The organism is Roseateles oligotrophus (assembly GCF_025717515.1).
Lineage (GTDB): Bacteria > Pseudomonadota > Gammaproteobacteria > Burkholderiales > Burkholderiaceae_C > Paucibacter_A > Paucibacter_A oligotrophus.
The window spans coordinates 173,015-288,357 of the sequence record NZ_JAJIRN010000009.1 but is presented as its reverse complement, the minus strand read 5'-3'; the positions used below and the strand labels follow the sequence as shown (position 1 = coordinate 288,357).

Genomic DNA, 115,343 nt, shown 5'->3' with positions numbered 1-115,343 from the left:
GTTGCTGCACGACGGTGTAGCTGGTGGGATGCAGGCGGCCCAAGGCGGCGCCCATCGCCCGATGGACTGCGGCCAAGTAGGCGCTGATCTGCGCGGTGCTGTTGGTGCCGGCCGTCACCTGCACCTGCAGTTGATAGCTGGCCAGCGTATCGGCGGCCATGGCTCGCGCGCCGATGAACCATTGCGTGGCCGGCACCAACTCTATGCGCACGGCCGTCAAAGCGGGGTCCTTGGCCAGATGTTCGGCGGTCAAGTCGGTCAGCGTCACGGCCAACTCGCGCAGGCTGGGGTCCGCGCCGGGGGCTGGGCATAGGCTGAGATGAAGAAAAGGCATGCTGCGGTTCCCCTGCTTGTTGGTCTGGTGTGGAGCTCAGTAATAGCGGCTGCGCAGGTCGGTGGTCTTCCAGCGTGCCTCGGCTCGAGTGGCCCAGGTCTCAAGCCAGCGATTCAGCAAGAGGCGCGGGGCGCAGAAGAAGGAGCTTGGTGCCGGCCTTGGCTGCGCTTGGGCGGACTGAAGGTAGTTGAGGCTGCTGCTATTCATGATTCACTTCCTGCTGAATGCCGGCTTGGCTTGGTTTTCGATGGAACAGATGTTATGTTTGCGCCAACGCACAAACAACTACGCAAACCGCAATCCGAGTTTGCAAATACGCACAATGGAACAACTGGAAGTCGGGCTGGATTGGGACGATTTGCGCTACGCGCTGGCGATTGCCGAGGCCGGTTCGCTGAATGGCGCGGCCAAGCTGATGGGCGTGCGGCACACCACCGTTTTGCGGCGGCTGGACGCCCTGGAGGAACGGCTGGGTGCGCGCCTGTTCGAGCGTTTACGCAGCGGCTACCGGCCAACCGAGGCGGGCGAGTTGATGGCGGCGCAGGCGCGCGAGATGCGGCCCGCGATCGCCGAGATGCAGCGCCGCATCGTCGGGCGTGACCTTGAGTTGCAGGGCACGCTGCGCCTGAGCACCGCCTTTGTGGCGATGCTCTACCTGCTGCCCGAGGCGCTGGCGGCGTTCAGGCGCGGCCATCCCGGTATCGAGGTGGAGGTGAACGAGAACTCCAGCCTGGTCGATATGTCCAAGCGCGACGCCGATGTGGCGCTGCGCATGAACCGGGTCGTGCCCGAGCATCTGGTCGGGAGGCGCCTGGGCGAGGTGCGCATGCGCGTCTACGCCAGGCGCGGCCAGGCCGGCCTGCCGCAAAGCATCCTGCCGGTGAGTGAACTCTGTGCCAACTACCCCTGGATAGGTTTCGACCGCGAGCGCCGCTCACGTTTTTTCGACCGCTGGATGCTCGACCATGTGCCGCCGGCAAGCATCGTCATGCGGCTGGACCTGCTGCATCCGGCCGTCGCGATGGCGCGCACCGGCCTGGCCTTAGCGCTGCTGCCGACGCTGATCGAGGGCCATGAGCCCGACTTGCTACCGGTCTCCGAGGTGCTCAGCGACGTCAATACGCCGGTCTGGCTTTTGACCCACCCGGATCTGCGGCAAACCGCGCGGGTGCGCGCGTTCATGCAGGAGGTGGGCGCGCATTTGCAGGCGACCTTGGAAGCCGCACCTTGAAATTCTGGCCGGCCGCCCAAGCTGCAGAGTCGAAAGAGGAATTCATCATGCTGATCACCTGCCCCCATTGCTTGACCAAGAACCGTGTGCCCGACGAGCGCGCAGCCCAAGACCCGGTCTGCGGCAAATGCGGCCAAGCGCTGCTCAGCGGCGAGGTGGTCGAATTGACGGACGCCAACTTCGACGCGGTGGTGGCCGGCAGCGAGCTGCCCGTGCTGGTGGACTTCTGGGCGCCCTGGTGCGGCCCTTGCCGGCAGATGGCGCCGCAGTTCGCCATCGCCGCCAAGCAAACCAAGGGTCAGGTCTTGCTGGTCAAGGTGAATAGCGACGAGAACCCGCAGCTGTCACAGCGTTTCGGCATCCGCAGCATCCCGACGCTGCTGCAAATGCGGCAGGGCAAGGAGCTACAGCGCATGTCGGGGGCACTGCAGGCGCCGCAGATTGTGGCTTGGTTGCGCTGAGCTTCGGGCCAGGGTCGGTGCGCGGACCTTGAACAGAAGGACGCGAGGCCCGCGGAGACATCGGGTGAGTTTTGGGGTGTTGTTTAGGTTCAAGACGGTCCAAAGCCCGGCAATATTCGTACCCACGTTCTGGTGCGCTTGGTCATCGATCAAGCCTATTGCGCCGTTCTCAATATCTCGACGAACTCGAGTGCCGCTTGGCGGACCGCATATTCGGCCGGCGCCAAGCGCTGGAATCTTGCCTTGAACTCGGTCATGGGCGCGTAATGGGTGCTTTGCAAGGCGGCCACTGGCTGGCGGGTTTGGGCGTCCAGCAACTCGATCTCAACCGCCGCGCCACCGCGGTCAAGCGGAACGAACAAGAACACAGTGCTGACCACATTCAAGGTGGGGCTAACGACCTCGGCCCTCGTCACACCCGCACGCAACAGCAGGGTGGGCTTGGTCTTCGTATCTGCTTTTGCAGCAGTTGGCGCTTGCGCGCTGCCGAGGTCGGCAAGCCCGAGCGAGAGCTGTTCACGCAAATGGCTCACCAACTGTTGCTGCTCCTGGGCGCTCAAGGCGCTGGGGCCATGGCCGACCCATTCCACCTGGGAAAGCTCGATGTTGCTTGCATCAAATTTGGTTGCCGGGCGCACAAAGCTGCGCGATGGGGCGGCCTTATCGGCGGGGCTCAATTGTTCATAACTGCTCAAATAGGCAGCCGGCGCGGGCTTCATATTGGCGCAGCCAAACAAGCTGGCCGTCAAAGCAAGCAGGAAGATGCGGCGCAATACGCCGGAGCCAAAGCCAGAACCGAAGCCAGGCCTCGCCTTGGGCGTCAAGGCCGGTGGCGTGATGGTCAAGAAGAGCTGAGCATAAAAGCAACTTTCAAAACCTGCGGCGCCTCAGCGCAACGGGTCTCCCCGCACGACGCCAAGCAGTTTTCCCCCTATCCCCTATGAGTTGCCCCCCCCTAAAGCAAACCGAGGCGTCAGCTGCGGGCAGCTTGCAGTTTTTTGAAGCCACCGGACTTGCACCAGCGAGTCCCGCTTCGGGGCTGTCGGCCACCGCCGAACAGGCGGCCTTCCTGAATCAAAGCCGAGCCGGGGGTCGCACCGCTTTGTTGGCCGGGCCAACCGTCCAATCACCCCAAGGCGCGCAAGCAAGCGAAAACAGCTAGACCGACTCTTTCGGCTGCGGTCTGGCCGGGCAGGAGATGGAGCTTCAAGCCCAGCGCCCGACCGGCATCGCGGCCGGGCTAGGCAAGACCAGTCGCTGCCAACGGCGCTGCAACAAGAACAGCGTCAAACCCAGACTTAATGCCGCCGTGATCCAGAGGCTCAAACCCAGCCATGCCATGCCGGCCAATACCGCTGCACCGGCGGCCATGGCGATCAGCGGCAACAGCTGATGCGCGCCCAACGGAGCGGCTTGGCGCGACCAATCGCGCAACAAATAGCTGCCCATGGGCAAGGCCAGCAACAAGGCATACAGGCCCAAACGCGGAGCATCGCCGCCGGAGGCCGGCACCACCATCAGGCCGATCAGAACCAAGGCCACCGTCCAATGCAAGAAGTACTGCGTCAACAGCCGCCGGGCCAACAGCCGGTTCAGCGTTTGCCCGCGCGGCATCGCCGGCAGCAGCATCAGCAGCGCCTGCTCGCGGCGGCTGCGATGCAGGCTGGCGGCCAGACCCAGTAGCGGGTTCAAGACCATGCTGATGATGCCGATCTGCAAACCAAAGCTGCCATTGCCGCCGAAGCTCGACCAGTTGGGTGCGTAAAACTGGGCAACGACCGTCGCGCCAATCGCCAGCAGCGCCAGTACGATAGTCAAGGAACCCAGGATGCTGGTCCAGTGCTGATTGCCCAGGCACACCAGGTCGGCACGCGCCAAGGCACTGCGCGCTTCGGGCTTGGCATGGGCCAGCAATAAGCGCTGCCATAGCGGCTGCGGCCAAGCGAACAGCTTCATCAGCGTCAGACCGGTCTTGCCCGAGTATTTGCCCGTAGACAGGCCGCGTGTTTGATCGGCAAAGGCCAAGCGCAGCATTTCGGCCTCGCGATAGCTGGCTTGATGCGCCGCGCCGCCGTCTTGCAATAAGCGACTCAGCAGCCAAGGCAAGAGCAAGCCGGCCAGCAAAGCCAAGCTGGCGGGCTGCGTCGCGTACCAATGCAGCAGGCCATGCCAAACTCGCAGCCACAGCGCATTCACCGGCCACCAAAAACCAAGGCTGGGCACGATCCAGATCAGGAACCACAGCCGGTACCAGCGCAGCATCGCCGCGACCAGCAACATCAAGAAGCCCGCGCCCATGCCCCAGGCCAAGGGCTGGCCCAAATGCGAGCCAAACAGCAACGCCGCCGTAAGGCTCAAACCCAGCAGCAGGCCGACCGCACAGCGGCGCAATCGGCTCAGGTGCCCGGGCACCAGTCGGGCGGCGGTCGGATGGTTTTGTCGCCGCAGACTGGCGAAGCTGATGCCCCAATAGATCAGCAAACAAGTGCCGACGGCGATGCCGGCGATGCCTAGCGCCGCTTGCACATCCACCATGACGCCGACCGCCACGGCCACGCCCGCGACCAGCAACAAGAGCAGCAACCAGATCCACAATTCGCCCGTGTAGCGGCGCTGCTGCAAAGGCGCCAACAAGAGCGGGCTGTAGTTCGACCAAAGCGTACTCATGCTCATGTCAGCTCCATGAACAGATCTTCCAGATTGATGCGCTCGCTGCTCACGCTGGCCGGCACCTGCCCGCTGGACGATGAAGCCTGCGGATAGCGCAGCAGGCAACGTTCGCGGCCGCCCTCAAGCGGGCTGCGGTGCAAGGCCCGCAAACCTTGCGCGGCGATCAACGCCTGCAACTCGGCACTCGGCCCACTCAAGACCCGCACCTCGTCCAGCAACTCATCCAGCGGCGCCTGCAGCACGATACGACCCTGCTTCAAAAAGGCCACGTTGAAGGCGACCCGTTCCAGGTCCGACAAGATATGGGTGGAGAACACCACTGTGGTGCCACGGTCCAAGACTTGGTCGACCAACTCGCGCAAAAAGTCGCGGCGGCCGGCGGGATCCAGGCTGGCCACCGGCTCGTCCAGCACCAACAAATCGGGCTCATGAGCGAGCGCGCGGATGATGGACAAGCGCTGCTGTTGGCCGCCGCTGAGTTTGGCGATCGGCTTGTCGCGCGCGATATCCCAGCGCGACATCAGCCCTTCGACCTTGGCCTCGTTCCAGCGCGGATAGAAGCTCCTGAAGTAACGCAGCAGTTGCGCTGGCGTAAAGCCCTCGAACAGATCGCTCTGCTGCGGCACATAGCCGACGCGGGCGCGGCCGGCGTCGTCCAGCTCGGCGGCGGTCTGTCCAAACACCTGCACCCTGCCGGTTTGCGGCTCGCGCAAGCCCAAAAGCGTCTCCAGCAGGCTGGTCTTGCCGGCGCCGTTGCGCCCCAAGAGGCCAACCACCTGGCCGGGCAGCAGTTGCCAGTCAAGGTCGCTCAGCACTTTTTGTTGACCGTAGCTGAGACTCAGCCCTTGCATTTGCGCGGTGACGGAATTTGACATGGTGACAGCGCTCATTTGGCGCCCCCTTGCTGAAGAATTTGATCGAATAGATGCAGCGCTTGTTTGGCCGGCACCTCTAGCTGCTGCGCCTCGGCCGCCGCGCGCTCCAGCGTGGGCCGCAGCGACTCGATGCGATCGGCCGCCGGTTGGGCCCGACTGTGCTGCGCCGCCACCCGCATCGCCAAGCCGCGCCGGCGCTCGAGCAGGCCCTCGGCCTCGAGCAGGCTGTAAGCCTTGGAGATCGTCATCGGATGCACGGCCAAGGCCTGCGCCACCTCGCGTACCGAGGGGATCTCCTGGCCCGCCACCAACTGCCCGCTGGCCACGCGACGGCGTAACTGCTCGACCAATTGGCGGTAAATCGGCTCGGTAGAACCGGTGTTGATACTGAAGATGAAACCGTCGAAGCTCACGGGCACTCCCTATGTGTATATCTATAGTAGTACACTAGTACGCAACCGTCAAATTTGTTTATGAGCCGGCGGCAATACTGCATGAAGCGTGAGCGCAAGACGGCCGCGGGCCGCCCCGCGCAGCCCATACACTCGCTGCTGCCTCAATACCGGGGTGCCGCACGGCGCAACCGACCATGGATCTGAATCTGAAACGAATTGCTTTGCCCTTGATGCTGGCGGTGAGCTTGTTGTCCGGTTGTGCGAGCGTGCAGAACGCCGCACCGGGGCAGGACATGGCCGTCAAGCGCTTCGAAGTCGCCGCCACGCAGTCGCGCATCTATATCTATCGCAATGAGTTCATGGGCAGCTTGGTGGGGCTGGACCTGGAAGTGGACGGCAAGCCCGCCGGCACCACCAAGGGCAAGACCTTTGTGGTGGCCGATGTCGAGGCCGGCGAGCATCAACTGGTGTCCAAAGGCGAAAACACCCATGCGCTGACCCTCATGGCAAAGGCCGGCGAGCCTGCGTTTGTCTGGCAAGAAGTCAAGATGGGCCTGCTCAGTGCGGGCTCGCGACTGCACAGCGTGGACGCCAGCACCGGCCGCGCCGGGGTATTGGAGACCAGTCTGGTGAGCAGTCCCTTGATGGCGGCGCCGCCTAGTGAGACGCGTGCAGAAACGATGCCCGCCAATATGCCCGCGGTCGTGCCGGCAGGCACCGCAACGTTCGAGCCAGCTGCCATGGCCGCTGCGCCAGACGCGGCAATCACACCGGCCAAGCCGGCTCAGGCTGCGCCCATGGCGGCGGCACCCGCAGCCCCCAAGCTCACGAGCAGCCGCTATGACTACGAGGCCGAGCGCGCCGCCAAAGAACGCGGCTGCATGGGCCCCGGCGAGGTGCGCCCAAGGGCTCAGCTGCAGTCACGCAGCGGTATTGTTGAGATTTTCTCCGTCGCCTGTGCTGCGAGCTCGATACAAGTGCGCTGCGAAATGGGCATGTGCAAGGCGCTCGACTGAAGCGCGCGCAAGGGCTGCCCAAGGCAGTCCGGTTCATGTGATGATTCGCCCCCATGTCGATACCCACCAAGCTTTCCGCTCCTGCTTTTTCTCCGGCTTTTTCTCCTGCCTCGTCGTCTGCGCCGACGCCGCTTGAGGGGCCCACCTTGCTGGCCATATTGCTCGCCTGCACGGTGGCGCCCTTGCTGGCGTTCAACCTGACACCGTCGGCGACGCTGTTCAATCAACTCGCCGCACTGGCCGGTTGGGGCTTGGTGCTGATGAGCATGGCGGGCAAGGGGGCGCCGCGCTGGCGATTCACGCCCGCCGCCGCGGCATTGAGTTTGTTGGCATTGGCACCTTGGGCCTCCTCTTTATTGGCCAGCCTGCCTTCTGCACTCGCCTTGGCCAATAGCGGCATGCTGCTGGCAGCGCTTGCCCTGCTGCTGGCCGGCCAGGGGCTGCCGCGAGGCGACCGGCAACGCTGGCTGGAGGCCTTGTGCTGGGGACTGCTGTTGGCGGGGGTCTTGAGTTTGCTGGTTAGCTTGGTGCAGGTTTTTATGCCCGGCTGGGCCGATGGTCATGTAATTGCCCGTTCGGGCATTCCCGGCCGTGCGGTCGGCAATATGCGCCAACCCAATCATTTGGCCAGCCTGTTGATGTGGGCCTGTGTGGCTGCGGTCTATCTGGCCGACCAGGGCCGTTTCAAATCAATCGGCGGCGCATTGGTGTTGCCGCTGCTGCTGTTTGCGCTGGTTTTTGCCGTGGTGCTGAGTGCATCGCGCACCGGCGTGATCGGCGTGCTGATCTTGGCGGCCTGGGGCGCAATGGATAGAAAACTCGGCCGGCCCGCCAAACTGGCGCTGATGGCCACGCCCTTGCTGCTGCTGCTGAGTTGGTGGCTACTGTCGGTCTGGGCGGCCGGGGGCGAGCATGCGCTGGGGGCCGAGTCGAGGCTGGCCGAAGGCGCCGGTTCACCGCAACGCTTGGCGATTATTGCCAATGCCTGGGGCCTGCTCAAGGCCAACCCATGGACGGGCGTCGGCTGGGGCGAATTCAATCTGGCCTGGACCATGACACCCTTCCCGGATCGGCCGATCGCTTTTTTTGATCACACCCACAACATCGTGATGCAGCTGGCCGTTGAAGTAGGTCTGCCGCTGAGTCTGGCCGTTCTGGGCCTGCTGGCCTGGTCGCTCTGGCGCGCTTTTGCGCTCAGCAAGGCGGCCAGCGGCGGCGATGCGGTGGCACGCCGCTGTGCCTTCATGTTGGTCTTGATGATTGGCCTGCACAGCTTGTTGGAATACCCGCTCTGGTACGCCTACTTCTTGCTGCCGACTGCCTTTGCATTCGGTTTGGCGCTGGGGGCGAACGAAGACGCAGCATCGAAGGCGAATGGCCGGGCTTGGGGCTGGATCGGCGCGTTGATGCTTGCGAGCAGCGGCTTTACCGTTTGGGAATACCTTCGGGTGGTCGAAATTTACGCCCCGTCCGCCAATGCCGCGCCCTTGATGAAGCGCATTGCCAGCGGCCAAGCCACGGCCTTGTTTTCGACCCAGGCCGACTACGCTGCGGCGACCTCCTTGCCCGCCGGCCCGGCGGCGCTTGAGGCCGCCAAACGCACCGCGCACAACCTGATCGATGCGCGCTTGATGGTTGCCTGGGCCAAATCCCTGCACGCCGTCGGCGACGATGACAAGGCACGTTATGTGGTGCAGCGACTGCGCGAGTTTCGCAACCCGGCCGGCACGGAGTGGCTGGAGGACTGCGAGCACGAGCCGGAGGCGGGCGCGCTCAAACCCTTCCAGTGCGAGCCGCCGCAGCGCGACTACAACTGGCGCGAGCTGCGCCAGTAATCAGGGCGCCGACCAGTCGCCGCTCTTGCCACCATGCTTTTCCAGCACGCGGATGTCGCCCATCACCATGCCGCGATCCGCTGCTTTGCACATATCGTAAATAGTCAGCAGGCCGATCTGCACCGAAGTCAGCGCTTCCATCTCAACGCCGGTGCGACCCAAGGTCTCGACTTGAGCACGGCAATGCACGGCGTTGGCGGCCGGGTCGATCTCGAATTCGACCGCCACGCGGGTCAAGGGCAAGGGGTGGCAGAGCGGGATCAGGTCGGCACAACGCTTGGCCGCTTGGATGGCGGCAATCCGGGCAATACCTAAAACATCGCCCTTCTTTGCGCTGCCGCTGGTGATTAATGCTAGGGTGGAGGCCTGCATGCTGATGCGGCCCGCAGCGACGGCGATACGGTGAGTGACATCTTTGGCCGCAACGTCCACCATATGGGCTTGGCCTTGAGAGTCAAAATGAGTGAGTTCTGTAGTCATTGAGATGTCGGCCCTTGAAAAGCGGCAACAATTGGGAAACGATTGTCAGCGCATCATAGAAGGGCGAGTGCTTTTTGGAGTCTGTGTTGTTGAAGCTAACTGTCAGTTTGATGCGTCGCCCGAGCCGCAGTGCCGTCAGCTTGTTGGCGGCTGCGGTCTTGGGCATGGGCGGGCCCATGGGTCATGCGCAGGTGAATCTGCCCGCCCTGGGTGACTCGGTCTCGCAAGATCTAGACCTCGGCACCGAGCGCCGGATCGGCGATCAGGTCATGCGGCAGATTCGCCCCGACCCGGATTTTCTTGAAGACGCCTTGCTGCTGGAGTATTTGCAGTCGATCTGGGCACCCCTGGTCACGACGGCCAAGCAACTCGGCAATATCGGCGATGAGACCAATGAGCGCTTTGCCTGGGAAATATTTCTGGTGCGCGACCGCAGCATCAATGCCTTTGCGCTGCCGGGCGGTTTTGTCGGTGTGCATCTGGGCTTGATCGCGATGACGAATTCGGCCGATGAACTGGCCTCGGTGCTGGCGCATGAGTTGTCGCATGTGACTCAGCGGCATATTGCGCGGCGCATCGCCGGCGATTCGCGCAACAGCATGCTGGCCTTGGCCGGCTTGGTGGCGGGTTTGATTGTGGCTTCGCGCACCCATAGCTCGGACGTGGCCAATGCGGCCATCGTCGGCAGCCAGGCGGCGGCGGCGCAAGCGTCGCTGAGTTTTTCGCGCGATATGGAACGCGAGGCGGACCGGGTCGGCTTCACGGTCATGAACCAGGCCGGCTTTTCACAGGCCGGCATGTACAGCATGTTCGAGCGCATGGAGCAGGCCAACCATCTGATGGATTCGGGCTCTTACCCCTATCTGCGCTCCCACCCATTGACCACCGAACGGATCGGTGACGCGCGCCTGCGCATGGGCACCACCGACTACGAGCGACCGGTCGGCAGCGCCGAGCATGCGCTGATGGCCGCCCGCGCCAAAGTGCTGATGGATGCACGGGCCGAGGCCTGGATCGCTTTGCAAAACCTGGATGCCGGCGCACGTGAACTGTCCGGCAAGGGTTCGGCCGAAAGCAAGGGCTATGAGCAACTCGCCGCCCGCTACGCCAGCGCTTTGGCCTCGATCAAGATGCGTGATTACCCGCGCGCCGAAAACGCCTTGCGCAGCGCCGAGTTGACCTTGCAACTGATGGGGCATGACGCCAGGGCCGAGCGTTTGCTGCGTTACTTGCGGGCCGAACTGAATCAGGCGCGGGGCCAGGCAGCGGACGGTTATGCCGCCTTGAAGCCACTTGCGGCCGAGCGCTCGCGACCCATGCTGATTCAAAAAGCACAGTTGGCGCGGGTGGACCCGAATCCGGCCAAGGTCCGCGAAGCCGCCGAGGGCTTGCAGACCTATGTCAGCCTGAACCCGATGGATCCACTCGCCTGGGCCGAGCTGGGGGCTTTGTGGAGCAAGCTGGATCAGCCCTTGCGTGCGGTACGCGCCCAGGGTGAGGAGCGCGCGGCGATGGGCGATTTGAACGGCGCGATTGACCGTTTTCGCTCGGGCCTGCGTCAATCGCGCGGCCGCGATGCCGATCAGGTCGAAGCCGCCGTGATCGACTCGCGCCTGCGCAGCTTGCTTTATGAGCGCCGCCAGTTGCTGGCCGAGATGTATCCGCGCGGCGTACCGCCGGGGGCCGAGTTGCCTTGAGTTCCGAATCGGCGCGCAGGCAAAGACATTGAGCCGATCGATTTCTCCAGCTGGCAAGATTTGAAGCAAACCGTGGACCTTGAACCGGACTTCGACAAGTATTTTCAAATGTCTGCCGCTGCTGAACGCATGGGCCGGCATGCCGAGGGGGCGAAGTACGCGGAGTTGGCGCTGGCCTTGCGCGAGGATGGCGGCGTCCTTGCCTTGCTGGCCTTGCATCGTTTGCGTTTGGGCGATTTAAAGGCCTGCCTGGCAGCGGGTCGAATTGCCGAACCCTTATTGACTCAGGCGGGTTAAACAGCTGTTCATGCGCGCCTGCTGGGCACCCTCGCGGTCGCGTATTTGCAGGCCGACATGATGCAGCAGGGCTTGGCACATGCACAGCGCGCCGTCGAATTGGCGGCCAAATCCGGCGACGCCCTTGCCAGCGGCTGGGCGAATCTTAGAGTCGCCCAAGTGCACGGCATGCTGGGCCAACAAGAACGGGCTTTGGAATTTTTTGCCCAGGCCATGCGGCAGGCCGAGAGCTTGAACGATGCGAGCTTGCAGTTTTCGGTCGTGTACAACCAGGGTTGGATCTCCGTCGAAGGTTTGCTGCGGGAATCGCCGCCTTCGGATGCCCAGCTGGAGCAGGCATTGGAGCTATTCCTACGCGCCCAAAGTCTGGCCGACGCAGAGGCCAATGCACACAGCCAAGGCATTTGCATGCTGAACCGTAGCCGTGCACTTCAAGGCCTGGGGCGCCAGGCGCAGAGCCGGGATCTGGCCGCAGGTGCGCTGCAACTGGGCCGCCAGCATGGCCTAGTGCAATTGGTCGTCGGGGCCCAAGCGGTGTTGTGCGAATGGATGTTGAGAGAAGGTCGGGCCGATGAAGCACTGCAGTCTTTATTGCTGGTGAGGCAGACTTTGCCCGAGGAAGACTTGCTCAGCCATTTGGATATCTTGCGGCTCATCGTGAAGGCCAAGCGGCAATTGACAAGGTACAAAGCCGCCTTATTGTCGTTTGAAGAGCTTCACGCCTTGTCACTCAAACAGGCCCGCGCAAGGGCTGATTTGCAGGCCTGGATGATGCGTCATCAACATGATATCGAGCAGCAACGCCTGCGCACCGAACGCGCAGTTGGACGCTGAGATGCAGCGGATACAAGCGACCCGATGGGAGGCCGAAGCTCACCACGACGCCCTCACGGGTCTGCCGAATCGCCGCTACATGAGCTCACGCTTGCCCGATCTATGGGCCCACTTGAAGACAACCCAGCGCCCTCTGCTGGCGGCGATGCTGGATCTGGATCATTTCAAAAAGATCAATGACGTCTTCGGTCACGAGATCGGTGACGCTGTGTTGCGGCAAGTCGGGAGTCTGCTGCTGGCGCATGTGCGATCGCGTGACCTGCCGATACGGCTGGGGGGCGAGGAGTTTATTGTCTTGATGCCCGACGCGAGCCCCGAGCAAGCGCTGGTGGCCTGCGAGAGGATTCGCAGAGAAATCGAAACCCATGACTGGCCGGCGGTGACGGCGGGCCTGCACGTTACGGTTAGCATCGGCATAGCGCCGATGGATGACACCGAAACCCCTTGGGCGCAAGCGGATACGGCGCTCTACCGCGCCAAGGCGCAAGGGCGCAATTGCGTCGTGTGCGCGGACTCACCTCCGCAAAGAGGCCTTCAATGCGATCCTCAGGTTCAATCTTGATCCGGGAATAGCCGCTCAAACAAGACATCGATCAGCATGCCGAAGAGGCTGTAGATCAATGAGCCGATCAGCGCCGCCCAGAATCCGGCGACCTCAAAGCCACCGAGCAAATTGGCGGCCGCCCAGAACATCAAGGCGTTGATGACGAAGAGAAACAAACCCAGGCTGACCACCGTAACGGGCAGGGTCAGCAGCACCAGGATGGGTCGCAGCAAGGTATTGAGCAGGCCCAGCACCATCGCCGCGATCAGCGCCGAACTGAAGCTGGTGACCACCACGCCAGGATATAAATGGGCGACCAACAGCAAGGCTGCGGCCAATAGAAACCAACGTAGCAGTATCTTCATGCCGCCGAATATACAAGCGCGCCGTGACATTTTGCATCTCGCTGCGCTGGGGATTTGTCCCTAGACGGGGACAGGTCTTGCCTTTTGCTGGCAGAATGCGGGCTTCGAAGGGGGAGTAGCTACGCGGTGCAAGCCGTGGCGGCCGCCCGTCAGTACGGTGTCTGTGAAGATGCCCGGGCCCCGCAGCCGGCAGTGGATTGATTGATTTAGACAATCCAAAGCGCCGTCCCGCAAGACCTTTCGACTCTTGGTCGCGCCCATGGTTTGAGCAAATGGGGCGGCTTGATTGACAATTTTTTGCGGGAAATTCAATGGATACGATTGCGCCCCTGTGGCTTTGGTTCTTTTTCGGCGGCTCGGTTTTGGCGGCCCTGTTCGTCGACTTCGTGGTGCTGCGCAAGCAAGGCGCGCATGAGGTCTCGGTCAAAGAAGCGGTCAATTGGTCGCTGGTCTGGGTCGGCTTGAGCCTGGCCTTCAACGGCTTGTTCTGGTGGGCCATCAAGGACAGCACGGGGAATGTGGAGTTAGCCAATACCCGCGCCTTGGAGTTCTTGACCGGCTACTTGATCGAGAAGTCGCTGGCGGTGGACAACATCTTTGTCTTCCTGATGATCTTCACCTACTTCTCGGTGCCGACCGAATACCAAAAACGCGTGCTGATGTACGGCATCATTGGCGCCATCGTCTTGCGTACGGTGATGATTCTGGTCGGCAGCTATTTGATCGCCGAGTTCCACTGGGTGCTCTATTTGTTCGGCGCCTTCTTGCTGATCACCGGCATCAAGATGTGGTGGGCCGCCGGCCAGGAGCCCGATCTGGAAGCCAACCCGGCCCTGAAGCTCTTGCGCCGCACCATGCCGGTCAGCAAGAACTTTGACGGCGAGCGCTTTTTCACGGTCGAAAACGGCAAACGCCTGGCGACACCCTTGCTGTTGGTGATTGCCTTGATCGGCATGACCGATGTGATCTTCGCGGTTGATTCGATCCCGGCCATCTTCGCCATCACGGATGATCCCTTCATCGTCTTGACTTCGAATATCTTTGCGATCCTGGGTCTGCGTGCGATGTACTTCCTGCTGGCCGCGATGGCGACCAAGTTCCATTTGCTCAGTTACGGCCTGGCGGTGGTCTTGGCCTTCATTGGCAGCAAGATGATCTTGATCGATCTGGTGAAAATCCCGGTATTGGTCTCGCTCGGCGTGGTGATCGCAATTCTGGCAGCAACCATGGTGCTGAGCTTGCACACGGCACCCAAAATCACCAAGGCAGACGCCAAGCATTGAGTTGACCGCGGGGCTCATCGGCCCCTCCCCGCCCTCTCTTGAAAAGCCCTCTGAAGTCACTGGCCTCAGAGGGCTTTTTCACGCCCGATTAAATGACGCAAATAGCAATCGTTCGCATTAATGATAGGATGAGCGCAAAGCCTTTCAGGGCAAAGAAGTTTCCGCAAATTCAAGCATCAGGGGCTTGCAGTGATTCCCGTATTCGCTATTCATTCCGCCACCTCCGCGCCCATCGTCAAGCATCGGTCGCGGAGCCAAGCGGCAAGGTCTATGGTGCCCTACCAGGACCTGACCAAGCCTGGGCGGAGCCTCTTGCTGGGTTGCGTCCTGTTGGGTCATTTGGTGGCCGCATGGGCCTTGTGGCAGTCCGTCGGCGCCCGGCAGATGACCAGCAAGCCGGAACCCATCGTGCTGAACCTGATTGCTCCGGCGCTGCCCCCCTCGGCTGAGCCCAAGTCGCCACCGCTTCGGTCCATGCCTGTCAAGAGCAGTTCGCCGGCACCAACGCCGGAGGCACAGGCGCCCCTCTCGACAACGCCTGCGACGCTGTCGATCAGTCAGACCGCAGCGCCCGCAGAGGCAGCAACTCAGATCGCCGCCGCCATCTCGACACAAGTCCCTGCGCCGCCTCAAGCAACCGCAGCGCCCCCATCGATTGGCCCGCGGCAACTTGCGCCCGGTGCGATGCGGTATTTGGTCGAGCCACAAATGACCGTGCCCTTAGCCTCGCGCCGCTTGGGCGAGTCAGGCGTGGTGCATCTGCGCATCGTCGTCGACGCCCGCGGTTTTTTGAAAGAGGTCAGCCTGAAAAAGTCGGCCGGCTTTCCACGCCTGGATCAGCAAGCCTTGCAAGACATTCGCTCGGCGCGCTTTGCCCCTTATCTTGAAAACGGACACCCGGTTGAATGGGAAACCGTGGCGCTGCTGTCCTACGAGCTTGAGCGCTAGCAATGGAAGCCCGGCGACAAGAGCCCGAATTATTGCTCCTTGCGCCAAAATACTAACGTCAAATTTACCCGGCAATCAGCCGTAAATTTGCGAGCGAGTTTCGCGGGCGTGACTCACTCGCTTGCCCTTGCCATGGCTGGATTCAAGGGCAAATCGGCAACAAATGATGCGAGTGCGCGACACCTAGGGTAAACAAGCTGCATTTCGGTGTGAGATTGGGCCCGCTTCCCCTATGAAAGCCTTCTCAAGCGCCGAGTGCCGCAGTACCATCGCCCCTGCTAGGTGCTAGAGAGAATTGAAGGCTTATGCGGCCTTCACCCGGACCCAGCACATCAACAACTTTTGATGGAGAGAATAGAAATGGCAACTGCAAAGAAGGCCGCGCCCGCTAAGAAAGCGGCTCCGGCCACCAAAGCCGCTCCGGCGAAAAAAGTAGCTGCGGCTCCGGCCGCTAAGACTGTCAAAGCTGCTGCGCCGGCCAAGAAAGCTGCACCTGCTAAGAAAGCTGCTGCGGCCAAGAAGGCTCCGGCTGCCAAGAAGGATGCCGCTCCTGCAAAGAAGCGCACCCCGAATGCAGCTTTCATGAAGGCATTGACCCCTAGCGCCGCCTTGGCTGCGATCGTGGGCGCGGCACCGCTGCCACGCACCGACGTGACCAAGAAGGTCTGGGAATACATCAAGAAGCACAATCTGCAAGACGCGATGCAGAAGCGCATCATCGTTGCCGACGCGGCGCTGAAGGAAATCTTCGGCAAGGCCAAGGCCGATATGTTCGAAATGACCAAGCTGATCAACAGTCACTTGAAGTAATGCGTGACGCAGATGGGCCGCCTTCGTGCGGTTTCGGCTTGCAATAGAAAGGCCCGGACAACCGGGCCTTTTTTTTCGCCCGGTGAATGGAGCGAGTCTGCGCCGGCCTTACTTCTCTCTGCGCCTAAACACTTGGCAAGGCCGCGCGCAAAACCTCGACCATTTGAATCACATCAATCGGCTTGACCCAATAATCACTGAACCCTGCCGAACGGGCGGCAATGACCTGATCCGGCAGGTCATCGGCCGAAAGCGCAACGCAAAGCAGGCCGGCATTGCGTGGATTGCTTCGCAACTGCGCCAGCAGAGCCAAGCCACTCATATCGGGCAGATTCATGTCGATCAGCACCAGATCCGGCTGCAAATTCTCAAGCAGACTCAGAGCTTGGGCGCCATCTTCCGCGCAATCCAATTGCCAGTCAGGCAAACGCCGAAAGACCTCTTCCATCAAAACAATGTTGATGCGATCGTCTTCAACATAGAGCACATGGCGTGTATTGGCCGGGTACATGGGGTATTTTGAAAAGTTGGTCGGCAGGCGGCGTAGCCTGCTCAGATTAGCAGCGATTTGATCGCCAAGTGGTCGAGCCAAGGCCGCCCACGTTGAAAAATGACAGGGAGTTGCCCGACAAGCACCGCGCTTTGGCACTTGCCGGCCTGTCGTGCTTGCAAATACAGGGTAAACGTGAATTAACACACCGCCTAGACCGATCTGCCCATTCCATAAGCGGCGCCCAACGACCAAGGGTTAGTACACTCTTGACATGGCGAATCGGTGGATTAGCGGGACTATTCCATCAGCATAAACACCTGGTTCACCGAAAGTTTCGACGGCTCTGCCGCCAGGCCCGCGGGCCAAACCTTGACGGAATCTCCAAATGTCCATGCTTGCAATGATCGCTCTAGCCGCCTCCAGCGCAGCGTCTGGCGCCACCTTGCCACACTGCTCATGGGACAAACCCGGCGTCAACCCTTTCATGGGTGACATTGTCGCCGCCGTTGATCGCTATACGGATATTCCCGCACCGGTGCGGGCGCGCTTGAAGGAGCGCATGGTCAAGCGAGACTACGACGAATTGGTCACCATCAAACGCGACGGTATCCAAGGCCAAGCCCAATACGGCAGCGCCATCACCGATATGCATTTCGGCGCCAACAATGTCTGCAAGACGGTCAGCCGTGCCAAATGGACACAGGCCTACGAGGAACGCGGCTTGGTCTATTGCGAAGAAGGGCAGTGCATTCTGGTGCCGACGGTGTGTCGCAATGTGAGCCGCATCCAACGCATCGCCCCACGTGCCGCAGGACCGGGCGGGGGACCAAGCCTGGCTTCATCGACGCAAGATTCGGAAGGCCCACTGGAATTGGATCCAACTTCTGCGGGCCCGTTGGCTGGCCCGCCAAGTGATAAGAACAGCTTTGCACAATTGGCCGGTGGGTCAGGCTTCGAGGGCGCAGGTTTGGTCACGCCGGGCTTGGTGGCACCGAGTGGCGGTAGTGGCTTGGGCGGTGGTGGGCTTGGTGGCGGCGGGCTTGGCGGCGGCGGCTTGGTCTCGACCTTGCCACCGGGTCCGATTGCACCGGCTGTGCCCGAACCCGGCACCTGGGCCATGTTGATGGCCGGTCTGTTCGCCGTCGGTTTCATGGCCCGCCGCCGCAAGGTCGGCTGAACCGAAATCAGCGCAACAGACCCTTCAAATAGCGCCCGGTATGGCTGCCCTCATGGGCGGCCACCGTCTCCGGCGTGCCGGCCACCAAGAGCAGGCCGCCGCCTGAACCGCCTTCCGGCCCCATGTCGATGACCCAATCCGCCGTCTTGATGACGTCGAGGTTGTGTTCGATCACGACGATGGTGTTGCCCGCATCGCGCAACTGGTGCAAGACCTTCAAAAGCAGGGCGATGTCGGCGAAGTGCAGGCCGGTGGTCGGCTCGTCCAGAATGTAGAGCGTGCGGCCGGTGTCGCGCTTGCTCAGCTCAAGTGCCAACTTGACCCGTTGCGCCTCGCCGCCCGACAAGGTCGTCGCACTCTGGCCTAACTTCACATAGCCCAGGCCCACATCCAGCAGCGTCTGCAGCTTGCGCGCCAGCGTCGGCACGGCGTTGAAGAACTGATGCGCGTCCTCAACCGTCAGCCCCAGCACCTCGGTGATGTTCTTGCCCTTGTAGAGCACCTCCAGCGTCTCGCGGTTGTAGCGCTTGCCAAAGCAGCTGTCGCAAGGCACATAGACATCGGGCAGAAAGTGCATCTCCACCTTCAACACGCCATCGCCCTGGCAGGCCTCGCAGCGGCCACCGGCCACGTTGAAGCTGAAGCGGCCGGGGCCATAACCCCGCTCCCGCGCGGTGTTCATTTCGGCAAAGAGTTCGCGGATCGGCGTGAACAGGCCGGTATAGGTGGCCGGGTTGCTGCGCGGCGTGCGGCCGATCGGCGATTGATCGACGTTGATGACCTTGTCGAAGGCCTCCAGCCCCTCGATCTGGTCATGCGGCGCCGGGTCTGCATGGCTTTGGTAAAGCTTCTTGGCGACCGCCGTGTAGAGCGTGTCATTGATCAAGGTGCTCTTGCCCGAGCCGGACACGCCGGTCACGCAAGTCAACAGACCGACCGGGATCTCGACCGTCACGCCCTTCAGATTGTTGCCACGGGCATTGACGATCTTGAGCGCCTGGTGCGCCGCCTCGGCGCTGACACGGTGGCGTTCGCGTGGCACTTCGATACAAGCCGCGCCGGATAAATAGCGCCCGGTCGGCGAATTCGGGTCGGCCGCCACCTGCTCGGGCGTGCCCTGCGACATGATGCGCCCGCCATGCACACCGGCGCCGGGGCCGAGGTCCAGCACATAGTCGGCCGCGCGGATCGCATCCTCGTCATGCTCGACCACGATCACCGTGTTGCCGAGGTCGCGCAGGCGCCGCAGCGTCGCGATCAGGCGGTCGTTGTCGCGCTGGTGCAGGCCGATGCTGGGTTCGTCCAGCACATACATCACGCCGGTCAGGCCCGAGCCGATCTGCGAGGCCAGCCGAATCCGCTGCGCCTCGCCGCCCGACAAGGTGTCGGCGCTGCGGTCCAGGCTCAGGTAGTTCAGCCCAACGTCATTCAGGAAGCGCAGGCGCGAGGTGATCTCGCGCACCACCTTGTCGCCGATCTCGGCCTTGGCGCCCTTGAGCTTCAGGCCTTCAAAATAGACCAGGCAGTCGCGCAGCGTCGAATGCTCGACGTCGTAAATCGGCCGGCCCTTGGTTCCCGGCGCCGCATTGGCCGGTTGCAGCACGACATTGCGTGCCTCCCGGCGCAGGCGAGAACCCTCGCAATGCGGGCAGGGCTTGGCCGCCATATAGCGGGCCAGGTCTTCGCGCACCGCGCTGGAGTCCGACTCCTTGAAGCGCCGCTCCAGGCTGGGCAAGATGCCCTCGAAGGGATGCGAACGCTTGACCGCGCGCTTCTTGGGGCCGCCGGGAACGCTTTCACCTTGGTAAACGAAGGCAATCTCTTCCGCGCCCGAGCCATGCAAAAAGGCCTGGCGCACCTGCTCGGGCAGTTCCTCGAACGGTTGATCGATGTCGATCTGGTAATGCGCGGCCACCGCCTCCAGCATCGAGAAGGTGTAGGCATTGCGCCTGTCCCAGCCCTTCACCGCGCCGCTGGCCAGGCTCAAACTCGGGAAGGCCACGACCTTCTCGGCATCGAACATGGTCAGCTGGCCCAGACCCTCGCAAGACGGACAGGCGCCGACCGGCGAATTGAACGAGAACAGCCGCGGCTCCAGCTCCGACAGCGAGTAGCTGCAGGCCGGGCAGGCGAACTTGCTCGACAAAACCTTCTCGGCGCCCGTGTCCATATTCAAGACCAAGGCGCGCCCCTCGGCCAGCCGCAGTGCCGCCTCGAAGCTCTCGGCCAAGCGCTGGCGCAAGCCATCGGCGCTCTCGTCGGCGTCATTCGCGTCGCGGGCTTTGAGCTTGATGCGGTCCACCACCACATCGATATCGTGCTTTTCGGTCTTCTTCAGCGCCGGGAAGTCGGGCGCATCAATGGTCGCTCCATCGACCCGGAAACGCACATAACCCTGCGCCTGCAGCGACTCGAACAATTCGATGAACTCGCCCTTGCGGTCGCGCACCACCGGTGCCAACAGCATCAGCTTGGAGTCCTGCGGCATCGCCAGCACCGCATCAACCATCTGGCTGACGCTTTGCGCCTCCAGCGGCAGATGGTGGTCGGGGCAGAACGGCGTGCCGGCGCGGGCATAGAGCAGGCGCAGGTAATCGTGGATCTCGGTGACGGTGCCGACGGTGGAGCGCGGGTTGTGGCTGGTCGCCTTTTGCTCGATCGAAATTGCCGGTGACAGGCCTTCGATCACATCGACATCGGGCTTGTCCATCAGCTGCAGAAACTGCCGTGCGTAGGCCGACAAACTCTCGACGTAACGGCGCTGGCCCTCGGCGTACAAGGTGTCGAACGCCAGGCTCGATTTACCCGAGCCGCTCAAGCCCGTGATCACCACCAGCTTGTTGCGCGGCAGGTCCACATCGATGTTTTTCAGATTGTGCGTGCGCGCGCCGCGCACGCGGATCATCGGGATTTCAAACGGCAAAGATATGGAGTCGGACATGGTCAGCAGAATGGCGAAGCAACCTGACATCATAGGTGGCTGACGCTTCGGCGTGGGATCCAAGCGCTTTGAGCCAGCGTCAAGACCCCGTATATCGAGCTTGCTGGCCGCGGGTAAACCCTTTGTCGGCCGCTGACGCAGGCCACACGGAGCCGGCGGCGTTTCATCGCATGGCCGTGGCGGCGCGCCTCAGGGTTTCCGATACTGAGTTCAACGAAGCAGCCATTGATTCACGACAGCCGCTTCGATGTTCACTCAAGGAGTCATCATGCGTAGCCAATATTTTGTTCGTTTCATCGTCGGCGCTGCCATGTTTGCGGCCGCCACTGCGCAAGCCGCCGAACCCGAAAAATTGGAGCGAGTCGTTGTGAGCGGCAAGGCCGTAAAGACCGAATTGGCCCAGTTGCCACGCGTCGTCATCACCGGCTTGAGCGCCAACAGCCAGATGCAACAACTCCTGCTGGCCTCGGCCAAACCATCGGTGCGCCGGATTTAATATTCGAGGGCGTATCCCCGACAATACCGACAAGGGGTCGGTCCTGGCCCCAATTCAGCATTGATCAGGGGAGCCGCCGAGTGACAGAAGAAATCCGCAAGCGTAGATCATGGCTTGACGGCTTTATGGCCTATGCCTTGCCGGCCGGCCTGAGTGAGTCACAGGTGCGCGACAACATCGTCGTGCTTGACCAACTGCTGTATGCGTTGTGGGACTTGGGCGAAAACCTGATCTTTGCCTGGACGCCCTGCGCTGGCGATCAATGTGGCTTGCGCCTGCTGGTGGCCCCGCATCCACTGCTGACCGAATTCACCCAAGCCAGTGTTGCCGCCCAGGAGTCCTCGCGGCGCGGCCGCTTATTGGATGAATTGCTGGCCAATCAGGCGCATCTGCCGGAGGAGCAGTTCGAGCAAATTGCCGCCGAATTGGGCCTAAGCCCCAACTTCATTGCACTGCCTTTCACTCCCGAGGCCGGCTTAGGGCTGGACCTGATTGCCGCCATCGTGGCCCGTTATGGCATTCGGCTGGTCGAAGACCGGGCGGTGATTCTGTTTGACGCGGTCGGGTTTTCGCTGCTGACGCCGCTGCAACAGGTGGTGCAACTGAACAGCCTGTCCTGCTCGGTCAATGCCGCCTATGCCAAGCTGCTGGACCGCGAGATCAATATCAATTTCGCCCGCACCACCACCGGCGACGGTTTCTACATCTGGAATCGCATGCGCGGCATCGAGGCGAATGTCGAGCTGTATCAGCTGCTGCAATTCATCCTGGCCGACAACGCCTTGGCGCGCGAGCGCGCGCGCCGGCCCGAGTCGGTGCCGCAGTTGCGCGCGGCCTTTCATGTCGGCTCGCACTATGAGTTCTATCAAAGCGAAGGCCTGAACCCGACCTCGTTCAGCTATTTGGTCGGCCAGGTGACGATAGAGCTGGCCCGCATGATCGAGCGCGCCCTGCCGGGGCAGATTCTGCTGGGCAAATTCAACACCTTGATGCGCGACGAAAATAGCGGCGAAATTCAGCGCATCGATTCGGTAGACTTTGTTGAACGCACGCGGCGGCCGCTCAAGGCCTTGAACGGTCTGACCCTGGCCGGCGCCGAGATCGATGAAATTGCCTGTTACTTGACCGGCAACCGGGACGCCGGCGGCGCTTTTGGCATCAGCGAGTTTGAGATCAGCGACAAACATGGCCGGCCACACCGGGTTTACAACGCCAAGATCAATATCCATAGACGCGACGGGCAACCCGTTTATCTGGGCCTGCGCGAAGAAGACTTGCCGGCGTTCTCTGCCCCATTGCTGAACTCATAGGGCTCTGCCGCCCTATGATCAGGGGAAACAGACACATGCCCATGATCAACCCGACCGATCAAGTTCCGGTGTCGCATGCGATGGGGGAACGCCGAAATCTGACCGTGCTGTTTGCAGACCTGTCCGAATCGACTCGGCTTGCCGACGCCATGGAGGCCGAGCATTACGCCATCATGCTGCGCGAACTGCGCGCACTCTATCAAGGCGTGGTGCCGCGCCATGGCGGCACGGTGGTGCGCATTCAGGGCGACGGCATGCTGGCCATCTTCGGCCATCCGGAAATGCGCGAGGACGACGGCCGGCGTGCCACCGAAGCGGCGCTCGAGTTGCACCAGCAAGTGCGATTGATGCGGCCGCCAAGCGGCAGCGGGCAATGGCCACATGGGCAAGAGTTGAGTCTGCATTCAGGTATTCATGCCGGTATGGTCTTGATCGAGGAAGGCGACGCGGTCAGAGGGCGCTTCGACCTGCTTGGCAATACGCCGAATTTCGCCGCCCGCTTATCCGACGAGGCCGAAGTCGACGAGATCCTCGTCAGCGAAGAAACCCTGGGGTTGCAGAGTCACTATTTCCAAACCAGCGAACGCCGGGTGGTGCAACTCAAGGGCCGCAGCACCGCCCTTGCCGTCTATGCCATCAAGGGCCGGTCAACGATTGGCCGGCGCTTCGAGGCCAGCCAGCAGCGCGGCCTGGCGCCGTTCGTTGGTCGCACGGCAGAGCTGCTGATGCTGGACCAGGCTTTGGCGGCGGCGATCCAGGGTCGGCCCGGCTGGGTCAGCATTCGCGCCAACGCCGGTGTCGGCAAGACCCGCTTGACGGAAGAATTCCTGCGTCGCGCCGCCCTGAAAGACTGCAAAATACAGCGCGGCTATTGCGAAAGCTATTTGAGCGCCGAACCGCTGCAACCCTATCTGCAGATGTTGCGGATCTTGGTATCGCAGGGCATGGCCGAAGCCGAGCCCCTGTTGAGCGCGGCCCCGCCATTGCGCCAGTCCGGTCTGTTGCATTTATTGGCGGGATTGACGCGCCAGGCCCCGCAGCTGATTTTCATAGACGACCTGCAATGGGCCGACGACGCGAGTTTGCTGTTGCTGCATCGCCTGTATGCCCTGGCGGTCAAGCAAAAACTGCCCTTGCTGCTGCTGACCGCCACGCGACCGCAAGAGGCGGGGTTGGCCGATAGCGGCGCGGCCATGCTCGAACTGCAGCCCTTCAATACCGTCGAAGCCGAACTGGCGATTGTTCAGCTATTGCCGAACACGGACCCATTCATTGCGCTTGATATTCAGCGCCATGCCGGCGGCAATCCTTTGTTCATCGAGGAGTTGTGTCACGCCATCAAATATGAGCAGGCCGGTCGACGGGCGCTGAGTCGGCCACGTGTTGACTCGGCGGGGCAGGCTTGGCTGTCGGCGCTGACCCTCTCTCGTGTGGCGCGTTTGGCGCCCGAGCAGGCGGCCTTGCTGCGCGCAGCGGCGGTCATCGGCAACATCATTCCGGCCTGGCTGATGCAGCGTTTGACCGGCTGCAGCGAGCAGGATACGGCCGTGCTGGGCCTGGCCGAGCATGACTTTGTCTATCCGGACCGGCGCGCCGGTTTCTTTCGTTTCAAGCATGGCCTGACCCGCGATGTCGTCTATGAGTCGATCGGATGGCATGAACGCCAAGCGATGCACCGCCATATCGCCGCCGAGTTGCGCTCGCAGGCGCATGACACGCCCCGCCAAGCGACCGATGAGTTGCTGGGTTATCACGAGGCTGCAGCCGGGCAATGGGCAGAGGCGGCCGTGCATGCCGAGCGAGCCGGCGATCAGGCCCTGGCCGCGTCCGCGCTGGACCGCGCCAAGAAGCAATACCGCGCGGCACTGGCGGCATTGGAGAACCTCCCCGAGGGCAGCCCGATCGGTACTCGTTGGGTGTCGATCGCACAGCGCTTCGGCGTCGCCTGCGTGTTTGACGCCTCACGAGCCGATCTGCGCGTGCTCCAGCACGCCGTCCAATTGGCCGAAAAAATTGGCGATGCGACCTTGATTGCGCGCGCCGACTATTGGCTGGGTTATGCCAGCTATGCACTTGGCGAAGTGCGTGCCGGCCTCTTGCATTGCGCAAGTGGCCTGGCGGCGGCGCAGTGCAATGGCGAAGAAAATGTGGCCCTGATCGCGCAATTGCACGGCGCGCAGGGCCAGTTGTTGGCGGCGGCGGCGGCCTACCCCGAGGCCTTGACGCGACTGGATGAAGCCATCGTTTTCTTGCGCGCCTTGCGACAAACGACGGCCCCGCCGACGCGCCCGGCCGTGGGCCTGGCCTACTCGCTCGCCTGCCGCGCCTATGTCTTGGGCGACCAGGGTCATTTTGCGGCGGCACATGCCTGCTTCGAAGAGGCGCTGTCCATCATTCAAGGCTCGAACCATGCCGTCGAGGCCTCGGTGCAGGGTTGGCGCGCGGCGGTGTACCTGTGGCAAGGTGATTGGGCGCAGGCGCAGCAAGCGGCCGCGCAGGCGCACCGTATCGGCGGTTTGGTGCGCAGCCTGTTCACCTATTCAATGGGTCATGCCGCCGGCGCCTACGCGGCCTGGCAGATCGAGCGTTCGGCCGCCTCGGCCCAATCCTTGCAGGACGCCGCGACTTGGCTGGCGCCGCGCGGTGGCGGCCTGTTCAGTTCACTGATCCATGGTTGGTTGGCCGATGTGCTGGCCGAACAAGGCGATGTGGGCGGTGCTCGCCGCCAGATTGCCCTGGCCTTGCGGCGTGGCCGCCAGCGCGACTGGATCGGCGTGGCGATGGCCTACCGGGCGGCGGCTCGAATCGCCGCTGCGGCTGCGGACGCCCAGCGTGCTCAGCGTTATCTGGATGCGGCGCAGGCGGTAGCAGACCTGCGCGGCTCGGCGCATGAGTCCGCCTGCAATCGCCTTTTGGCGGCCGAGTTGGCTCTCGGCCAGGGCGAGCCTGCGCAGGCCTTGCTGGCTCGGGCCGCTGAGGCCTTCGAGGAGCTGGACATGGCCTGGCATCTGCAGCGGTCGCGTCGCTTGATGGCGACGGTGTAAAGCTGATCTTCTCAGCGCTTGCGCGCAAAGTGCGCTTCAATTTGTTCCAGCGTCTTGCCCTTGGTTTCCGGCAAGAGCAAGGCGGCCGCCAAGAAATAGATCACCGTGCACGCCGCCCAAAAGAAGAACATGGCGGCATAACCGTGATTGCCGACGGTGGGTAAAAATGCCGCCGCGATAGAGGTCGAAACAAACTGGTTGATCAACAGCGCGATGCTCATGCCGTTGGAGCGGATGCGCGTGGGCATCAGTTCCGACAAGGCCAACCAGACGCAGACACCGGGGCCTACCGCAAAGAACGCGACGAAGGCGAAGATGCAGGCGGTCACCAACCAGCCATGGGTCTGGCTGGGCACCGGGCCGACCAGCGCCTGTTCGATCACCAAGGGCGCGCTTGCCGCCAAGCCTGGGTCGGCAAAGGGATTCAGGTGCAGACGGCGAAAGAAAGCGCCGATGACGCTGTCGGCCTGCACCGCGTGCTCGCGCCGAATTTCGATCGGCTTGGCGTCAAGTTCGTCGCTGCGGCGGCTCTGCACATTGCTGAAGTCACCGTAGGAATAGGACAGCGTCAGTTGCTGCGGCAAGCCGCTCGCCACCACGCCCAGCTTGGCCAAGGTGGCCGCGTCGAAGCTCAAGGCAAGTCGATCTTGCTGCACCATTTGCTGCAGCGCCGGCTTGACGTCAAGTCGGCCGCGCTCGGCCGACAAGAACAGGCTGCCGGCCAACAGCAGCGACACAAAGATGCCTCCGCTGCCCAACATCAAAAGGAATTTGCGGCCCCTGCGGTCGACCAGCATCAGCGCCACCACCGTCATCACCGCGTTCAGCACCTTGATGGCGACATCGGCCGCGTTCGCAGACGAACCGCCCAGGCCCGCCTGATTCAGGATATTCACCAGATAGGCAAGGATCGAGTTGATGCCGGTCGCTTGGGTGCAGGCCAAGATCACGCAGGCCAGCAGGAACGGCGCCATATAGCGGCGACTGAACAAGGGCTCGCGCGGTGCATTGGCTTGCCCTGCCCCGCCGCCGCTGGCTTGTCGGGCTTGCTGCATCTCCCGCAATTCTTGCTCCGCTTCGGCCCCGCTGCGGCTGCGCAACAAGGCAGCATGGGCAGCGTCAATATGGCCTCGACCGACCAGCCAGCGTGGCGACTCGGTCAAGCACAGGCTGCCGATGGTGAACACCAGACCTGGCAGCAGACAGCTCCAGAAGATGCTGCGCCAAGCCTGATCTTTGGCCGTGAACAGCGCGTCGCTGCCAAGGCTAGCGGCGACGGATTCCACCTCGCGGGCATAGTACAGCCCGATCAGCGCGGCCACCACCAGACCTATGGTCAAGAGCAGTTGGAACATCGCCGTGCCACGGCCGCGGTTGTCGGCACCCAAGCATTCGGCCAGATACAGCGGCACCACCACACCGATCAAGCCGCCGCTGATGCCCTGCAACAAGCGCCCCAAGAGCAACGGCGTGTAGCCATCGGCCAAAGCGATGATGGGAATGCTCAAGGTGAACAACAGCCCGCTCAAGACCATGACCTTTTTGCGCCCGATCCAATCGGCCAAGGCGCCGGCAAACAAGGACGACAAGACACTGCCCAAGAGCACGGCCGCGACGATGAAGCCGAGCTGCTGCGCGCTCAAACGCCAAGTTATGGACGCCGTGGATTCCAGATAGGGCAAGGCGCCGGCAATGATGCCGATGTCAATGCCGTAAAGCAGGCCGCCCATGCCGGCGATAAAGAGCATGAAGCGCATAGACCAGGCTCGGCTTGAGGCCGCTGGCACAGTGGGCAAAGCAATTGCGGGCGCGTTCATGCTGGAGGTCCTTGGGTCTTGGTATTCAGGGTGGAAAGAAGTTCGCCTTCGATGGCGACGGCCTGCACCTGCAGCTCGGCATCCAGGACGACCAGGTCGGCCCAGGCGCCCGGCGCAATGCGGCCGCGCTCGGGCAGGCCGAGATAGTCGGCCGGATTGCGTGACAGGCAATGCGAAGCGGCCGCCAAGTCGACGCCGATCGAGAGCAGATTGCGCAGCGCCTGATCCATGGTCAGGGCGCTGCCGGCCAGCGAGCCGCTCGCCAGTCGGACACAGCCCAGGCATTTCAAGACCGTCTGCGTGCCGAGCGAATATTCGCCGTCTGGCATGCCGGTGGCGGCCGTCGCGTCGGTCACGCAAAAGAGCCTGGGGATGGCGCGCAGCGCCACCCGCATCGCGCCCGGATGCACATGCTGCAGATCCGGGATCAGCTCCGCATATTCCGCATGGGCCAGCGCCGCGCCGACGATGCCGGGTTGGTAGTGATTCAGCGGCGTCATGCCGTTGAACAAATGGGTGAAGCCGGCCACGCCAGCGTCCAGCGCCGCCACACCGTCTTCGTAGCTGCCGGCCGAGTGGCCGATCTGCACCCGGATGCCGAGCTCCCTCAGCTGCGGAATCAAGGCCAGGTGCCCGCTCAGTTCGGGCGCCAGCGTCAAGACCTTGATGGGTGCGATGGCGTGATAGTGCAGCACCTGCGCCAAGGTGGCCGAGCAGACCAGATTCGGCTGCGCGCCGAGGCGCTTCTCGCTGATGAACGGGCCTTCCAGATGCACGCCGAGAATACGCGCCGTGCCGGCCACACGCTCGGTCATCGCGTCGGCCAAGCCGTCCAGCGCATGTTCGATAGAGGCCGGGCTGGCGGTCATCGTCGTGCCCAGCATCGAGGTGGTGCCGTGCCTAGCGTGGGCCCGCGCGACTTGCACCGCCGTATCGCCGCCTTGCATGATGTCGACCCCGGCGCCGCCATGCACATGCAGGTCGACAAAGCCCGGCAAGATAATCCGTTCGGATGGCGCGGCAGCATCGGGCAGGATGCGCAGCACGCGTTCGTCGAACTCGACCCGGCCGAGCAGCCAACCGGCCGGCGTCAGGATGCGACCCGACAGCGATGCGATTTGGGCACTCATTCCACAATGATCAGTTCTAGCCCCAAGCGCAGCAGGCCGTCGCGGTATTCGCTGCTGATGCCGGCGTCGGTGATCAGGGTGTGCACACGGTCGAGCTGCACGATACGGTGCAAGCTGACGCGGCCGAACTTGCTCGAGTCGCTCAACACGATGACCTTCTTGGCCCGCTCCACCATCATGTGATTGAGCCTCGCCTCGGCCTCGTGGTGAGTGGTCAGGCCAAACTGCAGATCGCAGCCGTCCACGCCCAGGAACAGCTTGTCGAAAATATAGCCGCCCAAGCAAGCCTCGGCCTGGGTGCCCAGGATGGACAGCGATTTCTTGCGCAAAAGCCCGCCGGTCAGCATCAGCTCGACGCCCTCGGCGTCGGCCAACTCCCAGGCGATATTGAGCCCGTTGGTCATCACCGTGATATTGCGCAGCTCGCGCAACTGGTGGGCCAGCGCCATCGTCGTCGTGCCGGAGTCGATGATGATGTTGTCACCGCTCGACACCAGCTGTGCGGCTCGCGCCCCGATGCGCTCCTTCAGGCTGCTGTTCAAGCCGTCCTTCTGGCGGATATTGTGTTCCTGCGGCGGCATGCGCTTGAGCGCGGCGCCGCCATAACTGCGCGTGACCAGTCCTTGCTCTTCAAAGGCGGCCAGGTCGCTGCGTATCGTCACCGTCGACACGCCCAGCTTGGGCGCCAACTCCGACACCTCCACACTGCCCCGCTCCATCAGCAGTTGCATGATCTGCTCGCGACGCTGCCCGGTGTTGCGGCTCGGCGGTTTGGTCTTGCTCATCGCTTGCTTGCCTACTTTCATTTCAGGGACCCGAACTTTAAGCGTTCGAAAGCTATGTGCCGAATTAACTTTCGGTTTCACGAGAGACATTGCGACTGCAAGCGCGCGCATAACGCGCCAACACCATGCCTACCTTGTGCTGGGCGAGCGCGCGCGGCTGGGCCGCCAGTTCGCCCGCAAGCACCGCGTCGAATTGCTCGGGCAGGAACTGGCTCAGCAGCGGCAGCGGGATCGCCTGCCGCTCCAGATTGGCGATCAGCTTGTCCAAGGCAGCCGACACCGCCGCATCGCCCCAGTAATAGCGGCAACGGTCACTCAATGCATAGGCGCGCAGCAGATGCTGCTCGGCCGGGCTGCCGCTGTAATGCTTGAGCCAATGCTTGGGTTCGGCCAGCATGCGCTGCTCCAGCACCGCCGGCAGTTGCGATTGGCGGCCAAAGGGAATCAGTTCGCGCTCGATCGCCGCCAGCGCAAACCAGGCCTCGCGCAAAGCGAAAGTCACCGCCGGGCCCACCTTGAGAATCGCAAAATGGTCACGCACCAGCGCATGCATGGCGGCCTCGGTTTGGTAGTCGGTCGAATGCGCCTCGAACACGAGCTTCGGCGGGTCGATCTGGGCGGCGACGAAGCGCGACAACTCGGCCGCAGCGGCCGGCCGGTAATGCTGAATCTGACTGTGGTCAAAGTCCACGCCCGGCTGCACCACCATCGCGATCACGCGCTGCCAGGCGGCTTGCAGGCCATGCGCGGCAAAGGCCCGGGCATGCACGGCCAGCGTGCAGGCCGCAGCGGCCGGCGTGGTGACGGCCAGGCCCGCGCCCAGCGAAGCCTCGCCGCCGGGGATCGGCACCTCGGTGCCGATCACATAGACCGGTGGCGCCAGGCCCGCGTCCAGCGCGGCCTGCTCGGCGATCACGGCCAACAGCACCGACCGTTCGGCCACGGTCTCGTCGGGCAGGCGCCGGGGGTCATCGGCGCAGGCCATGCTGCAGTCGAGGTGGATCTTCTCGAAACCGGCCGCCACATAACTGCGAATCAGCTCGGCTGCGAAGCCCATCGCCTCAGCCGCCGGCAGATGCTGCCAGGCGTTCGGGCCCAGATGATCGCCACCGAGCAGCAGGCCGGCGGCATCGAAGCCTTCTTCCTCGGCCAGCCTCAGCACATAGCTGCGGAATTGCAGCGGCGTCATACCTGTATAGCCACCGAACTGATCGACCTGATTGGACGTCGATTCGATCAGCAGCGGCGTCGCATAGCGCCGCGCCTGGGCAAACGCAGCCCGCAGCACATGCTCGTTGGCCGAGCAAACGCTGTAGATGCCGACCGGCTGCCCCTGGCGGTGGGCGGAGATGATTTCAAGCAGTAGCGACATAAATGGAAGCGGGCTGAGCCTCAAGAAGAATGGTCAAGTTGACGCGCCAGCAGGGCCGCGCCGCGGGTGCCGCCGGCGTCCCCGAACGCGGGCATGAGGATGGGAGGCACGCGTGCGCCGGCAAACAAATGCCTTGCCACCGCGGCCGGCAAGGCCTGGTACAGGTGCTGCAGCTTGGACAGGCCGCCGCCCAGCACAATCACATGCGGGTCCAAGACCAGCACCAAGCCGGCCAAGCCATGGGCGAGCACATCCAGGTGCACGGCCAGCGTATGTGCGGCCAACGCCTCGCCGGCCTCGGCGCGCTCATTGATGGCCGCAGCCGCCAACGCCGCGCCGCCAAAATGCTGGTACAGCGCCGCCAAGCCGCTGCCGGAAACATAGCGCTCCAGGCAGCCGCTCAGGCCGCAGCCGCAGGGCCAGATCGGCAGCTTGTGCGCATCGCGCAGCGTCGCCGGCAAGGCCCAGTGTCCCCATTCGCCGGCCAGGCTGTTGTAGCCGCGCAGCAAGCGGCCGTTGACGCAATAACCACCACCGGCCCCGGTGCCCAGGATGGCACCGAACATGCTCTCGGCGCCCGCCGCCGCGCCGCCATGGGCCTCGGACAAGGCAAAGCATTGGCAGTCATTGCCCAGCGCCACCGGCCGCTGCAGCCGCGCGCTCAAGGCGGGAGCGACGGCCTGGCCATTCAGCGCCGGCACATTGGAGCTTAGCTGCAGACCGCTGACGGGATCGACCACGCCGGGCAGGCCAAGACCCAACTGCCCGCTCCTGCCCAAGTCCGCATCGGCGGCCTCGACCAAGCCCGCGACCGCTTCGACAAAGGCCGGGAAGCTTTGCGTCGGCGTGTCAACGCGCCTGCGCCAGCGCTCGCTCAGCTCGGCGCCTTGATAGGCAACCAGCTCGATCTTGCTGCCGCCGATGTCGATGCCGTAGAGGAGGCACTCAGTGAACGACTGGGGCAACATAGCTGTGAATGGTGACGCCTTGCACGACGCGATTGACGGTGCCGTCGGGGAATGGGTTGTCGGGCGTCAGACCCAGCGCAACCGAGCGCTGCAAGGCGTATTGCTGCGCCACCAACAGCCACAAGGGCGCCAACCAGCTGTCGCCAGCGGCGGCCAACTCGGGCGCCACGCCGGCAAGCAAAATTCCCCCACCCGCATCCTCGCCGGCTTCGGCCAGGCCCACTTGCAGCACGCGGCCGGCCACGCCATCGCGTTGCAACTCGGCCAACAAGTCCGCATCGAAGCGTCGCACATGGGCATCGGACGAGGGGAATACGATCACCAAGGTGTTCTCGTTCAGGATGGACTTGGGGCCATGGCGAAAGCCAAGGCTGGTGTTGGCAAAGGCCAGCACATGACCGCAGGTCAGCTCCAGCACCTTCAGCGCCGACTCCTTGGCCAAGGCCTCCAACGGCCCGCTGCCCAGATAGACCAGGCGCGCGAACGGTTCATGCGCCAGCGCCTCGATCGGCACGGCCCAGTCGCGCAGCAAATGCTCCGCCTGCGTCGCCAAGGCTTCAACGCGCGCCAGGCGGTTGGCCCAGTCATCCCGCCCAAAGGCCAGCAAGGCCGCCAGATGCATGCAGCTGAAGCTGCTCGTCATGGCGAAGCCGCGGTCGCACGAGCGGCCGGGCATCAGCAGATTCAAGCTGTCGGCCTGTGTTGCATTGCGGACATACAGCGCACCGTCGGCATTGCAAGTAATGTTCAAAAAACGCGGCGCATCGACCAGCTGGCGCACCAGGTCAACGGCGGCCAGACTTTCGGGGCTGTTGCCGCTGCGCGCAAAGGACACCAGCAGCGTCGGCCTGTCGCGCTCAAGATAAAGCGCCGGGTGCGAGATCAGGCTGGTGGTCGGCACCGCGCGCACTTGCGCCGGCCACTTGCGGTTGATCTCGTCGACCACACCCTCGCCGCAAAAGGCCGAGCTACCGGCGCCGGTCAGGATCACTAGGTGCCGCTCATTGCTCAGCCATGAGCCCAAAAAAGCATCAATGGCGGCTTGCTGCGGCACAGCCATCGAGCACGCCATTTCGCGCCAGACCTCGGGCTGCTGGCTGATTTCTTCGGCCGTGGCCAGGCCGCCCAGGGCCTGCCAGTCGTCGCGAGTGCGGGTAAGTAATGGGTTCATTGAGCGCAGTGGAACACGGGGTTCAAGGTTCGTTCAGAGTCGATATTTGCTTTCACTGTAGCAAACGAAAGAGCAAAAAGAAAGATAAATTTCGAAACACGGAAATTCGCCCACCACCGCGAATCGGGCAATTCGAGCCACACACAGCCCTCACCGGGGCCAAGTTCGACAATTTTCGCCGCACATGCGGGCAAAAAAGCAGCACCTCACTTTCGTTTTCAATTCATATTTCTAATGGTTTTCACTAAATTGACGGATTTATCTTTCGTTGTGACTTTCGGTCGATTGACTCCAGCAAAAGCCTTGCCTAGAGTTCGCTCAGTTAGTTTCGATTGAGGCCTGCCAAGGGTCCAGAAAGTACAAAATGCAACATCGTCTGCTCCTCAACACCGGCTTGCTGGGTCTGCTGGCCGGTGGCCTGCTGGCGGCCGGCTCGACGCACGCCGCGCCGCTGGGCAATTTGCGTGAGCTGGTGGCCGCGCCCAGCACGGCAGGCAGCGGCAGCGCGCCGCAATGGGAGCTGCGGGCGGACGGCAAAGCGCGCCTGCGCATCAGCCTGCTGCGCGCCGACCTTGTGCGGCTCGAAGCCAGCCCGAGCGAGCGTTTTGCGGCGCCCGAGGACAAGGCCGCGCCCATCGTGCTGACCGAAGCCTTGCGGCCGGGCGCTCCAATCGCGCACAAGCTCAGCGAATTGGGTGACCACTATCTGCTGCAGACCGACAGCCTCGCACTGCGCATCTACAAAAAGCCGCTGCGCCTGGCGCTCTACCGGGCCGACAACCAGCAACTGCTGTGGCGCGAAACCGAGAGCCTGGACCTGAGCGACAAGCTGTCGGTGCAGACCTTGAGCAGCGACAAGAGCGAGCGCTTCTTCGGCGGCGGCCAGCAAAACGGCCGCTTCGAGTTCAAGGGCAAACAGCTCGAGGTGTCTTACTCCGGCGGCTGGGAAGAAGGCGACCGACCCAGCCCCGCACCGTTTTTGATGAGCTCCAAGGGCTGGGGCATCTTGCGCAATAGCTGGCGCGATGGGTCTTACGATCTGCGCCAGAACGAGCGCATCACGCTGGCCCACCAAGACGGCCGCTTCGACGCCTTCATCTTCGCCGGACCCAGCATCCATCAGGTTTTGGCCCGCTACACCGAGCTGACCGGCCGCGCCAAAATGTTGCCGCGCTGGGCCTATGAATATGGCGACGCCGACTGTTATAACGACGCCGATAACGTCAAGAAGCCCGGCACCGTACCCAAGGGCTGGAGCGACGGCCCGACCGGCAAGACGCCCGACGTGATCGAGACGGTGGCCAAGAAATACCGCGAGCACGACATGCCGGGCGGCTGGATTCTGCCCAATGACGGCTATGGCTGCGGCTATAGCGATCTGCCCAAGACCGTAGCGGGCCTGAGCGAGCTAGGCTTTCGCACCGGGCTGTGGACCGAGAACGGCGTCGACAAGATCAAATGGGAAGTCGGCACGGCCGGCACCCGCGCGCAAAAGCTCGACGTTGCCTGGACCGGGGCCGGCTACCAGTTCGCGATGGACGCCAATCAGTCGGCCTACCAAGGCATTCTGGACAACTCCGATGCGCGGCCGTTCTTGTGGACGGTGATGGGTTGGGCCGGCATCCAGCGCTATGCGGTGACCTGGACCGGCGACCAGAGCAGCAGCTGGGACTACATCCGCTGGCATATCCCGACGCTGATCGGCTCGGCCTTGTCGGGCCAGGCCTACGCGACCGGCGATGTGGACGCGATCTTTGGCGGCAGCCCCGAGACCTTCACCCGCGATCTGCAGTGGAAGACCTTCACGCCCGTGCTGATGGGCATGAGCGGCTGGGCGGCGCAGGCACGCAAACACCCCTGGGCCTATGACGAGCCCTACCGCAGCATCAACCGCAAGTATCTGAAGCTGAAGCTGCGGATAACGCCATACATGTACGGCCTGGCGCAAGAGGCCGAGGCGAGCGGCGCGCCGATTGTGCGCGGGCTGATGTGGGATCACCCGAACGACCCGAATGCGGCTACCGAGACGCATAAATATCAATTCCTGCTCGGCCGTGACCTGCTGGTGGCGCCGGTATTCCGCAGCCAGGCCGCCAGCCAGGGCTGGCGCAAGAACATCTACCTGCCCGAAGGCCTGTGGTTCGACTATTGGGACGGCCGCCAAGTACAGGCCGGCGCGAGCGGCAAGACGGTTGACCTGCAAGTGACGCTGGACAAGTTGCCGGTGTTTGTGCGCGCCGGCGCGATCCTGCCGATGTACCCGGAGATGCTGTACGACGGGCAAAAGGCCAAGGATCAGCTGACGCTGGAGCTCTACCCGCTGGGCGAGTCGAGCTACACCTTGTATGAAGACGATGGCCTGACGCGCCAATACAGCGAGCAAGGCAAGAGCAGCCGGCAAGTCATCACAATGCGCGCACCGACACAGGGTGCGGGCGATATCCGCGTCCAGGTCGGCGCGGTGCAGGGCGACTACGCCGGTCAGGAGGCGCAGCGCAGCCTGGCGCTGATCGTTCACAGCCGCAGCAAACCGCAGGCGGTCGAACTCGGGGGCCAGGTCTTGCCCGAATCGACCGATCAAGCGGCTTTTGACGCCGCCACGCAGGGCTGGTGGTTTGACGCGAACGACAAGTTCGGCACCGTCCATATCAAGACGCCCAAGCGCAGCATTCGCCACGCGGCCGAGTTCAGGCTGAAGATTTCGCCGGACACCGCGCTGGCCAAGAGCGAGGACTTCCCCGCCGCACCGGTGTTGGGGCGCCAGGTGCCGGTCGACAGCCTGACCGTCGTCAACCGCCCCGGAGAAGAGCCCGGCCACCCGATCGAGAATGCCTTTGACGGCAAGCCCGACAGCTGGTTCCGCACCACGCGCAATCAGGCGATGCGTGCCGGCCCGCATGAATGGGTCTTGGGCCTGGGCGAGCGCCGCATGATCGACGGCTTCGAGATCGCGCCGCGCAATGACAAGAACTGGAAGCATGGCCAGGTGCGTGATTACGAGGTCTACCTGGGTGACAACAACGGCGATTGGGGCAAGCCGGTGCAGGTCGGTCGGCTCAAGCTGCAAGAGGGTTTGCAGACGGTCATGTTCGCCAAGCCTGCCGCCGGCCGCCTCTTGCGCTTCCGTGTCCTGAGCACCCATAACGCCGACGCCGAGCAGGCGGCGAGCGGCGTGGATGAGATGGTCACCGCCGTGTCGGCGCAAGCCGCCCCGGCCAAGGCCTTCAACGCGCTGGCGCCCAGCGAGGTCGAGCCGATTGTGCTGTCGGAGTTTCATCTGCTTGAGCAGCGCGCAGCCGAGGGCTTGGGCGAGCAACAGCTCTATCTATCGGGCTTGTCGCTGCCCAAGGGCTTTGCCAAAGACAGGCCCGCGGCCAAGGCCGCCGAGATGCGCATGAACGGCCTGAAGTTCCAGCAAGGCCTGGGCGTAGCCGCGCAAAGCCGCTTGGATCTGAAGCTGCAAGGGCCATGGAACTTGTTCCGCGCCGACCTGGGCATCGATGACAGCTGCCGCGCCTATGGCGGCCTGCAGTTCCAGATCTGGGGCGATGAGCGCCTGCTTTACGACAGCGGTCTGGTGCAAGCGCCCGCCGTCGTCAAACCCGAAATCGATGTGCGCGGCTTGACGCATCTGAGTCTGCGCACGCTGGGTGCCGTCGGCAAAGAGCCCCACAAGGTCTGCGCCAACTGGGCCAACGCGGCGCTCTTGGGTTGGACAAACGCGCGGGTCGAAATCAATCAGGGCAGAAATCGCTGACCCCAAGAGGTCAGCAATCAATAACTTGAGAACTAGGCGGCAGATGGGTCTGACCGCCTTCAACCGGAGAACATGAAATGAAAGTTACAAAATTGGTGGCGCTGCTGGCTGCAGCTGGCTTGGTGCAAGTCGCTCACACGGCCCATGCCGCAGAGGAGTTGGAGCGGGTCGAAGTGACCGGCTCCAGCATCAAGCGGGTCAACGCCGAGACGGCCTCGCCGGTGCAGGTGATCACGGCCCAACAAATCGAGAGCATGGGGGCGCGCACCTTGATGCAGGTCTTGGACAACCTGCCCGCCGCACGCCCCGGCCAGCAAGACTTCCGTTCGATGTTTACCGGCTCCGACGGCGCCTCGCAAGCCAATCTGCGCGGCATCGGCGCGCAAGGCACCTTGGTGCTGTTGAATGGCCGCCGCCTGTCCTTCTACGGCGCACCGGAAGGCTTTCAGACCCAGTTCGTCAATATCGATTCCATCCCCGCCGCCGCGATCGAACGCATGGAGGTGCTGACCGACGGCGCCTCGGCCGTCTACGGCTCCGATGCGATCGCCGGTGTCATCAACGTGATCACCAAGCGGTCCTACCAAGGCCTGCAGATGAGCCTGACGACCGACCATTCGCAGAAGGTCAAGTCCTTTGGCGAACACCAGGCCAGCGCCACCTATGGCTTTGGCGACCTTGACCGCGATCGCTTCAACATCTACGGCTCGGTCAATCTGTTCAAGCGCGACCGCATTGCCTTTGCAGACACCTACCTGAAGCGGCCCGAGCAGTTCTACGTCAACAATCCCAACTTCATCAAGAACCTGCGCATCGGCGAGGGCAGCGAGCTCGGCACCGTCAACCCAGGCACCCTGTTCGTGTTCGACGCCAAGAATGCCCGCACCAATATGGCTGCACCGGGTTGCAAGAACGTATTGACCGCTGGCGCCAACACCAGTTGCATCGTCAATGCCCTGCCCTATCAGCTCGACACCGGCCCCAAGTCCGACCGCGCCACCGGCTACTTGGCCGGCCGCCTCAATATCAGCCCGACGATGGAAGGCTTTGCCGAAGTCGCCTATACCCATATCAATATGCGCGGCGAAAACGGCCCGCGCAGCTTCAGCAGCGGCCAGACCATCAACTGGTATTCACGCAATACCGGCACCAAGCTGAACACTTTTGTCGCCCCCTTCCTCGGACCCAATAACGAGTACAACAAGCTGACTCCTGAGTTGAAGGCCAAGATGGGCGGCGCGGCCGGCTTGAGCTATCTTTTGCAAGATGCCAGCAATCATTTCGGGCAGGAAAACACCGACGACAGCTACCGCGCGATGGCCGGCCTGCGCGGCACTTTGTTTGGCGACTGGGACTACGAGACCGCCTTGAGTGTGGCCGCCAGCCACTCGGTCACCTACCAGACCATCAACATCAACACGGTCGGCTTCGAAAAAGCTTTTGGCCCTTTCACCTACGACCCGGTCAGCAAGCGCAGCTTCATCCCCGACCACCCGGCCTACCAGTTCGGGGTGATCAACGACAAGAATGCCGCGCTGATCCGCGAGGCCTTCCCGACCTTTGACATTCAGTCGCGCACGAAACTGATCAGCCTGGACGGCAAGATCGAAGGCAAGCTGACCACCTTGGCGGCCGGCGATGTGCGCGCCGCCTTCGGCTACAACCTGATGCAGGAGTCCTTCTACACGCCCGGCAACAAGGACGCGGCCGACGGCCACATCACCCAGCAAGGTGGCTCCTGGTTCGACGGCCAGCGCACCATAGGCGCGCTGTTCAGCGAGGTGGTCGTGCCCATCACCAAGAACCTGGAGTTGGACGCTGCGGCGCGCTTGGACAAGTACCCGAACTTCGCCGCCAATCTGGCGCCCAAGCTCGGCCTGAAGTTCCGCGCCATGCCGGAACTGCTGCTGCGCGGCACCTACTCCGAAGGCTTCCGAGCGCCCAATTTGGCCGAGTCCGGCGAAGGCGGCGTGTTCGCCCAGCGCGGCGGCATGAAGGACACCATCCGCTGCAACGAAACCAATGCGATCGCCAATCAGCTCAAGAAGTCGGTTGACCAGGTGGACAAAGACAACGGCAAGTCCTTGCTCAATAGCAACTGCAGCAACAATATCGCCGGCCTGACGCCACCCAACAAGGACCTGAAGCCAGAGAAGGCCAAGAGCGGCACGCTCGGCCTGGTGTTCCAGCCGGGCAAGGACTTTGACATCTCGGCCGACTATTGGTTGATCCAGCGCCGCGATGAAATCGTCCGTCAGGACTTCCAGGAACTGTATGACCAGTACGCGGAGAAATACGGCCCTACCCTGGCCGGCGCGCCGGGCGTGATCCGCAACCCGATCTCCGACAACGACAAGGCCGCTGTGGCCGCCGCCGCTGCCATGTGCACCAACCCGGCCAATGCGGCAGCCTGCACGGGCAAACCGCTGAGCTACTCGGTCGGCATGTTGGCGGGCATGAGCAATAGCTATCTGAACCGCGGCCGCACGCTGGTCGACGGCTTCGACCTCGACGCCCATGGCCGCTTCAGCCTCGGAAGCATGGGTCAGCTCAACCTGGGTTTGGCCGCCACCATCATGAACCGCAACAAGCATGATGACGCGCTCGGCGAGGGCTTCTCGCAGAACTATGTCGGCTACTACGGTCAGCCCAAGTACCGCGCTACCTTCAATGCCGATTGGCGCTATCAGAACTTCGGCAGCAGCTTGTTCGTCAACTACACCGGCGGCACGAAATGGGCTTACGACAAGCATGATGAAGAGAACAACAACCCGACGACCTGTACAGCGGCCGACGTGGACCTGCCGGCCAATCTGTGCGGCGGCGCACCGGCCTATTACACGGTCAATCTGGGCTTCAACTGGGAGCCGATCAAGTCCTTGAATCTGGGCCTGAACATCAAGAACGTCTTGAACAAGCAGCCCGACTTCGACCCGAACGGCTGGGAAGGCTACAACCATGCGCTGAACGTTTTCGGCCGCGTGTACAGCCTGTCGGCCAGCTACAAGTTCTGGTAAGACTCAGCACCTGATCCGCACATGGCCATGCTTGGCCCGCCAGCTTCCGGCGGGCCAAGCGCCGCTGTGCGCAGCTTCCTCAGTTCAGTTCAAAGAAAGATTCGCCAGCCCATGCACCAGCATCTCGCAATCGAACCCGTCTCGCCCGTCGAGCCGGCCCGTCCTGCACGGCAACTCACGTTCAGCGCCTTATTGCTGCTGTCGCTCGCAGCATGTGGCGGCGGCAGCGTAGCCGAAGCCGAGGCGCCTGCGTTGACGGCGCCCGCAGTCGCCGCAGGCCCGACAGCGCATGCCTTGGCGGCCCCGGCAGCAGCGCTCGCCAAAGCCCGCGCCCCACAAATCGCCCTCGGCGGCAATGCCTACATCACCGCAGCCGGCCCCGACACGACCGAATGGATTTCGAATGAAGACGGGCTGATGGACTGGACCGACCCGGCCACCGTGATCAGCAGTTATGTGCGGGTCGCGCAGCCGGGCAAGTTCAATATCGTGCTCAAGGGCAGCGCGCCGGATGGCGGCGTCAGCACCGTGCGCATCACCGCGCTGGGCAAAACTTTTACGCAGCGCCTGACCGCAGGGAATGGAGCCATCAACGGCCAGTTCACCAGCCTCGCCACCGTGGACGTGGCCCAGGCCGGCTACGTCAAGATCGATGTGCAAGGCCTCAAGCGCACCGGCGCGGAGTTCGGCAAATTGACCGCGATCGAGCTGAGCGGCACGGCCGCCACCGGCCTGCTCTACGCCAATGCGCCGGAAGACTATTACTGGTCGCGCCGTGGCCCTTCGGTGCACCTGTCCTATGCCGTCCCGGCCAATACCGAGTACGCCTATAGCGAGTTGCAGATCCCGGTCGGCGAAGACCCGATCGGCTCTTACTTCATGGCCAATGGCTTCGGCCAAGGCTATATGGGCATACAGGTGAACGGGCCGGACGAGCGCCGCGTGCTGTTCTCGGTCTGGGACCCGGAGGACGGCGGCGGCAAGACCACCTTGGTCAAAAAAGGCCCGGACGTGGTCGTCAATGACTTCGGTGGCGAAGGCACCGGCGGCCAGTCCTACCTGCTCTACCCCTGGATCGCCGGCAACACCTATAAATTCATAACCCGCGTGCGGCCCGACGGCCAGGGCGCCAGCCTGTACTCGGCCTGGTTCTTCGCACCCGAGGACGGTCAATGGCATTTCATTGCCACCTGGACCCGCCCTAACATCACAAGCTGGCTGACCGATTTTTACGCCTTCGCCGAGAACTTCGACGGCGAGCAAGGGTGGCGCGAACGCAAGATGCTGCACGGCCAGCAATGGGCGGTCAACAAAGACGGCACATGGAAGGAGCTGAACCGCGCCCGCTTCACGGTCGACTCGACCGGCGCCAACAAGCAGCGGCTGGACTACGCCGGCGGCGTTGACGCCAGCGGCAAGTTCTTCCTGCGCAACGGCGGCTTCTTCAATGAGACGGTAACGGCCGGCCAATATTTCACGCGCCCGCTGACCGGGTCCAAGCCGACCGTGCAAATCGATACCCTGCCCTGACCTGAGATGCCCATCATGATGAAGAAATATCTCTCTCGTGGCTGCTTGGCACTCGCCGCTGCGGCGTCCATCGCCATGCCCGCCAGCGCCGAGGTGCTGACGCTGGATGTCAGCGGCATCAATAGCCAGGACGTGATCGGCTCGGCCGCCAACACCGTCCTCAGCTTCAATCTCGGCGCGCTGGCCCATATCAACAGCCTCAGCTGGCAGGTCGATCTGCAGGCCTACAACCCGAGCTGGCTGTCGGAGCTGCAACTGAGCCTGAGCGGCTCGCAGACGAGCAGCGCCGGCCTGCTGTTTGCGCCCGGCGCCGGCAGCGACTTTGCCGGCAGCCAAGCCTTTGCCGGCTCGATCGATTTGCTCGATCAGGGCCTGGACTTCAGCGTCGGCGCCGATGGCATCTTGCGCTTGGAATTCAGCGAAGCGGCGTCGGATGGCCTGAGCCCCGATGGGCGCTGGCAGTCCGGCCGGCTCGCCATAGACTGGACGGCCGCCGCCGCTGTGCCTGAGCCGGCCAGTTATGCTCTATTCAGCTTGGGTTTAGCCCTGCTGGCTGGGCTGGCACGATCACGTAAGCTCAGCTGACTGCAGCTCCATTTCCTATTGCCTCCATGACCATGAACCGTAGAAATTTCCTCCGTTCCTCCACCACCGCCCTGGGTGGATCGGCACTGCTGACGCCTGCGTTTTCCGCTCAAGCCGCCGCCCGCCCGCGCCTGCGCGTCGGCCTGATCGGCACCGGCATGCGGGGTCAGGTCTTGCTGAAAGAACTGCTGCGCCGCGACGATGTGGACGTGGTGGCGCTGTGCGATATCGAACCCATCATGCTGGGCCGGGCGCTGGCGATGGCCGAGAAGTTCCAGCGCCCCAAGCCGCAGACCTTTGGCGAGAGCGGTGACAAGCTCGCCTATTTGCAGCTGTTGGCAAAGAAGGACTTGGACGCCGTCATCATCGCCACGCCCTGGGAGCTGCATGCAGCGATGTCGATAGACGCGATGAACGCCAAAGTCGCGGTCGGCTGCGAGGTGGTGGCCGGCGTTTCCTTGCAAGATCACTGGGATGTGCTGCGCACCCAGCAGCGCACCGGCACACCGTATATGTTGCTGGAGAACGTCTGTTACCGGCGCGATGTGATGGCGGTGCTGCAGATGGTGCGGGCGCAGATGTTCGGCGAGCTGGTGCATTTGCAGGGCGGCTATCAGCATGATCTGCGCGCGGTCAAATTCAATTCCGGCGAGCCGGCCAAGCCCTATGGCGGCGGCGTCGAGTTTGGTGACAAGGGCTGGTCGGAGGCGCGCTGGCGCACACAACATGCGGTCGAGCGCAATGGCGAGCTTTACCCCAGCCATGGCATCGGCCCCTGCGCGATGTACGCGAACATCCACCGCGGCAACCGCTTCACCCATATCAATGCCTTCGCCAGCAAGGCGCGCGGCTTGCATGACTATGTCGCCAACAAGTCGGGCAAGCCAGAGCACCCCTCGGCCAAGGTCAAATTCAAGCTCGGCGACATCATCACCACCACGCTGGCCTGCGAGAACGGCGAAACGATCCTGTTGCAGCATGACACCTCGCTGCCGCGCCCCTATTCGCTCGGCTTCCGGGTGCAGGGCACGAACGGTTTGTGGATGGATGTGAACCACTCGGTGCACTTCGAGGGCATCAGCAAGCCGCATCAATGGGAGGACTTCCAGGCCTACCAGGACAAGTTCGAGCATCCGCTATGGAAGAAGCATGCGGCCACCGCGGCCGAGGCCGGCCATGGCGGCATGGACTGGTTTGTCATCAATGCCTTTATCGAGGCCTTGAAGGCCGACGCGCCCATGCCGATCGACGTCTATGACGCGGTGGCCTGGAGCGCGATCACGCCACTGTCCGAACAGTCGATCGCCGAGGGCTTCAAGACCCTCCCCTTCCCGGACTTCACCGAAGGGCAATGGAAGACGCGCAAGCCGATCTTTGCCTTCGGCGATAGCTACTGATCGGGTCGGGCTCGCCATCAAAGGACGGCCGAGAACAAAGCCATACAAGCAAGCGCCGGCCTCCGCAGCCGGCGATTATCATTCCCCGTACGAAGACTCGTAGCAGGCGAAATGATGCATCGCGCCTTGGTTTTTGTCGGCGGACTCTTGATCGCAACAGCGGCGTTCGCGGTCGATCCCGCGCGCCCTGTTTTGCGTGTGATCGTCGATACCAGCACCGAGATGCCCTGGGCGCGGCTGCAGAACAGGCAAGTGGTCGCCGGCCTGCACCTTGATCTAGGCAACGCCCTGGCCGGGCAACTGGGCCGCGATGCGCGATTTTTGGTCCTGCCACGCAAGCGCGTCGCGGCCGCGCTGGAGAGTGGCGAGGGCGATATCGTCTGTGCCCTACTACCGCAATGGTTCGCCGGGCCCTTCGATTGGAGCTTGCCTGTGCTGCCGGACGGCGAGGTGATCTTGAGCCTGCGCAGCGCTGTCCGGCCGCGGACATTGGGCGACTTGCGCGGGCTGCCGCTTGGCACCGTCAATGGCTTTGTCTACCCGGATCTGGAGCGAGCGCTTGGCAGCGACTTTGTACGTGAGGATGCGCCCAATGCCGGGGCCAACCTGCGCAAGCTGAACCTGGGCCGCATGCAGCATGCCGTGGCCAATCAGCTCTATGTCGAATATCAGCGCCGTCAAGGTGTGCTGACGGCGGCCCTGCATCCGGATTTTCAGCTGTCACGCTACGTGATGCCCTGCGCCCTGTCGCGGCGAAGTGGACTCAAGCTTAATGAACTGAACCGGGCCATCACCCGATTGGAGAGCAGCGGCGCGCTGACCCGCATGCTGAACAGCTATCGCTGAGTAGCCCGCACCATTCATCGCTGCCAATCTCAGTTCGCACGCCAAAGCCTGCGCTTCGTCGCCTGCTTCTGGCGCCGGACAAGGGCTTTGTAGACACTGCAGACATTGCAACAGAGGAGCCCCCTCAACACCAAGGAGCCGCAGCCATGAACACCACCCGCCACTACCAATTTTTGACCACCTTGCTGACCGCCTTGGGCGCCATCGCCGCTTCGGCCGTGCTCGGCATGAATCTGGCCGATCAAGCTGCGACACAGCAAAAGGTAGACAAACGGCTGGCGCGTGAAATGACGGCGCAGGCGCAAGAGCTGCAGCAAGAACAGCCACAAAAGCTGCCACCGGTGTTGATTGCCGGTCGCCGGCAAGCCTGAACTCGTTTCAGCGAAACAGCGCCGGGTAGTCGCGGGCATAGGCCCCCTCGGCTTCGGCGTGGGGGAGGTTCAAAAAACGCCGGTAGCCAGGCACCTTCAGGTAGGCCAGGCCGACCACAAACAGGCCCAGTCCAAACAGGCCGTAGACCCAGTCCACATTCATGTGCAACAGGCTGACGCCGGCAAGACCTGGCCCCAAGGTGCCGGCCACCTGCATCACCATCATGTTGACCGCCGTCATGCGCGCCCGGTAGGCCTGCGGCATGGCCAACATCCGGTGGGTCTGCCCGACCATCTGCACGGTAGCAATGCCCAAGCCAAACAGCGCGAAGCCGAACACGATCAGCAGCGGCTGATGGCTGAAGCCGATGGCGATCATGGTCACGCCCTCAAGCAAAATCGCACCCAAGCTGGCGTTGAAGCGGCCAATCCGCTGCGCCGTCCAGACCGAGCCGCCGAGCGAGCCCAGCAGCATGCCGGCCGCCAGGCTGGCCTCGCAAGCCCCCAGCCAAGCCGCCGACAGACCCAGCGACTGCACCTTCAGCGGCAGCAAGATGCCGATGCCGGGGCCGAAAAATAGCCACACCCAGGACGACACAAAGGTCCAGCCACGCTCCATCGGGATCTTCCACTTGGCCACCAAGCCGGCGCGCAAGTCCCTTAACCAATGCCTGGCCTGGGCGCCTGCGGTCGGGGTCGCGGCGCTGATACGGCTGGCCAGCCAGGCCGCCGCCAAGAGCAGGCCGGCATGCAGCCAGAGCGCGGCGGCCGTGCTGGCCAGCGCCAAGACCGCGCCGCCCAAAGCCGGCCCGAGCAGACGCCCGACCGCTTGCGCACTTTTTTGCAAACCCAGGCCTTCGGTCAGCTGCTCGCCCGGCAGCAACTCGGCCACGATGCTGAACGAGGCCGGCATGATGGCCGCCATCGCGACCACCGACAGCAACTCAAGGCCGATGATCCAGCCCAGGTGGTAGATGCCGGCCTGAGCCAGCGCGGCCAACACCAGCGATTCGAGCGCCATCAGCGCCAGGCCGCCGGCGATCAAGATTCGTTTGGAGACCCGGTCGCCCAGGGGCGAAAGCAGCGGCAGGGCAATGAAGGAGGCGGCCGACAGCGTCGCCGCGAAGATCGCCAGCTCGGCCGCGCCACCCTCGGTCGCCACCCACCAAGGCACGGCCACGTGACCAACCATCATGGACAGCAGCATCAAGCTGTCGCTGATCAGCAGCAATCTGAAGGGGAGACCCAGCGGCCGAAAGCGACGCGCGGCAGCTTGTAACATCGGGCCAGTTTGACACGAAAAAACAGGCCGGCGGGCGAGCAGCGCCCGGCCAACGATTGATCCAGGGCTTGAGGGAGCTAACTCGAAATGACGGCAAAGATATTCGGCAATTTTCGGCGGCGAGCGTTGACCATGGCCTTGTTGGCGCAGGTTTTGCTGCTGAGTGCCTGCGGAGGCGGTGGCGGTGATAGCAGCCCAGCGGAGCCCACGCCCATCCCCACGCCCACGCTGCCCGTGCCGCCCTTGAGCGCCGAATGTCAGCCCGGCTCGGTCGCCAAGCTGGTGCAGGAGGCCGCTCCGCTGCAGGGACGTAACACCGAAATCGCACTGCTCGCTTGCAGCGGCAAAGAGTTGAAGGCTTTGAGCTGGAAGCAAACCGCCGGCACGACGCTGAACCTGCTCTCGGCACGCTCGCAAGCGATCACGCTCGACCCCGTCGTCGGGCAGAGCTACCGCTTCGATCTCGGCTATCAAGACGGCCAAGGCGGCAGCCATCTGCAAAGCGTGCAACTGGAGGCCAAGGCAGCGCTCGGCGACGACGCAGCCATTTTTGTGCGCGGCGAGCCCTCGGTGCTGGCCGGCGGCAAGACCTCGCTGCGCGTCACCAGCGCCAAACTCAGCGAGGCCGATTGGAGCCTGGCCACGGTGCAATGGAGCCAGCTGGAGGGTCCGAGCGCAGACCTGGGCGAGACCAATACCCGCCGTGTGGTGTTCACCGCGCCGCCAACGGCGGCCGATGCAATGCTGCGCCTGCAAGCCAGCATCACCCTGGCCAATGGCAGCAAGCTCAACGCTCAGTTCAATCTGCTGGTGCAAGGGCCCTTGCCGGGCGCTCCGGCCGATCCGCTCTTCAGCGCCAAGGCCCCTTCCAGCCGTGTCTACCCCTATCTGGCCCAGGGTCCTTATGCCACAGCGCTAGACGAATGCGTCTACAACCCGCGCCTGACGAACAGCAATCTGTGCACCCTGGGCAAGCTGCCCTTGCTGGGTCAAGCCACGGCGGGCCAAGTACCGACGGTCGAGCAGGTGATGCAGCGGGTCTTGGTCTCGAACGACTGGATGGGCGAGTTGTTCGAGCGCTTTTTGCGCGAGGAAGATAAATTCGGCGACTATCGCCGCATGCTGGCCAGCGTCACGGCCATCGTCATCGGCGGGCGGGTGCGGCCGGCCTTCTACTGGAGCGCCACCGGCGCCATCTACCTCGACGCCAGCAGCCTGTGGCTAACGCCGGAACAGCGTGACACGGTCAGCGAGTCGCCGGACCCGCGCAGCAACAATGGTGCGCTGCTGGGATTCGCTTCACCTTGGCGTTATGTGAAGGACAACCAGCACGCCTACAACAGCCTGGCGCGCGAACCGCGCCTGAGCCGCCCCTTGGGTGAAGTGACTTTTGCGCTCGGCAGCCTGCTGTATCACGAGCTGACCCATGCGGCCGACTTCATGCCGCCGCGCCTGCACGCCGGCCTGCCCACCGACAAACGGGTCTATCAGGCCGGCCCTGCGCGTGGCCTGTCGCAAAGCCTGCATGAGCAGTTCCCTTTCTATTCGAGCGAGCTGCAGGGCCTGGCGAAGGTGCTGTCCTTTGGCGCAACGCCGACGCCGCTGCAAATTTCCTACACGCCCAGCGACATCGTCCACTTCTTCAGCACGGACCGGGTCAGCGATGACTACGCCTATTCGGTGCCCGACGGCGAGGCCTTCTCGCGCGAGGACGCGGCGATGCTGGCGGAAGAAACCATGATGCAGCTGCGCTACGGTGTGCTGCGCGACTATGCGGTGACGGACAAGCTGCTGGACGGCGCGCTCAGCGCCGATCTGACTGTTAGCTGGGGCCAACGCGGCCGCATCGGCGAGGCGGCGATCAAGCCGCGCGCCAAACTGGTCTTGGCCGAGGCGATGCCCTGGGTCGATGCGGCCTTGATCGACACGCTGGCTGCGCCACTTCTGCTCCGGCCCGGCCAGACCTGGGGTGCCAACCTGGATCAGGCCGCCCTGGCCGCCGGCAAGGTGCGGCCGCTGTCGGCGCAGCAACGCCTGAACGAGCGCGAGCAGACAACGCGCGAGTTGCGTTCGCGCTGAGCGATCGGGCAAGGAGCCGATCACGGCTTCGCTTGGCCCAGATGCTGCTTGAGGAAGGCCAGCACCTGCGGCCAAGCGTCGGCCTGCGCCTGCGCATCGACGGCGGGGCTGCCGCCCAGCTTCATTGGGCCGAGGTTGTGGCCGGTGGTCGGCGCCCAGCCGCTGGACGACAGCGCGTGGCCGGCGCCGGGGTAGATCAGGCTGATGGTGGGCAAGCCCTGGGCCTGACGACTGGCCTCGATATTGCGCGCCATGCCGGCCGAGTCCCACATCTGATCATCGCTGCCGGCGACCATCAGCAGCGGGCCGCGATAGTTCTCCACCGCGATGCGCGCGCCCGCCAGCCGTTCGGGGTGAGCGACCCGGCCCTGGTCCATAGGCCGGCGGATATGCACGGCCGCGCCAGTGGCGAAGCCGGCCGACTCCGCCGCCATGCCCTGGTAGGGTTGCCAAGGCAAGGGCTTGCCTTGCCAGGCAAAGGACGACCTTGTGTCCGCCTCAGGCACGCCCATGCCCCAACCTTCCCAAATCACATCCGAGGGCACATAGGCCACGACGGCGCGTATCCAGGCCATACGCGCGCTGGCGGCCAGCGCGAACTCCGCCCCCTTGGAAACGCCATAAACAGCGATGCGCTCAGCGTCCACCTCGGGCTGGCGACCGAGCCACTCGCGCGCTTGATTGAGGCGGTCCAACTCGATGTCCGCAAATGAGCTGGGCAGGCCAGGCAGCTCGGCGGGCTCCATGCCCTTGGCCCCCCAGGTCGGCGGCGAATAGTAGGGCAGGCCCAGCACCGCATAGCCCTGCGAGGCCAGCAGCGGCGTGGTCGTGCGGGCGGCGATGGAGCCGCCTTCCGAGCCGCCCAGCACGATGATGGCGCCGCGTTTATGAGCACCGGGGCCGACGGCAAAGCGGGCCCCGGGAAAGTCAACGACCGCCCGGCTCTGCACCTCGGGCGCGAACGGTTGCAGCCATAGTTTCTTTTGCACCAGCAGGCGTTCGCCGGCATAGGCCTGCAGCCAGACCTCGCCTTGCTGCTTGGGGTCCAGCGGCGGCAAACTCGCCCTGGGTGCGGCCAGCTGCATGGACCAGAACAGGCCACGCACATCGGCGCCGGTGTAGCTGCCGCTGTCGGGCGCCTGGCTGTTCAGGTCCAACTCGCCGGCGGCATTGCTGGTGAACCGGGCCTGAGCCTGATGGGGCTGCTGCGGGATCATGCCGCGCGCCAAGCGGCTGCTGACAATCCGGATCGAAGTCAGCGGCGGCAACTCGCTCAGACGCAGGCTCAGCGCCGTGCCCTCCACGACCTCGGCGGCCGGGCTGACGTGAATTTGCTGGGCCAAGGCCGGCCGGCCGACGGCCAGCGCGAGAGTGATCGCCATACAGGTGATTTTGAAGTTAGGCATGACAGGCTGCGGAATGGGTGAATCGAGTCTTCACTGTAGAAAGACCATCCAAAGCCACGCGGCGCAAGGCGACGAATCAACCGGGCAAGCGACGAAACGCAAGCCCAGGCCCTCAAGGGTCAAGCCTGTGCGAACTCCCTCAAGACCTCCAGGACCGGCAGCGCGCCGGCCGGCAACAACTCATGCGCGGGATGCACCAGCACCAACTCGCGCCTCATGGCCGGCCGCAGCGGGCGCATCTGCATGGCCTCATGCACGCCCAAGGCATGCGGCGCCTGTTCCTGTTCGAGCGGCAGAATCGCCGCGCCATAGCCGGCCACCACCAGGCTCTTCATCGCCTCGGTGAAGTTCAGCTCGATGCGGGCCGTCGGGCTGAAGCCGGCTTGGCCGAACCAGCTCATCGTGTGCCGGTACATCTGCGTCGAGCTGTCATTGAAGATCAAGGGCTTGTCGGCCAGCCAGGCCGGCGTGATGGCGTCCGGCACCACCCAATCGGCCGGCAGATAAGCCATCATCGGATCGCTGCGCCAGGGCGTGCATTGCAAGGGCGACGCGCCCGGCAGCGGCAGCGTCACCACGCCCAGATCCAGGCTGCCGGCCTCCAGCCGCGCCAAGGTCTCCTTGCTGCCGAGCACGCTGACTTCGACATCAATGTCCGGGTATTGCTGCGCCAGCATCGCCAAGACCTGCGGCAGCAAATACACCACCACCCCGGTCGATGAGCCCAGCCTGACCTTGCCGGCCCGCCCCTGCGCATGGCGGCGCACCTGCTCGATCGCTTCATCGGCATCGCGCAGCAAGACCCGACCCCGCTGCACCAAGACTTGGCCAGCCGAGGTCAACTGCGCACCGCGTTTGCCGCGCAGCAGCAAGGCGGCGTCCAGCCGCGACTCCAGCTCGCTGATGTGCAGGCTGACGGTCGGCGCGGCCAAGTGCAAGGCCTGCGCGGCGGCCGCAAAAGTGCCCAGGTCGGCAATCGCGACCAGGGTGCGCAGTTGGTCCAGGTTCAAGGCTCGCATCAGCTTTCCTGAATTAAACGGTCAGATCATTCAACTTTTCAACACTCATCTTAAATCGGAAGATGCATGCCAAGACAACGGAGAAACACCATGACACTCGTAAAAAAGGCATTCCCCTTCCTGCAAACCCTGCGCGCCGCTTGGCTGCAGCGCCAGCGCGATGCGCAAATGCGGGCCGAGCTGCGCGGCTTGGACGGCCGTGAATTGTTAGATCTAGGCCTGGGCCGCGGCGAGCTGGAATATCTTCTGCTCAAGCAGGACTGAAATCGCCAAAACGGCTCGGTCGGAGCGCCACAATCGGCGCCGAGGGACCCTCTGCAAACCCCCGTTGGCCGCGGCGGGATCTTTGCGGGATGCAGGGCAAGGCGCGAACCGCCGGCCAGCACCCGCAAAGGCCCGCCCCGAAGGGGTTTTTGCAGAGGGTCCCAAACAAGGAGCCCGATGATGAGTTTCAGCCCGCCGTTTTTCGCCCCCGTCCAATACAAGGACGCCGCCGCCGCGCAAGCGCAGGCGCAGCAGATTTATGCGGCCAGCGTGCTGCATTTGCGCCAGGCCCTACAGCGTTTTGTGGCCGGCGAAGACCTCCCCAAAGTACGCGCCTGCTACCCCTTTGTGCGCCTGCGCCTGCGCTCCAATCGCGGCGCCGCGCCCGGCTCAAGGCTGGCCTACGGCTTTGTGGACGGCGTCGGTAACTATGAAACCACGCTGACCCGCCCCGATCTGTTCGCCGACTATGACCGCCGGCAGTTCCAGTTGCTGCTGGACAACCACGGCGAAGCGCTCGAGGTGGGCAGCAGCAACCAGCCGATCCCATTGCACTTTGCGCTCGGCGAGCATGAGCATTTCGAAGGGTCCTTGTCGCCGGAGCGCCGCCGCCTGTTGCGCGAGGTCTTCGATCTGCCCGACCTGGCCGCGATGGACGACGGCATTGCCAATGGCACGCAAGACCTGACCCCCGGTGCCCCGCAACCCTTGTCGCTATTCACCGCGCCGCGGGTCGACTATTCGCTGCAGCGCCTGCGCCATTACACCGGCACGCGGGCCGAGTATTTTCAGAACTTCATCTTGTTCACCAACTACCCTTTCTACATCGACGAGTTCGTGCGCATGGGCCGCGAGCTGATGCAGCAAGCCCCCGACCCGGCCCAGCCGCATGAGTTGGACGACTGCATCGCCCTGGTCGAACCCGGCAACCTGATCACGCGCCGCGTTGGCCTGAGTGCCGAGGCGGAAGATGCTTTGGGCGCCGCGCTGCCGCGCCTGCCGCAGATGCCGGCCTACCACCTGATAAGGCGTGATCGCAGCGGCATCACGATGATCAATATCGGCGTCGGCCCGGCCAATGCCAAGACCATGAGCGACCATGTGGCGGTGCTGCGCCCGCATGCCTGGCTGATGCTGGGTCACTGCGCCGGCCTGCGCAACAGCCAGCAGCTCGGTGACTATGTGCTCGCGCATGCCTATGTGCGCGAAGACCATGTGCTGGACGAAGAGCTGCCGCTGTGGGTGCCAATCCCGCCGCTGGCCGAAATCCAGGTGGCGCTGGAACAGGCGGTGGCCGATGTGACCCAGCTCAGCGGCCCGGAGCTGAAGCGGCTTTTGCGCACCGGCACCGTCGCCTCGACCGATAACCGCAACTGGGAGTTGCTACCCAACGATCGCCATGGCGGCCCCGAGCGCCGCTTCAGCCAGAGCCGTGCGATCGCGCTGGACATGGAGAGTGCGACCATCGCCGCCAATGGTTTTCGCTTCCGTGTGCCCTATGGCACCCTGCTCTGCGTCAGCGACAAACCGCTGCACGGCGAGATCAAGCTGCCCGGCATGGCCGACCAGTTCTACCGCGCCCGCGTCGACCAGCATCTGCGCATCGGCATGCGCACCGTCGAGCTGCTGCGCGCCAGCCCTTTGAGCCAGTTGCACAGCCGCAAGTTGAGGAGCTTTGCGGAGGTGGCGTTTCAGTAGGGCAGAGCTTCGATCGAGCTTGCTCATCGAGGCCCATGTCTCGATGGCTTGCGGCAACTCAGGACGCACAGCAGGCATTGACGGGCGACAGCAAAGTGCCCATTGCGGGTATTCGCCTTGGCTCGATCAATTCACGCAACCGACTTCAAGGGGCAGTCCAAACAGGCGACCTCACTGCCCTAAAGCTGACTTTGCAGACCATTAGGCGATGGCTTCCTGCGCTGTCGGAGCGGCACCGAAAAAATGTTCCTGTTTGGCTGTGCAGTCAGCGCTTACTTGAAGCTTTGACTAAGTGAAATCCCTAATATCAGACATCTGATATCTGAGCGACCATCTGTATCAAGCGAGAGATCGGCAATGGGCAGAGATGTGATGCTTGTTGCAACCCTCTCCCCAACGCTGAGGATCGGCTGAGTCAACCGTTTGGCCGGGTCAGAGGAACCGATTCAGTCAGTAGTTGAGACAACTGGAGTTCACTTATGTCGTCAAATCGCGTACCGGCCTACCGCCGGGCCCAAATTGAGATCAAGCAGTTCATAGACAACAAGGGCTTGAAGGACGGCGATAGGCTGCCGCCCGAAGGCTGGCTTGCCGAGGAGCTCGGCATCAGCCGGCCGTCGCTCAGAGAGGCTGTCAAGGCTCTTGAATCCCTGGGGGTAATCCAGTCACGACATGGCGAAGGCATCTTCGTCAAGGCCTTCTCCTTTGACTCGATTCTCGAAAACCTGCCCTACTCCTTGGTGGCAGGCGATGCCCAGGTCAAGGACTTGCTCCATGTACGAACCTTTCTGGAGCTCGGTGCCATTCCCACAGTGATCGAGCAGATCGCGCCGGAGAGCGTTGTGAAGATGCGCGCGCTTGCCGAGACCATGCTGGTCAAGGCCCGGGCACATCAAACCTTCGAGGAAGAGGACAGGGCCTTCCATGTCGAGATGTACCGCAGCCTGAACAACAGTTTCCTGCTGTCGCTGATCGACCTGTTCTGGAGCATCTTCAACAATATGCACAACGCCGCAACGCAACCCGCGACGGACCCCTGGGCGATGGAGGCCACCGCCCTCGATCACCTGCAAATCGTCGACATGCTGGAAAAGAAAGATGGCGCCGGCCTGCTTTCCGCCCACCGCAAGCATTTCGATTCGATCTTGAAGCGTTACCCGAAAAGCTAGGCCGAAGAGCCGAGAGACAAGCAGACTTGCGTAGGCAGGTCTGGGGGTTCCGTTCGTTCGCCATTTCTTACAGTAGGCAAGAGACATGCTTGGAAAGCGCAGAAATTCCCTGACGATCGCGGCAGCGATCGGCCTGGCTGCGGCGGCTTCGGCAGGCATCGCCGCAGAGTCAACCTTCATCGGCGCCTTCGACGTGGGCCCGGCCGGCAACGCCCAGAAATTCAACCCGCTGACGGCGTCGGCCGGCTTCAGTTTCTACAACAAGTACTTCAGCACCCTGACGCTGTACGACGTGGGTCTGCAAAAGGTCGCCGGCGACCTGGCTCAGAGCTGGCACTATTCCGCCGACGGCAAGACCCTGACGATCAAGCTGCGCCAGGGCGTGAAATGGCACGACGGCAAGCCGCTGAGCGCGCGCGACGTGAAGTTCACGCTGGAGATGGTCCAGAACCCCGATATGGCGAGCGTCTTCGCGAGCCGCCTTGGCGCTGTTGCCGACATCAAGGCCGCAGACGATGCCACGGTGGTACTGGCGCTGAGCGCCCCCGACGCCACGCTGCCCGATGCTTTCACCAACATCATGATCCTGCCCGAGCATCTGCTCGGCAAGCTTGCCGCCAAGGATTTGCGCAGCGCCGATTGGTGGAAGTCGCCGGTCGGCACCGGCCCCTACAAATGGAACAAATACCTGCCCGATCAGTATGTGGAGCTGACCGCCAATGCGAGCTTCTATCGTGGCAAACCCAAGCTCGACAAGCTGATCAATCGCTACTTCAAGGATGGCAGTTCGGCCGCCATCGCGCTGCAGGCGGGTGAGATCCAATACAGCTATCTGACGCTGGACCAGGTGAGGGAGAACGAGAAGAACCAGGCCTACAAGGTGGTGGCCGGCTCCTCGCATGTGCTGAACTACATCGGCGTCAACAAAAATGACCCGCGCTTCAAGGACGTGCGCATCCGCGAGGCCATTCTGCTGGCGATCGATCGCAAGGCCATCGTCAAAAGCCTCTACGGCGGCGGCGCGACGCTCGGCAACTGCGTGCTGACAATGCCCAAATACGTGCCGGCTGACATCAATCACTATGAAACCAATGTCGCCCAGGCGCGCACCCTGCTCGCGCAGGCCGGCTGGGACAAGCTCAGCAAAGGCGAGCCGATCGAGCTGCTGACCTATTACAACGATCAGCTGTCCAAGGATGTGGTGGCGGCGCTGCAATTCATGCTGGCCCAAGTCGGCATCAATTTGAAGCCGCGCTTCGTCGACGCACCCAGCTTCGGCCCCCTGGTGGATGCCGGCAAATTCAGCATGGTCTTCGCCGGCAGCGGCAACGGCCCGGACCCCAGCGCGCTGGCTCCGCTGTTGGCATCGGCCTATGCGCCACCCAAAGGTGTCAACCGCATGCGCGTCAACTCGCCAGAGATCGACCAGCTCTTCCAGGCGGGCCAGCGCGAGTCCGACGAGGGACAACGTACCGAGATCTACAAGAATTTGTGCCGTGTCACGAACGCGCAACTGCCTTGGATCCCGCTATGGGTGGCCAACCGCTTCGGCGGTTTCGCGAACAACACTCAGGGTGTGATCTGGACACCGGCGCCGGGCGGCGGCCGCTATCAGGATCTGCCCGAGACCTGGTCATTGCGCTGATACGTTTCGTCAAAGAGACGGCGCCGCGTCAAGCCGCGCCACGACTTAAATGCTCAAGTACATCCTGAACCGCATCCTGATCAATATCCCGACGCTGCTGGCCATTTTGGTGGTCGTGTTCATGCTCATCAACTTGGCACCCGGCGACCCGGTGGACGCCTTCGTCCCCCCGACGCAGGCCCTGACGGATCAGCAGAAAGAGCTGCTGCGGCATGAGCTCGGGCTGGATCGGCCGTTGCCGCTGCGCTTCGCCATCTGGGTGAAGCAGGTGGCGCAGGGCGACCTGGGCTACCGCTACAAGGACGGCGCCAAGGTTCTGGATGAAATCAAGCAGCGCGTCGCGCCGACGCTGCTGCTCGCCTTCAGCGGCTTGGCGGGCGGCTCCTTGTTGGGCATCCTGCTCGGCATCGTTTCCGCGCGACACCACAACACGCGCGTCGACCATGGGCTCTCCGTCCTCGCCTATATGGCGATCAGCAGCCCGGCCTTCCTGCTCGGCATCCTGGGCATGTATTTGTTTTCGCTGCAGCTGGGCTGGTTTCCAGCCGGCGGCTATTCGACACCGGGCCGTGAGGACTTCGCCGACATCCTCTATCACCTGGCGCTGCCGGCGGCCGTGTTGTCGGTGCAGTTCATCGCCATCCTGATGCGCTACACCCGGGCCGGTCTGCTTGAGGTGATGACCCAAGACTACATTCGCACCGCCTCCTCCAAGGGGCTGAGCGCCGGCAAGGTGATGCTGCGCCACGCCTTCCCGAATGCCCTGATCCCCATCGTCACCGTGATCGGTGCCAACTTCGGCGCGCTGGTCGGCGGCGCGGTCTTTGTCGAAACCGTGTTCTCCTGGCCCGGCATGGGCACGCTCTTCCTCGACGGCATCGAGAGCCGCGACTACCCGCTGATCATGGGCATCACCTTGTTCATGGCGCTGGCCATTCTGCTCGTGAACCTGCTGACCGACATCCTCTATTCGTGGATCGATCCGCGCATTGCGCTGAAGTAAGCGCAGCCGAACCCGCCACATGAACATGCACATGAACTCCTCCAGTTTGACGTCCGCCAAGTGGCGCAAATTCAAGGCGAACAAGCTCGCGATGCTGGGCCTGGGCGTCTTCACGCTGATCACGCTGGCTTGCCTGTTCTCGCGGCTGATCTTTGCCTTCGACCCGAATGCAATCGACCTGGATTCGGTGCGGCTGCCGCCCTCATCCCAGCATTGGCTGGGCACCGATCAGATTGGGCGCGACATGCTGGCGCGCACCATGGCGGCGGGCCAGATCTCGCTGCTGGTGGGTGCCTGCAGCGTGCTGCTGGCGCTCGTCATCGGCACCTTGCTCGGTGGCGTCGCCGGCTATTTCGGCGGCTGGGTCGACAAGCTGATCATGCGCTTCGTCGACCTGGTGATGACCTTCCCGCCCATCATCGTGCTGATGACGCTGGCCGCCGTGATCGGGTCGGGCACGGCCAAGACCATCTTCATCATTGGCCTGCTGTCATGGCCGCTGGTGTGCCGCCTGGTGCGGGCGCGCATTCTGAGCGTGCGCGAGATGGAGTTCGTCGCCGCTGCCAAGACCCTGGGAGCCGGGCACGGCTACATCCTCTTCAAGCATCTGCTGCCCAACACCACCGACGTGCTGGTGGTCTTCTCCTCGCTGGGTTTCGTCTCGGCCATCATGGCCGAGGCGGGCCTGAGCTTTCTCGGCCTGGGCGTGCAGCAGCCAGATGCTAGCTGGGGCAGCCTGATCAGCATCGCGCGCGAGAGCTCCGTCCTCAAGCAATACCCCTGGATCTGGCTGCCCTCGGGCATCTTCATCATCACCACAGCCCTCTGCGTGAACTTTATTGGCGATGGGCTGCGCCAAGCTTTCGACCCCAAAACCATCAAGGAATGACCCTCCCATGTCCTCTTTCAAACTTCACGGCATCGTTCCCCCCGTCGTCACGCCGCTGACCCACGACTTCAAAGTCGACAAGCCCAGCCTGCGCAAGGTCGTGCGCCACCTGATAGACGGCGGCGTGCATGGCCTGTTCGTGCTCGGCTCGACCAGCGAATGCGTGTTCCTGAATGCGTCGCAGCGCGCCGACGTGCTGGCCACCGTGGCCGAAGAGAACAACGGCCGCGTGCCCATGGTCGCCGGCACCATGGACCCCACCACCGACCGCGTGATCGAACACGCCAAGCAGGCCCGCGATGCCGGCATGCAAGGCCTGGTGGTGACCGCACCGTTCTACACCCGCACCAGCCAGGCCGAGACCATCGATCACTTCACGATGATCCGCGACGCCGTCGATCTGCCCATCCTGGCCTACGACCTGCCGGTCTGCGTGCACATCAAGTTGGAGCGCCCGACACTGCGCGCGCTGTACGACAAGGGTGTGATCTGCGCCCTCAAGGACAGCAGCGGCGACGACGGCAATATGCGCATGGTGATGCGCGACTTCGGCGGCAATGACGATTTCTCCATCCTCACCGGCTCCGAGATCATGGTCGATGGCGCGCTGCTGGGCGGAGCCCACGGCTGCGTGCCCGGCCTGGGCAACGTCGACCCGGCTGGTTATGTGCGCCTCTACGAGGCCGCCAAGCGGGGTGACTGGGTGGCCGCCCGCAAGGAGCAGGAGCGCCTCATCGAGCTGTTCCAGATCGTCTTCCAAGGCGTGCCCGACACCAGCCCCAACGCCTCGGGCGTCGGCGGTTTCAAGACCGCGATGCAGCTGCTGGGCATCATCGAGAACCGTCACATGAGCCGCCCCAACAAGGTGTTGTCGGACGAAAAAGTGGCCCGCATCAAGGCCATCCTCGGTGCCACCGGCCTGCTCAAGAGCTGAAGCGGCGGGCGCAGACAAAGATCATGAGCAGCGCGGATGTCATTCTCGAAGTCAGGGGGCTGAGCACCTCCTTCGCCACGCCGGCTGGGGTGGTCAAGGCCGTCAACGACCTGAGCTTTTCGCTGCATCGCGGCGAGACGCTGGCCATCGTTGGCGAATCGGGCTGCGGCAAGTCGGTCACCTCTTTTTCGCTGATGCGCCTGCTGGCCAGCCAGGCCAGCATCACCGGCGAGGCTTGGCTGAGCGGGCGCGACGGCAAGAAACTGGACCTGCTGGCCCTGAGCGGCACCGAAATGGAGAGCGTGCGCGGCAAGCAGCTGGGCATGATTTTCCAGGAGCCCATGACCTCGCTGAACCCGCTGCATCGCCTCGGCGACCAGATCGGCGAGTCCATGATCAAGCACGGCCTGTGCTCGGTGGCCGAGGCCAGCGGCCGCGCCATCGATCTGCTCAAGCTGGTCGGCATCTCGGCACCGGAATTGCGCGCACGCCAGTACCCGCACCAGATCTCGGGCGGCATGCGCCAGCGCGTGATGATTGCCATCGCCCTGGCCTGCAAGCCCCAGGTGCTGATCGCCGATGAGCCAACCACCGCGCTGGACGTGACCATCCAGGCGCAGATCCTGAGGCTGATCCGCCGGCTGCAGCGCGAGGTCGGCATGGGCGTGCTCTTCATCACCCACGACATGGCCGTGGTCGCCCAGGTGGCCGATCGGGTGGCCGTGATGTATGGCGGCCAGCTGGTCGAGACGGCCGACACGCGCAGCCTGTTCAAGTCCCCGCGCCATCCCTACACCCGGGGCCTGCTGGCCTCGGTCCCCAATCCGAAGCTGCCGGGGCGGCTCTACGGCATTCCCGGCCAGGTCGAGACCGTCTATGGCGACCATATTGGTTGCCGCTTCGCCAACCGCTGCAGCATGGCGCAAGACATCTGCCGCAGCGAACGGCCCGGCCTGAGCCAGTTCCCCCAGGCGCAATTCGTGCGCTGCCATTTTGCAGATTTCGCAGATTTCGCAGACCAGATGGTGGATCCCAAGTGAGCAGCAGCAACAATTCCCCCGATGCCGTTCTGAGCTTCGAGCAGGCCGGCATCCAGTTCGACACCCGCCTCGGCCTGTTCGGCAAGTCGCTGCCGCTGCATGCCTTGCAGGATGTGTCCTTCGATCTCAGACGCGGCGAGATACTCGGCATCGTCGGCGAATCGGGCAGCGGCAAGTCCACGCTGGGCAAGCTGGCGATGCGGCTGCTGGAACCCAGCAGCGGCGCGATCCGCTACGAAGGCAAGCTGCTGCAGGACTACCGGGGCAGCGCCCTCAAGCAACTGCGCTGCGATCTGCAGATGGTGTTCCAGGATCCCAACGCCAGCCTCAACCCGCGATTCACGATAGCGCAGTGCCTGCGCGAGCCCTTTGTGCTGCACAAGCGCGGCAAGGCCGCCGAGCAGCAGCAGGAGATCGCCCAGCTGCTGCAGATTGTGGGTCTGCCGGCCACGGTGCTGCAGCGCTATCCGCATGAGTTGTCGGGCGGCCAGAAGCAGCGCGTGGTGATTGCACGTGCGCTGGCGCTCAAGCCCAAGGTGCTGATCGCCGACGAGGCGGTGGCGGCGCTGGATGCCTCGGTGAAGGCGCAAATCATCAATCTGCTGCTGGACCTGCAGAAGCAGCTCCAGCTGTCCATCATCTTCATCTCGCACGATCTGCCGATGGTGGAGGCGATGTGCGACCGCGTGCTGGTGCTCTATCTCGGCCGGCTGATGGAAGACGCGCCGCGCGAGCTCATCAATCGGGGCGGCCTGCATCCCTATACCCAGGCGCTTTGGAAGAGTTCGCCCACGGTGGACACCGAGGCCGGTTTCTCGGACGAGGAGCCGCTGAGCGGCGAGATCCCCAGTCCGCTGAAGCCGCCCGCCGGCTGCGTCTTCCATACCCGCTGCCCCAAGACCCTGCCCGAATGCAAGACCCGGGTGCCCGAGTTGCAAACCCAGGCACCGGGGCATGGCGTGGCCTGCTTGCTTTATCCGAGAAAACAATGAAGCTCGAACAACTGAAGAACCAGCTCGTGGTCTCCTGCCAACCGGTGCCTGGTAGCCCCATGGACCGTCAGGACATCATCGTCGCGATGGCCGGTGCCGCAGTGGCCGCCGGTGCGCGCGCGCTGCGCATCGAGGGTGCCGGCAATGTGCGCGCCGTGGTCGATGCATGGCCAGGCACACCCGTGATCGGCATCGTCAAGCGCGATCTGGCCGACAGCCCGGTGCGCATCACCCCCTACCTGCAAGACGTGCAGGATTTGATCGATGCCGGTGCCGCCGTCGTCGCCTTTGACGGCACGCAGCGCAAGCGCCCGGTGCCGATGGCCGATTTGCTCAAGGCCGTTCATGCCGCCGGCCGCATGGCGATGGCCGACTGCTCGACGCTGGAGGATGGCCTGGCCGCCCAGGCCCTGGGCTGCGAGCTGATCGGCACCACGCTCTCTGGCTACACCGAAGAGACAGCCGATGTGCCGGCCGACGGCCCCAACCTGGGCCTGGTGACAAGGCTCGCAAAAGCTGGTGCCCTGGTGGTGGCCGAGGGCCGCATGCGCACGGCCAGCGATGCCGCCGCGGCCTTGAGCGCGGGGGCCTACACGGTCACGGTGGGTTCGGCCATCACACGCATCGAACACATCACCGAATGGTTCATCGCTGCCATGCAGCAGGCCACTGCCGGGAAAGCCTGAGCGATGCTGCTTGCGATAGACATAGGCGGGACCAAGATCGCCGCCGCCCGCGTTGAAAACAGTGTCATTGTCGAGCGTCGTCAATGCCCGATGGCCTATGAAGAGGCTGGCTTCCGCCTCGCCATCGAAAGTCTCCTGCAAGCCTGGCCCGCGCCCGACAGCGTTGCCGTCGCGACCACCGGCTATATCGACGCCGGCCGCGTGCGTTCGGTCAACCTGGACATCATTCCCTTCTGGGACGGCTTCGCACTTGGCGATATGCTGCGCTCGCTGTTTGACTGCCCTGTGGCCTTGATCAATGACGGCCAAGCCGCCGCCTGGGGCGAGTACCTGGTGCGCCAACAAGACCGGCCGCAGGATGGCCCGGCCAATCTGCTCTTCATCACCCTGTCCACCGGCGTCGGCGGTGGCATGGTGCTGGACGGCCAGCTGCGATTGGGCCCGCATGGGGTGGCCGGGCATGTCGGACATGCCGGCGTTCGCCTGGCCCCGGCGGACCACCAGAATTGCTGCGGCTGTGGCCGCAAGGGCTGCCTGGAGATGGTCGCTTCGGGCAGCGCCTTGGCCCGCCAAGCCACGGCGATCTACGGTCGGGCCTTGAACAGCGCCGAGCTCTTCGCCATGGCGGCCCAGGGCGATGCCAAGGCCGAGGCCATCATCGCCAATGCCGCCTGCGCTGTGGCCGAGGCCATCGCAGGCTTTTACATGATTCTGGACTTGTCTGAAGTGGTGATAGGCGGCAGCGTCGGCCTCGCCGAAGGCATGCTCGATCGCATCCAGCGCGCGCTGGCGCAGCTGCCGGTGCGCAATTCTCCGAAGCTCACGGCCGCGCGCCTGGGCGGCGATGCCGGCCTGGCCGGCGTTGTTGCATGGGCAAAGGAGCAGCCATGAACGAATCCAAACCTGTCAGCCATTGGTATGTGCTGGTCATCGCGGGGCAATCCAATGCCCAGGGCTTCGGCGAGGCCTTGCCGCTGCGCGAGGACATGCAGCCCTCGCCGCGCATCCAGCAACTGGGCCGCTACCGCGGCATGCGCCCGGATGGCGTTTATGAAGATCGCTGGAACAAGATCGTCGATGCCAGCCATCAGCTCGACGATCTCAAGGACATGCGCTTCTCGAATCTGCGCGGCAACCCTGAGCTGAGCCGCTCGGGCACGGTCGGGCCGGGTGTATTCATCGCGCGCCGGCTGCTGCCGTTCTTGCCCGAAGACGCCGGCATTCTGCTGATGCCTCAGGCCCATGGCGGGGCCGGTATGAGCTACGGCGATCCGGGCCGCTACACGCCAGCGGAGCAATGCGGGCCGCTGGATCAGCCCGGTGCCAGCATCGGCCGCTCGGTCTGCAACTACCCCGGCGCTGCGGACTCGAATGCCAACGGCGCGATGGCCTGGGCCGGCGCGGACGCCCCGCTCTACCTCGATCTGCGTGACCGCACCCGCTTTGCGCTGCAGGCCAATTCCGCCAATCGCCTGCTCGGCTTTGTGTGGATACAAGGCGAATCCGACGCGCATGCCGGCGATCCTCATGCCAGCGAGCATGGCGTCAATTTTGCGGCTATGGTCGATCGCCTCGGCAGCGAGCTGGCCGACCGCGAGTCGCAATTCCTGGGCCGCAATTGGACCGAAGTCGCCTGGATCAATGTGCTGGCCACGCATTGGTGGGACGAGGCTTTGCCGGCACATCGCGAGGTGATCGAGGGCTACCGCCAGCTGGCGGCGCAGCGACCGTCGCAAATGCATTTGCTGGACCTGCGTTTTGGCGAAGACGGCCGGCCGACGCAAACCAACCGTGACCATTTCCATGATCCGGCCGCTGCGGACTATCCGACCGAAGTCTCGCCGCCGCTGACCGATGGCCGCACCTGCGAACCGGAGATGATTCACATCCATATTTCATCGGGCGCCTACCGTGGCGAGGTGTCGCAGCGCATCGCCGACGCGCTCCGCCGGCTCTGCCTGCCCGTCGCTTAATCGCGCAAGCCCAAGGGTGCTTGGGTTGATAGGGTGCCGACCGGCTCCTTCGTCCCGTCAACGGATGATGTCGACGCTCTTGCCGTTCCAGCGCAGCTCGAAGACGGCCTTGCTGGGAGCGCCGTCTTGCAACTCGCCGCCGACGATCAGCAAGCCCTGATCGAGCTGGAAGTAGTTGCCATAGCCCAGCGCCATGGGCAGCTTGCCTGCGACCTGCCACTGGCCATTCAACTCGGCGTAGATCTCATCGCGCCAAGTCTTCTTCAGGCCCTTGTGGGCCCAGTTCTGGCCGGCATTGAACTGCTTCCAGGCGCCGGGGAAATTGGTGCCGCCGGCCACCAGCAAGGCCTTGCCGCTATAGCCGGCGAAGGCGCCCGCCACACCTTCCTGAGCCTGGTCGCCGGGGGCGGGCGTCAGGGTGGAGGTCTTCCAGCTCAGCTTGTTGCCGCTGACCGTCACGAACTTGGCCATGGGCGAGCGAAGTCCGGGCTTGACCTCACCGCCGACCAGCACGAGCTCCTTGGCCTTGACCGCCACGCCGGCACCTACGATGGGCCAGTTGGGGTCGATGCCGAGCTGGGCCCATTGGTTGTTCGCCACGTTGTAGCTCATCACTTGGGACGTGAAGAAATAGTCTTGCGGGCGCTGGTCAAAATAGGCCGAGGCTACGGCCGCCTGCTTGTCCTCGTCGTCGCCGGCGGCGGCGTTGTCAATGAAGAAACCGTCGAAGACCTGCTTGTTGACGCCGCCGAAGAACAGGATGTTCTGCTGGTCGAATGAGACCGCCGCCGAGGCCAGAGCGCCCAAGGGCGTGCGCGTGGGCAGCTTGCTCCAGCTGTTGGCGGCCGGGTCGTATTTGTAGCCCGTGTCGAACATCAACACCGTCTTATCGCTCGGATCGAGCTTGCCTGCGCCGGCGAAGACGTAGATCTGTCCGTTGACGGCCGCCGTGGTCGCGGCATCGCGCGGCGCATCGGGAAACTCGGCCAGCATGGTCCATTGAGCGCCGGGCGTGGCCAAGTCGAGTGAGTACCAAGCCTTGCCGGCGCTACCCAGGCCGACATAAAGGGTGTTGCCGATCTTGGCACCGGCACCATTTTTGACCGGCACGGGCAGGTCGGGCCAGCGTTCACCGGCGTGGATGCTTGCGGAAAAACTGATCATGATGAATGCGGAAGCCGCTAGAAGGACTCGTTTGGCGAGCATGTTGTGAACCTCTGGCGCTGCTACTGGGGGCTGAAATAATAGACGCCAGAACAGCCAAAAGAAGCCTGACCAGGCCTGACTCAAGCCCGCAGGCTTCCTCGAAAGCCGGGGGGATGCAGAATAAGTCCAACCGCGCTTTGTCATTGCGCGCCGAGTCCGGGCTTGAACTCGAGCAAAGAAGCTTTGAATTTATTATTCAAAGCTTCCCCGATTTTTTGAGCTTTGCGGTCCCGCACTCCCCGGGGTCAAGCGCAATTGAATCCATTGCCAATTGCCCGGGGAGTCGATACCCATCTACAGCGACATCACTTCAGCTTGAACTTCAAACCCGCGAAGAACTGCCGTCCGATCACATCAAACGCACGCGGTTCGGTATTGGTACCGACCAAACCGCCGCGCGGAAGAATGTCCGGCTGAACGTCAAACAGATTGTTGGCCCCGACATACAAGCTCAGCGCAGGCGTGACCGAGTAATTGAAACGCAGATCCGTATAGGTGGAGGATTTGACGTTGTTCAAGTCTTCGGAATAGGGACTCTTTGTGAGGAACTCCTGGGTCGCGCTACGGTAACGGGCTTGCGCGAACACATCGAGCTGATCGGAAATCTTGTATGAGCCATTGAGAGTCAGGCGCCACTTGGGATACAGCGGACGTCCGCCGAAATTCTCGGTCGCACCGCTTGCGCTGACGACGTCATAGTTCTCCAGGTAATTCGCGAAGGCGGTAATGCCGAAATTCCGCTGCGAATAGTTGAGTTCCAGGTCGACGCCCTTCGTCTTGATGCTGGCTGCGTTGATCAACGGCGAACTCAGATTCAGCATCGGGCCCTCATTGACATCGCGAGTCAGCTTGCCGCCGCAGGTGGCATCAAACGAACCCGGCGCAACATCGTGGCAGCTCTTCACAAAAACATCCGGACTGATACGCGTGATGCCATCTTTAATGCTGATATCGAAGTAGTCGACCGACAGCGAAAGACCACGCAGCGGGGTGAACACCATGCCCAGCGTCACCGCATCGGCCGTCTCTGCACCCAGCGTCTGCGAGCCCAGCGACAGTAAGCGCGTGTTGTTGGCTTCGGAGGCCACCAGCTTAAAGACACCGACGTCGGCGATGCGCTTCGCAACCGCAGGGATGCTGCGGCAATTCTGCGCAATATTGCCGGGCGTCGTTGCGGTCACGCCGTTGCAAACATCGGTGGTCGTCGTAGAGATAGCGGTGGTCGTGCCGTTGGAAAACAGATCATTGACGTTGGGCGCGCGCATCGAGCGCGACCAGCTTCCTCTCATGCGCAGGGCATCCATGACGGGAGCATTCAAGCCAAGCCGATAAGTGCTGGCCGTGCCGATCGTGGAATATTTGCCAACGCGAGCGGCGGCATCCAGGATCAACCAGCGCGCCAGCGGCGCTTCGATTTCGGCAAAGGCTTCTTTGACATCGAACTGGCCGGAAATCGCCGAAACCTGCAAGTCTCTGGAAAGGCCCTGCTGCCGGTAAGAGTCCGGTGTCTCCGCACCTTCCTCCTTGCGGTATTCAAGGCCGGTTGCATAGCTGATCGGCTTGCCGGAAATCGACCATGGTGCCTGGCCCGAAAGAACGGTGTTGACAACGGTTTGACTGACCTTGCCCGTGCCCCCCGTCGCAATCTTCAGATACTTGATCGCCTCCGGTGAGATGCCGGTAATGCCGGCTTGGCCCGCCAAGCTGTCGACCGTGCCGAAGGGATTGACCGGCCGGCAGCCTTCGATGCGCGCGACTGCATCGGCGCATTGATAGCCGCCGCGCCCATTCGGCACAATCGTCAGGGCATTGCGGAAGTTGGGGATGCTGATGTCACCCGTATTGGTCTGGGTTGCCGAGGTCTGACCATAGATTACGCTCGTCTTCAGCGACATCGTGTCGCTGAAGTCATGTGTCAGACCCGTGGCAATCCGGAAGGTGTTGCGCTCGGACGAAGCGGTACGGTCGCCGAACTCGGCCAGGCGCCTGAACGTTTGCACGCGGTCCAGCGAGGTGTCCGCGCCCAAGGCGGTGACCAACTGGCGGCCAGCGCTGCTGCCGACAAAGTAGGGGCTGGTGGCAACATCAATGCCGGTACGGCCACCTTGGGGGACACGGAAGACATCTGCAACCGCCGACAGCGGTGCCGGCTCCAAGCCCACGGAGGCAGAAGTCTTGGTCCAGTTGAGCTCGACGTCGGCACGGGAGTCCGGGCTGAGGTCGAAGGTCATGCCGGAGGCAACATAGTTGCGCTGGTACGGTGTCACCAGATAGCGGCGGGCATACTGGTTGTCCCAATCAGCATTGCTCGTGGGCTTGAAATTGGCATCGAGCAGCGGCTGGTTCCGGTTAAATGGGGCGCCGCTGCCAAAGATCGCCAAGTTGTTGCCATTGGGGCCAACGAAAAGCGCGCCACCGGGCACATGGGCAGGCCCGGGGCGCCGCGTGATCGTGTCGAGAACACCCGATTTATTGCCATCAACAAAGGCCAGTTCATAGGATGAAAAAGGCCGGTCCGGCGAGTGCAGCGCTTCCTGGACGGAGCGGCCCGCGGACACCCAGGCATTGCCCGAGCTGAAGTTCTGCCCGTAGGTCAGATCGACGTTTTTCCGGCCACCGCCGCCCGCCTGCGAATCGGCGCCGAACGCGTTGATTTCGAGGCCGCTGAAATTGGTCTTGGTGATGATGTTGATGACACCGGCGATAGCGTCGGAACCATAAATGGCAGACTGCCCGCCGGTCAGCACGTCAACACGCTTGACGAGTGCCGTGGGAATGCTGTTGAGGTCAACGCCGTAGCCGGTGTTGGCGGACACACCCGAAACGAATCGACGGCCATTCACGAGTACGAGCGTGCGCGCGGAACCCAGGTTTCGCAGCGAGACCGTGGCCACGCCGACATTGGCCGCTTCCGCGCCAGTCGAGTTATTGTTGGACGAAGCAGAATTACTGGACGTGATCGAGGGAATGCGGCTCAACGAATCTTCAATCGAGATCGATGCCGTACCCCGGATGAGATGTTCACCCACCTGCGTGATGGGCGCAGACGATGTCGCATTGGCCATTCCCGGAATGTGCGAGCCGGTGACCATGACCGTGTCTAGGCTACGGATGGCGCCTTCAGCCGGGGCTTTGGCATCCTTGGCTTGTGCAGCGGAGACTTGAGCCTCTTGATTTTCTTCAGCGTAACTGGCCGCCGGCACAGTCAGCAGCAACACAGACCATGCCGCAAGAGCCGCCGATACATCGCGCGGGAGAACCCGCAACGGAATTTTGAATGACTTCGATCCATTGGTAGTTAGAAACTTCATAACGCCTCTCGTGTTTATCTGACATCGGATATCTATCCGGGTGACTGGATCCACTTCGCAAGCAAACGGCAAGACCCCATCGCCTGTTATCTGACAACTGATAACTGATGTCAGTATGGTCGAGCGCACTCAGGTCCGAAATAGGTGATTACGCGGAGCGTTCACTGGCGCTTGCGGCGCTCAAGTCGTCGCCCACCTTGTGCATCGACTCCATCGGAGGCCCCAGATTGCCGAGTACGGAGAAGCTCAGAAGGATGCCCAGGGTCAGGGCCCTCGAAATGTCCCGGTCCGCGCCGTGCCGACAGCTCGAACATGCGCCGCAAAGTTGACGTTCGGTTCACCGACCGTTTTGGTCAACGGCGGCTTACTGGCGATGTTGTGGCCTCACGCTGCCAGCCAGTTCTTGCCATTCGGATGCGCAGAGTGGGCTCCGATGTGCCCATACCGGGCATTCAGGCCACCATGCAAGCCTGCCTACTCCCCGTATCTGCGTGACACATCAGGTACACCCAGGGCGAACGAGGCTCAGGCCGCGCGCTCCTGGAAACGCTCTGCGATCGAGATGAATTGAGCCTCCACGCTTAGGAAAGCGTCCACCACATCGGGATCGAAGTGCTGTGCCCGGCCCTTGAGGATGAGAGCGCGAGCGTCGGTGTGGCTCATGGCGGGCTTGTAGACCCGTTCACTGATCAGCGCATCGTACACATCGGCCAGTGCCATCATCCGTGCCGATACCGGAATGGCGTCGCCGGCCAGCCCTTGCGGGTAGCCGCTGCCGTCCCATTTCTCCTGGTGCGACAGCGCGATCTCCTTACAGAAGCGCAGGAATGGCAGTTCCTCGCCCAGGCTCAGCTCGGCGCGACGAATGGCCTCGTAGCCCAGCGTGGTGTGGGTTTTCATCACCTCGAATTCTTCCGGCGTGAGCCGTCCCGGCTTGAGCAGGATGGCGTCGGGGATGCCGACCTTGCCGATGTCGTGCATCGGCGCGGACTTGAAAAGCAGGCGAATGGCGTCAGGCGTCAGGACTTCGGCAAAGCGTGGGTGATCGCGCAGTTGCTCGGCCAAGGTGCGCACATAGTGCTGGGTGCGGCGCAGATGGTTGCCCGTCTCGTTGTCGCGCGTCTCACCCAGTGATGCCATGGCGAGCACCACGACGTCTTGCAGTGCTTCGTTCTCGCGGGTGCGACGGGCCACTTCGGTCGCTAGGTAGGCGCTGCGGTCACGCAGGAAGTCCGATGCGGCCTTGAGCTGCAGATGGGTCCGTACTCGGGCTTCCACGATGGGTGGGCTGATGGGCTTGGTGATGTAGTCCACCGCGCCCAGGGACAGCCCGAATGTCTCGTCCTCGACCTCGGCTCTGGCCGTGAGAAAGATCACTGGGATGTCCTGTGTGCCCGGGTCCGCCTTGAGGCGCCTGCACACCTCGTAGCCGTCCATGCCCGGCATCGTGATGTCCAGCAGGATGAGGTCTGGAGCCGGCAACTGGGCCACCAGTTCCAGGGCCTTGGGGCCGTTGTTCGCTACCCTGATCCGGTAGCTCGCTTTGAGCAGCCCTACCATCAGGGCCAGGTTCTCGGCCACATCGTCAACAACCAGCACGGTTGAAAGCTCGTTCAGGATTGGGCTCATGGTGTCTCCGCAGGGCGGTGGGCTTCGATCAGCTTCAGCGCTTCGTCGTACTCGAACTGGTGGATACGCGAAAAAAGTGTACCCGCATCCGCTCCCAAGAGGGCTTGAAGGCCGGACTTGTGCTGTTCCACCCAGGCAAGGGCGTCAGGGTCTCCCCCATGCAGCAGCGTCCCCAATGCCTTTAGATCCGGGCCGGCAGACTCGGCTTCAGCGCCGGGGTGCAGCACCCGCTCCACCCCCGGTGCTTGGTGCATGCCCAGCGCCCTGCGCAAGGCATCGCCCAGGGTGCGCGTGGTGGATTCCACCGCGCCGACCGCCTCCCCAGCCAACAGTGGGTCTGCCCGCAGCTGGCGTTCTGCCGCCTCACAGCGGCTGTGCAGCAGCGTCGCCCCTAGATTGCCCGCCACGCCCTTGAGGCTGTGCAAATGCAGGCGCAAGTGCTCTGTGTCCTGGGTCGGGTCGGCACTCAACTGCCCAAATTCAAGCAGAGCGGTCGCTTGGCTTTCTACAAAGCGGCGCAGCAGGTCGAGGTACAGCTCGGTCTTGTGGCCACAGCGGCGCAGGCCGTCGCGCAGATCCAGGCCGTGAATGCCCTGCAACGGTGCTAGACGCGGGTCATTGGCCACGGGGACGGGCCCCGTGGGGAGAGAGGCAGACGCTGGAAGACTGGGCATCCAGCGGCGCACGACTGCCGCCAAGGCGTTGGGGTCCACGGGCTTGGCCACGAAGTCATTCATGCCGGCAGCGCTGCAGCGCTCGCGGTCTTCGCTCATGACGTTGGCGGTCATCGCAATCACAGGGACCTTGGCCCATCTTGCATTGCTGCGCAGGGTTTTGGTGGCAGTCAGACCATCCATGACTGGCATGTGCATGTCCATGAACACCAGGTCGAAGGGCTCGGAGCGCTCCAGCCGATCTAGGGCCTCCCGCCCGTTGCCGGCGATCTCGACCGTCAGGCCCAGGTCCTGCAGCATCTCGCGTGCGATCTGCTGGTTGATGGCGTTGTCCTCCACCACCAGCGCGCGGCCCTGCATGCGGGGCTGCTCGTTGACCGGTCCTGCGCCAGCGCCGAGCGGCAGAGCGACTTGCGGCATGAAGCTCAGCAGCAGGTTATCCAGGAGCACCGATGCGTTCACTGGCTTGACCATCACGGTGGAGAAGCCACTCTCCAGGGCATCCAGCAGCACCTCTTCGCGACCGCGACCTGTCACCAGCATCAGTCGCGGTTTCGGATCGGCCGGCAGTGCGCGGATCGCGCGCCCGGCATCGATGCCGTTCATGTGGGGCATGCTCCAGTCGAGCAGCACGATGTCATACGGTGAGCCGGCCTCTTGGGCCGCGCGCACTGCAGCCACGGCCTCGTCGCCATCGTTCACGGCGTCGCTGTGCAGCCCCATGTGGTGCAACAGGCCCTGCAGCACCTGGCGAGCGACGGCATTGTCATCCACCACCAGCGCACGCCGCCCGACCAGCTGCGCCGGATCGCCCTTGGCGGCCGAGTCCTGACAGGGAGTCGCACCAGCCTGCAACTGCACCGTGAACCAGAAGGTGGAACCCTGTCCCGGCTCGCTGCGCACCCCGATTTCGCCACCCATCAAGTGCACCAAGCGCTGCGAAATGGCCAGGCCCAGGCCGGTGCCACCATACATCCGGGTGGTGGAGCTGTCGGCCTGCTGAAAGCTCTGGAACAGCTGCGCGATCTGCCCGGCGCTCAAGCCAATGCCAGTGTCCTGCACCTCGATGTGCAGGCTCAGGTCTTCGGCTTCATCGGTCTGGCAGTGCACCCGGACCACCACTTGCCCGCGCTCGGTGAACTTGACGGCATTGCTGCATAGGTTGATGAGCACCTGCCCCAAGCGCAGCGGATCCCCTATCAGGAAGTTGGGCACGTCGAGCGCCACGTCAAGTACCAGCTCCAAGCCTTTCTCGTTGGCTTTGCTGCCCACCAGGGTGAACACGTTATCCAGCACGGGCAGGAGCTGGAAGTCGATGTGCTCTAGAACGAGCTTGCCGGCCTCCACCTTCGAGAAGTCGAGAATGTCGTTGATCACCCCGAGCAGGTGCTGTGATGACAGCTGGATCTTGTGCAGGTAATCGCGCTGCGTGTCACTCAGCTCGGTACGCAGTGCAAGGTGAGCCATGCCGATGATGGCGTTCATCGGCGTACGGATCTCGTGACTCATATTGGCCAGGAACTGGCTCTTGGCTTCGTTTGCCTTCACAGCGTCGACTTTGGCTGCGGCGAGGGCTTCCGCGACGGCGTGCTCGGCGCTGATATCTTCGATGATGGAGAGTGTCAAAGACTCGCCGCCGCGGTCCAGTCGCCGCGCCGAAAAGCGAACCCAAAAGTGCGTGCCATCTTGGCGTCGAGCCTGCATTTCGCGCTGGTGCACTCTCCCAGCCACCAGATCTGTGTGCATCTCCCGGCCGACCGTTTCGTAGTCCTCCCGGCTCAAGTACCAAGCTTCTGCGCTGGACCCGACTGCTTCGCCGGGCCCGTAGCCCAGCAATTCTTCTGCCTTGACGTTGGCCCGCAGCACCCGCCGATCCTTCAGCAGCAGGATGCCTACCGGGGCACTGTCCACAATGAGCGAAACCTCCTGGGTCAGCTCCGTCAGCCGATCGCGCTCGCGCGCCAGCGCCTCAGCTGTGGCCTGCAAGTCCGCGGTGCGCTCGACCACGGTGGCTTCAAGCGACGCATTCAGCTTGCGGATGGCTTCTTCGGCGCGCTGACGCTCGGTGACGTCGCGCAATATCACCGTGTAGAACTCCTCTTCACCCACGCAACTGCGCGAGATCGAGGCCTCCGCAGGAAACTCCTCGCCATTCCAACGTCGCCCGTACACCACCGCCTTTGCGCTCATCTGACGGCTGGCCGCGTCACTGCGCCCAAAATTTTGCAGCAGCTGGGGGTGCCGTTCACGGTAGCGCTCGGGCATCAGCATCTCGATGCTCTGTCCGAGCAGCTCTGCTTCTTCGACCCCGAACAGAGCGGTGGCCGAGCGATTGGCCATCACGATCCGCCTCTCTCCGTCCACGGTGATGATGGCGTCCATCGCCGAGTCCACCAGGGCCGCGATGCGCTCGCGCGCCGTCTCGATGTCATGCCGGGCGCGCTGGATGTGCTGCGCCATGCTGTTGAAACGCTGGGCCAGCCCCTTCACCTCCCAGGGACCGACCTCCGGCACCGGCTCAGCCAACTGTCCCGAAGTTGCCAACTCCTGGCTGGCACGCCCAATGATGGATAGCGGAGCGGTGACCTGCCGCCAAAGGAATACCGCAAAGCCCGCGCAGATCAGAACAGCGGCCAGCAGGACCGGCATCACGTCCTTCATGGCTTCAAAGCGGGCCAACTCCATCTCGTGCGAGAGGTCGAAGACCACCCACACCACCACACGATCAAGGTTGCGGATCTGCCCCGGTCCGGCCGCGCCGTCCAGCACGCCGAAGGACAGGGCGATGCCCGCTTGCGTACCGTCCGACCACAGCACGGGCCGGCGGGTCTGGCGCGCCTGCTCAAAACGCGCCGCGTTGAAACTGCTCAGGACGGACTGTGCCGGCTTCCCTTCCATCAGGCGGAAAGCATGCGCCACCACCAGCCCGTGCTCGCTGATGACAGCAAGCTCCCGGGCACGCAACTCGGTGGCCTCCAGGGCCACCTCGGCCGACACGCGGTCGGGCGCGGTTTCCAGTTCGTACCGGGCCGAGCGTGACAATTTGTCCGCCATCACAAGCAGTGTGTCTGCCGCGCCACGCCTCACATCACTGCGGTGCGAGACCCATTGGTGCACGAAGGAACTTCCGACGGCCAGCAGCAGCGTGAGCAGCAGAGCCAATGGCAGGAAGACCCGCAACTGGATGGTCCGTCCGCTCATGGCGTGCCTCGCACCCAGCGCGTATCGATCAGCCCTGACGCGTCCACGGGGCTCGCGATCAGTCCTTTGCGGTGCAGCAACTCGGCGAGGCCCCTCAAACCCTGTGCCACGTCGCCCCCGGGCGAGAGAAGCGCCTCATTGGCCTTACGGTCGGGAAGCTCGAGGCCCCGGAACGCCGACGCAACAGCGCCCGGTTCGATCTGCAACTGGAGCGCCAGTCGATCCACCACACTGCCGGGGTCGCGCTGGAAGCGCTCAAGGCAGGCAAAGTGTGCTTTCACCAGGCTGTGGATGGCATCGGGCCGGGTCTCGAGCAACTCGCTGCGCACAGCCAGCACGTCGACGATGCGTCCGGGAACTTGTCGGCTGTCGAACAGGCGCGTGGCGCCTTCGGCCTCCAATTGGCTGACCCAGGGTTCAGCGGTGACGGCCAGGTCTGCAGTGCCATCGCGCAGGGCCGCCGCTGTTTCGGGCAGGGGTCTGGTCACCAGGCGCACCTCGTCTGGGCTGAGCCCTGCAGACTCCAGAAAGGCCGACAGCATCAGGGCGCCTGCCGCACTGCCCTCTACCGCCACGCGCTGACCGCGCGCCATCTCCGGACGGGTCAATCCGGCGCGGGCCATCACCGCGTCGGCGCCCGCGGATACATCGAGCACCGCCACCACCTTGAGGCGCAGCCCGTCGTGCAAGCCGGTGAGCACTTCGTCAAGCGTCAGTGCGGCCGCCTCCAGGCGACCCAAGGCCAGGGCGCGCAGCACATCCGTGTTGGACCGCAGCTCGTGCATGCGGATGCCAGCGCTGTGCAGCAAGCCTAAGTCTTGGGCCAGGAAGAGGAAGCCGTATCCAGCGAAGGCGATAGCCCCGACCCGCAAGGGCGCCAAGGGTGGGCTGCAACCGCACAGCCCGAGGCCGAAGGCGACAGCACCACCTAGCAGCAGGCGGCGCTGGGTCGAAGGAGGGCTCGTTTTGGGCGGAAGGTGCATGTAGGCATGAGCATACTGCTCGTAGACACAGGGCTGCCCGTTCGGCGTGCGGGGCGAAAACATTGGCGAATCCTGCAGCGAAGGGGGCTCCCTCACGATACTCGCAGATTTACGCCTACCCCGAAGATTGCACCAGATTTACTACTTGATTTTTAGAAGTAATCATGTGACTCATTGGGACCAATTGAGCTGCCTGGGCCAGGGGGCAGGTCCAGGACTATCGGTCACGTTATTGGTACTGTTCACGCATCGCGGCCATACTTTTTGATGACCACGGCGAGACCGCGCCCGTGCGTTTGGCGGCCGTTGATCAAGAGTTGACGAACAGTACCTTTGGCCGCATCTTGACAGAGGGCAAGGTGTTTCCAGCCAGCGCGCAGCGGAAAGAGTAGCCGGCCTAGGTTGAACGTATGTTGGGTTGATGGGCAGTGCTTGTTTTTTTGCCCTTGCCGGCGTTGCCTTCGAGCGACTGCTAGGGGCACACTGCAGTCGCCCGCCAATGCTTGCAACACCCGCCCGGAACTGCCGCAGGTAAACGGTACCTGTGCCTCAACGGGCAAGGACTAACTCCAGCACTGATCGGCATTGCTTAAATTGCACTCAGGTGTTCGGCCCGGCATCGCGCCGAAAAAGCACCCGCACCCACTTGCGCCTGGTTTTGAACAAGATATGAGCTAAAGAGTCAGGTCTTGCCTTTAGAGCTTAGACCCGAACCGTGCTCGCTCAATCCGGGAGGCAAACCCCCAGGTCAATCAATTTCTTCGCATAGGCATCCCTGCGCTTGGCTGCTTTGGCTGCGGCTTCAGAGGCAGCCTTTATGGCTTTGGGGCCCTTTTTAGAGACCGTTTGAATGAGTCCGAACTTGTGCGCCGCATCGGCCTGCGCCCTTCGGAACGTGGCGATCAGCGCGGCGTGTGCTGTGGATGAATTCACAAGGGCCTCAATCTCAAATGACGCTATTTTCGGCGCATTCAGCCCCAGCCGCTTGGCTACAAACACCCTGGCCTGCCCATCGCGGGGCTGGCTGCCGGCTGCTTCCCTCTGAAGGAAAGCCGATAGCCGAGTTCCAAATCCAGTTTCTTCGGCCAAGCGGCGCATGCACGGCCAATCAGGATAGAGAATGGCGCATCTCCTCCGAGTGAGCCGCCATGCAATTCGACAACCCGACCCTGTTCAATCTGGCGCTGCTGCAGGCCTTGGCCGCGACAGCCCTGCTTTTGCTGCTGATGGGTTGGCGGCGCTCAAGCCCAGCCGCACGACGAGCCCATGTATTCATGGGATTGCAATCGCTGGCCTGGCTGCTGTTGGCGCTGGCGGGCTCGGGCAATGAAAGGCTCTGGCTCAGTTTGGCCCTGGCGGCCTTCAGCGCCAGCCTGAGTGCCTTGTGGTGGGCGCTGCAACTGTGGATCAAGCCGCGCCCTGGCCGCTCCTTGGCTGTCCTGGCGCCGCTGCTAATGCCTTTGATCTACGGCCTGCAGTTTGAGAACGTCGGCCTTCGCGGCGCTTGGGCGCAGTATTGGCTGGCGCTGCAACTCGGCATGCTCGCGCTCAGCCTGTTGCTGCCAAGCAGGCCCGATCAAGGTCACCACGCCTTGTCAAAAGCAGCCCCAAATAGCGTGCCCGGCGCCGACAACCGGCGCTGGCGCTCGGTGCTGCTGGCCGCCGTATTGCCTCTGCTGCTGATCTGCCTGCTGCGCGGCAGCATCGGCGCTTTTGGCTCGGCGCCGAGCAGCCTGCTCAGTCCCGCCACCATCAACACCACCCTGGCCCTGGCGGCGCTCTGGGGCCTGAACCTGGTGGTCTTGGGCGTCATTCTGGCCTGGCGCGGCGAGACCGAATCGGAGCTGGCGCGATTGGCGCAATCCGATGGGCTGACGGGTTTGAGCGATGGGCGCGCCTTTGCGGCCCGATCCGTTGACATGATTTCGGCCGCGCGGCGCCATCAAGAACCCTTGGCCCTGATGCTGCTGGAGATCGACAACTTCAAGGCCATCGAAGCCGAACATGGTCAAGCCGGCGCCGAGCGCGCCTTGGTCTTGTTCAGTAGTTGCATACAGACTCAGATGCGGCTGGGCGATCTGGCCGGCCGGGTCGGCAATGAAAATTTCGCACTGTTGATGGATCGCTGTGAGCCGCAAGGGCCGCAAGCGATGGACCAACGCATGCGCCTGGCCCTGAACGCGCGCGCGCAGGCGGAGTTGGGCTACAAGCTCGATTACAGCGCCGGCTGGGCCAAGCTGCGCCATGGCGACCGCAATATCGAGGACTTGATGCGGCGCGCCGAGACCGCACTTTACGAGGCCAAGCGCGCCGGCCATGGCCGCTTGCAGGCCGAACCCGGCTTGGAGTGCTAAGACTCGAAGCTGGCACGCACTTTGCGAGAGGGACTGCAGTTCGCCGTTCAAAAGACGGTACTCGCCTCTCCAACGCAAAGGCCATTTTTGATGCTCTATTCGCCACTCTTTTCGGCCGCTGGTCTGATCCCGACCCGGCGTTCGTTCGAATCCACGACCCTTGCGCATCTGCCCGCCCATTCACCCACCGGTCTGCGCAAGCTCGGGCCTCAAGACCTGCAGTATTTGCCGGCCCTGTGTGAGCTGCTGATCGACGGCGTGCACCGAGGCGCCAGCCTGGGCTTTCTGGCTCCGCTGTCACGCTATGCGGCGCTGGAATATTGGCACGGCGTTTTTGCTCGCCTTGGCCCCCATCACAGCCTTTGGATTGCCTGCGCGGACGCCGAATCAAGCGCCGGGGAGCAACTCGTCGGGGCGGTGCAACTGTCTCTGTGCCCACGCGTCAATGCGCACCACCGTGGTGAGGTGCAAGGCTTGATGGTGCACAGCCGTGCCCGCGGCCGAGGTATGGCAAGCCTGTTGATGGCGCGACTGGAATGCGCGGCCGCGGCGCAAGCTCGAACCCTGCTGGTGCTGGAAGCCCCGTCCGGTTCACAGGCCGAAGCGGTGTATGTCCACCTGGGTTGGCAGCGCGCCGGAGAGATTCCTGGCTACGACGCCAGTGCCGATGGCAATCTGCAAGACGCCGCGCTTTATTTCAAGCGACTCAAAACCCTGCGCTGAAGGGGGTAAGGGCCAAAAGCCCTAAGCCTCCGCCCCGCTGGCGCGGCCGCGGCCTTTTGATTTGGCCAGATAGAGCTGCTGGTCGGCCGCCTGGATCAGTTCCTCGGCCAAACGAGTACCGTCGGGCTTGAAGCTCGCCACGCCCAGGCTAACGGTCAGATGCGCACATACATCTGAATAGGCATGTGCAATATGGGCGGCCCGAATCGCGGCCTCCATTTCCTCGGCCAAGCACATCGCGCCGGCCAAATCCGTCTCCGGCAGGATGCAGGCGAACTCCTCGCCGCCGTAACGGCTGACCATATCGCCGGGCCGCTTCAACTGCCCCAGCAGGGTAGATGCCACCGCCCGCAAAGCCTCGTCGCCGGCCAGATGTCCATAGTGGTCGTTGTAGCGCTTGAAATAATCCACATCCACCACGATCAGCGCCAGGCTGCTGGCGCTGCGTCGCGCACGCTGAAACTCCCGCTCCAGGCGCTCGTCAAAGAAACGCCGGTTATAGACGCCGGTCAGGCCGTCGATGAAAACCATTTGCCGCAGCAAATCGCCCTGCAGTTTCAAGGTTAGATGCGTCTTGACGCGGGCCCGCACCACCGCTGGATTGAAAGGTTTGGAGATAAAGTCCACCGCGCCGACTTCCAGACCTTCGGTCTCTGCCTTCGGTTCGCTGTGGGCCGTGACAAACACCACCGGCAAGTCCTGCAACTCGGCATCCGCCTTGATCTGGCGGCAGACCTCAAAGCCATCCATGCCCGGCATTTGAATATCCAGCAACACCAGATCCGGATGCTTGTCGCGGCAGAGGCCCAAAGCCTGCGGCCCCGAGGTGGCCATGAAGACCTGATAGTCGGCGGCGAAGACCTGATACAGGGCCTGAATATTGACCGGCTGGTCGTCAACGATCAATAGCCTTGGCTTGCGGCCCAATTGCAGCAGCGGGTTGAGCGGTCGATCCTGCGGGTCGAGATAAAGCTTCGTCCTCATGCTTTTACATCCACAAGAATGGCCTCGCACAAGGTCAAGGCCCGAGCAAAATCCAGCGCCCCGACCGCTGCTTCCAAAGCATCCTGCCCCGCTCCCAACAAGCCGGCATGGCGCTCACGCAATTGCGCGAAGGCTTCGGTCGCACCCAGATCAAAATCTCGAAGTAATTGCATCAGTTGCGTCATTTCCAACTTGAAGGCAGGAGCATTGTTCGGTGCCGGGGCGGCAGGCGCCGCCGGTTTCGGACCCAAGGCAGACAAATCGTCCGCCAGACGCAGCATATCGCGGCAACCGGCTTGAATATGTCTGTCCAGCTCACTCAGCCAAATGGTGCTGAGGCGGTCCCCGCGTTTCAAGACCGTCTCGCCCTCGCCGCCCCATTCGGCCAACTGCACGCCACCCAGCGTGGCCGCCAAGCCCTTGAAGGAGTGCAAGGCCATGCTGGCTTCGTTGGTGCGTTCTTCGGCCAGCATCACGGTCAGTTGCGCCGGCAGCGTCTTCGCGGAGTTGGTGAAGGAGTGCACCATGCGCTTGAACAGTTCGGTCTTGCCCATGAAACGGTCCATCGCCGCCTGCAGGTCGAAGCCCTGCGCGGTGGCCCGGTCGCGCAAGTCCGGCGGCACCATCAGGCTGGCGAACCTGGACGCACCACCTGCCGACGCCTTCGCTGCAGCGGCGGCCCGGCCGGTCAACTTCACCAGAACCTCCACCAGATGCTCCAGATCAAAGGGCTTGCCCACATGATCGTTCATCCCTGCGGCCAAACAATCCTCCCGGTCGGAGGCCATCGCATTGGCCGTCATCGCCACGATAGGCAGCTGCGTCAGCCCAAGCTCGCCACGAATCGCGCGCGTGGCGGTGTAGCCGTCCATCACCGGCATTTGCACATCCATCAAAACAATGTCAAAGGCGCTGCCATCGGCGCGCAATAGATCGACGCCGATCTGCCCGTTGTCGGCCAATTGCACGCGGGCGCCGGCATCCTCCAGCAGTTCCTGCGCGACCTGCTGATTGTTGAGGTTATCTTCAACCACCAGAATCCGCATGCCCTGCAAGGGTTTGGGGCCTGCCGCTGCGGCGACGGGCTTGCTGGGCGCGGCCGGGCCGCCGCGCGCGGCCTGCACCGCTTCTTGCAACATCAAGGCCGTCACCGGCTTGACCAGGAAACCGTCCAACAGACGCTGCTCGATTTCACTGCGCTGCGCCAGCATTTCGCGCCCATGTGCCGTCACCATGACCAGCAAGGGCATGGCCTTTGCACCGGCCAGGACGCGGATACGCTGGGCGGTTTCAAAACCGTCCATACCCGGCATTTGCCAATCGACCAGCACCACCTGATAAGGCGTGCCGGCATCCATCTGCTGCTGCATCAGCCGCAGGGCCGCCGCGCCCGATGGAGCGAGATCAGCCTGCCAGCCCAAGGCTTCGCTCATATGGCCGAGCACATCGAGGGCGGCCGGATTGTCGTCAATGATCAAGGCCCGCAAAGCCTGGAAGGCAATCGCCGGCGCAGCGCCATCTGGTTGCACCTCGACCTGCATGCGCAAGCTGAAGGAGAAGCAACTGCCTTGACCCGGCGCACTCTCGAGCGCCAATTCACCGCCCATCAACTGCACCAGGCGCTGGCTGATGGCCAGACCCAAGCCGGTGCCGCCAAAGCGCCTTGTGGTCGAAGCCTCGGCCTGAGTAAAGCCCGAAAAGATACGCGCCTGATGCTCGGGCGCGATGCCGATGCCGGAGTCGCGCACCGCGAATTCGATCTCCACCTCGCGGCCCAGCGTCGACAACAGCCTTGCACTCACGACCACCTCGCCGCGCGGGGTGAACTTGATCGCGTTGCCGCCCAGGTTGATCAAGACTTGCTGCAAGCGCATCGCGTCGGCATTCAAGAGCGGCGGCAAAGCGGCGTCGATGTCGAACAACACCTCGAGCGGTTTGGCGCCCACATTGGCCGACAAGATCACCGACAAATCACGGAACAACTGCTCAATGCGGAAGGGCTGCGGGTCCAGCGTCATCTTGCCGGCCTCGACCTTGGAGAAATCCAAAATGTCATTCAGCAGCCCCAGCAAAGAGCGTGCGGCGCCTTCGGTCTTGCTGGCGTAGTCGAGTTGGCGCGTATTCAGTTCGGTTTTTTGCAAGAGTTTGAGCATGCCCAGGATCGCATTCATCGGCGTGCGGATCTCGTGACTCATATTGGCCAGGAACTGACTCTTGGAGCGCGACGCATCTTCGGCCGCTTCGGTGGCCTGCATCAAATCGGTGATGTCGATGCGGAAGCCCACCGTGTGGCCATCAATCATCTTGCGTTCGATCACCCGCACCCAGCGGCCGTTGTCGAGCTTTTGCACCAGCAGCGAATCGCCGCGCCGATGGATGGCCAAACGCTCGGCCACCCATTCATCGATGCGGCCTTGCGCCTCGATGTATTGGCCACGCAAGGCGCCGCCACGGATGATCTCCTCGAAGCTGGCGCCCGGCACGATCAGATCGGCCGAGGCCGCGTACATTTGCCGGTATTTTTCATTGCAGAACACCAGTCGGTCATCAGGGCCGTAAAGCACAAAGGCCTCGTTGACGGCGTCGATCGCGCCGCGCAGCAAGACCTCGGCGCGCCGCACCTCGGCCTCGGCGCGATCGCGCTCGCCGACATCCATATAGGTCGTCACGAACCCGCCGCTGGGCACCGGGTTGCTGCGCATTTCCAGGCTCAGGCCGTTCGGGCGCCGCCTTGCCCATTGATGCGGCGCCGCTATCGCGGCCATCGCCCGCGCATTCGCTGCGTCCAGCGCCGCATCAATGCCGATGGCGCCGTACTCGCCGCGTTCAGCCATCAGGCGGGCAATGCGCTCCACGGTCAACGGCCCGGCAGACAAAAATTCTTGCTCCAAGCCATACAGCTCGGCATAGCGGCGGTTGTAAAGCGGCACATTCAGCTCGGCATCGATCATGGTGAGGCCGCAGGGCAGACTCTCCAGCACGATATTGAGCAGCTCATTGCTGCGGCGCTGCGCATCCTCCATGCGCTTGCGCTCGCTGACATCGAAATAGGTCGTCACAAAGCCGCCGCCCGGCATCGGAGCGCCGCGCACCTCAAGCGTTATGCCATTGGGCCTTTGTCGCTCGAACTGATGCACGGTGGGGTGACGTGCGCGTTCGACGATTTGCGCGATGGTGGTTTCCACGTCGGAGCCGCTGCCATATTCGCCGCGCGCCGCATTGAAACGGATGATGCTCTCGAACGAGGTGCTCGGCCCCGCAAACAGGCTGGCCGGAAACTCCAGCATGCCAAGAAACTGCTGGTTGTAGGCGAGCAATTGCAGGTCGGCGTCAAACACCGACAGCGCGCAAGGCAGGTTGTCCAGCACGCTGCGCAAGACCGCATGGCTGCGCTTGATGTCGGCCTCGAGCAGGCGCTGTTGCGTCACATCTTGATAGGTGCCGACCAGGCGCACCGCGCCACCATCATCAAACACGGCCTCGCCAACCGAACGCACCGACAAAAACCGCCCCAACTCGGTTTGCAAGCTGAGGTTCAAGTCCCAGGATTCACTGGCCTCTACCGCCAAGCGCATCGCCTCTTGCAACAGGGCCTGATCTGCGGCCGGGAAGTAGGACAAGGACCGCTCAAGCGTGATCGGGCCGCTCGGGGCATCGGGCTGAAGATCATGCAAACGGTAGGTTTGCGGTGACCAAGTCAAGGTCTGGCTGGCAAGGTCGAACTCCCACGCCCCCAAGCTGGCCAGGCGCTCGGCCCGGTCCAGCACCAATTGCTTGTGCTGCAGCAACTCGGCGGCGCCCTTGGCGGCACTGATGTCCATATGGGTGCCGGCAATCCAGAGCGGCTCACCCTCGGCGCTGCGCGCGTAGAGCTTGCCATGCGCGAGCACCCAGACCCAGTGGCCGTCGCGGTGGCGCATGCGCAACTCGCATTCGTAGAAAGCGGTCTCGCCGAAGAAATGCTGCATCAGCGAGGCACGCGCCTTGGGCAAGTCGTCTGGATGGCAGTTGTTCGCCCAGGTGCTGGCATCGACAGGGGCCAGCTCCTGCAACGAGAAGCCCAGCATCTCGGCCCAGCGTTCATTCAGCCTCAACTCGCCGGTGACGATATTCCATTCCCAGGTGCCGGCGTTGGTGCCTTCGATGATGCGGTTCAGGCGTTCCTGCTGTTCCGCCTGAATTGTGGCCGCCTGCTTGACGGCGGTGATGTCGGTGCGGATCGAGAAGTATTTTTCGATCTTCCCAGCGGCATCCAGCACCGGCGCGATGATGCTATCAACCCAATACAAATGGCCGTCCTTGGCGCGGTTGCAGATTTCGCCATGCCAGGACTGGCCGGATGAAATTTTGAACCACAGCGCATCCCAGAATTCGGGGCTGTGCTGGCCCGAATTGACGAGCCGGTGATCGCTGCCGAGCAGCTCTTCCTGGCTATAGCCGCTGATGCGGCTGAAGGCGGCATTGGCTTCGATGATGATGCCCTTGGCATCCGCGACCGACATGATCGCATGCTGGTGAATCGTCTCCAGCAAGGCCTTGTTCTCGGCCAGGGCGAGCGCCAAGACCCGCTGGCTGCGCTTGCTTTCGGTGATGTCCAGGCTGATTTCAATGAAACCGGAATGCAGGCCCTTCTCGTCAAAGACCGGCTGCACATCGGCCTCGACCCAATATTGCTCGCCATTCGGGCGGCGACGCTCGAACTCAGCGCGGCGGCCGCTGCGGCTCAAGGCCATTTCGGCCATCGCGGCCGGGCCCAGCGCCTCATGCTCATGGAGTTCCGCGCAGCCCATCAACTCCGACGGATAGCGCCCGATGGCATCGGCCGCCGCGTAACCGCTCATCTGGATGAAGCCCTCGTTGACCCAGGTGATCCGCCCTTGGCAATCACTGGCGACCACCGCGTTGCTGGTGCCGCGAGCCACCCTTGCCAAGCGCTCCAGATCTGCGGTCATGGCGCTGGCCCTGGCCTCGGCACGCTGGCGCCCATTGATCAAGAGCCAGGCCGCCAAGGCCAGCAGAATTGTCAGCAGGCTGCCACCGGCGGCAAGCCAGCCGACCGGCTGGGCTCGCGACAGCCGGGCAAACTCGGGGTTGCTGTGCGTGGAGACCGTCAACTGGCGCCCGCCAAAGGTAAAAACGCGCGAGGCATTGAACTGCCCCGGCTGCGCGCTTGGCGACGGGTTTCCAGGCAAGGGCAGGGACCGGTAAGCCAGGCTGCTGGATTCGTCCTGCGGGCTATCGAGCAGCTCGAAGTCCAGCTGACGCTCTGCCACATCGACGACACCGTCCAGCAACTCGGCGACCACGATGGGTGCAGCCACAAATCCAAGCAAGGCCTGCTCTCGCTGCGCCTCGGTCTGCGGGGCGGTGCCCTGCTTGTAGATGGGCAGCAAGAGCAAGAAGCCCGGCTGGCTTTTGGCATCCTGTATCAGCGAGACCCGCCCGCTCAGCGTGGCCTCCCCGCTGCGCAAGGCCCGCTCGGCCGCGTCTCGGCGAGTCGCTTCCTGGCCAATGTCGAAACCCAGCGCGGAAGGGTTTTTCGCCAAGGGCTCGATGTATTTGATGATGAATAGATCGGCCTCTTGGCCATTGCTGTTGACGGTAAAGTCGGGCGCGCCGTCGCGCCGGGTCGCCGCCACAAAGGCATCGAGCTCCGGGCGCATCACCCGCTCGACAAAGCTGAAGCCGCGCACACCGGGGAATTCGTTCGCCATCTGGCGCGATTCGACATAAGCCCGAAACTCGGCGCGCTGGACCAGCGCGCTGGCCGCAAAAATCCCTCGGGCGCCCTTCATGCCATACACCGGCTGGCGCAGCCGACGCTCGACCTCAATCTCGATGCGCTCGGACAAACGCTCGAAACGGGCCCTGGCGTCGCGCTCCGACTGCGCTTGCTGTGCCACCGTCAGCAGATAGGTCAGGCCAAAGCCGAGCAGCAAGATCCCCGCAATCAGCCAGTTCCAGGCTTGACCCAAACCGGCTTGGGCAAGCAGGGGTGCTGCACCTGCCTGCGGCGGCTGCAGTTTTGAATCGCCGAGTCCTGGGGATTGCATCAATGGATTCGCACCTGTCTGAGCGGATATGGCTGGGCTGAAGCTAGTTTAGGGGCAAGTCATACGCCAGAACCAGCATTGCATCGTCGCGCAGGTCAGCGCTGTGCATAGACTTGAAAAGCCAGCGAGTTCCGGGCCAAAAATCACCGCTGACCCGGAGGACAATGCGCCAGTTTGCAAACAAAGCCCGCCATGAAACTAGCCATAGATGTGCATTTCGACAGCAGCACCGCCATGGCCGCGGCCGTCGCCTTTGATGACTGGGACGCAGCGGAGCCGACCCGCACTTTCACGTCGCGCATCCAGCATGTCGAGAAAGCCGAGCGCGGCGCGCTGGACCTGCGCGAACTGCCCTGCATCCTGCAACTGCTGCGCGAGCATCGCCTGGAGCCCGAGCTGATCATCATCAATGGCCCGGTGCATCTGGATGCGCAGGAAACGCCCGGCCTGGGCCGCCACCTGTATCACGCGCTCGGCGGCAGCTGCGCCATCATCGGCGTGTCGAAGACGGCGCCGGCGGGCACGCCAGAGCAGTTTGAGGTGCACCGGGAAGAAGAGACCCGGCCGCTGATCGTTACTTGCGTCGACATTGACCTCGGCGCGGCGAAAGCGCGGCTTCGCGCCATGCATGGCCGCAAACGCGTGCCGACCTTGCTGAAACTGGTGACGCGGCTTGCCAAGAACTCGGCGCAGGAACTCTGAAGCGCCGCGTCAAAAACTCAGGACAAAGGCCGCCCCGCCGTCGAGCGGCCGCACCAGGCGCACGCGCCCGCCCATGCCGTGCAGCAACTGGCGCACGACCGTCAGGCCAATGCCCTGGCCGCCTTCGCGGGCGCTGAAGAAGGGCAAAAAGATCTTGCGCTCCAGGCCGGCCGGCACGCCGGGGCCGTTGTCACGCACGCTGATTTGCAAGCGCCCGCCACGGCCCTGGCGGGCTTGCAGCCACAGGCGCGGGGCGGCGACTTCGGCCGTCGCTTGCTCGGCATTGCTGATCAGCGCCAGCAAGACCTGCTCCAGCTGCCCCTCATCGGCGAGCAAGCGCAGGCCCGGCTCGGCGACCTCGACGCTGAGCTCGCCGCCGCGCGCGAGCCAGGCGGGTGCGGCGGCCAGGCGCAAGCGCTGCAGCAAACTTGTGAGGTCGACGGGCGCCAAGACCGGCGCCGGCCAATGGCTGACGCGCCGGTAGGTGGCCACAAAGCTGGACAGGCCCTCGGCTCTTTGAGCGATGCCGTCCAGCGCCAGCCGCAAGTCGCGCTCGACCAAGGGCGGCTCGTCCAGCAACATCTGCGCGGTCTGGCTGAGGCTTTTGATCGGCGTCAGCGAGTTCATGATCTCGTGCGTCAGGATCTGCACCAGCTGTTGCCAGGCCAGCAGCGACTCGGTCTCCAGCTGATTCTCCAGCGGCAGCAGCACCAGCAGCGTCTGCGCCTGCCCGTCCAGTGACAGCGTTTGGCGCTGCAAGGCCCAGCGCTCGCTGCCGCGCTCGGTCTCCAGCGTCTGCGGGCCGCTGTGATTGGCTCCGCGCAAGAGCCGCTGCAGCGCGGCGGGGTCGCGCACCGCACCGGGCGCGGCCAAGCGGCGGGCGCGGGCACTCAGCGCTTGCAAGCGGCCATCGCACCCAAGCGCCCAAGCGGCCACCGGCAGATGTTCGAGCTGGGCCTGCAGCAGGTTCAGGCGATGGTTGTCGGGGGACAGCGCCGGCTCGGGCGGCAACTGCTGCGGCCGCAGCCGCTTGTCGAGATGGGCTTTGGCCATCGGCCAGGCCAGCCCCAAGCCCGCCACAAGGAGCAGGCCCACGCCGACCCAGTCCCGCGCGGCCGGGCCGGCATTGCGGGCCAAGGCGCCGGCGGCCAGCCAGCAGGCGGCCAGCGCCAACAGCCGCAGAAACTCAAAGCCCATGTTTATTCAAGCGCCGGTAAAGCGCCGCGCGCGACAGGCCCAAGCCGCGCGCCGCCGCACTCAAATTGCCCTCGGCCGCCGCCATCGCGGCGAGCAAGGCGGCACGCTCCTGAGCGGCCAGGGAGCGGGCCGGCTCGCTGATAACTTCGGAAACAGACGGGGTAGGCCGGCCAAAGCGCTCCAGCGCCTCGCGGCAGGTGGCGATCAGCCGGACGTTGTCCCAGGGCTTGGTGATGAAATCAAAAGCGCCTCGGCGCAAGGCCTGCACGGCCAGCTCGATATCGGCATAGGCGGTCATCACGACGACCACCGGCGGGCTTCCAAGCTTTTGCACCTCGGCCAGCAGCTGCAAACCTTGCTCGCCCTCGGTACGGCCGGGGCCGAAATTGAGGTCGAGCAGCAAAACACTGGGCCGCAACTTGGCGATGGCCGCCATCAACTCGGCCGGCCGGCGCAGGCAGGTGATAGGCGCCACGCGGCGCTGCAGCAGCAGCTGCGCGGCCAGACCGACGCCGGGGTCGTCGTCGAGCAGCAGGATGCTGTGGTCTTGGAGGATGGGTTCTTCTTCGTTCACGGCTGGCAGTTTCGCAGCATCGCGCGGGCGCGCGCCAGAGGGGTGTTCGATAGCGGACAGGGGGCTTGGCCACTTCTCTTGGAACGCCGATGCTGCGAAGCCTGATCCACCTGTTTCAACAAAATGCCCGCCATGATCGAACTGAGCCAATTGAGCAAACGCCACCGCGCCGGTGACGTCGAAACCACCGCCTTGAACGCCATCGACCTGCGCATCGAAGCCGGCGAATATGTGGCCATCACGGGCCCCTCGGGCTGCGGCAAGTCCACCTTGCTGGGCCTCTTGGGCCTGCTGGACAAGCCCAGCGCCGGCGTCTACCGGCTGGACGGCGAGGACGTGACCCGCAAGACGGCGCGTGAGCTGGCGGCGCTGCGGCGCGGGCGCATCGGCTTTGTGTTTCAGAGCTTCAATCTGGTCGACGACTTGAGCGTGTTTGACAACGTACAACTGGCGCTGCGCTACGGCCCCACGCCCGAGAAAGCCCAGCGCGAGCGCGTCGCCGAGGTGCTGGAGCGGCTGGGCTTGAGCCATCGCGCCGCGCACCGCCCCAGCCAGCTCAGCGGCGGCCAGCAGCAACGCGTGGCGATTGCCCGCGCGATTGCCGCGCGCCCGGCCCTGCTGCTGGCGGATGAGCCGACCGGCAACCTCGACAGCGCGCATGGCCAGGAGGTGATGCACTTGCTGCGTCAGTTGAACGAAGAGGGTACGACGCTGGTGATGGTGACCCACAGCCCCGAGCATGCGGCGCTGGCCTCGCGCACCGTGCGCCTGCTCGACGGTCGGGTGCTGGTGGATGCGCATCTGGAGCAGTACGCATGAAGATGGCGACCTTGTTCAAAGAAGCCTGGGCCGGCCTGTGCCAGCGCGGCTCGGCCACGCTGGTGGCGATGGGCGGGCTGACCGTGGCGATGGCGGTGTGCTTGTTGGTGGCCGTGTTGGCGCTATCGCAATCCGAGGTCGACCCCGGGGTGCCCGAGCCGGAGCGGGTCGTAATGCTGGACTTCAAGCCCAATCAGCCGGGCGAGGAGGCTCGCTGGCAACTGGCCGCGCCGGTCGGCCTGGTGCCGCTGCTCAAAGACCGTGGCCTGCCGCTGGAGTTGATCAGCCGCAGCAGCAGCGAGGGCTTCACCCTCCACATGAATGCGGACGGACAGGAAAGCCTGCAAGTCGTGCGGGTGCTGGCCGCCGACCCCGATCTGCCGGCGCTGATGGGCCTCAAGGCTCTGCATGGCGACCTCTCGGCGACGCTACGCCGCAAGGATGCGATCGCGCTGACCCCGAAGCTGGTGCGCAAGCTCTGGGGTGACCTGCCGCTGGCACAGGCGCTGGGCCGCAGCGTCGAATGCCGGGGCCGCGCCTACCTGGTGACGGCGGTGATTCCGGCCATCGACGCGCGCAGCCCGCTGAACCAGGCGCATGAGGCGATGGCCAGCTTTTTGATGGTCGGCGATGACTTCCGCGGCGGCATCATCGACAGCCCCGAGGCGATAGACACGATCCACCAGGGCAATGGTCAGATCTATGCGCGGCTGCGCCCGGGCGCCAGCGCCGCCGAGCTGGCACCGCTGCTGGAGCAAGCCTACCGGGCCCACCCGCTGTATGCCAAGCTGCCGGCAGAGTGGAAAAACGGGAAGACCGGCCCGAATCAAGCCGCCGCCGAGTTCCGTGCCTTGCCGCTGGCTCAGCTGCCGCTGGAAGGCCAGCCGATGGTCTGGATGCTGCTGGGGGCCTTGGCCGCAGCGGCGGCCTTGCTGTTTCTGCTGGCCGCCATCAACAGCATGAATTTGCAGGCGGCTCAGATGCTGCAGCGCCGCCGCGAAACCGCCTTGCGCCGCAGCCTGGGCGCGACCGATGGCGACCTGCTGCGGCTCTGGGGCCTGGAGACGCTGCTCACGCTGCTGATCAGCGCAGCCGGCGCCGCCTTGCTGGCCTGGTGGCTGGCACCGGCCGTCGCCGATTGCTTGGGTCTGAGCGCCGAGCGGCCGGTGGCCGACGCCTTGCCTGCGCGCGCCTTGCTGGGCCTGGGGCTGACGGTGCTGGCGCTGCTGCCCTTGACGCTGGCCCTGCCGGCCACCATGGCCTTGCGGCAAGTGCCGGCACCGGCCCTGCAGGGCCGCACAGCCAGCGAAGGCCCATGGGGTCGGCGCATCCGCCAAGGTCTGCTGACGCTGCAACTGGGCGGCGCCCTGCTTTTGCTGGCGCTGACCGGCGTGCTGAGCTTGCAGCATCGCTATTTATTGAACGCCGACCGGGGCATAGACACCCATAACCGCTTGATCCTGAGCGCCATGGTCGAGCGCGACTTCGTGCCCAAGATGGACGCCTTTGTCGAGGGCCTGCGCCAGCATCCGGCGATTCAACATTTCGCCTTCAGCTCGGCCCGCCCGGCCATGGATGTTGGCGGCCCGAGCGAATTTCATGTCGGCCCCAAGGGCGACAAGCAGATGTTGCGCATGACGGTCGCATCGCCGAGCTTCTTCGACACCTATGGCATCAAGGTCTTGGCCGGCGATCCGCTCAAGGGCAGCGGCGAGGGGCGCCTCGTCATCGATGCCAAGGCCGCACGCCGGCTCGGTTTTGCCACGCCGCAGGACGCCGTCGGCGCGCTGCTGCGCGGCGGCGGGGACATGGTCAAAGAGGGCCAGGCCCAGCGCCGGATCATGGCGGTGGTCGGCGACATCAAGCAGGAGTCGGCCCGCGACGCGGCGCTGCCGCAGGGCTTCATGCTCAGCGACGAGCCGCAATGGGATTTGACCGTCCACGGCCCCGACGCGGCGGCGCTGCGCCAGGCCTTGGAGGATGTCTGGAAGAGTCACGGCCCGCCGCTGGTGCATATGGTCTGGACGGCCGATGAGCAGCGCAATATGGTCTACCGCCAGGAGCAGGTGATGAGCTGGGTACTGGCTGCGGTGTCCTTGCTGGCGGTGGCGGTGGCGATGCTGGGCGCTTACGCGCTGGTGGCCGATACCTTGCGCCGCCGCCGTACCGAGTTGGTGCTGCGGCGTCTGCACGGCGCCAGCCATCTGGCCATCGCCCGCGAGGTGGCGGCCGAATTCGCGACGCCGCTGGCGCTGGCCGGCCTGCTGGGCCTGCCCTTGGCCGCCTTGCTGGGCCAAGGCTATCTGGCCGACTTTGTCGACCACATCGATCTGCTCTCCGGCCTGGCCCTGCCCTTGTTAGCGGCCGCGCTGCTGACCCTGGCCGTCACCGGCCTGGCGGCGCTGCGGCATCTGCGCCTGGCCTTGGCGCTGCAGCCGATCGAAGCGCTGCAGTAGCCAGAACGCCCATTCGCTCCATTTCGCCCCAGGCCCGATCCGGCTCGCCCCATTCGGCTTGCCGGCATCGCGGCCGGCGGCGATGCTGAGGCATGGACAAACATCTTCACCCCCAAGCCCCCGCGCCCAAAACACAGCGCCTGTTCTTCCTCGATTGGTTGCGCATCCTGGCCTTTGGCTTGCTGGTTTTTTATCACGTCGGCATGTATTACGTCAGTTGGGGCTGGCATGTCAAAAGTGCCACGCTGGTGACTGCGCTTGAGCCGCTGATGATGCTCAGCTCGCCCTGGCGCATGGCGCTGCTGTTCTTCATCTCGGGCGCGGCCACGCAGGCCTTGATGCGCAAGACCCAAGGCGCGGGCCTGCTCAAGCAGCGCAGCGCAAGGCTGCTGTGGCCGCTCTTGTTCGGCATGTTCATCATCGTGCCGCCGCAGTCGTATTTCGAGGTCGTCTACAAGCTCGGCTTTGAGGGCAGCTATCCGGACTTCATGCAACGCTATCTGGCGGCCGACCCGAACTTCTGCCGGATCGAAGCAGGCGCGCGCCGCTGCCTGACTGTGCCGACCTGGAATCATCTGTGGTTCTTGCCCTACCTCTGGATTTACACGGTGCTGGCCTGGGCGCTCGTGAAGACATCGGGGCCGCAGCTCGATCGTCTGAGCGCATTGATCGCCCGCAGTGGACCAGCTACCCTGATGCTCGGCCTGGCGCTGCCCTTGATGTTCTCGCGCCTGACGCTGGTGCAATTCGAGGGGACCAACAACCTGGTCTGGGACTGGTACAACCACGCCCAATACCTGAGCGTGTTCCTACTCGGCCTCTTGTGCATGCGCGGCACCGCTGTTGATGACAGTCTATGGGCCAACATCGCCCGGCTGCGCTGGCCGGCGCTGCTGCTGGCCTTGACGGCTTGGGGTCTGCTGCAAGGCTATTTCAGCCACTATGCCGAAACCCCTCCGCCTTTTCTGCTGCGCATGGCGACCCGGCTGCTCTGGGGCGGGATGCAATGGTGGGCGATCATGGCGGCCTGCGGCTTCGCCAAGCAATGGCTGAACTTCGACGGCGCCTGGCGCCGGCGTCTGAGCAGCTCGGTGTTCTGCGTCTACATCCTGCACCAGACCGTCATCATCTTGCTGACGCAAGCGCTGCGGCCGCTGGGCTTGGCGCCGGGGATAGAGGCGCCGCTGCTGATTGCCTTGACCCTTGCCATCTGCCTGCTGAGTTATGCCGGACTGCGCCGCCTGCCTTTTTCTCTCGTCATCATGGGCATCACGGAACGGCCGGACGCGGCGCCGCATCGTTCCGAGGATTCAGCGCGTTCAATTCCTTCGTGAAGCCGATCAGGCCGCTGCTTGCGGCCTCGATCTGCGCCGGCAATTGCGCCAACCAGTCCGCAACGGGCGCCTCGCCCCGCTTCAGCGCCTCCTCCCCAAGGCCGGCAAAGGCGGCAAGCCGAGCGGCGCCCAAGGTGGCGGCCATGCCCTTGAAGCTGTGCAAGGCCAACTGCGCCTCGCCAAGCTGTGCGGTCAGCAGGCATGCACCGAGCTGCGCAGGAAGTTGCCTCGCCGAGTCCGAAAAGGAATTTGACATACGGGCAAACAGGGCTGTATTGCCCATGAAGCGGTCGATCGCGGCTTGCAACTCAAAGCCCTGCCCGAGTGCCCGGTCACACAGCTCCAGCGGCAGCCTCAGGGTCGGAAGGACGCGCTGGACGCGCGGGCTTGCGGCCATTTTCGCGGGCCCTTGCTCGGGCGCCGGGCGGCGCGTCAGGCGCAGCACGAGCCGCAGCAAGGCATCAATCTCGAAGGGCTTGCCGACAAAATCATTCATGCCCGCCTGCAAACAGGCCTCCCGATCCGCGCCCGCGGCATTCGCCGTCATCGCCACGATGGGCAGCTCGAGCAGACCCAGCTCGGCGCGTATCAATCGACTCGCCGTAACGCCGTCCATCACCGGCATCTGCATGTCCATCAAAACCAAGTCAAAGGCCTGACTACGGCCCCGCAAAAGCTCAAGCGCCTGCTGCCCATCGCCGGCCACGATGACGGTGGCGCCAACATCCTCCAGCAGCTGCTGCGCAACCTGCTGATTGAGCGGGTTATCCTCAACCAGCAAGAGCCGCAGGCCATCCAGTGGCCGCGGCCTGGCGCTGCCATCTTTGGCCGGCGCCTCGGCTGTGGTTTGCGCCGCCGCCTCGGCCAGCATGGCGGCGGTGAAGGGTTTGATCAGCACGCCAGCCAGCAGCGCTTGCTCGGCCGGCTCAAGCCGCGTCAACCGCTCATGCTCCAGGCTATCAAGCATGCCAATGATGGCCACATCGGCCGGCAAACCGGCCGCACGCAAGCTCCGGCAAAGCGCCAATGCGTCGCCGCCAAGCTCTTGAAAGTCCAGCAGCACGAGCCGCCTTGCGCTGGTTTGAGGCGGCATGCGGCAATGACTCAGCAATTGCTCGGTGTCGTCGGCCACCAGCATCGTCCAGCCGAGCACGCCGCCCATATGCGCCACCACCCGACGCACGCTGGGCTGGCTCACCAGCAGATGCAGTTCGCAATCGGCAGGCGCCGCTGCAGCTGCCACCGCCAGCGCCTCCGCGGCCTCGCCGCTGGCGGGCGCCAAGCAGGGCAAGTTCAGCTCGAAGGCGAAGCGGCTGCCCGCGCCCAGGCTGCTTTCCAGCCCCAGCTCGGCGCCCATCAAGGCCAATAGGCGCCGACTGATCGACAGGCCCAGACCGGTGCCGCCAAACTTGCGCGTGGTCGACGCCTCGGCCTGGCTGAAGCCTTCGAAGATGCCGGCCTGCTTGTCCGGCGCAATGCCTATGCCGCTGTCACGCACCGCGATCTCGACACGCACCGAAGCCGCCGAGCGCTCAATCACCCGCATCGACAGCAGCACCTCGCCCGCGGCGGTGAATTTGATGGCGTTGGAACTCAGATTGATCAGCACCTGCTGCAGACGCAGCGCATCGGCGACCAAGACCGGCGGCAGCGCCGGATCGATGTCAAACAGCAGCTGCACCGGCTTGTCACCCAGGTTGGCGGACAAGATCACCGACAACTCGCGCAGCAAGGTTTCGACGCGGAAGGGCTGCGGGTCCAATTCCATCTTGCCGGCCTCGACCTTGGAGAAGTCGAGAATATCGTTCAGCAGACCCAGCAGCGAACGAGCGGCACCCTCGGTCTTGCCGGCATAGTCGGCCTGCCGCGCGTTCAAATCGGTGCGTCGCAGCAGCGCCAACATGCCGAGGATGGCATTCATCGGCGTGCGGATTTCGTGGCTCATATTGGCCAGAAAACTTGACTTGGCCTGGCTGGCCTGCGCCGCCTCCAAGGTGATTTTCTGCAGCCTGAGGTTGTCTGCGGCCTGCAGCTGGGTCAGGCGCTGCAAAGACGCCGCGGCCTGGGCAAAGTTGCTTTGGATCTGCGCCAGGCTGCGCATCAGGTAGTCCATCGCACCGACGCAGCCCAGGCTGGCGACCAGCAAACGCAGCGCCACATTGGCTTCCGCATTGCCCTGGCCAAACACGAGTGCCACCATCAGCAGCGGCGCCAGGGACCAGAGCCTTGCCATCCGCAAGGGCAAGACCACGTAAAAGAACACGATGCCCGGAATATTGAGCAGCAGGGGCAAGAACCCATTGAGCTGGGTCGCCACCAACTGAATCAACATGAAGAGGCCGGCCAGCATGCCGGCATCGAGCGCCCTTGGCTGCGAGCTGTTGCGCAAGCGCAGATAGAAAATGGAGAACAGGATCAAAGTCGAAGACGGCATCGCGACCTGCTGCCAATTACCGCTTCCGCGGCCCCACAGCCAAAGCCCCGCCAGCGCCAAGGCCAAACTCAGCATCGCTGCCAGGCCGCAGGTTCCGGCCAAGGTTTGAACGCCTATTTTCAGCAATATGGCCTCGGAATCGGTGACCGCAGCCCTGAGCTGCTCGACCTCGCTGCTGGAGGCCTCGGCGGCGTCCGCCGGCAGGGCCTTGACTTGGGCTGCAGCCGGATCGCTCATGCCCGCAAACAAGCCATCGAGGTGCTACCGAGTCGGGATCGACTGGCTAACAGGCTTTTTCTGAGACACATGGCAGGTCAGACGCGAGTTGCGGGCTGCAATGATTGTTGCCCAAAATCGCCATCTTGGGCATCGCAGAACCGGACTAGTTTTCTGCAGGTTTGCCGTTCTGCCCCGACAATCCGGCCCAATCGATAGCAAAAGGAGCCCCGCTATGAAATACCTGCACACCATGGTCCGCGTCACCGATCTCGACGCCTCGATGAAGTTCTACCGCGATGCGCTCGGCATGGTCGAGGTGCGTCGCAGCGAACACGAGGCCGGCCGCTTCACGCTGGTCTACCTGGCAGCACCCGGCAATGAGGCCGGCAAATACCAGCCGCAGGTCGAGCTGACTTACAACTGGCCGGACGCCGATGGCAAGTCCGAACAGTACAGCGGCGGCCGCAATTTCGGCCATCTGGCCTTTGCCGTGCCCGACATCTATGCCGCCTGCCAGCGCCTGCTGGACCACGGCGTGGTCGTGGTGCGCCCGCCGCGCGATGGCCGCATGGCTTTTGTGCGCTCGCCCGATCTGATCTCGGTCGAGCTGCTGCAAGACGGCCCGGCGCTGGCTGCCGCCGAGCCCTGGATCTCGATGCCGAATATCGGCGGCTGGTAAGGCCGAGTAGGGCCATGGCTTTTCAGGCAGCGGTTGGCGTCGTCAACTATGGTTTTTCAGATCTGCGCGAGTTATTGGCCAAGGCCTCGCCGGCCCGCTCGGGTGACCAATTAGCCGGCGTGGCCGCCGAGACGGCGCAAGAGCGGGTGGCGGCGCGGCGCGCCCTGGCCGAAGTGCCGCTGCGACTGTTCTTGAATCACTTGCTGATCCCCTACGAGACGGATCAAGTCAGCCGCCTGATCATCGACAGCCATGACGCGGCGGCGTTTGCGCCGGTCGCGCATTTGAGTGTCGGGTCTTTACGCGACTGGCTGCTGTCGGATGCCGCCACGCCGACCGCCTTGGCCGCACTCGCGCCGGGCCTGACGCCCGAGATGGTGGCCGCCGTCAGCAAGCTGATGCGCAACCAGGACCTGATCCTGGTCGCCAGCCGCTGCCGCGTCGTGACGCGTTTTCGCTCGACGCTGGGCCTGCCCGGCCACTTGGCTGTGCGCCTGCAACCCAACCACCCGACCGACAGCCCGGCCGGCATCGTCGCCAGCATCCTTGACGGCCTGATGTATGGCGCCGGCGACGCCGTCATCGGCATCAATCCGGCGGCCGACAGCGTGGCCGCAATGACGCGGCTCTTGCACCTGCTGGACGAGCTGATTCAGCGCCACCAGATCCCGACGCAGAGCTGCGTGCTCACGCATGTCAGCAACACGCTGCAAGCGATCGAGGCGGGCGCGCCGGTCGATCTGGTGTTCCAGTCGATCGCCGGCAGCGAGGCGGCGAATCGCAGCTTCGGCATCGACTTGGGCCTGCTCGACGAAGCCCATGCGGCGGCGCTGTCGCTGCGGCGCGGCCAGACGAACGTGATGTATTTCGAGACCGGCCAGGGCAGCGCCTTGTCGGCCAACGCGCACCACGGCGTTGATCAGCAGACGATGGAAGCGCGCGCCTATGCGGTGGCGCGCCGCTATGAACCGCTCTTGGTCAACACGGTGGTCGGCTTCATCGGGCCGGAGTATTTATTCGACGGCAAGCAGATCATCCGCGCCGGCCTGGAGGATCATTTCTGCGGCAAGCTGCTGGGTCTGCCGATGGGCTGCGACATCTGCTACACCAATCATGCCGAGGCCGACCAGGACGATATGGACAATCTGCTGGTCTTGCTGGCCAGCGCCGGGCTCAACTTCATGATGGGCGTGCCGGGCGCCGATGATGTGATGCTGAATTACCAGAGCACCTCGTTTCACGACGCGCTGTTCGTGCGCAAGCTGCTCGGGCTGAAGCGGGCGCCCGAGTTCGAGGCTTGGCTTCAAAGCATGGGCATCACCGATGCCAACGGCGATCTGCTACCAACGGCTCAGGGTCAGTCATTGTTGGCCAGTACGCTAACCAAACAAATAGGCGGCCTGTCATGAACCGCGAAATCGCGCCCGACCCTTGGAGCGAACTGCGGCGCCACACCCCCGCTCGCTTGGGGCTTGGTCGCGCCGGCACCAGCCTGCCGACGCGCGAGTTGCTGGACTTCGGCGCCGCCCATGCGCAGGCGCGCGATGCGGTGCTGCTGCCACTGGATGTGGCGGGCCTAAGCACCGAGTTGAGCGGAGTCGGACTCGAATGCCTGAGCGTGCAAAGCCAGGCTTCGAACCGCGAGGTCTATTTGCGCCGGCCCGATCTGGGGCGACGGCTCGCTGCGGAAAACGTCGAGGGCCTGCAGGCCTTGGCGGCCGAGCCGGTCGATCTGGCCATCGTGCTGGGCGACGGCTTGTCGGCCATCGCCACCCAGCGCCACGCAGCGGCGCTGCTCGTTCAACTCAAGCAGGTGCTAGGCGAGCGGCTGACTTGGGCGCCGCTGGTGATCGCCACCCAGGCGCGCGTAGCGCTGGGCGATGAGATCGGCGCGCTGCTGGGAGCCCGGGCGGTGCTGATGCTGCTGGGCGAGCGGCCGGGCCTGAGTTCGCCCGACAGCCTGGGCGCCTACCTGACCTTTGGCCCGCGCGTCGGCCGCAACGATGCCGAGCGCAACTGCGTCAGCAATATCCGGCCGGAAGGGCTTGCGCCCGACTTGGCGGCCAAGCGCCTGGCCTGGCTGCTGCAGGAGGCGCTAAGGCGAAGGCTCAGCGGTGTGGCGCTGAAGGACGACAGCGAGCGCGAGTTACTGGGCGGCTGAGGTTTTTTTCAACTCGCCGTGAGCCAACTCAGAACGGCAAGCCAGAGCGGCGCCGTCAGCACAAACAGCAAGGTCGAGGCGACGATGGCCGCCGTTGTTTCGCCCTCTTGCGTGCGGTAGCGCTGGGCGAAGATCAAGGCGTTGGAGCCGGTCGGCAGCGCCGCCGCCATCACGATCACTGACAGAGGCACGCCGCTCAGGCCAAAGCCCCAATGCGCCACCACCAGCACCAGGGCCGGCATGAGCAGCAGCTTCAAGGCCGCCAGCCCCAGCACGCCGCGCCAGGCCTTGGGCCAGCCGTAATAGGCCAAGGACATGCCAATCAAGGTCAGGCACAGCGGCACCACCGCCGTGCCCAGCATCTGCAACACCTCATCCAGGACGGTGGGCAAGGCGACACCGGTCGAATTGAAGATCAGCCCGGCCAGCACCGGCAGCACGACCGGGTGGATCACCGTGTTGCGCACCGTGGTCGCCAAGGTGCTCGCGAGCCCTGCGGCATCGGGTCTTGCACGCGCCAGATCCAGCTCCACCAGCAAGGTCGAGAGGGTCAGCAAGGTCAAGGCGTGCATGCTGATGACGGTGATGTGGATCGCCAGACCGGCCTCGCCGAAGATGCCGGCGGCAAAAGGCACGCCGATCTGCAAGGTGTTGCCGAAGCTGATGGTGATGGCCTGCACGCTTGGCGCGGCGGCCGCAGTCTCGGCGTGGCTGCGCCAGCGCTGCCAACCGTAAACCAGCAGCAAAAGCAGCACCGCCGGTATGAAAAAAGCCGCCAGCGTCAGCCAGGGCAGGCTGGCCAGATCGAGCCTCGCGGTGGTGCGGAACAGCAGCGCCGGCGCGAAAATATAGAAGGCCACATTGGAGAGCACGCGCGCCGGGTCATTGCCGCCGGTGCCTTCGCCCAACCAGCGCATGCGCCCGACAAACCAACCGATCGCCACCGCGATAAAAATCGCCAGCAGCTTGTAGAACACCGCTATCGTCATCCGCTCGTCGGCAAACGCAGTTCAAAGGAAAAGCGGCTACCGGCGCCAAATTCGCTGTGGACATGGATTTCGCTACCCATCTCGCGCATCAACTGCTGGCTGATCGACAAGCCCAGGCCGGTGCCCCCCAGGCAGCGGGCGTCATCAACCACTTGTTCGAAGGGCTGGAAGAGCCGCACCAGTTGATGGTCCGCGATGCCGATGCCGGTGTCGCTGACCTCGAAATTGATCCGTGCCATGCCCTGCTGCAGACTCAGCAGTCGCACCGTCAGGCCGACGCTGCCTGAATCGGTGAATTTGAGCGCGTTCGAGAGCAGATTCAGCAAGACCTGACGCAGGCGCTGACCATCGACCATCACTCTTAAGGGCAGTTGCAGCGCCAGATCGATATTGAACAACATCTGCTTTTGCTCGATACGCAGGCGCACGCTGTCACACACCATGTCCAAGAGCGCGCGCAGGTCGACCGAGCTCGGCTGCAGGCGCACCTTGCCGGCTTCGATGCTGGCGGTGTCCAGCACATCGGTGATCAGGCTGAGCAAATGCTCACCCGAATCGCGCACCTGAGCGATCTTGCTTTGCTGCGCCGCTGTCAGGCTATCGTCCATCTGCAGCAATTGCGTGAAACCCAGGATCCCATTCAGCGGCGTACGGAACTCATGGCTCATGGTCGCCAGAAAGCGGCCCTTGGCCTGGCTGGCGGCCTCGGCGCGGTGCTTGGCCTGGCTCAACTCCAGCGTGCGCTCGGCCACCAATTCTTCCAGGTGATCGCGGTGATGGGTCAACTCCTGTTCGGCCAGGCGCCGTTGGCTGATATCGCTGACCATGCCTTCGATACGCGTACCGCGACCATCGGCGGGGGGCACGACATGGGCGCTGAGTTCGACCCATAACTGCTTGCCATCACGGTTTGCGATCAACAGCGGCACTTGTTGCAGCAAACGGTAACGGAACAGCGCGCGGGCGACGCGCTTGTACTCCGGCGCCTCCACCTGCACCAGCGCGCGCAGGCGCCGCGCGGCCTTGAGCGCCTCTTGCGGGGAGGCATAGCCCAGCATCTGCGCCAAGGCCCGGTTCAAGCTCAAAAGCCGGCCTTTGGCGTCGGCCTGAAAAATCCCTTCGGTGGCATTCTCGAACAGACTGCGATAGCGTTCCTCGCTGCGCCGAACGTCGACCGACGAGGCCAGCAGGCGCTCGCTCATCGAATTGAATTGCTGCGTCAAAACACCGATTTCATCGCTGTGCTCGACCTCGGTGCTGGCCCCCAACTCTCCAGCGGCCACCCGTTGCGCCAAGGCGCCTAGCCGTTTGACCGGCCTTGTCACGAGACGATTCACCAGCACAAAACTGGTCAAAATAACCGCCGCCAAGGTGGCAGCGAGCAGGCCGGCCACGAAGCGACGTGTGTGCCTGACCTGGGCCTGCACCAACTCGGCCGTCGAGACCAGCACCGCGTTGGCAACCAGCGTCGGTTCCGCATGCGGGCTGCTCTGATACAACACCGGGAACTCGCGGCGCAGGGGTTGCACCGGCGGCCGACTGCGCTCGCGCCGCAACGGCGCCACGTTGACGCCGAGGCTGACCATCTCGATCGCATGCACCTCGGGGTCAGCCATCACCGCATCGAGCAGGTTCTCGATCGCCGTGCCGTCCAGGTTCCAGATCGGGGCGGCAAAACTGCGCGCCACCAAATCCGCCATGCGTTGTTCGCGCTGCACCAGTGCCAGCGACAACTCACGCTCTTCGGCGGCGGTCCAGTACCAACCCAGCGCGAGCACCAGAATGCTCGCCACCAGCCCGATTCCGGCGATCAAGCGGGTCTGAATTCCGATACTCACCGGGCTGCGTCCCATACCTCAACTCCTGCGCGGCTGGCGCCTAAGCGGCGGCGGCGGTTTTTTTGACCGCCGCTTTCTTGGCCGGCGCTTTCTTGGCCGCGACCTTTTTGGCGGCTACCGTCTTGGTCGCCGTCTTGGCGGGAGCGGCCGTCTTGGCTGCGGCCGGCTTGGCACCGGGCTTCAGCGCACGCGGCTCGAACTCGAACATCACCTTGCCCTCCTTCTTGTCATAGGCCAGATAGGCCTTGAACTTGCGGCGGGTCTTGTTGGAGACAAAGTTCTCCAACAAGGCGGTCTTGCCCTCGGCCAGCAGCTTTTGCATCTGCGCCGCTTCGATCGGCTGCTGCAAGATGATCTTGCCACTCTTGAAGTCGCAAGTCACCGCGGCGCCGACCGCGTGCTCGCACACATAGTTGGACCCATGTTCGTAGACATGACCCTGGCATTTCGGGCAGGCGCCGAGCGAGGTTTGCGCGCTGAAGTCGACCGGCTCGCCGTCGCCCTCGGCCTTCTTGGCGTCTTCACCGAAGTCGAATTCGAGCTTCCAGTTGTTGATCTCGTCGTCATAGACCAGCGCCAACTCGGCCGTGAAGGGCCAGCCGGCCTTGGAGCGGAAGCCTTCCAGCGGGCCGATCTTCTTGTCCGTCAAGAACTTCTCGACCTCATGCAACTCGAAGCTGCGCCCGCCGGGGATCTTGCCGATCGAGAAGCCGCAGCCTTCCGCGTCGCCAACTTTGCCCACGCAGGTGTAGCGACGGTAGTTTTCCTTGACGACGCCGCCGCATTTCGGGCAGGGAGCCTTCAGCGTCGCGTAGTCGCCGGGGATGGTGTCGCGGTCATATTCCTTGGCTTTTTGCACGATGCGCTCGGTCATCGCGGCGATCTCGGCCATGAAGCTGTCGCGGTTCAAGCGGCCTTTTTCCATCTCGGCCAGCTTGAATTCCCAGTTGCCGGTCAGCTCGGGTTTGGTCAGCTCCTGCACATCCAGGCCGCGCAACAGCGTCATCAGCTGGAAGGACTTGGCGGTCGGCACCAGCTCGCGGCCATCGCGCAGCATGTACTTCTCCATGATCAAGCCTTCGATGGTGGCGGCGCGAGTGGCTGGCGTGCCCAGACCCTTCTCGGTCATCGCCGCGCGCAGCTCCTCGTCATCGATCAACTTGCCCGCACCTTCCATCGCCGACAACAGCGTCGCCTCGGTATAGCGGGCCGGCGGCTTGGTCTGCAAACTCTTTACATCGACGGACTCGGTGCGCACCACTTCGCCCGGGGCCACCGCGACCAAGTTGGCGTCGTCCTCCTGCACCTCTTTGCCATAAACGGCCAACCAGCCCGGCTTGACCAGCACCTTGCCGTTGGTCTGGAAGTTCAGCTCCTTACCCTGAGCCTTGACGGTGGAGATGCGCGTCGTCACCATGAATTCGGCCGGCGGGAAGAAGACGCCCAAGAAGCGCTTGACCACCATGTCATAGAGCTTGGCCTCGATATCGCTGAGGCTCTTGGGCGCTTGCAGCGTCGGGATGATGGCGAAGTGATCCGACACCTTGGCGTTGTCGAAGACCTTCTTGGTCGGCTTGATATAGCCTTCCTTCAAGGCCTTGCGGGCGTGAACCGACAGTTCGCGCAGCGGCCCCGGCATATCCTCGTTGGCGATCATCTCGGCGGTCTGTTTGGCCACGGCCAGATAGTCCTCGGGCAGGTAGCGCGAGTCGGTTCTCGGGTAGGTCAGCACCTTGTGCTTTTCGTACAAGGCCTGCGCCAGGCTCAGCGTCGTCTTGGCCGAGAAACCGAAGCGCGAATTGGCTTCGCGCTGCAAGGTCGTCAGGTCATAGAGGCCGCCGCAGCTGCTGCTGGTGGGCTTGCTTTCCTCGCGCACGCTGGCCGGTTGGCCGAGTGCGGCCATCGCGATGGCGTCGGCATCGGCGCGGTTCCAGACCCGGTCGGCGCGGCGCTCCAGGTCCTCGTCCTTCTTCCAGGCCGGGTCAAACCACTTGCCCTCGTATTGGCCCGCCGCAGCGTCAAAATTGGCCCGCACTTCCCAATAGTCACGCGAGACATGCTTGCGGATCTTTTCTTCGCGCTCGACCACGATGGACAGCGTCGGCGTCTGCACCCGGCCCACGGTGGTCAGGAAGAAACCACCATCACGCGAATTGAAGGCCGTCATCGCCCGCGTGCCGTTGATGCCGACCAGCCAATCGGCCTCGGAGCGGCAACGCGCGGCATCGGCCAGCGGCAGCATCTGCGCGTCACTCTTGAGCTTCTCGAAGCCGTCGCGGATCGCCTGCGGCGTCATCGACTGCAACCACAGCCTGTCGATCGGCTTGTTGATCGCCGCCTTCGCGGTGCCCGCGTATTGAACGATCAGACGGAAGATCAGCTCGCCCTCGCGGCCCGCGTCACAGGCGTTGATCAGGTGCGTAACGTCCTTGCGGCGGATCAGCTTGACCAGCGCGTTCAACCGACCCTTGACCTTGTCGATAGGGTTCAGATCAAAGTGCGGCGGGATCACCGGCAGATTGGCAAAGCTCCATTTGCCCCGCTTAACGTCGAATTCCTCCGGTGCCTTGATCTCGACCAAATGGCCGACGGCCGAGCTGACCACATATTGGTCGCTCTCGAAATATTCATCATGCTTTTCGAACTTGCCGGCGCTGCTGGTCAGCGCGCGGACGATGTCTTGAGCCACAGAGGGCTTCTCGGCAATGATCAGGGTCTTGCTCATGATGATGATGTTTTCTTTTCGTCAATGAAGGGATAGCTTCAGCAAACCAAGCTAGACCCTGCCTACAATCCGGCCTCGCGCACGCACGCACCCACACGCGCGCACACCCATGAATTCAATGTACCTAAAAAGCCGATGAGCAAGTCCACAGCCAAAAAAACTGTCAAACCTGCGCCAAAGGCCAGCCCAGCCAAGCCAAGCGGACGGCGCATCCAAGTGCGCAATTCCGGTGTCCATGGGCGCGGAGTCTATGCGGTAGCGGCGATAAATTCCGGCGATGTGCTGATTGAATACACCGGCGAACGAATTTCTTGGGACGAAGCGATGGACCGCCACCCCCATGACCCGGCCCAACCCAACCATACTTTTTACTTCCATATCGAGGACGGCCGCGTCATCGATGCGCTGCATGGCGGCAACAGCTCGCGCTGGATCAACCATGCCTGCGACCCCAACTGCGAAGCCGATGAAGAAAACGGCCGCGTCTTCATCAAGGCGCTGCGCGACATCTTTCCCGGCGAGGAATTGTTCTACGACTACGGCCTGACGATTGACGAGCGCTACACGGCGAAACTGAAAAAAGAATTCGCCTGCCATTGCGGCAGCCCCGATTGCCGTGGCACCATGCTGGCGCCGAAACGTTGAGTTATGTAGCCGTGACCGCTATCAAGCACCAGAACTGGAACACCGAGAGCCTCTACGGGGTCTTGCAGCGGCTATTGCCAGGCATCAGCATCGAGGTGCTGGCCCGCTGCGAGTCGACCAATAGCGCGCTGCTGGAACGGGTCAAGAGCGAGTCGCGCAGCGGCGAACGCCAAAGCTATGGCCGGCGTGCCCACGATATGCAGCCCTGTCTGCTGGTGGCCGAACACCAAACCCATGGCCGTGGCCGCCTGGGCCGCGCCTGGCTGTCGGCACCGGATAACTCGCTGACCTTTTCGCTCGCCTTGAACCTGTCGCCCAGCGACTGGTCGGGCCTGTCGCTGGCGGTCGGCTGTGCCATTGCGGACGCGATTGAGCCCGCTGACAAGCTGAACTCGCCCCCCCGTTTGACGCTCAAATGGCCCAACGACATCTGGCTGGACGGGCGCAAGCTGGGTGGCATCTTGATCGAAACGGTGACGGCCGGCGAAGGTCGTATGGTGGTGATCGGCGTGGGCCTGAACATCAGCGAGTTGAGCGCCGGCACCGACAGCGAAGCTCAAGATTCGGCCGCCCTGTTCAACACCGGCTTCGCGGCCTTGAACGAGTTGCTACCCAATTGCACGGCCCCCTCCGCGCTGGCCTTGATTGCCCCGGCTTTGGTGCAATGCCTGCTGGATTTCCAGCAAAACGGCTTTGCGCCCTGGTCTGCCGCCTATGCAAGGCGAGACCTGACCCTGGGCCGCAATGTCACGGCCGGCAATGTCGAGGGCATCTCGCGCGGCGTCAGCGCCCAGGGCGAGCTGCTGCTGCAAACCCCGCAAGGCCTGGTGGCGATCAGCGGCGGCGAGGTCAGCGTCAGGTTGGCGGCCGCGACCGACTCATCCGCCTGTGTCCGACAAGGAAGCTGACCGCCATGTTGCGCGCCCTGGTCTTGCTCTTGCTGCTGCTGAACGCCGCATTTTTCGGCTGGACCCAGGGTTGGCTGGACCCGTTGGTCGGCATCAAGGCCAGCGGTGACCGCGAACCCGAACGGATCGCTCAACAGTTGCACCCGGAACGAGTCACCCTGCTGTCCCCGCAAGCCGCAGCCGCGCTGCAAACCCGCAGCTGCCTGGAGTTAGGCCCCCTGAACGGCGATACCGCGCTGGCCGAGGCGCAGGCCGTGCTGCAGCGCGCGGGCTTTACCGCCAGTGACTGGCAGGCGCAGTCGAGTGAGCAGGCCGGCGTCTGGGCGGTGGCGACGATTCGCCTGCCATCCAAGGACTTCCAGGCACGCAAGGAAGAAACCTATAAGAAGATGAAGATCGGCTTTGAGTACCTGAGCGGCCCGCCCGAGGAACTGCCCACCATGGTGCTGAGCCGGCACGCCAGCGACAAGGCCGCTGCGGCCGCACTGGAAGCGCTGACGCAGCGCTCGCTGAAGGGCCTGCGGGTCATGCAACTGCAAGCGCCGCTGCAGCGCCACAGCCTGCGCGTCCCCAAGGCCGACAGCGCCCAGACTGCCAAGCTGATGGGGCTGGCCAAGGAGCCGGCCCTGCATGGGGGTTTCAGGGCTTGTGCTGCGCAGCCTGCTGAGGCGGCGGCGAGTGCCGCCGCTGCAGCGAGTTCGGCAAGCGCGCCTTGATTGCCGCTGACTTTTGAGCTTAACTGCTTAAGTCGATGGTGCCGCAGGGCACATCGATGATGATGTTCTGGGTCAACACTTGATCGAACACTTCGCGGCTGAGATTGAGTGTCAAGCCTTCAAGCCAGGCCAAGAACTCGACCCGGTTCAGATTGCGCTCGCCGACCTCGCCGACCCGGTTTTTGAATGCCGGTTGACCTACTCCCCACATCACCTTGAACGGACAAGCCATGGTCGTCAGGTCGAACTTGACCTTTTGCTTGTCGATGTCTTTGACCGAGCCCAGGAAATTCATCAAGGAGCTGTCCTTGAGCGCGTAATCGTGACTGCGGGTTGCGGCTCTGAAATTGAACAACTGCTCAATCGTCACAGGCTGAGCGTTTGCTGGCAGACAGGGCAGGCGGTATTCACCCGCATGCTCAAGCGCGATATTGGCCAGCGCCGTTGAACTGCTGTTGTAGATGATCTTCAGCTCCGGCGCGGCATCCGGTTTGACGAAGCGAATCTGCAGCATGACATTGCCGGAGTTTGCCCTCTTGATAGTGCTGGCCAGCGCATTGTCTTCGGTCCAGCGCGGCAATTCGGCCGGCGTACGCAGGCAACTGAGCACCCGGTCAGTTGCGACCGGCACCACAAAGCGCATATCGTTCCAATGCACCGACTCGCCGCCCTTGGGGCTGAATGCGAACTCTTGCACCGCCTCGATTTTTTGACCCGCAGCCAAACAAGGCAAGCGATAGCCGCGCAAATAACGTTGCACTTCATCAACCGAGTCGTCGGAACCGTTGCGACTCAAAACTTCGACCTCAGGGGCCTTGTCAGCAGCAAAAAAGCTCAACTTGACGCGGAAATTGGCGCTGCGCTGCATTGCCAAATCTCGCTCCGGATATACCGGTGGTGGCCCCGCCTTGGTCAGGCATTGCAGGGGCTTGGCGGCGTCTTGATCGACAACCAGATTGATCGCGTGAGCAGAAAAAGCGCAGCCTAGCGCCAGCGTTAGCCCCGAGGCACGCCCGGCAAACAGCCAAGCACTCCGCACAAAAAATGTTGTTTGACCCATCTGACACTCCCTCTTGCGTGAAGAGTTCGAGAAACTTTTGTCCTCTTGAACTCCAGCGGCAGACTTCGGCAGAACCAATAGGCTCATGCCCAGCCCGCGTCGCAGCGGGAAGTGTAGCGGGCTGGCCCGCCGGTGCAATCGCGTTTCTACCGAGCTAACGCTGATTCCGCAGGCACCCTAAGCGGGCGACGCAAGAGCCAGGTCGAAAAACCCAGCATCGCGACCCACAGGCTGCTGAAAGCCCCGCCGCCACCGCCGCCGCTTTCAGCGACGGGTGTCGGCGTTGGTGTTGGTATTGGTGTCGGAGCCGCTGCGACGGCGAAGCTGCGCGAAACCGATGCCGCAGCCGTGAAGTTGCCGTCGCCCGCTTGACTCGCCGTGATCGTGCAAGTCCCGGCGAGCAGCAGGCTCAGGCTGCTGCCGCTGACGCTGCAGACCGACGCCGTGGTCGATGCGAAGCCGACCGCCAGACCCGAGCTGGCCGTGGCCGTCAGCGCGGGAGGCGCTGTGCCCAGCACTTGATCCGCCGGGCCCGTGAAACTGATCGTCTGCGCGGCCCTCAGGACGTCAAAACTGCGACTCAGCGGGCTGGCGGCCGCATAGCTCGCGTTGCCGGCCTGGCTGGCCGTGATCGTGCATGTACCGGTCGCAAGCAGGCTGACCGTGTTGGCGCTAACGGTACAAACCGCTGGCGTTGCGCTGGCGAAACTGACCGCCAAGCCTGAGCTCGCAGTGGCCACCAAGGCGGTGCTGGCGCCATAGACCTGATTCGAAAGGCCGGCAAAGGTGATGGTCTGAGCGATGCCGGCAACGGCTGCTGCCACCGCGGCAGACGCATCCAGCATGCCCGCGCCGCAGGTGCTGGTGGTGCAGTAACACTCCAGTTGCTCGGAAGCGGTCGGGGCCACGCACTGCGCCGTGCCGGCGGTGGCACCGGTAGAAACAAATGGCCGCGCCGTCCTTTGCAAAATGCTCAACACCTCGGTGGAGCTCAAGGCGGGCTTGGCCGACAGCATCAGCGCGACCGTGCCGGCCACGATGGGCGCAGAGAAGCTGGTGCCCACCGAAGCGCTGTTGTTCGTGTAGCTCGCATCGGCCGTGACCGGCGTCGTCGTGCCGCTATTGGTGGTGGAGAGCATCGGGTAGAGGCAAGCCCCCGTCAGGTTGACGCAATTGCCGCCCGGCGCGGCAATGGAGACCTCGGGGCCGACGCTGGAGAAGCCGACCTTGCTGCCGACATGGCGCAGGCCGGTGACGGCAATCACGCCGGGGCAATTGCCGGGCAGGCCTACGGCTTGGCCGGCGCTATTGCCAGCCGCCACAACGATGGTGGCCCCGGTGGCGATGACCTGGTTGATGGTGTCGCGGTAGGTGCCCGAACCGGTGGCGGTGCAAGTCCCTGTGCCACCGAGGCTCAGATTCAAGACCTTGGCGGGATTGGGATTGGTCGGCACGCCAGGCACCGCGATACCGGCCGCCCATTTCATGCCAGCCATGATGTCGGAGTCGAAGCCCCCGCATTTACCCAGCACGCGGATGGGCAGAATCCTCACCCCCCAGGCCACGCCTGCAATGCCTTGGCCGTTGTTGCTGCTGGCCGCGATCAGGCCGGACACTCTTGTGCCATGCCAACTGCTGTTGCCGATGTCGCTCGCATCGCAACCCGTGCCCAGCGTGCCGCCGTTGATATCGGCCTGAGTCACATAGTCGCCGGGGTCGGAGGCATCGTCATCCCGCAAGCCCCCATCGCCGGCGGTGGCCGCGTTGTTGATCATGTCGTAACCACCGACGAATTGACCGGCCAGGTCGGGGTGATCTTTGCGCACGCCGGTATCCAGAACCGCCACCACCACCGAGGCGTTGCCGGTGGTCCGGTCCCAAGCCGTGGGCGCATTGATGCTGGACACCACCTCGCCGGCCGGAGCCTTCAAATACCATTGACCATTGGCCGAACCATTGCCCGCCGTTGGGGCGATGCCACCAAAGCCGGCGAAGAGCGGGTCATTCGGCGTCACCGCCGTATGCCGGCGGCGCTGATCGATGACCACCATCTCGACCTCGCTGTCCAGCGCCAGCCGCTTGACCAGCGCTGCGGAGTCCATGCCTTTGGCGGTGAACACATGGGTGCGCTCATCCAGGCTGCGGTGGGCCTTGAGGCTCACCACGCCCTTGTTGACACCGGTGCGCATGCCCAAACCGGTGGCACGGGTCTGGGCAATATCCTGGACCGCAAAACGACTCGCCTGCGCCGCCATGATCTTGGCCCGCACACTCGGCGCGGCGACCTTGAAGCGGACGATCACGCGGGCACTGTAACTATTGACGTCTGCCGGCGCGGCTTCGGTGGCAGGAGGCAAGGCCGCGCGGGAGTCTGGCGCAGCACCCAACAGCAGCGTCGACAACAGGGGAGCAAGAATCAGGTACTTCATGGCCGGGCAACTCCAATCAAGACGCACCGTCCGCGCGGCGCAAGTCCTTGCAGTTTAGACCGCGCCTCTGTAAAGCAGCGGTAAAGAAAGGCAATTAGCGGCCGCCTGTTCTTGCCGAGCCCCAACGAAAAAGGCCTTGCTTTTCCATCAAGCAAGGCCTTCGGTTTGGCTCGTAAGCCACTCAATCAGTGGGTGCCCGAGCCATTCGCTGCGCGGCGGCGGTCCGGCACACCAAACCTCTCAATCAGTTGGTGCCCGAGCTAGCCGCTGCGCGGCGGCGGTCCGGCACACCAAACCTCTCAATCAGTTGGTGCCCGAGCTAGCCGCTGCGCGGCGGCGGTCCGGCACACAAAGGATTTATTTGGCTATCACGCGCACCATTTCGAGCACCTTGTTCGAGTAGCCCCATTCGTTGTCGTACCAGGCCACCAGCTTGACAAAAGTGCTGTCCAGCGCAATGCCGGCATCGGCGTCGAAGATCGAGGTGCGCGAGTCGCCACGGAAATCGGTCGCCACGACCTTCTCTTCCGTATAGCCCAGCACGCCCTTCAAAGCGCCTTCGGACTGAGCCTTGAACTCGGCGCAGATTTCCTTGTAAGAAGCTTCGCTGTTCAGCTCAACCGTCAGGTCAACCACCGACACGTCGGAGGTTGGCACGCGGAAGCTCATGCCGGTCAGCTTCTTGTTCAGCTCGGGGATCACCACACCGACGGCCTTGGCGGCACCGGTGCTCGAAGGAATGATGTTTTCCAGAATGCCACGGCCGCCGCGCCAGTCTTTATTGCTCGGGCCATCGACGGTCTTCTGCGTCGCAGTGGCCGCGTGCACGGTCGTCATCAGGCCGCGCTTGATGCCCCATTTGTCGTTCAAGACCTTGGCCAACGGCGCCAGGCAGTTGGTCGTGCACGAAGCGTTGGAGATGATGGCTTGGCCGGCGTAGGTCTGGTGATTGACGCCGAACACGAACATCGGGGTGTCGTCCTTCGACGGTGCCGAGAACACCACCTTCTTGGCGCCCGCTGCCAGATGCTTTTCGCCCGAAGCCTTGTCGAGGAAGAGGCCGGTCGCCTCGATCACGATGTCGGCGCCGACATCGTTCCACTTCAGCGCCGAAGGATCACGCTCTTGGGTCAGGCGGATGGTCTTGCCGTTGACGATCAGGTTCTGGCCATCGACCGAAACCTCGCCGTCGAACTTGCCATGCACGCTGTCGTACTTGAGCATGTAAGCCAGATAGTCGGGCTCCAGCAGGTCGTTGATGCCGACCACTTCAATTTCCTTGAAGTTTGCGATGGCTGCGCGAAACACCATGCGGCCGATGCGGCCGAAGCCGTTGATACCAATCTTGATCGTCATTTGAGAGTCTCCAAAAAAACAATTGCAAAACCGCTAAAAAAAGGGGTGCTGAGGGCACCCCTTCGTCATTCACCAATTACTTCTTCTTGCCCAGCGCAACCTTGACAGTGGCGGCGACATTCTCGGGCGTGAAGCCGAAATGCTTGAACAGCACCGGCGCCGGTGCCGATTCGCCGTAGGTGTCGAGGCCGATGACGGCCGCGCAACCATATTTCCACCAACCATCCGTCACGCCCATTTCCACCGCCACACGTGGCAGGCCTTCGGGCAGCACGGACTTCTTGTATTTGGCGTCCTGGCGGTCGAACACGCTGGTCGAAGGCATGGACACGACGCGCACGCCGATGCCGTCCAGCGCCAGCAACTCTTGCGCGCGCATCGCCAGCTGCACTTCGGAGCCGGTCGCGATGATCACCGCCACGGCTTTGCTCTTGATGCCGACCGAAGCAGGCTCGGCCAAGACATAAGCGCCCTTGCTGATCTCGTCCAGCGCCTTCTTCGGCGCATAAGGCAGGTTCTGGCGGCTCAGCGCCAGCACGCTTGGGCGGCTCGCATTGCCCAGCGCCATGGTCCAGGCGACCGCTGTTTCGGCGGTGTCGGCCGGGCGCCAGACGTCAAGGCCGGGGATCAGGCGCAGGCTGGCCACATGCTCGACCGACTGGTGGGTCGGGCCGTCTTCGCCCAGGCCGATCGAGTCATGCGTGAACACATGGATAACGCGCAACTTCATCAGCGCGGCCATGCGGATCGCGTTGCGGCTGTAGTCGCTGAAGGTCAGGAAGGTGCCACCGTAAGGGATGTAGCCGCCATGCAGCGCGATGCCGTTCATGATTGCGGCCATGCCGAACTCGCGCACGCCGTAATTGATGTGGCGGCCGCCATTGCTGCTGCCGTCCGCTTCCAGGCGGAAAGCGGTCGCGGCCTTGGTATTGGTCAGGTTGGAGCCGGTCAGGTCGGCCGAGCCGCCGAGCATTTCGGGCACGGCCGCCGTGAAGGCTTCCAAGGCGATCTGGCTGGCCTTGCGGCTGGCGACGGTTTCGGCCTGCGTGTGGGCGGCGATCACCGCGTCAACAGCGGTCTGCGCGAAGTTGGCAGGCAAGTCGCCGGCCATGCGGCGCTTGAACTCGGCCGCCAGCGCGGGATGCGCCTTGGCGTAAGCGGCGAAGCGCTTGTCCCAGCCGGCTTGCAGCTTGGCGCCTTGCGCCTTGGCGTCCCAACCGGCATAGACCTCCTTGGGGATCACGAAGGGCTCATGTGCCCAGCCGATCGCCTCGCGGGTCAGCTTGATCTCGTCGCCGCCGAGCGGCTCGCCATGCGCCTTGGCCGTGTTGGCGCGGTTCGGGCTGCCCTTGCCGATATGGGTCTTGGCGATCACCAGCGTCGGCTTGGCGGTGCTCAGCTTGGCCTGGGCAATCGCGGCGTCAACGGCGTCGATGTCATGGCCATCGACCGGGCCGATCACATTCCAGCCATAGGCCTCGAAACGCTGCGCCGTGTTGTCGGCAAACCAAGGGGCGACCTGGCCGTCGATCGAGATACCGTTGTCGTCATAGATGGCGATCAGCTTGTTGAGCTTCCAGGCGCCGGCCAGCGAGCAAGCCTCGTGGCTGATGCCTTCCATCAGGCAGCCGTCACCCATGAAGACATAGGTGAAATGGTCGACCACGCTGTGCTTGTCACGGTTGAATTCCTTGGCCATCATCTTCTCGGCCAGCGCCAAGCCGACCGCATTGGTGATGCCCTGACCCAGCGGGCCGGTGGTCGTCTCGACGCCGGGCGTCACGCCGACTTCCGGGTGGCCAGGGGTCTTGCTGTGCAGCTGGCGGAAGTTCTTCAGCTCTTCCAGGGCCAAGTCATAGCCGGTCAGGTGCAGCAGCGCATAAATCAACATCGAGCCATGGCCGTTGCTCAGCACAAAGCGGTCACGGTCGGCCCATTGCGGGTTGCTCGGGTTGTGGCGCAGATGGCGGTTCCACAAAGCGACGGCGATATCGGCCATGCCCATGGGCGCGCCGGGGTGGCCGGAATTGGCTTGCTGCACGGCGTCCATGGCCAATGCGCGAATGGCGTTGGCCATCAAAGTAGGGTTGCTTGCAGCGGTAGTTGCCATGGCTTGAGGAGCGAGAGTTGCGGGGTAACCCGGGATTTTACTTGGCCGGCGCGTGCCGCTGCTTTGAAGGCCGCAAGACTAAATCACGGGTCGGCAAAAACTCTTGATCCAGAGCAAGTAGCGGCGACCAAATCGTGACAAGCTGCCGGACAAAATACAAGCTCGCCTGCAAGCCTTTTGGCGACGGAGACAGACATGATAAGCAAGCCGCTGACGATCAAGGTTATCCAGGACGAGCATGGCGCACTGTCGGCGATGCTGCATTCGGTGCCGCTGCTGCTGGCCAAATGGCGTGGTCGTGCGGCCCCGCCCGAGGCGGCCGACTTTGCCGTGCTGCGCGCGATGCTGTTTTACGTTGACGAATTTCCCGAGAAGCTGCATCACCCGAAAGAAACCGAGCTGCTCTTCCCCAAGCTGCGCGCCCGGGCGCCCGAGATCCGCGACCTGCTGGACAAGCTGGACGAAGACCATTTGCGCGGCGAGCGGGCCATTCGTGACCTGGAGCGTGCGCTGCTGGCCTTCGAGATGATGGGCGAGCCGCGCCGTGCGGTCTTTGAACAGATGACCGAACGCTATGTGCATGCCTATCTGCACCATATGCAGACCGAGGAGCGCGAGATCTTGCCGCTGGCGCTCAAGGTACTCAAGCCCGATGACTGGTCCGACCTGGACGAAGCCTTTGCCGCCAACCGTGACCCGCTGACCGGCCACACGCCGGATGAGCAGTACCGCGCCTTGTTTGAAAAGGTGCGGGCAGCGCTGCCGGCGCCGGTATTGCCGCAGCAGGCAGGCTCCTAGAAGCCGCTATTCCAAGTCAGGCGCAGGCTGCGTGGCTCGACCGGGTGGAAGTGACGGTCGGCAACGCCTTCGGCCGCCTCACCCTTCAGGCGCGAAGCATAAAAGTAATCGATATCGCTGGCTTGTCGGTTGAATAAATTGAACAGATCCAGCGTCAGGCGGCTGTCGCGGCCGAACTTGTAGCCGATGCGCGCATAGGCCAGCGTGGTCGCGTTGGAGCGTTGGCTGTTGTCTTCGATCAGCGCGCGCGGCCCCATATAGCGGAGCTGGAAATGGCCAAACCAAGGGCCCAGATCGGTGACCGTGGCACCCAGCGACAGCACCTTGCTGATTGCGCCCGGCACATAGGGGCCTGCCGGATCGGCATCGGTGAAGCGCGCACGCGACCAGGAGATATCCGCATCCAGCAGCAGCCAGGAGGCGGCGATGTAGTGGTTGTTCCACTCGAGGCCTTGGCGGCGGCTGGCGCGGCTGGGCTCGGTATCACCCGCGTCACCGACGAACACCAACTCCGAATCCAGCCTCAACTGCCACAGCGCCAGCGAACTTTGCAGGCCCGGAATGATTTCGCTGCGCAGGCCCAACTCGGCCCCCTTGGAGCGCACCAGCGCATCGACCGATGCGGCCGGCAGGCCCTCCTTGGCGGTGACGGTCGCCGTGACGCCGCGCGCATCATTGCTGTGAAAGCCGTGGCCGTAGTTGAGGAAATACTCGGTCTTGCTCCAGGGGCCGAAGACCAGCGACAGCTTGGGCGAGACGATATTGGCGCTGTTTTTGCCGCTATTGGCGGCGATTGAGCTGTTCACATCGAAGTCGAAATGGTCGGCGCGCAGGCCCGCGACGCTGCGCAGCCAAGGCGTCCATTGCAGCGAGGTTTCGGCATAAAGACCCAGCGTGGTCTGGCGCGTGCGACTCTCCTGCGTCGTCGCCACGCGCTCGCGCGCCACCGAGGCATACAGGCCGACCGGCGCGAGGCGGTCATGGCGGAGCTGCAGGCCCAAGCGGGTGCCGGACTCCAGACCCGCCAGTTCACCGTTCCAATGACGACTGCTGTTCAGCCCATAGACCTGGCGCTGCTCGGCTTGCTCGAATTGATCGCCATGCCATGCCGTGGGGTCCAGATCGACCGGTTTGTCCAGAAAGTAGCTGAAGTTGGAGAACAGATTCAGGCGCGAACGGATCGCGTAGGCATTCAGCTTGAAGCCGCCCTCCGCGTCGCTGCGCTCATGCTCGAAAGACAGGCTGTAGCGCGCGGTGCGACCACCGTCGCTGGGGTCAACCGTGCCAAAGCGGCCGATCAAGCCGCTTTGCACCGCCCGCAGCGGCAGCTGATCGCTCGCGTTCCAGTCGGCCGAATAGGCCATCGCGGTAATGGCGCTGCGGCCCTGTTCATTCGCAATGCTGTAGCGCAAGACACTGTTGAAGCGACGGAAGTCCTCCGGATTTTCCCAAGGGCCGTCGTTACGCGCCGCCTCGACGGCATATAGCAGCCGGCCGCCTTGCAGCTCCAGCGACTTGGCCAGCAGGCCACGCCGATAGCCGAATTGACCCAGCGTCGCCGCCAACACCCCCTTGTCCAGCCGATCGAACAGGCCGATATGGGCCGCGCCGGCGGATGAAAAGTCGCCCTCCTCGGCGTAGTAAGGGCCTTTCTTGTAGTCGATGCGACTTACCAGTTCGGGGATCAGCCAGTTCAGATCGCTATAGCCATGGCCATGCGCATGCGTGGGCATATTGACCGGCATACCGGCCACATAGGTGGCGAAGTCGGTGCCGTGATCGAGGTTGAAGCCGCGCAGAAAATACTGGTTCGCTTTGCCGTCACCGCTGTGCTGGGTGATGATCACGCCGGGCACAAACTCCAAGACCTCGGCCGGCCGCAATGTTGGCCGGCTCTGCAGCAGCTTGGCGCTCACCGAGCCCTGGCTGGCTGCGTCCGAGCTGCCGACCGCATTGATGTAGTTGCCGCTCAGCAGCACCGGTGCCAACTGCTCGGTGGCCGTAAGTTCGGGTTCGGCCAAGGCGGTATTGAGCCCGCTCAGGCTCAGCAAAGCAGCGGCCAAGCGTTGCTTGCGCTTCAAAAAAATTTCGGTATTCATGGGAACGGGTGGAGCGGCTCTTGCGCCAAGCAGGAGTTAGAAACGCGCAATAAAAACAGGCGATCCCAGCAGCGCTGGCGATCGCCTTGGCATTGGCTGTGACGGCCGCAGCCGTCAAGCGACCGAGCGGCTGATCAATTAAGCGCGGCGGCGGCGTGTCAGGCCCAGCAGCGCGATGCCGCCGACCATCATCATCAGGGCGGAGCTGGCTTCGGGCACGGCCGAGACGCTGGCAATATCATCGAAACCGATGTTCTTACCGGCGCTGCCGGTCAGATCGAAGGACTTGGCGGTGCCGCTGAAATTCAGCGCCACTTGCTTCCATGTGCCGAAGCCGTCGGCTGCCGTTGCGCTCAGATCGAAGCTGCCGAGCAAGTCGCCGGTACCGTTCAAACCGGAATAGGCCTTGACGGCGCCGGTCACATCAACATAGCTGGCGTAGAACAAGGACAGACCGTTCTCGACACCGGCCGCGACGTTCATATAAGAAGCCGTCGTGTCATAGGCGTAGGCCGTGCCTTGGGCCGACGGAGCGCCGCTGTAGTAAGTGAAGTCGGCGTCATTGGACAGGCCGGACACGCCGACAAACTCGACGCCAACATTGACGCCTTCAGCGCCGTCATCGGCCGTACCGCCGTTGTAGAAACCGGCGACGCCGCCGTTGTTGAAATCCCAGTTCTTTTCAAAGTCGACCACGAAGCTCGTGGCACCTGCGAAGGCTGGGGCGGCGGCAAACAGGGCCAGGGCGGCCAGGCGAGAAAGCTTCATGGGACAGATCCAGGTTGGTGAGAGTCAAAGGCGGCCAAGGAAGAAGCCACAGAACGACGCCAGTCTATTCACGCAACACGACAACAGTGTGACCAAGCCAAGCCCCTTGCGGCCGCCATTCGGATCAAGCGCCGGACGCGGTCTTCGCCCCTGTCATCGGCGCTTCATATCAAGTCGCTAGGCTCCCGGTCTTCCCATCTCCAGCGCTCGCGCCACAGACCATGACCCAGCTCATAGATCGCCGCTTTTTGCTGCGCGCCGCCATGGTCGGCGGCCTTGGTGCATGCTTGGCCGACGTGCGCGCCTGCGAATTTTTTTGCAGCACCTTGCGCGTCACCCACCCCTGGACGCGTGCCTCCGCCCCCGGCGCCAGCACGGCCATCATCAGCATGAAGTTCGATGAGGTGCGCGAGGACGAGCGCTTGATCGGACTCGAAACCCCGGTCGCGGCGCGTGCCGAAATTGGCGGCGCCGGCGCCGGCCGCGAATTGAATTTCTTGATCCCGGCCGGCCAGGACACCCAGCTCAGCGAAGCCGGCACCTTCATCCGGCTGATCGGCCTGAAGCACCCGCTCGAGTCGGGCCGCAGCTATCCATTGACGCTGATCTTCGAGAAGGGCGGCCGCATCGAAGCCGACCTCAGCGTCGACTTCGACAGCTGAACATTCGCAGTAGGCCATCAGGCAGGGGTCAAACCGTCACGACCAAGTCACCTCCGCTCCCTACCATCCGCTGGTAATTTCGGCGCGGCCGTTTTGACCGGCCAAAGAATCGCCCCACATCTCAGCCCTTTCCCGCAAAACAATCAGGAGTTGTTCCCATGAAATTCGGTTTCAGCAAGAGCCGGC

Annotated in this window: 89 protein-coding genes (2 of these 89 running past the window's edge); 50 read left to right on the top strand and 39 right to left on the bottom strand. The window is 63.5% G+C overall.

Annotated features, from left to right (window positions below):
• Nucleotides 1-334 carry the 5' portion of a tautomerase family protein gene (locus tag LNV07_RS20460; protein ID WP_263573034.1) on the bottom strand. 74 nt of this gene lie to the left of the window's left edge, so only the first 334 of its 408 coding nucleotides appear in the window; its start codon is at nt 332-334; its stop codon lies off the left edge, out of view.
• Nucleotides 335-370: 36 nt separating this feature from the next.
• A complete protein-coding gene (locus LNV07_RS20455; protein ID WP_263573033.1) occupies nt 371-541 on the bottom strand; it encodes a hypothetical protein in 171 nt (56 codons plus the stop codon).
• 115 nt (nt 542-656) lie between these two features.
• Here LNV07_RS20455 and LNV07_RS20450 point away from each other — a divergent pair, with 115 nt between their 5' ends.
• Nucleotides 657-1,565 (top strand): LysR family transcriptional regulator, encoded by a 909-nt coding sequence (locus LNV07_RS20450; RefSeq protein WP_263573032.1) that lies wholly within the window; start codon nt 657-659, stop codon nt 1,563-1,565.
• 47 nt (nt 1,566-1,612) lie between these two features.
• The gene (gene trxC, locus LNV07_RS20445) at nt 1,613-2,026 is read left to right on the top strand and encodes a thioredoxin TrxC (RefSeq protein WP_263573125.1); all 414 of its coding nucleotides are present in this window, start codon (nt 1,613-1,615) and stop codon (nt 2,024-2,026) included.
• A 155-nt stretch (nt 2,027-2,181) separates the two neighbouring features.
• Here trxC and LNV07_RS20440 read toward each other — a convergent pair whose 3' ends face one another.
• The 4 genes from LNV07_RS20440 to LNV07_RS20425 form a co-directional block, all read right to left on the bottom strand.
• Complete coding sequence (locus tag LNV07_RS20440; protein WP_263573031.1) at nt 2,182-2,871, bottom strand: DUF3313 domain-containing protein; 690 nt, start codon at nt 2,869-2,871, stop codon at nt 2,182-2,184.
• A 361-nt stretch (nt 2,872-3,232) separates the two neighbouring features.
• Nucleotides 3,233-4,699 (bottom strand): hypothetical protein, encoded by a 1,467-nt coding sequence (locus LNV07_RS20435; RefSeq protein ID WP_263573030.1) that lies wholly within the window; start codon nt 4,697-4,699, stop codon nt 3,233-3,235.
• Nucleotides 4,696-5,571, bottom strand: coding sequence for an ABC transporter ATP-binding protein (locus LNV07_RS20430; RefSeq protein WP_263573029.1), 876 nt, complete (start codon nt 5,569-5,571; stop codon nt 4,696-4,698). Before LNV07_RS20430 ends, LNV07_RS20435 begins: the two co-directional genes overlap by 4 nt.
• Nucleotides 5,572-5,582: 11 nt before the next feature.
• Nucleotides 5,583-5,984, bottom strand: coding sequence for a GntR family transcriptional regulator (locus LNV07_RS20425; RefSeq protein ID WP_263573028.1), 402 nt, complete (start codon nt 5,982-5,984; stop codon nt 5,583-5,585).
• 176 nt (nt 5,985-6,160) lie between these two features.
• Between LNV07_RS20425 and LNV07_RS20420 the strand changes: the two genes are divergently transcribed.
• The gene (locus LNV07_RS20420) at nt 6,161-6,982 is read left to right on the top strand and encodes a DUF2846 domain-containing protein (RefSeq protein WP_263573027.1); all 822 of its coding nucleotides are present in this window, start codon (nt 6,161-6,163) and stop codon (nt 6,980-6,982) included.
• Nucleotides 6,983-7,035: 53 nt separating this feature from the next.
• Nucleotides 7,036-8,817: a PglL family O-oligosaccharyltransferase gene (locus LNV07_RS20415; RefSeq protein WP_263573026.1), complete on the top strand. Its 1,782-nt coding sequence runs from the start codon at nt 7,036-7,038 to the stop codon at nt 8,815-8,817.
• Here the strand turns inward: LNV07_RS20415 and moaC are convergent, their stop codons facing one another.
• A complete protein-coding gene (moaC, locus tag LNV07_RS20410) occupies nt 8,818-9,297 on the bottom strand; it encodes a cyclic pyranopterin monophosphate synthase MoaC (RefSeq protein WP_263573025.1) in 480 nt (159 codons plus the stop codon).
• Nucleotides 9,298-9,383: 86 nt separating this feature from the next.
• On the opposite strand from moaC, the gene LNV07_RS20405 reads away from it, so the two are divergent.
• From LNV07_RS20405 to LNV07_RS20390, 4 genes are all read left to right on the top strand, one after another.
• Nucleotides 9,384-10,994 carry a M48 family metalloprotease gene (locus tag LNV07_RS20405; RefSeq protein WP_263573024.1) on the top strand — a complete coding sequence of 537 codons (1,611 nt, stop codon included), beginning with the start codon at nt 9,384-9,386 and terminating at the stop codon, nt 10,992-10,994.
• Nucleotides 10,995-11,066: 72 nt separating this feature from the next.
• Nucleotides 11,067-11,291 (top strand): hypothetical protein, encoded by a 225-nt coding sequence (locus LNV07_RS20400; RefSeq protein ID WP_263573023.1) that lies wholly within the window; start codon nt 11,067-11,069, stop codon nt 11,289-11,291.
• An 18-nt stretch (nt 11,292-11,309) separates the two neighbouring features.
• A complete protein-coding gene (locus tag LNV07_RS20395) occupies nt 11,310-12,125 on the top strand; it encodes a tetratricopeptide repeat protein (protein WP_318013776.1) in 816 nt (271 codons plus the stop codon).
• A 1-nt stretch (nt 12,126) separates the two neighbouring features.
• Entirely contained in the window at nt 12,127-12,687 is a 561-nt protein-coding gene (locus tag LNV07_RS20390) for a GGDEF domain-containing protein (protein ID WP_263573022.1), read from the top strand.
• Here LNV07_RS20390 and LNV07_RS20385 read toward each other — a convergent pair.
• On the bottom strand, nt 12,678-13,034 hold the full coding sequence (locus tag LNV07_RS20385) for a phage holin family protein (RefSeq protein ID WP_263573021.1): 357 nt from the start codon (nt 13,032-13,034) through the stop codon (nt 12,678-12,680). The genes LNV07_RS20390 and LNV07_RS20385 overlap by 10 nt on opposite strands.
• A gap of 311 nt (nt 13,035-13,345) precedes the next feature.
• Here LNV07_RS20385 and LNV07_RS20380 point away from each other — a divergent pair, with 311 nt between their 5' ends.
• The 3 genes from LNV07_RS20380 (at nt 13,346) to LNV07_RS20370 (ending at nt 16,075) form a co-directional block, all read left to right on the top strand.
• Nucleotides 13,346-14,317 (top strand): TerC family protein, encoded by a 972-nt coding sequence (locus LNV07_RS20380; protein WP_263573020.1) that lies wholly within the window; start codon nt 13,346-13,348, stop codon nt 14,315-14,317.
• A 270-nt stretch (nt 14,318-14,587) separates the two neighbouring features.
• Nucleotides 14,588-15,265: an energy transducer TonB gene (locus LNV07_RS20375; protein WP_263573019.1), complete on the top strand. Its 678-nt coding sequence runs from the start codon at nt 14,588-14,590 to the stop codon at nt 15,263-15,265.
• Nucleotides 15,266-15,625: 360 nt separating this feature from the next.
• A complete protein-coding gene (locus LNV07_RS20370; RefSeq protein WP_263573018.1) occupies nt 15,626-16,075 on the top strand; it encodes an SWIB/MDM2 domain-containing protein in 450 nt (149 codons plus the stop codon).
• 124 nt (nt 16,076-16,199) lie between these two features.
• Here the strand turns inward: LNV07_RS20370 and LNV07_RS20365 are convergent, their stop codons facing one another.
• Complete coding sequence (locus tag LNV07_RS20365) at nt 16,200-16,586, bottom strand: response regulator (RefSeq protein ID WP_263573017.1); 387 nt, start codon at nt 16,584-16,586, stop codon at nt 16,200-16,202.
• Nucleotides 16,587-16,953: 367 nt separating this feature from the next.
• On the opposite strand from LNV07_RS20365, the gene LNV07_RS20360 reads away from it, so the two are divergent.
• Nucleotides 16,954-17,745, top strand: coding sequence for an MHFG family PEP-CTERM protein (locus LNV07_RS20360; RefSeq protein WP_263573016.1), 792 nt, complete (start codon nt 16,954-16,956; stop codon nt 17,743-17,745).
• Between the two features lie 7 nt (nt 17,746-17,752).
• Here LNV07_RS20360 and uvrA read toward each other — a convergent pair whose 3' ends face one another.
• Nucleotides 17,753-20,686 carry an excinuclease ABC subunit UvrA gene (gene uvrA, locus LNV07_RS20355; RefSeq protein ID WP_263573015.1) on the bottom strand — a complete coding sequence of 978 codons (2,934 nt, stop codon included), beginning with the start codon at nt 20,684-20,686 and terminating at the stop codon, nt 17,753-17,755.
• A 268-nt stretch (nt 20,687-20,954) separates the two neighbouring features.
• On the opposite strand from uvrA, the gene LNV07_RS20350 reads away from it, so the two are divergent.
• The 3 genes from LNV07_RS20350 to LNV07_RS20340 all read left to right on the top strand — a co-directional run bounded on the left by LNV07_RS20350 (nt 20,955) and on the right by LNV07_RS20340 (nt 25,536).
• Entirely contained in the window at nt 20,955-21,182 is a 228-nt protein-coding gene (locus tag LNV07_RS20350; RefSeq protein ID WP_263573014.1) for a hypothetical protein, read from the top strand.
• Between the two features lie 80 nt (nt 21,183-21,262).
• Nucleotides 21,263-22,492 carry a hypothetical protein gene (locus tag LNV07_RS20345; RefSeq protein WP_263573013.1) on the top strand — a complete coding sequence of 410 codons (1,230 nt, stop codon included), beginning with the start codon at nt 21,263-21,265 and terminating at the stop codon, nt 22,490-22,492.
• 35 nt (nt 22,493-22,527) lie between these two features.
• Nucleotides 22,528-25,536 (top strand): adenylate/guanylate cyclase domain-containing protein, encoded by a 3,009-nt coding sequence (locus LNV07_RS20340; RefSeq protein WP_263573012.1) that lies wholly within the window; start codon nt 22,528-22,530, stop codon nt 25,534-25,536.
• Between the two features lie 11 nt (nt 25,537-25,547).
• Here the strand turns inward: LNV07_RS20340 and LNV07_RS20335 are convergent, their stop codons facing one another.
• The 6 genes from LNV07_RS20335 to LNV07_RS20310 all read right to left on the bottom strand — a co-directional run bounded on the left by LNV07_RS20335 (nt 25,548) and on the right by LNV07_RS20310 (nt 32,779).
• The gene (locus LNV07_RS20335; RefSeq protein WP_263573011.1) at nt 25,548-27,353 is read right to left on the bottom strand and encodes a sugar porter family MFS transporter; all 1,806 of its coding nucleotides are present in this window, start codon (nt 27,351-27,353) and stop codon (nt 25,548-25,550) included.
• On the bottom strand, nt 27,350-28,483 hold the full coding sequence (locus LNV07_RS20330) for an N-acetylglucosamine-6-phosphate deacetylase (protein ID WP_263573010.1): 1,134 nt from the start codon (nt 28,481-28,483) through the stop codon (nt 27,350-27,352). The genes LNV07_RS20335 and LNV07_RS20330 overlap by 4 nt, the downstream gene beginning before the upstream one ends.
• A complete protein-coding gene (locus LNV07_RS20325; RefSeq protein WP_263573009.1) occupies nt 28,480-29,268 on the bottom strand; it encodes a DeoR family transcriptional regulator in 789 nt (262 codons plus the stop codon). The genes LNV07_RS20330 and LNV07_RS20325 overlap by 4 nt, the downstream gene beginning before the upstream one ends.
• A 64-nt stretch (nt 29,269-29,332) precedes the next feature.
• Nucleotides 29,333-30,640, bottom strand: coding sequence for a D-tagatose-bisphosphate aldolase, class II, non-catalytic subunit (locus LNV07_RS20320; protein WP_263573008.1), 1,308 nt, complete (start codon nt 30,638-30,640; stop codon nt 29,333-29,335).
• A 20-nt stretch (nt 30,641-30,660) separates the two neighbouring features.
• Nucleotides 30,661-31,608 (bottom strand): ROK family protein, encoded by a 948-nt coding sequence (locus LNV07_RS20315; RefSeq protein WP_263573007.1) that lies wholly within the window; start codon nt 31,606-31,608, stop codon nt 30,661-30,663.
• Nucleotides 31,586-32,779, bottom strand: a complete 1,194-nt coding sequence (locus tag LNV07_RS20310) for an SIS domain-containing protein (protein ID WP_263573006.1) — start codon at nt 32,777-32,779, stop codon at nt 31,586-31,588. Before LNV07_RS20310 ends, LNV07_RS20315 begins: the two co-directional genes overlap by 23 nt.
• Nucleotides 32,780-33,143: 364 nt before the next feature.
• On the opposite strand from LNV07_RS20310, the gene LNV07_RS20305 reads away from it, so the two are divergent.
• The 7 genes from LNV07_RS20305 to LNV07_RS20275 all read left to right on the top strand — a co-directional run bounded on the left by LNV07_RS20305 (nt 33,144) and on the right by LNV07_RS20275 (nt 44,282).
• The gene (locus tag LNV07_RS20305; protein WP_263573005.1) at nt 33,144-36,536 is read left to right on the top strand and encodes a TIM-barrel domain-containing protein; all 3,393 of its coding nucleotides are present in this window, start codon (nt 33,144-33,146) and stop codon (nt 36,534-36,536) included.
• A 77-nt stretch (nt 36,537-36,613) separates the two neighbouring features.
• Nucleotides 36,614-39,553, top strand: coding sequence for a TonB-dependent receptor plug domain-containing protein (locus LNV07_RS20300; protein ID WP_263573004.1), 2,940 nt, complete (start codon nt 36,614-36,616; stop codon nt 39,551-39,553).
• Between the two features lie 111 nt (nt 39,554-39,664).
• On the top strand, nt 39,665-41,083 hold the full coding sequence (locus tag LNV07_RS20295; protein WP_263573003.1) for a DUF3472 domain-containing protein: 1,419 nt from the start codon (nt 39,665-39,667) through the stop codon (nt 41,081-41,083).
• Nucleotides 41,084-41,098: 15 nt separating this feature from the next.
• Complete coding sequence (locus tag LNV07_RS20290; RefSeq protein WP_263573002.1) at nt 41,099-41,668, top strand: PEP-CTERM sorting domain-containing protein; 570 nt, start codon at nt 41,099-41,101, stop codon at nt 41,666-41,668.
• Nucleotides 41,669-41,700: 32 nt separating this feature from the next.
• On the top strand, nt 41,701-43,065 hold the full coding sequence (locus LNV07_RS20285; RefSeq protein ID WP_263573001.1) for a Gfo/Idh/MocA family protein: 1,365 nt from the start codon (nt 41,701-41,703) through the stop codon (nt 43,063-43,065).
• Between the two features lie 111 nt (nt 43,066-43,176).
• On the top strand, nt 43,177-43,911 hold the full coding sequence (locus LNV07_RS20280) for a substrate-binding periplasmic protein (RefSeq protein ID WP_263573000.1): 735 nt from the start codon (nt 43,177-43,179) through the stop codon (nt 43,909-43,911).
• A 146-nt stretch (nt 43,912-44,057) separates the two neighbouring features.
• Entirely contained in the window at nt 44,058-44,282 is a 225-nt protein-coding gene (locus tag LNV07_RS20275; RefSeq protein WP_263572999.1) for a hypothetical protein, read from the top strand.
• 7 nt (nt 44,283-44,289) lie between these two features.
• On the opposite strand, the gene LNV07_RS20270 is transcribed toward LNV07_RS20275, so the two are convergent.
• Nucleotides 44,290-45,564 carry an MFS transporter gene (locus tag LNV07_RS20270; protein ID WP_263572998.1) on the bottom strand — a complete coding sequence of 425 codons (1,275 nt, stop codon included), beginning with the start codon at nt 45,562-45,564 and terminating at the stop codon, nt 44,290-44,292.
• Nucleotides 45,565-45,651: 87 nt separating this feature from the next.
• Here LNV07_RS20270 and LNV07_RS20265 point away from each other — a divergent pair, with 87 nt between their 5' ends.
• On the top strand, nt 45,652-47,643 hold the full coding sequence (locus tag LNV07_RS20265) for a hypothetical protein (protein ID WP_263572997.1): 1,992 nt from the start codon (nt 45,652-45,654) through the stop codon (nt 47,641-47,643).
• Nucleotides 47,644-47,663: 20 nt separating this feature from the next.
• Here the strand turns inward: LNV07_RS20265 and LNV07_RS20260 are convergent, their stop codons facing one another.
• Together LNV07_RS20260 and LNV07_RS20255 are read right to left on the bottom strand one after the other, a co-directional pair.
• Complete coding sequence (locus LNV07_RS20260) at nt 47,664-49,025, bottom strand: acyl-CoA thioester hydrolase/BAAT C-terminal domain-containing protein (protein ID WP_263572996.1); 1,362 nt, start codon at nt 49,023-49,025, stop codon at nt 47,664-47,666.
• Between the two features lie 143 nt (nt 49,026-49,168).
• Entirely contained in the window at nt 49,169-50,068 is a 900-nt protein-coding gene (locus LNV07_RS20255; protein ID WP_263572995.1) for a LysR family transcriptional regulator, read from the bottom strand.
• A gap of 90 nt (nt 50,069-50,158) precedes the next feature.
• Between LNV07_RS20255 and LNV07_RS20250 the strand changes: the two genes are divergently transcribed.
• The 12 genes from LNV07_RS20250 (at nt 50,159) to LNV07_RS20195 (ending at nt 62,361) form a co-directional block, all read left to right on the top strand.
• On the top strand, nt 50,159-50,332 hold the full coding sequence (locus tag LNV07_RS20250; RefSeq protein ID WP_263572994.1) for a DUF1127 domain-containing protein: 174 nt from the start codon (nt 50,159-50,161) through the stop codon (nt 50,330-50,332).
• Between the two features lie 180 nt (nt 50,333-50,512).
• Complete coding sequence (locus tag LNV07_RS20245; protein WP_263572993.1) at nt 50,513-52,030, top strand: AMP nucleosidase; 1,518 nt, start codon at nt 50,513-50,515, stop codon at nt 52,028-52,030.
• A 479-nt stretch (nt 52,031-52,509) separates the two neighbouring features.
• Nucleotides 52,510-53,199 (top strand): FadR/GntR family transcriptional regulator, encoded by a 690-nt coding sequence (locus tag LNV07_RS20240; RefSeq protein WP_263572992.1) that lies wholly within the window; start codon nt 52,510-52,512, stop codon nt 53,197-53,199.
• Nucleotides 53,200-53,284: 85 nt separating this feature from the next.
• Nucleotides 53,285-54,844, top strand: coding sequence for an ABC transporter substrate-binding protein (locus LNV07_RS20235; protein WP_263572991.1), 1,560 nt, complete (start codon nt 53,285-53,287; stop codon nt 54,842-54,844).
• Nucleotides 54,845-54,893: 49 nt separating this feature from the next.
• Entirely contained in the window at nt 54,894-55,847 is a 954-nt protein-coding gene (locus LNV07_RS20230; protein WP_263572990.1) for an ABC transporter permease, read from the top strand.
• A gap of 31 nt (nt 55,848-55,878) precedes the next feature.
• Nucleotides 55,879-56,736: an oligopeptide ABC transporter permease gene (opp4C, locus tag LNV07_RS20225; protein ID WP_263572989.1), complete on the top strand. Its 858-nt coding sequence runs from the start codon at nt 55,879-55,881 to the stop codon at nt 56,734-56,736.
• 7 nt (nt 56,737-56,743) lie between these two features.
• A complete protein-coding gene (locus tag LNV07_RS20220; protein ID WP_263572988.1) occupies nt 56,744-57,670 on the top strand; it encodes a dihydrodipicolinate synthase family protein in 927 nt (308 codons plus the stop codon).
• 23 nt (nt 57,671-57,693) lie between these two features.
• Nucleotides 57,694-58,710, top strand: coding sequence for an ABC transporter ATP-binding protein (locus LNV07_RS20215; protein WP_263572987.1), 1,017 nt, complete (start codon nt 57,694-57,696; stop codon nt 58,708-58,710).
• Nucleotides 58,707-59,702: an oligopeptide/dipeptide ABC transporter ATP-binding protein gene (locus LNV07_RS20210; protein WP_263572986.1), complete on the top strand. Its 996-nt coding sequence runs from the start codon at nt 58,707-58,709 to the stop codon at nt 59,700-59,702. The genes LNV07_RS20215 and LNV07_RS20210 overlap by 4 nt, the downstream gene beginning before the upstream one ends.
• Nucleotides 59,699-60,388: an N-acetylmannosamine-6-phosphate 2-epimerase gene (locus tag LNV07_RS20205; RefSeq protein ID WP_263572985.1), complete on the top strand. Its 690-nt coding sequence runs from the start codon at nt 59,699-59,701 to the stop codon at nt 60,386-60,388. The genes LNV07_RS20210 and LNV07_RS20205 overlap by 4 nt, the downstream gene beginning before the upstream one ends.
• 3 nt (nt 60,389-60,391) lie before the next feature.
• Nucleotides 60,392-61,279, top strand: coding sequence for an ROK family protein (locus LNV07_RS20200; RefSeq protein ID WP_263572984.1), 888 nt, complete (start codon nt 60,392-60,394; stop codon nt 61,277-61,279).
• Nucleotides 61,276-62,361 (top strand): sialate O-acetylesterase, encoded by a 1,086-nt coding sequence (locus tag LNV07_RS20195; protein WP_263572983.1) that lies wholly within the window; start codon nt 61,276-61,278, stop codon nt 62,359-62,361. The genes LNV07_RS20200 and LNV07_RS20195 overlap by 4 nt, the downstream gene beginning before the upstream one ends.
• A 57-nt stretch (nt 62,362-62,418) precedes the next feature.
• Here the strand turns inward: LNV07_RS20195 and LNV07_RS20190 are convergent, their stop codons facing one another.
• The 6 genes from LNV07_RS20190 to LNV07_RS20165 form a co-directional block, all read right to left on the bottom strand.
• Nucleotides 62,419-63,567, bottom strand: a complete 1,149-nt coding sequence (locus LNV07_RS20190; RefSeq protein ID WP_263572982.1) for an N-acetylneuraminate epimerase — start codon at nt 63,565-63,567, stop codon at nt 62,419-62,421.
• A 305-nt stretch (nt 63,568-63,872) separates the two neighbouring features.
• Nucleotides 63,873-66,878 (bottom strand): TonB-dependent receptor domain-containing protein, encoded by a 3,006-nt coding sequence (locus tag LNV07_RS20185; protein ID WP_263572981.1) that lies wholly within the window; start codon nt 66,876-66,878, stop codon nt 63,873-63,875.
• A gap of 525 nt (nt 66,879-67,403) precedes the next feature.
• The gene (locus LNV07_RS20180) at nt 67,404-68,507 is read right to left on the bottom strand and encodes a response regulator (protein WP_263572980.1); all 1,104 of its coding nucleotides are present in this window, start codon (nt 68,505-68,507) and stop codon (nt 67,404-67,406) included.
• Nucleotides 68,504-72,382: a response regulator gene (locus LNV07_RS20175; RefSeq protein WP_263572979.1), complete on the bottom strand. Its 3,879-nt coding sequence runs from the start codon at nt 72,380-72,382 to the stop codon at nt 68,504-68,506. The genes LNV07_RS20180 and LNV07_RS20175 overlap by 4 nt, the downstream gene beginning before the upstream one ends.
• Nucleotides 72,379-73,365 (bottom strand): ABC transporter substrate-binding protein, encoded by a 987-nt coding sequence (locus LNV07_RS20170; RefSeq protein ID WP_263572978.1) that lies wholly within the window; start codon nt 73,363-73,365, stop codon nt 72,379-72,381. Before LNV07_RS20170 ends, LNV07_RS20175 begins: the two co-directional genes overlap by 4 nt.
• A 723-nt stretch (nt 73,366-74,088) precedes the next feature.
• Nucleotides 74,089-74,454 (bottom strand): hypothetical protein, encoded by a 366-nt coding sequence (locus LNV07_RS20165; protein WP_263572977.1) that lies wholly within the window; start codon nt 74,452-74,454, stop codon nt 74,089-74,091.
• Between the two features lie 59 nt (nt 74,455-74,513).
• On the opposite strand from LNV07_RS20165, the gene LNV07_RS20160 reads away from it, so the two are divergent.
• Together LNV07_RS20160 and LNV07_RS20155 are read left to right on the top strand one after the other, a co-directional pair.
• Nucleotides 74,514-75,719 (top strand): GGDEF domain-containing protein, encoded by a 1,206-nt coding sequence (locus LNV07_RS20160; protein ID WP_263572976.1) that lies wholly within the window; start codon nt 74,514-74,516, stop codon nt 75,717-75,719.
• 90 nt (nt 75,720-75,809) lie between these two features.
• Entirely contained in the window at nt 75,810-76,442 is a 633-nt protein-coding gene (locus LNV07_RS20155; protein ID WP_263572975.1) for a GNAT family N-acetyltransferase, read from the top strand.
• A gap of 21 nt (nt 76,443-76,463) precedes the next feature.
• Here the strand turns inward: LNV07_RS20155 and LNV07_RS20150 are convergent, their stop codons facing one another.
• Together LNV07_RS20150 and LNV07_RS20145 are read right to left on the bottom strand one after the other, a co-directional pair.
• On the bottom strand, nt 76,464-77,426 hold the full coding sequence (locus LNV07_RS20150; RefSeq protein ID WP_263572974.1) for a diguanylate cyclase: 963 nt from the start codon (nt 77,424-77,426) through the stop codon (nt 76,464-76,466).
• Nucleotides 77,423-83,479, bottom strand: a complete 6,057-nt coding sequence (locus LNV07_RS20145) for a PAS-domain containing protein (RefSeq protein WP_263572973.1) — start codon at nt 83,477-83,479, stop codon at nt 77,423-77,425. Before LNV07_RS20145 ends, LNV07_RS20150 begins: the two co-directional genes overlap by 4 nt.
• A 192-nt stretch (nt 83,480-83,671) precedes the next feature.
• On the opposite strand from LNV07_RS20145, the gene LNV07_RS20140 reads away from it, so the two are divergent.
• Nucleotides 83,672-84,181 (top strand): endonuclease V, encoded by a 510-nt coding sequence (locus LNV07_RS20140; RefSeq protein ID WP_263572972.1) that lies wholly within the window; start codon nt 83,672-83,674, stop codon nt 84,179-84,181.
• Between the two features lie 9 nt (nt 84,182-84,190).
• Here LNV07_RS20140 and LNV07_RS20135 read toward each other — a convergent pair whose 3' ends face one another.
• Nucleotides 84,191-85,378, bottom strand: coding sequence for a sensor histidine kinase (locus LNV07_RS20135; protein ID WP_263572971.1), 1,188 nt, complete (start codon nt 85,376-85,378; stop codon nt 84,191-84,193).
• Nucleotides 85,368-85,952, bottom strand: a complete 585-nt coding sequence (locus LNV07_RS20130; RefSeq protein ID WP_263572970.1) for a response regulator — start codon at nt 85,950-85,952, stop codon at nt 85,368-85,370. Before LNV07_RS20130 ends, LNV07_RS20135 begins: the two co-directional genes overlap by 11 nt.
• A 132-nt stretch (nt 85,953-86,084) precedes the next feature.
• Here LNV07_RS20130 and LNV07_RS20125 point away from each other — a divergent pair, with 132 nt between their 5' ends.
• From LNV07_RS20125 to LNV07_RS20115, 3 genes are all read left to right on the top strand, one after another.
• Nucleotides 86,085-86,771, top strand: a complete 687-nt coding sequence (locus LNV07_RS20125) for an ABC transporter ATP-binding protein (protein WP_263572969.1) — start codon at nt 86,085-86,087, stop codon at nt 86,769-86,771.
• Nucleotides 86,768-89,227 (top strand): FtsX-like permease family protein, encoded by a 2,460-nt coding sequence (locus LNV07_RS20120; protein ID WP_263572968.1) that lies wholly within the window; start codon nt 86,768-86,770, stop codon nt 89,225-89,227. Before LNV07_RS20125 ends, LNV07_RS20120 begins: the two co-directional genes overlap by 4 nt.
• Nucleotides 89,228-89,319: 92 nt before the next feature.
• On the top strand, nt 89,320-90,561 hold the full coding sequence (locus LNV07_RS20115; protein WP_263572967.1) for an acyltransferase family protein: 1,242 nt from the start codon (nt 89,320-89,322) through the stop codon (nt 90,559-90,561).
• Here the strand turns inward: LNV07_RS20115 and LNV07_RS20110 are convergent.
• On the bottom strand, nt 90,497-93,232 hold the full coding sequence (locus LNV07_RS20110) for a response regulator (RefSeq protein ID WP_263572966.1): 2,736 nt from the start codon (nt 93,230-93,232) through the stop codon (nt 90,497-90,499). The two genes, LNV07_RS20115 and LNV07_RS20110, sit on opposite strands and share 65 nt — an antisense overlap.
• Before the next feature lie 214 nt (nt 93,233-93,446).
• On the opposite strand from LNV07_RS20110, the gene LNV07_RS20105 reads away from it, so the two are divergent.
• The 3 genes from LNV07_RS20105 to eutC are packed head-to-tail and all read left to right on the top strand — an operon-like array spanning nt 93,447 to nt 96,054.
• Nucleotides 93,447-93,893, top strand: coding sequence for a VOC family protein (locus tag LNV07_RS20105; RefSeq protein ID WP_263572965.1), 447 nt, complete (start codon nt 93,447-93,449; stop codon nt 93,891-93,893).
• A gap of 14 nt (nt 93,894-93,907) precedes the next feature.
• Complete coding sequence (locus LNV07_RS20100; protein ID WP_263572964.1) at nt 93,908-95,302, top strand: ethanolamine ammonia-lyase subunit EutB; 1,395 nt, start codon at nt 93,908-93,910, stop codon at nt 95,300-95,302.
• Nucleotides 95,299-96,054, top strand: coding sequence for an ethanolamine ammonia-lyase subunit EutC (gene eutC / locus LNV07_RS20095; RefSeq protein WP_263572963.1), 756 nt, complete (start codon nt 95,299-95,301; stop codon nt 96,052-96,054). Before LNV07_RS20100 ends, eutC begins: the two co-directional genes overlap by 4 nt.
• A gap of 8 nt (nt 96,055-96,062) precedes the next feature.
• Here the strand turns inward: eutC and LNV07_RS20090 are convergent, their stop codons facing one another.
• From LNV07_RS20090 to LNV07_RS20080, 3 genes are read right to left on the bottom strand one after another with little or no spacing between them, the layout of a single operon-like run.
• A complete protein-coding gene (locus LNV07_RS20090; RefSeq protein WP_263572962.1) occupies nt 96,063-97,043 on the bottom strand; it encodes an AEC family transporter in 981 nt (326 codons plus the stop codon).
• Nucleotides 97,040-98,896, bottom strand: coding sequence for an ATP-binding protein (locus tag LNV07_RS20085; protein WP_263572961.1), 1,857 nt, complete (start codon nt 98,894-98,896; stop codon nt 97,040-97,042). Before LNV07_RS20085 ends, LNV07_RS20090 begins: the two co-directional genes overlap by 4 nt.
• A 25-nt stretch (nt 98,897-98,921) precedes the next feature.
• Nucleotides 98,922-101,606, bottom strand: coding sequence for a DNA topoisomerase III (locus LNV07_RS20080; RefSeq protein ID WP_263572960.1), 2,685 nt, complete (start codon nt 101,604-101,606; stop codon nt 98,922-98,924).
• Nucleotides 101,607-101,741: 135 nt separating this feature from the next.
• On the opposite strand from LNV07_RS20080, the gene LNV07_RS20075 reads away from it, so the two are divergent.
• The 3 genes from LNV07_RS20075 to LNV07_RS20065 are packed head-to-tail and all read left to right on the top strand — an operon-like array spanning nt 101,742 to nt 103,875.
• A complete protein-coding gene (locus LNV07_RS20075) occupies nt 101,742-102,251 on the top strand; it encodes an SET domain-containing protein (protein WP_263572959.1) in 510 nt (169 codons plus the stop codon).
• 11 nt (nt 102,252-102,262) lie between these two features.
• On the top strand, nt 102,263-103,159 hold the full coding sequence (locus LNV07_RS20070; RefSeq protein WP_263572958.1) for a biotin--[acetyl-CoA-carboxylase] ligase: 897 nt from the start codon (nt 102,263-102,265) through the stop codon (nt 103,157-103,159).
• A 5-nt stretch (nt 103,160-103,164) separates the two neighbouring features.
• Nucleotides 103,165-103,875, top strand: a complete 711-nt coding sequence (locus tag LNV07_RS20065; RefSeq protein ID WP_263572957.1) for a hypothetical protein — start codon at nt 103,165-103,167, stop codon at nt 103,873-103,875.
• Nucleotides 103,876-103,894: 19 nt separating this feature from the next.
• On the opposite strand, the gene LNV07_RS20060 is transcribed toward LNV07_RS20065, so the two are convergent.
• The 4 genes from LNV07_RS20060 to tkt form a co-directional block, all read right to left on the bottom strand.
• Entirely contained in the window at nt 103,895-104,935 is a 1,041-nt protein-coding gene (locus LNV07_RS20060; protein ID WP_263572956.1) for a hypothetical protein, read from the bottom strand.
• Between the two features lie 146 nt (nt 104,936-105,081).
• On the bottom strand, nt 105,082-107,364 hold the full coding sequence (locus LNV07_RS20055; RefSeq protein WP_263572955.1) for a S8 family peptidase: 2,283 nt from the start codon (nt 107,362-107,364) through the stop codon (nt 105,082-105,084).
• A gap of 357 nt (nt 107,365-107,721) precedes the next feature.
• A complete protein-coding gene (gene gap / locus LNV07_RS20050) occupies nt 107,722-108,720 on the bottom strand; it encodes a type I glyceraldehyde-3-phosphate dehydrogenase (protein ID WP_263572954.1) in 999 nt (332 codons plus the stop codon).
• Nucleotides 108,721-108,796: 76 nt separating this feature from the next.
• Nucleotides 108,797-110,830 (bottom strand): transketolase, encoded by a 2,034-nt coding sequence (gene tkt / locus LNV07_RS20045; RefSeq protein ID WP_263572953.1) that lies wholly within the window; start codon nt 110,828-110,830, stop codon nt 108,797-108,799.
• Between the two features lie 195 nt (nt 110,831-111,025).
• Between tkt and LNV07_RS20040 the strand changes: the two genes are divergently transcribed.
• A complete protein-coding gene (locus LNV07_RS20040) occupies nt 111,026-111,628 on the top strand; it encodes a hemerythrin domain-containing protein (RefSeq protein ID WP_263572952.1) in 603 nt (200 codons plus the stop codon).
• Here LNV07_RS20040 and LNV07_RS20035 read toward each other — a convergent pair.
• Both LNV07_RS20035 and LNV07_RS20030 read right to left on the bottom strand, forming a co-directional pair.
• Nucleotides 111,625-113,727 (bottom strand): TonB-dependent receptor, encoded by a 2,103-nt coding sequence (locus LNV07_RS20035; RefSeq protein ID WP_263572951.1) that lies wholly within the window; start codon nt 113,725-113,727, stop codon nt 111,625-111,627. The genes LNV07_RS20040 and LNV07_RS20035 overlap by 4 nt on opposite strands.
• A 138-nt stretch (nt 113,728-113,865) precedes the next feature.
• Entirely contained in the window at nt 113,866-114,495 is a 630-nt protein-coding gene (locus LNV07_RS20030; RefSeq protein WP_263572950.1) for a hypothetical protein, read from the bottom strand.
• A 221-nt stretch (nt 114,496-114,716) separates the two neighbouring features.
• Between LNV07_RS20030 and LNV07_RS20025 the strand changes: the two genes are divergently transcribed.
• Together LNV07_RS20025 and LNV07_RS20020 are read left to right on the top strand one after the other, a co-directional pair.
• The gene (locus LNV07_RS20025) at nt 114,717-115,157 is read left to right on the top strand and encodes a copper chaperone PCu(A)C (RefSeq protein WP_263572949.1); all 441 of its coding nucleotides are present in this window, start codon (nt 114,717-114,719) and stop codon (nt 115,155-115,157) included.
• A 158-nt stretch (nt 115,158-115,315) separates the two neighbouring features.
• Nucleotides 115,316-115,343: the start of a CehA/McbA family metallohydrolase domain-containing protein gene (locus LNV07_RS20020; RefSeq protein ID WP_263572948.1), read on the top strand. The gene runs 2,174 nt beyond the window's last position; 28 of the gene's 2,202 nt are visible here — the first part of the coding sequence; it begins with the start codon at nt 115,316-115,318; its stop codon lies off the right edge, out of view.

Coding starts and splice junctions, on each gene's coding strand:
- LNV07_RS20430 (WP_263573029.1), bottom strand. CDS start 5,571: ATGTCAAATTCCGTCACCGCGCAAATGCAAGGGCTGAGTCTCAGCTAC.
- LNV07_RS20185 (WP_263572981.1), bottom strand. CDS start 66,878: ATGAAGTTTCTAACTACCAATGGATCGAAGTCATTCAAAATTCCGTTG.
- LNV07_RS20230 (WP_263572990.1), top strand. CDS start 54,894: ATGCTCAAGTACATCCTGAACCGCATCCTGATCAATATCCCGACGCTG.
- LNV07_RS20115 (WP_263572967.1), top strand. CDS start 89,320: ATGGACAAACATCTTCACCCCCAAGCCCCCGCGCCCAAAACACAGCGC.
- LNV07_RS20325 (WP_263573009.1), bottom strand. CDS start 29,268: ATGAGCAAGACCAAACCGCCGAGCCGCAACACCGGGCAGCGTCGCGAG.
- LNV07_RS20060 (WP_263572956.1), bottom strand. CDS start 104,935: ATGGGTCAAACAACATTTTTTGTGCGGAGTGCTTGGCTGTTTGCCGGG.
- LNV07_RS20280 (WP_263573000.1), top strand. CDS start 43,177: ATGATGCATCGCGCCTTGGTTTTTGTCGGCGGACTCTTGATCGCAACA.
- LNV07_RS20170 (WP_263572978.1), bottom strand. CDS start 73,365: ATGCACCTTCCGCCCAAAACGAGCCCTCCTTCGACCCAGCGCCGCCTG.
- LNV07_RS20030 (WP_263572950.1), bottom strand. CDS start 114,495: ATGAAGCTTTCTCGCCTGGCCGCCCTGGCCCTGTTTGCCGCCGCCCCA.
- LNV07_RS20415 (WP_263573026.1), top strand. CDS start 7,036: ATGTCGATACCCACCAAGCTTTCCGCTCCTGCTTTTTCTCCGGCTTTT.
- LNV07_RS20175 (WP_263572979.1), bottom strand. CDS start 72,382: ATGAGCGGACGGACCATCCAGTTGCGGGTCTTCCTGCCATTGGCTCTG.
- LNV07_RS20305 (WP_263573005.1), top strand. CDS start 33,144: ATGCAACATCGTCTGCTCCTCAACACCGGCTTGCTGGGTCTGCTGGCC.
- LNV07_RS20255 (WP_263572995.1), bottom strand. CDS start 50,068: ATGCGAGCCTTGAACCTGGACCAACTGCGCACCCTGGTCGCGATTGCC.
- LNV07_RS20260 (WP_263572996.1), bottom strand. CDS start 49,025: ATGGCGATCACTCTCGCGCTGGCCGTCGGCCGGCCGGCCTTGGCCCAG.
- LNV07_RS20275 (WP_263572999.1), top strand. CDS start 44,058: ATGAACACCACCCGCCACTACCAATTTTTGACCACCTTGCTGACCGCC.
- LNV07_RS20300 (WP_263573004.1), top strand. CDS start 36,614: ATGAAAGTTACAAAATTGGTGGCGCTGCTGGCTGCAGCTGGCTTGGTG.
- opp4C (WP_263572989.1), top strand. CDS start 55,879: ATGAACTCCTCCAGTTTGACGTCCGCCAAGTGGCGCAAATTCAAGGCG.
- LNV07_RS20340 (WP_263573012.1), top strand. CDS start 22,528: ATGCCCATGATCAACCCGACCGATCAAGTTCCGGTGTCGCATGCGATG.
- LNV07_RS20110 (WP_263572966.1), bottom strand. CDS start 93,232: ATGAGCGATCCGGCTGCAGCCCAAGTCAAGGCCCTGCCGGCGGACGCC.
- LNV07_RS20120 (WP_263572968.1), top strand. CDS start 86,768: ATGAAGATGGCGACCTTGTTCAAAGAAGCCTGGGCCGGCCTGTGCCAG.
- LNV07_RS20150 (WP_263572974.1), bottom strand. CDS start 77,426: ATGAGGACGAAGCTTTATCTCGACCCGCAGGATCGACCGCTCAACCCG.
- LNV07_RS20370 (WP_263573018.1), top strand. CDS start 15,626: ATGGCAACTGCAAAGAAGGCCGCGCCCGCTAAGAAAGCGGCTCCGGCC.
- LNV07_RS20065 (WP_263572957.1), top strand. CDS start 103,165: ATGTTGCGCGCCCTGGTCTTGCTCTTGCTGCTGCTGAACGCCGCATTT.
- uvrA (WP_263573015.1), bottom strand. CDS start 20,686: ATGTCCGACTCCATATCTTTGCCGTTTGAAATCCCGATGATCCGCGTG.
- LNV07_RS20040 (WP_263572952.1), top strand. CDS start 111,026: ATGATAAGCAAGCCGCTGACGATCAAGGTTATCCAGGACGAGCATGGC.
- LNV07_RS20125 (WP_263572969.1), top strand. CDS start 86,085: ATGATCGAACTGAGCCAATTGAGCAAACGCCACCGCGCCGGTGACGTC.
- LNV07_RS20205 (WP_263572985.1), top strand. CDS start 59,699: ATGAAGCTCGAACAACTGAAGAACCAGCTCGTGGTCTCCTGCCAACCG.
- LNV07_RS20100 (WP_263572964.1), top strand. CDS start 93,908: ATGGCTTTTCAGGCAGCGGTTGGCGTCGTCAACTATGGTTTTTCAGAT.
- LNV07_RS20350 (WP_263573014.1), top strand. CDS start 20,955: ATGCGTAGCCAATATTTTGTTCGTTTCATCGTCGGCGCTGCCATGTTT.
- LNV07_RS20220 (WP_263572988.1), top strand. CDS start 56,744: ATGTCCTCTTTCAAACTTCACGGCATCGTTCCCCCCGTCGTCACGCCG.
- LNV07_RS20085 (WP_263572961.1), bottom strand. CDS start 98,896: ATGGGACGCAGCCCGGTGAGTATCGGAATTCAGACCCGCTTGATCGCC.
- LNV07_RS20290 (WP_263573002.1), top strand. CDS start 41,099: ATGATGAAGAAATATCTCTCTCGTGGCTGCTTGGCACTCGCCGCTGCG.
- LNV07_RS20135 (WP_263572971.1), bottom strand. CDS start 85,378: ATGGGCTTTGAGTTTCTGCGGCTGTTGGCGCTGGCCGCCTGCTGGCTG.
- LNV07_RS20335 (WP_263573011.1), bottom strand. CDS start 27,353: ATGAACGCGCCCGCAATTGCTTTGCCCACTGTGCCAGCGGCCTCAAGC.
- LNV07_RS20390 (WP_263573022.1), top strand. CDS start 12,127: ATGCAGCGGATACAAGCGACCCGATGGGAGGCCGAAGCTCACCACGAC.
- LNV07_RS20375 (WP_263573019.1), top strand. CDS start 14,588: ATGGTGCCCTACCAGGACCTGACCAAGCCTGGGCGGAGCCTCTTGCTG.
- LNV07_RS20155 (WP_263572975.1), top strand. CDS start 75,810: ATGCTCTATTCGCCACTCTTTTCGGCCGCTGGTCTGATCCCGACCCGG.
- LNV07_RS20025 (WP_263572949.1), top strand. CDS start 114,717: ATGACCCAGCTCATAGATCGCCGCTTTTTGCTGCGCGCCGCCATGGTC.
- LNV07_RS20455 (WP_263573033.1), bottom strand. CDS start 541: ATGAATAGCAGCAGCCTCAACTACCTTCAGTCCGCCCAAGCGCAGCCA.
- eutC (WP_263572963.1), top strand. CDS start 95,299: ATGAACCGCGAAATCGCGCCCGACCCTTGGAGCGAACTGCGGCGCCAC.
- LNV07_RS20360 (WP_263573016.1), top strand. CDS start 16,954: ATGTCCATGCTTGCAATGATCGCTCTAGCCGCCTCCAGCGCAGCGTCT.
- LNV07_RS20080 (WP_263572960.1), bottom strand. CDS start 101,606: ATGAGCAAGACCCTGATCATTGCCGAGAAGCCCTCTGTGGCTCAAGAC.
- LNV07_RS20215 (WP_263572987.1), top strand. CDS start 57,694: ATGAGCAGCGCGGATGTCATTCTCGAAGTCAGGGGGCTGAGCACCTCC.
- LNV07_RS20160 (WP_263572976.1), top strand. CDS start 74,514: ATGCAATTCGACAACCCGACCCTGTTCAATCTGGCGCTGCTGCAGGCC.
- LNV07_RS20105 (WP_263572965.1), top strand. CDS start 93,447: ATGAAATACCTGCACACCATGGTCCGCGTCACCGATCTCGACGCCTCG.
- gap (WP_263572954.1), bottom strand. CDS start 108,720: ATGACGATCAAGATTGGTATCAACGGCTTCGGCCGCATCGGCCGCATG.
- LNV07_RS20250 (WP_263572994.1), top strand. CDS start 50,159: ATGACACTCGTAAAAAAGGCATTCCCCTTCCTGCAAACCCTGCGCGCC.
- LNV07_RS20145 (WP_263572973.1), bottom strand. CDS start 83,479: ATGCAATCCCCAGGACTCGGCGATTCAAAACTGCAGCCGCCGCAGGCA.
- LNV07_RS20265 (WP_263572997.1), top strand. CDS start 45,652: ATGACGGCAAAGATATTCGGCAATTTTCGGCGGCGAGCGTTGACCATG.
- LNV07_RS20235 (WP_263572991.1), top strand. CDS start 53,285: ATGCTTGGAAAGCGCAGAAATTCCCTGACGATCGCGGCAGCGATCGGC.
- LNV07_RS20195 (WP_263572983.1), top strand. CDS start 61,276: ATGAACGAATCCAAACCTGTCAGCCATTGGTATGTGCTGGTCATCGCG.
- LNV07_RS20035 (WP_263572951.1), bottom strand. CDS start 113,727: ATGAATACCGAAATTTTTTTGAAGCGCAAGCAACGCTTGGCCGCTGCT.
- tkt (WP_263572953.1), bottom strand. CDS start 110,830: ATGGCAACTACCGCTGCAAGCAACCCTACTTTGATGGCCAACGCCATT.
- LNV07_RS20140 (WP_263572972.1), top strand. CDS start 83,672: ATGAAACTAGCCATAGATGTGCATTTCGACAGCAGCACCGCCATGGCC.
- LNV07_RS20310 (WP_263573006.1), bottom strand. CDS start 32,779: ATGAACCCATTACTTACCCGCACTCGCGACGACTGGCAGGCCCTGGGC.
- LNV07_RS20200 (WP_263572984.1), top strand. CDS start 60,392: ATGCTGCTTGCGATAGACATAGGCGGGACCAAGATCGCCGCCGCCCGC.
- LNV07_RS20090 (WP_263572962.1), bottom strand. CDS start 97,043: ATGACGATAGCGGTGTTCTACAAGCTGCTGGCGATTTTTATCGCGGTG.
- LNV07_RS20270 (WP_263572998.1), bottom strand. CDS start 45,564: ATGTTACAAGCTGCCGCGCGTCGCTTTCGGCCGCTGGGTCTCCCCTTC.
- LNV07_RS20190 (WP_263572982.1), bottom strand. CDS start 63,567: ATGCTCGCCAAACGAGTCCTTCTAGCGGCTTCCGCATTCATCATGATC.
- LNV07_RS20420 (WP_263573027.1), top strand. CDS start 6,161: ATGGATCTGAATCTGAAACGAATTGCTTTGCCCTTGATGCTGGCGGTG.
- LNV07_RS20385 (WP_263573021.1), bottom strand. CDS start 13,034: ATGAAGATACTGCTACGTTGGTTTCTATTGGCCGCAGCCTTGCTGTTG.
- LNV07_RS20435 (WP_263573030.1), bottom strand. CDS start 4,699: ATGAGCATGAGTACGCTTTGGTCGAACTACAGCCCGCTCTTGTTGGCG.
- LNV07_RS20330 (WP_263573010.1), bottom strand. CDS start 28,483: ATGAGTGCCCAAATCGCATCGCTGTCGGGTCGCATCCTGACGCCGGCC.
- LNV07_RS20180 (WP_263572980.1), bottom strand. CDS start 68,507: ATGAGCCCAATCCTGAACGAGCTTTCAACCGTGCTGGTTGTTGACGAT.
- LNV07_RS20285 (WP_263573001.1), top strand. CDS start 41,701: ATGAACCGTAGAAATTTCCTCCGTTCCTCCACCACCGCCCTGGGTGGA.
- LNV07_RS20320 (WP_263573008.1), bottom strand. CDS start 30,640: ATGTCGCTACTGCTTGAAATCATCTCCGCCCACCGCCAGGGGCAGCCG.
- LNV07_RS20295 (WP_263573003.1), top strand. CDS start 39,665: ATGCACCAGCATCTCGCAATCGAACCCGTCTCGCCCGTCGAGCCGGCC.
- LNV07_RS20075 (WP_263572959.1), top strand. CDS start 101,742: ATGAGCAAGTCCACAGCCAAAAAAACTGTCAAACCTGCGCCAAAGGCC.
- LNV07_RS20450 (WP_263573032.1), top strand. CDS start 657: ATGGAACAACTGGAAGTCGGGCTGGATTGGGACGATTTGCGCTACGCG.
- moaC (WP_263573025.1), bottom strand. CDS start 9,297: ATGACTACAGAACTCACTCATTTTGACTCTCAAGGCCAAGCCCATATG.
- trxC (WP_263573125.1), top strand. CDS start 1,613: ATGCTGATCACCTGCCCCCATTGCTTGACCAAGAACCGTGTGCCCGAC.
- LNV07_RS20380 (WP_263573020.1), top strand. CDS start 13,346: ATGGATACGATTGCGCCCCTGTGGCTTTGGTTCTTTTTCGGCGGCTCG.
- LNV07_RS20365 (WP_263573017.1), bottom strand. CDS start 16,586: ATGTACCCGGCCAATACACGCCATGTGCTCTATGTTGAAGACGATCGC.
- LNV07_RS20315 (WP_263573007.1), bottom strand. CDS start 31,608: ATGTTGCCCCAGTCGTTCACTGAGTGCCTCCTCTACGGCATCGACATC.
- LNV07_RS20240 (WP_263572992.1), top strand. CDS start 52,510: ATGTCGTCAAATCGCGTACCGGCCTACCGCCGGGCCCAAATTGAGATC.
- LNV07_RS20055 (WP_263572955.1), bottom strand. CDS start 107,364: ATGAAGTACCTGATTCTTGCTCCCCTGTTGTCGACGCTGCTGTTGGGT.
- LNV07_RS20245 (WP_263572993.1), top strand. CDS start 50,513: ATGAGTTTCAGCCCGCCGTTTTTCGCCCCCGTCCAATACAAGGACGCC.